Below are 85,201 nucleotides of genomic sequence, written 5' to 3' on the forward strand. Positions count from 1 at the left end.
CGTCGCCCAGGGCTGGCGCAGCAGGCGGTTCACCGCCAGGCGAACCGGCAACTGGCGCAGCGTCAGGCGTTTAAGGATCTGCAATAATCCCCAGCCGACCAGCGCACAGATCGCCGCCATCACCACCGTTCCCGCCAGCACGGCCCACAGCAGCATTTTGCCGCCCATCAGCCAGGCCAGCAGCGCCACAACCACGATGACAATGGCGGGCAGGTAATATTTCAGCGGCCAGACGTTGGCGACCACATCGCGGCGCAGAACGCGCAACGGCTGAGTCGCCAGCAGCAGCCGGTAAGGCCGTAATCCCACCAGCAGCGAGATCACCCCCATTGCGCCCACCGCCCATAGCCACGGCCACAGGCTGGCGGCCGGGAGTTCTGCTGGCAATACTGGCTTGAGCAGGTGCATCAGCACTTTTTCAAACGCCAGCCCTACCACGCCGCCCGTAATCGCACTGAGCGCCAACACCATCAGCCACTGGCCGATAATCAGCTTACGCAACTGCGCCCGCCCTGCCCCGAGGGTTTTGAGGATCGCCACCAGATCGTAGCGGCTACGGCAGTAGTGGCTCATTGCCACCGCTACCGCGCCCACCGCCAGCAGCAGCGTCAGCAGTGCCGAGAGCAGTAAAAACTGCTGGGAGCGCTGTAGCGATTTGCCCAACGCGCCGTCGTCCTGCTCCATGCCGGTCCAGCGATGTTCCGGCTTGAGTTTCGGCAATAGCCAGGCTTCGTATTGCTCAATCTGGGCAGGCTGACCGGCAAATTTATAGCGCCAGGTGATGCGGCTGCCCGGCTGAACCGCGCCGGTTTTTTCCACGTCCGCCAGGTTCATCATCAGGCGCGGCGCCATCTGGAACGGGTTAAACCCGCTGTCCGGCTCCTGCGTCACCGTTCCGGCGATTGTAAAGGTGGCATCCCCGACATCGAGCATGTCGCCGGGTTTCAGATTCAGCAGCGCCATTAAGCGCGGAGCCAGCAGCACGCTGCCCGGCTCAGGCTTTAAGCCCGGCGGCTCGGTTTGTAGCGAGCCATACATCGGGTAAAGGCCGTCCACCGCTTTCACATCCGCCAGTTGAGGCGTATCGCCCGCAAAGGTCATGGTGGCAAAACTGAGCTGCCGGCTGACCCGCAGCCCGTCTTTCTCAGCTTCGGCAAGCCAGGCGGGATCGACCGCGCGGGCGCTGCGCAACGCGCGATCCCCGGCCATAAATTCCCGGCTTTGCTGGCTCAACCCCTTTTCCATCCGGTCGCTGATATTGCCGAGCGCCAGCACGCAAGCCACCGCCAGGCTCAGCGCCATCCAGACAATCAGCAGTGACGGCGAGCGCCACTCCCGCCAAAACCAACGCGCAATCATGCTTCCTCCACGAGCAGGCCTTCACGCAGCCGCAAGCGCCGGTCGCAGCGCGCCGCCAGCTGTTCATCGTGAGTGACCAGAATCAGTGTGGTGGCGTAATCGCGATTCAGGGAAAACAGCAAATCGGCGATACGGTCGCCGGTGTGCCTGTCGAGATTGCCGGTGGGTTCATCAGCGAATAGCACCGTTGGGCGGCCGTTAAAGGCGCGGGCCAGCGCCACGCGCTGCTGCTGGCCGCCGGAAAGCTGCGCCGGAAGATGGTCAAGACGCTTGCCGAGGCCAAGCTGCTCAAGCAACGCTTTAGCCTGCTCGCGCCCGGTTTTGTCATTTTCGCCGCGCAGCAGCGCCGGAAGCTCCACGTTTTCCAGCGCGTTCAGCGTGGGGATTAACATAAACGACTGGAACACAAACCCGACCTGGCTGGCTCGTAGCCGGGCGCGCGCTTCTTCGTCCATACTGTGCAGCGGCTGGCCCAACAGGTGCACTTCGCCGCTGCTGCCATCGTCAAGACCCGCAAGGATCGCCAGCAGCGTGGATTTGCCGGAACCCGACTCGCCAATCAGGGCGATGGTCTGGGCCGGTTTGACAACCAGCTCAACTCCGGTAAGGATGGAAAGCTGATGTTCCCCCTGACCGACGGACTTCTTAAGATGATGAACTTCAATAATGTTTTCCGCTGGCATTGGCCTTTCCTGTTACTGGCTTTAATGACATTTCGCGCCGCCGCAGCGGACACGTTATTAATTTTGGGCGATAGCCTGAGCGCCGGCTACCGGATGTCTGCCAACGCCGCCTGGCCTGCGCTGCTGAATGACAAGTGGCAGTCGCGCGACGTTAACGTGGTTAACGCCAGCATCAGCGGCGACACCGCTGCGCAGGGCCTGTCGCGCCTGCCGACGCTGTTAAAACAGCATCAGCCGCGCTGGGTGCTGGTCGAGCTGGGCGGTAACGACGGTTTGCGCGGCTTCCAGCCGAACGCCATCGCCTCCACGCTGCGCCAGATCATCACTCAGGTGAAGGCGGCGAACGCCGAACCGCTGATTATGCAGATTCGCCTGCCCGCTAATTACGGACGCCGCTACAATGAGGCGTTTAGCGCCATCTACCCTGACCTTGCCAAAGAGTTTGCTATTCCGCTCCTGCCCTTTTTTATGGAGGAGGTGTATCTCAAACCGCAATGGATGCAGGACGACGGTATTCACCCCAATCGTGACGCACAGCCGTTTATCGCGGACTGGATGGAAACGCGACTGGCTCCTTTAGTTAAACACGACTCATAACCCATCGGGGGCATGAGCGGGTAAAGTTATGCAAAAATCAGTCTTAATAACAGGATGTTCCAGCGGGATTGGCCTCGCCAGCGCCCACGAATTGCAGCGTCTCGGCTACCGGGTGCTCGCTGCCTGCCGTAAGCCCGCTGACGTCGAACAGATGAATGCGCTTGGTTTTACCGGGGTATTGCTCGATCTGGACGATCCGCAAAGCGTCGAGGCCGCCGCCGCGCAGGTGATCGCCCTGACCAATAACCGGCTGTACGGCATTTTCAATAACGGCGGTTACGGGGTTTACGGGCCGCTCACCGCCATCAGTCGCGAGCAGATGGAGCAGCAGTTTTCTACTAACTTTTTCGGCGCGCACCAGCTGACGATGCTGCTGCTGCCCGCGATGCTGCCGCACAATGAAGGGCGCATCGTTAACACCAGTTCGGTGATGGGGTTGATTTCCACGCCGGGGCGCGGTGCCTATGCCGCCAGCAAATATGCGCTGGAAGCCTGGTCCGATGCGCTGCGCATGGAGCTGCGTTACAGCGGTGTGAAAGTCAGCCTGATCGAACCAGGCCCAATCCGCACCCGCTTTACCGACAACGTCAGCCAGACCCAGTCCGACAAACCGGTTGAGAACCCCGGCATCGCCGCGCGGTTTACCCTGGGACCGGAGGCGGTGGTGGCGAAAGTGCGCCATGCTTTTGAGAGCGAGAACCCCAAACTGCGTTATCCGGTGACGCTGGTGACATACGCCGTCGGGCTGCTTAAACGCCTGTTGCCGGGACGAGTGATGGACAAAATTTTGCAGGGTTGAGTTGAAGCCCCGCCTTCTGCCCCCATGTAAAAAACAAATCGACAAAAGAGGGTGACACATGTCCCTGGAATCTATTTTTGATATTAACGAATCGAACCTGCACCAGGTGATTGAACAGTCAATGACCACGCCGGTGCTGTTCTATTTCTGGTCGCCGCGCAGCCAGCACTGCGAGCAGCTGACGCCGATGCTGGAGAAGCTGGCGAACCAGTACAACGGCCAGTTTATTCTCGCCAAAGTGGATTGCGATGCCGAACAGCGCGTCGCCGCACAGTTTGGCCTGCGTGCCATCCCAACGGTGTATCTGTTCCAGCAGGGCCAGCCGGTTGACGGCTTCCAGGGACCGCAGCCGGAAGAGGCGGTACGCGCTCTGCTCGAAAAAGTCCTGCCGCGCGAAGAAGAGTTGAAAGCCCAGGAAGCGATGGCGCTGATTGAAGAAGGCAAACACGCCGAAGCGCTGCCGCTGCTGAAAGACGCCTGGCAGATTTCCGGCCAGAACAGCGAAATCGGCCTGCTGCTGGCGCAAACCCAAATTGCATTGCAGCGCAGCGAAGACGCCGAAGCGGTATTAAAAACGATTCCGATGCAGGATCAGGACACTCGTTATCAGGGGTTGATGGCGCAAATCGATTTACTGCGCCAGGCGGCCGATACGCCTGAGATCCAGCAGCTTCAACAACAGGTCGCGCAAAACCCGCAGGATGCGCAGCTTGCCACACAGTTGGCGCTGCAACTGCATCAGGTTGGCCGTAATGAAGAAGCGCTGGAGTTGCTGTGGAGCCATCTGAAATCAGACCTGGGCGCGGGTGAGGGACAGGTGCGTAAAATGCTGCAGGAGATCCTGACGGCGCTGGGCACCGGTGACCAGTTGGCGTCTAAATATCGTCGTCAGCTTTATTCCCTGCTGTATTGATTGTGTAGCCCGCACATTTCAGCCTGTTTTCATGCCAGCCTCCGGGCTGGCATTTTGTTATGTTTGCTCAAGACTGGCGCAGCCGGGATGCTCGCACCTCACCCCGCTACGTAAACAGACTTTTGCATCACTGGTTGTTAATGTTTTGATCTGCTACTCTGTGCTAAAAATCCCCAGGAAGTCATCAAAATGCACCATTTATTTCTTGAATTTCACTCATTAAAGCCTGGCGTTCCGGACGTTCAGGCTTTAATGAATGTTATCCGATCTGAAGAACAAACCGCCTTTGTCATCAGCCCAGAAGTGGTCAAGTTTGTTAATGACGCCCTGATTGTTAACACCACGATCACCAGCTTTAAAAACTGCCGCTTCGCGTTTAATGAAGGCGCAGAATTTATCGAGTTTGACGCGAAAGGCAAATCCCGACGCTTTACTGACCCCCCGGCCTGGTTTATCTCTCCCAACGACTTTGCACGTGGGCAATGGCTGAATAACCACCAGTTGGCTGACTACGGCACCAAAGAATTTATCAGCACGTTTATTGCCAAATTCCCGAATGTGAAAGAACGTCGCGAGCATTGCAATCTGCTATTCGATCTTCAACTGGATAAGGCTGCGCCAGCTTCTTCCCAGCCTGCGCCGGTACGTAAAGCGGGGAACCGGAACCGCATCACCACTAAGCCTAAAATCACCGATCTGGGCTCGCCGGAAATCTTTATGCAGTTTTATGAACGCCTTGAGAAGGCTGTCCAAAGTGACCGTTTCCCGACGTTACAAATACTGACCGGCCATGAAGATCTCGCCAAAGTGCCCAATTCGTTGAAAGGCTCAGTGCGTACCTGGTTTAAGGCCATCACCGGTGAACTGCCACCCAATAATAAGCGCGTGGAAGCCGGAAATGTGGCGCTGTTCTGCGCGCCTATCCGCGAGCAGCTGAAGCAAATCGACGCAGTAGGCCCGGAACGTTATTACCAGACGCTGTCGCAGGCGATAAGCCAGGCGGGCGAGCAGTATATTGCAGACTTTACATTTATGTTCCCGCAATAAAACCCGTCTTAACCAAGAAGACTTATTTGAGACTTATTTAGTGACTTTAACAAAAAAAATATATTTGACTTTATGATATCATGGTGTAGAGTTTAACCCTCAAAACAGTCGATACTGACTGAGAGCTGACTGAGAATAGTCTCGTTTCATAACCCTGGTGGATTGGTGGGGTGGTAACCTTCCACAGTGCGCAGCGTAAAGAGCTGAAGTATCAGCGAATCCCTTTATCGTGTGCCACCTGGCGGCCCAGGCCGACAGTCAAAAACAATGGAGTGTTCCTTAATAGGGCACTCTCTACAGACTATTGCCACAGTAGTCTTTTGAGAGCGTCCGCTTAGTCACTTTAACCATCGTTAGACTCTTTGCTTTTTTGCTTTTTGTCCGCCCCTACCCGTGGGGCTTTTTTTTACTCTTTTTTCACCCCGCCTTGTCGCTGCCTGCGCCGCTATTCGTTGCTTTATTGACCTCAACCGGGGATGATGACCCTTAGCCGCCTGTTTTCAACATGCGGAAACCCTCGATACTCGCACCAAAACACAGGAGGTTTTTTGATGCTTATTGTGATCCCCGTATTGATCTTTGTCGCGCTGGTCATTGTTGGCGCTGGGGTCAAAATTGTTCCGCAAGGTTATCAGTGGACGGTAGAGCGATTTGGACGGTACACCAAGACCCTGCAACCAGGGCTGAGTTTGGTCGTTCCCTTTATGGATCGCATTGGTCGTAAGATCAACATGATGGAACAAGTGTTAGACATCCCTTCTCAGGAAGTCATTTCCAAGGATAACGCCAACGTCACCATTGATGCGGTGTGCTTTATCCAGGTGATCGATGCGCCGAAAGCGGCTTATGAGGTGAGCAACCTTGAGCACGCCATCATCAACCTCACGATGACAAATATCCGCACGGTTCTGGGTTCAATGGAACTCGACGAGATGTTATCCCAGCGCGACAGCATTAATACGCGCCTGCTGCATATTGTTGATGAGGCCACCAATCCGTGGGGCATTAAAGTCACGCGTATTGAAATCCGCGATGTTCGCCCACCGGCCGAACTGATCTCATCCATGAACGCCCAGATGAAAGCCGAACGTACCAAGCGTGCCTACATTCTTGAGGCAGAAGGCGTCCGCCAGGCGGAAATTCTTAAAGCTGAAGGTGACAAACAGTCGCAGATCCTGAAAGCCGAAGGCGAACGTCAATCCGCCTTCTTGCAGGCCGAAGCGCGTGAACGTTCTGCGGAAGCCGAAGCGCGGGCGACAAAAATGGTTTCAGAAGCGATCGCTGCCGGGGATATTCAGGCGGTGAACTACTTTGTGGCACAAAAATACACTGATGCGCTCCAGCAAATCGGTGCTGCCAATAACAGTAAAGTGGTGCTGATGCCGCTGGACGCCACCAGCCTGATGGGGTCGATTGCCGGTATTAGTGAATTGATAAAAGAAAGCAGCGAGCGTAAACGCCCATGATGGCTTTTTTCCTGGTGCATCCTCACACCTTCTGGCTGAGCCTTGGCGGCCTGCTGTTGGCTGCGGAAATGCTCGGGGGAAGCGGTTATTTACTCTGGAGCGGCGTGGCGGCAGTTATCACCGGGCTGTTGGTGTGGCTGTTTCCTCTCGGCTGGGAGTGGCAAGGGCTCTGTTTTGCGGTGTTGACGGTGATCGCCGCCCTGCTCTGGTCGCGCTGGCTGGCACGCAGGCCGCAGCCGCGCGCCGATGCGGTGTTGAATCAGCGTGGTCAGCAGTTAATCGGCCAGCGCTACATTCTGGATACGCCGTTAATCAACGGTCGTGGACATATGCGGGTAGGCGACGGCACCTGGCCGGTAGTCGCTACTGAAGATATCCCTGCCGGAACGCGCGTTGAAGTGATTGCCGTAGAAGGCATTACGCTGCGGGTTCGCCCTTCTCTCCAGTGACGTTATGCGAGAAAACCTGCCCACGTACCGCACTGGGCAGGTTTTTTTTATTCCTGCGATTTGCTGCGACGATGGCAGCAGCCGGAGAGATTATCCATGATCGGGCAATCGGCGCTGTCGTCACCCGGGCAGGATTCTGCCAACGCCAGCAACTGCGCGCGCATATCGTTAAGCTCTACGATATGCCGTTCTATCTCCGCCACCTTTTGCAGGGTACGAGCTTTAACGTCTGCGCTACGTCGGCCAGGATCGTTGAACAGGTGTACCAGCTCTTTGCACTCTTCCAGATTAAAACCCACCTGGCGCGCCTGGCGCAGCAGCGTAAGTTCATCAAGATGGCTTTGATTGTAGCTTCGGTAGCCGTTTTCACTGCGCAGCGGCGGCGTCACCAACCCTTTCTCTTCGTAAAAACGAATCGCTTTGCTGGTTAAACCGGTTTTTTTTGCGACATCACTTATGTTCATTGAGGCCCTCCTGAACCTTCCTTTGGGTGGAAGGTTTAAGGGAGTTTATAACGGGGCTGGGGGATAAATAAAGGGTTTGGTGGGTATTGGTAGGGGTTAATTTCGATTCGGTATACTGAGGTTGGAAATATGGCATCGCTGATGATGTAGCCTTTGAGGTGGTTATTCTGGGGGGGCGGAAGATTAGGTGGGATCACTCATCAAACTGTTTCTCGGGGCTATATTTGGCTGGTTTGTTCCTGCTGGCGCGGGGAACACTACGCGTTCGTTGATTGCACTCATTGCTGTTCCGGTTTATTCCCGCTGGCGCGGGGAACACAATGGCCTGCTGCGTGATATTGCTGAATGTGGCGGTTTATCCCCGCTGGCGCGGGGAACACCACTTTTACAGTCTGTTTGACCTGGGTTTTATCGGTTTATCCCCGCTGGCGCGGGGAACACAATGATCGTGTCGTTGAATACCGCGACACCCGCGGTTTATCCCCGCTGGCGCGGGGAACACCTGGAGGGTAGCACCCTCAGCCGTTCGGAGTTCGGTTTATCCCCGCTGGCGCGGGGAACACGGGTTAACCGCATACGCCAACTCATCACCCGCCGGTTTATCCCCGCTGGCGCGGGTAACACAGTCAAAAATGAACTACTACCCATAGACCACACGGTTTATCCCCGCTGGCGCGGGGAACACCTGCATCACAGTACCCATTAGCGGCATGATCGCGGTTTATCCCCGCTGGCGCGGGGAACACATTGGGCGGTAATATGCTGCGCATTAATCCACCGGTTTATCCCCGCTGGCGCGGGGAACACGGCAAATAGAACCGAAAAACAAGGTCGGCTCCACGGTTTTTCCCCGCTGGCGCGGGGAACACCGAATGAAAATGGCGGGCCAGGATGTATCGCACGGTTTATCCCCGCTGGCGCGGGGAACACATCTTCCCCTTCCTGCAAAATACGCCGGATCCCGGTTTATCCCCGCTGGCGCGGGGAACACCATTCGGACGCCGCCCGCTGCCAGCCATTGTGCGGTTTATCCCCGCTGGCGCGGGGAACACTCCAGACCAGACCAGACACCGCCGTCATGGCCCGGTTTATCCCCGCTGGCGCGGGGAACACCGTTTGCTGGTCAAAGAGTTAGGTGGTAAATACGGTTTATCCCCGCTGGCGCGGGGAACATGGTAAAACCTTCCTGGTACACTTCCCAAACTACGGTTTATCCCCGCTGGCGCGGGGAACACTTTACCGCCTAAATCTTTAACCATTAAACGCGCGGTTTATCCCCGCTGGCGCGGGGAACACTTTACACCAGGCACCACTACAAATTTATAAAGCGGTTTATCCCCGCTGGCGCGGGGAACACTTTCACTGCGTCAGCAAGCATGATCCGGTATGCCGGTTTATCCCCGCTGGCGCGGGGAACACCACAACATTTAAAGGGTCTCGGATATGAAAGACGGTTTATCCCCGCTGGCGCGGGGAACACCAGTTCGCGGGTTTCATCGGCAATAGAATCGTCGGTTTATCCCCGCTGGCGCGGGGAACACTTGGCATTCTATTACACATTTCACCGTGTAACCGGTTTATCCCCGCTGGCGCGGGGAACACGGGCCGCGCGAGCGCATTTTGCGATCACTAATCGGTTTATCCCCGCTGGCGCGGGGAACACCCAGCGCGATTGTTGATCCTCCTGTAATCCGTCGGTTTATCCCCGCTGGCGCGGGGAACACTTTGTTTTTAATTTTAAATCTGAGCAACCTATCGGTTTATCCCCGCTGGCGCGGGGAACACGGAAAGCGCCAACAAACACCGCAACGAATTTACGGTTTATCCCCGCTGGCGCGGGGAACACACGGGTACGTCGGGACTGATGTGCCAAACGGGCGGTTTATCCCCGCTGGCGCGGGGAACACCCGCGTCTCGTATCCATTTTTTCGCGGAATAACGGTTTATCCCCGCTGGCGCGGGGAACACGGCGACGCTTTTTACGCAGAGATTAACGGGACGGGTTTATCCCCGCTGGCGCGGGGAACACGCCAGGTGGCATGCTCCGGCAGCATATTGAAGCCGGTTTATCCCCGCTGGCGCGGGGAACACTACCTACATTCATTCAATAAAGTTCGCCAATCCGGTTTATCCCCGCTGGCGCGGGGAACACGCTTAGGTTTAGTGTAAAACGTCTCAGAATGGCGGTTTATCCCCGCTGGCGCGGGGAACACCGGGCCAGTTTAACCAGGTCGGGGTGAACGCCCGGTTTATCCCCGCTGGCGCGGGGAACACACACCACGCATGGGAGAAAAAAGTGAGGCTCGCGGTTTATCCCCGCTGGCGCGGGGAACACTCTTAAGCATATAAAATAAAAGGGCCTCAATGCGGTTTATCCCCGCTGGCGCGGGGAACACTGTCGCCGCTAATGGCGAGCAGGTCATAGGCGCGGTTTATCCCCGCTGGCGCGGGGAACACGACCAGACCGCCACCCGGTTTGTGGATTACGGCGGTTTATCCCCGCTGGCGCGGGGAACACTAACTCTAAAATAGGCACAGTAGTAGACGTGGCGGTTTATCCCCGCTGGCGCGGGGAACACTCCATCAACAGAAAACACTCCGCCGCCATGATCGGTTTATCCCCGCTGGCGCGGGGAACACCGGTAAAAAGTTAGTTTCTGTAATAGAACATACGGTTTATCCCCGCTGGCGCGGGGAACACTAGTTTTGCCGTGGATCAATTTGAAAAATCGTCGGTTTATCCCCGCTGGCGCGGGGAACACGTTTAAAGTAATCACTACGGCTCAATCTGGCCCGGTTTATCCCCGCTGGCGCGGGGAACACATACCCAGACTATCTGCAGCTATCTGAATTGTCGGTTTATCCCCGCTGGCGCGGGGAACACTGATTTTACGGGCCATGTAATCCGGCATGTGGCGGTTTATCCCCGCTGGCGCGGGGAACACCATTCAGGGCAATTTCAATGGGGTTACCGGTGCGGTTTATCCCCGCTGGCGCGGGGAACACTTTGCCGCGCTTTTTGCAGATCGGGCACTCGCCGGTTTATCCCCGCTGGCGCGGGGAACACGCGGGTGCGGTTGCGCTATTCGGTTACGCATCAGGTTTATCCCCGCTGGCGCGGGGAACACTTTGATTTGCTGCGATTTGATGAAATTAGCCACGGTTTATCCCCGCTGGCGCGGGGAACACACCGCCCGCGCTGCCGGTGGGTATGCCAATATCGGTTTATCCCCGCTGGCGCGGGGAACACGAGTGTATGACAATTTATGCAAATTCCGGGCTCGGTTTATCCCCGCTGGCGCGGGGAACACTCTAAAAATAGTCAATTGAATTATATAGATTTTTCCAGCATGAAAAAAAGCACCAACTTTTCCTGATTCTTAAAGAACGCTAACCTATTGATTATTAACGGGCAGAAAAGACACTAAACGAAGGCCATCAAGATCTACCGGAATACGTCGATTTTCGCCCCAGGTTTGGAACTCGAAACCTGATTCCGTGTTAGTTGCCCAGGCCATAACCACATTACCCTCATCAGCTAATGCTGTTACCTGCTGCCATATCATTTCCCGAATACGCGTAGAGGCATCTCCCACGTAAACACCCGCTCTCACTTCCAGTAACCATATTGCCAGACGCCCCCTCAGGCGTGGCGGCACATTTTCCGTTACGACGACCAACATCCCCATATCATGCACTCCGGTGGCCGACATCGCCGAGCGACACTGGAAGCGGTATAGCCACGGGTTGCGCATCCGGTGGCGGCTCTGGCGGCGCGATCTCTCCTGCGGCCAATACATCTTCTATCAGAGGAATTAATTTCATCAGCGTTTTACTACTGCGGAAAATATCCCGGCATGCCAGGCGAACGGCTTTGTCAGGCTCCGCAGGATTTTGTCGGGCTATATCGAATGCTTTTGGAACAACGACATCAAACTTAATGATGTCAGCAATATCGTAAATAAAAGACAGGGGCTTACCGGTATGAATGAAACCGATAGCAGGCGCATATCCCGCCGCTAATACAGCCGCTTCAGTTACGCCATACAGGCATGACGTTGCGGCGCTGATGCACTGATTCACCACATCCCCTTTTTCCCAGTCTTTTGGATCGTAACGCCTTCCTTGCCATTCAACGCCATACTGCTTCGCTAATATGGCGTAGGTCGCACGCACCCTACCGCCTTCAATACCTCGAAGTTGTTCGACCGACCGACGGGATGGCGCTTCCTCGCCAAAACGAAGCGCGAACATTCTTCGCACAACTTTCAAGCGTAAATCTTCATCCAGCGCCAGCTTCGCCTGATAAAGCAGTCTGTCGGATCGTGCGCCGCCCGGTTGCCCGGAGGCATATACCCGTACGCCACCTTCGCCTACCCAAACCAATAATGTGCCAACCTGCGCAGCTAAACGAACCGCAGCATGAGAAACTCGCGTTCCCGGCTCAAGCATAATGCAAGCAACCGATCCCACGGGGATATGCGTACGCACACCGGTTTTATCAACAAGAACAAATGCACCATCGATAACATCAATGTGCCCGTACTGAAGAAAAATAAGCGAAACGCGATCTTTTAACGGGATGGGGTTTAAAGGAATATACGACATCAAACCTCCTATTATGCATAGTCCCGGTCATATACCGGGACTATGTCGCCATCAGGCGCGAGCGAGCGATAACAACCCGCATCCCATCGCTTTTGCCGGACCAATTCCATTTTTTAATAGCGCCAGTAATGCGGACGCGTCGGTCACCGTGAGAAAACCTTCAAAGTTAACCGGCTGAATTTTTCCACCTGCCCCATCTTTAGAAAAAAACAGCGGTAACTCGCCTGCCGATTCAATGCCTTCCAGGCGGGCGGCAGGTAAAAGCTTTCTCGCTAACCACTGATGCTGTTCCTGCTCTTTCAGTAACGGCACCCGGCAGCGTTTGATTTGCCCTCGGCCATCAAGACGTTGGTATTCATCTTTAATGGTTTTTATCGGGTTCGCCCGCAAACGAAACCGTAGCTGTGCTCCCTCAATCAGACAAAACGCAATGGGTTTGCACGCAAGCACATGCGCGGCCGCCGACGATTCAGGAACAGCTATCGACTGCAATAACACTTCACAGCCTCGACCAGGGTGGCGGGTTTCTACACGGAATAAAAAATCTCTTTTTTGATCGCCTTGAGAAGGGAAGAGTTGCCAGAGAGCCTGATGAAACTGATAAGCATCCCGGCACCAGGCGTTCTGAATAGTAACCTTACTGAGATACATCCGGTTCTCCTTTTATGACGTGCCACTCCCTTGATGCAAACTGTCGCGGTAAAGCAATAATCGGCTCATCACGCACAGTGAACCGTTGGCCTGCCCCATCTCCAGACGCCTCACTGTAAATATCGCCTCCCTCGGGCAAATAATTTGCCAGCGCCTGTTGTGGGCCAAGGGCTTCGCAGAGGTCGACAAAAAGGGGTTGGGTTAATGGGCAGCATTTACGCCCCAGGAAAGGCGTAAATTGCGGTTTGCGTACCGCAGTTTGCAGATCTTGTAATCGGAGCGTTGCCCGTTCCGATTCCCAAACCGCCACGGTGAATACGGCATCGCACAGGTATTCACGCCATGTCTGGATAGTTTCGTGGCTTTTTAAGCCGCGATAATCCTCGCGCGCATCCATAACGGTGTGGTAATCACGTAAACCGCTAACCGGAATTGCCCGACCATCAACTAACGACGGATCGCAACGAACAGCGAAACGGACGCTGTCTGAAAGCGTTTGTAATGCGGTTCGATCGTCACGTTTTATCCCCAGGCAAGCGCCCAGTAACCCTAGCAGGCCGCTGCGCGTAGGGAAACGCGCCGTCGGGCGTGTTCCTTCAAATGTTGGTTGCCCCCAGGCTTGCATCGGCCCTGCAAGCCGCAGGATTAAGTAGGATTTCATCATGACGCCTCGCCATCACGGCAGATCCATTTTTTTAGTTGTTCCAGTGTATCGACCGACATCACATCTCCGTCCAAGGCATTCGCATCGGCGAGCATAAACTGGACAGCTGGTCCGGTTAATCCATAACCATTTGCAATGCGTCGCCAATATTCATTGAATGCATTGATAGAAGGGAGCAGATAACCGTCTTTAGCTTTGACCGGGCTTTCAAAGGCGTTGGCTAAGGAAAGGGGAAGATCGGAGAAATTAATCATAACCATGTCCGCCGGGTTGAATGCGGCGAAAGTCCGCTGTTTTGCCCCCGGCACTTCAGTCGCCAGCATGTGCGCCAGATGCGCAGCGATTTGAAGCGCTTGTTCACGCGATGCGCCGCCGAGATTCTCCTGAAGCTGGGCGATGTTCAGACTGGCGTAGCGATAAAAAACGCCGGAGGAAAATTCCTGGGTTCCCAGATGTGCCGAACCTAAATCCTGGAGATCGTCTACCGCTGTAAACCAGTCAATATCAGAATCGACTGTATGCGTAGTGATGGCGTGAGCGATAGACATTGCGCCATCAACTTTTCCCAGTTCGCTCATCAGGCCACTGGTCGCCATACGCCCGCTCAGTGCAACATCAACCCCCTGCTGAAGATTGGCACGCATCGCCGCGATGTCTTCTTTCAACATTTTGAGCAATTTTTTGTCATCAAGCTGCTCTGCTTCGGCTTTCATCACCTGTTCGCAAAACCATTCAACTTCACCCAGCACCCAGGGCGTCACGGCATCACCGGAGATTTTTTCCGCGTCATCAATGGCTTTGCCAGATAACAACGAAAGCGTTTTATCAATTATCGGCAATTCGAATCGCGGGGATAACTTCTCACGTAATACGTCACGCAATTCTTCAAGGTGAATCGTGCGTAGACTGGATGCGCCAATATGGTGGGCATAATAATCGCTTTTACGCATCGCACGTTTCAGGCTCTGGCTGGAAATACGTACGCGCCGCTTGCCGCCGAAAACCGCATCTTTTTGCATATTCATATCATCGCGGTTTAAACAGGAAGGGCTGTGAGAGATCAGGACATGGAAATTGATAAAATTGTTCATTAGAAGGTTTCCTTACGCTTTTTTGTTCGATTCAGGGGTTGCCAACATAAAATCTTCCAGCAATTGCTGGCGCTCTCGTTTTCCCCACCAGGTGAGTTGCCGTGCGAATAAAGGCCAATCCAGAACAGGCTCTGCATGAATTAATAACCGCCGTAGTTGAATCATGTCGCCAGGACTTTCTGCACGAACAAGCTGAAAAATGCGGCGTTCATTGATTTTTCCGCTCTTTGCCAGCGCTCTTCCCAGGCTAATACCCGTCGGGTAATCGGCGTTTTTTTCTTTATGACGAATCACGTCTTTACCGGCGCTCAGGCAAAAAACCATACGCAGTAACGGGCGCTGATTGGCCGGGTTTTCCCAGCCAAAGGGTTGGACAAGACGATAAAAGGCGGGGATATCGCGTAATTCATCAGGCTCACTTACCCGTCTTAGCTGGGCGCTTGAACCGTTATCTAATTGCTGCCATGCGTTATAGAGCGCCATTGCATCAATCTCCGTCGCCATGAGCTAACTCTCCTTGTGGTTGAAGTGCATAAAGATGTTTTCGAAGCGAGGCGCGCGCCACCGCCAGCGAGCGGATCAATTTCGGATGATGGGCATAAGGCGCAGTGACCTGGTTGAACAGCGCTTCGCAGAGCTGATGAAGTTCTTTTCTCAGGCGAGCGACAATGTCCTGCGGCTCGGAATAGTTAATGCTTGCAAGGATTGAAGGAATAAGCAGTTCGCTGTGACGGTAATAATGGCGTTCAGCGACTTCGTGAACTGCCACGCCAGCACCTTTGACTTCACTGCTTTTTATTCCCTCGACAAAGGTGTAAAGCCCTCTGCGCAATGCTTTTTTGTATTCCAGACCAATATCCACAATGTCATCGATCACCTTGACACCCTTCTGCCACCCCTCATTGAAGATCAGCACATCGTGGCGACGTTCAAGGATAGAAGCCTGATTATTACGGTACCCGCCGACAATGAGCACCAGCTTAAATCGTGGATACACCTCTCTGAATTGTTCGACGACCATCGCTACCCGTCGCCCTTCACCCTGCCCGGTCTCTTTATCCACCAGGATGCGGCTAATTTGAGTCCAGGAAGGTGCGGCGGTGGTAAAGGCGAGAAACTTTTGCTCAATGACGCCCTTTTTTTCGGCGATGACGCGGGGGGAGTGAGGATGAGGCCATAATCCTTCCACCGTAAAATTGAATTTAGCCTTGAGAAAACCGTTATAACGCTGGTTGCTCTGCTGCCCGCACCCGCAACATTGCCCTGGGCCTATTGGCGGGCAAAGTTCAATGGACGCAGGTTGCCAAAAAAGACCGCGCAGTAAACCAATCGTGGCGGCAGGAAAGGTTTTCCCGCTGGCTACAGGCCGTTTCCAGGTGGGAAGATTTTCGGTATGGCTATCGACGGGAAAAGAAGCTTGCAGACGCGATGTTGTCAACACGTTAAGCCAGAGGGTGCTGCGCAGATCGGGCCCCTTAATTAAGGTTGTAATCGGTGTTCCGCCGCGCAGTCCACTTTTAAATCCGCCGCCGAATCCTGGTGCATTATTTGCCTGATTAAAAAGCGCAATCGCTGTGCAACCGCCGCATAAAGCCTCCCCCTGCCCAGGCTGATTAACGAAGGCGCAATTCGTGGCTCCGCTTAAACCGGTCATCAGCTTTTCCATCGGGGTGGGCTCTTTCGCTTCGACGCCTTTTACCTGCATAAACGGTGTTTGCGGATGATCCAATTGAAAGGTGTGCAGCCATGGTGCCATTAAAGAAATAAATTCTGCTTCATCAAGCGGCTTCGCAACCCGACGGCGCATTTCGCCATCGTCTTTGGGCGCGCAGGTAACTTGCAGCAGGCAAATCAGTAATTGTAAAGCCGCCAGCTCCATGTCATCGCGCGGTAGGTTTAATAGCCATTTTTCCTCGCTGCAACATAATCGTTGCAGCGTGATAGTTTGCGGATGCCTTTCCTCAAACGCACGGACGGGGATCCATGGGTCAACAAGTAAATCCATTACATCACCTCCTTAAAGTGTTGCTGTGAATCACAGTGCTTCGTTTGGGATGACTTTGGTCATCCCTGATTCTTTTGTATAAATAAGCGTCATTCCTTTTCTTTCGTGTAGCCACGAGCCATCGGCAGTCCTCCCATTCAGCCAAAGCATCCCGTGCTCATCCAGGGGGTCATCCAGCGTTTTGCGCCAGGAATTCGGCACATTAACGCGGTTAAGCGCTAATGCCTCACGCACCGAAAACTCGTCCAGGTGTTCGATAACTCGTCCATCCAGTAACTGCTTACCCTGCTCGGTTTGCAGATATGGCACGACTGACAGGCTCATTTCGCCGTCACGTGTCACCGCCTGAATTTTTTCATCACTGTCATTCAATGGGGCCCGAGCGGCCCAGCCCAGCATATCGCGGGCTTTACTTCTTTTGACTAACTGCTGCATTTCGTATTCATCCATCGCAGCCGTTACCCACTCAGGTTCATCCGCCTCATTGGGGCAGTAAATCACGTCAAGCCATTCCCGGTAGGCATCCGGGAAATAAAGCGGTTGCGCACTCAGCGCTTCGAGATGCTGTTGGGTACGCCAAAGTACGCGGACATTGCCGTAGATTTTGCTGTGCAAACCGTAACTTGCCTGGTCTGGAAGCAGAACGGTAGCAAATGGGAAAGAGAATTCTGTGGGACGTGAATCGCGCTCATGGCGATGCAAACGCCCAAGCCGTTGGAATAATAAATCTGCCGGGCAGTGTTGAGTGATTAACCAGTCAAAATCGACATCCAGTGATTGCTCCACAACCTGGGTCGAAACCAGGATTCGACCACGGCTTCGATCACCGTTTTTGCCAAAATAACGCAGCACGTTTTCTTCTTTGCTTTGGCGATCCAAAAGCGTGAAGCGCGAATGGAACAGGATGACGTCAATATCCGGGCCGCTTTTTTGCTGGAGTTCACGACAAACCTTTTGCGCCACGTCCACCAGGTTACAGATTAAGCACACCTGCGCACCCGTGTGGGCTGCGGCCAGCATCCGGTCAATCAGTGTTTGATCAGGCATTAAATCCGTTAATTTTATTGACTCAAGTTCAAGTGCGAATCGACGCGGTAAATGCTCAGGCAAGTCCTGGAGATCCCATTGGGCGGCAGTTTTGTTACCCCGCCAGTTAATCAGGGGATATGGTGCGGAAGTACAAGTGTCATTTGACGCAACCGCCTTCCCATAGTTATTCAATAACTGATGGCGCTGCTGTTCCGGTAAGGTCGCAGAAAGCAAGATTGCGCAGCCTCCCGCTTTGTATTGCGCGTCAAGAACCGCATCCAGCAGGCCATTCATATAGGTATCGAAGGCGTGAATTTCATCGACGATCAACACGCTGCGTCCTACCCCAAAACCGCGGATAAAGCGGTGTTTTACCGGCAGGACTGAAATCAGGACCTGGTCGATGGTACAGATGCCAATCTGACCAAGAAAAACGCGCTTGTTACTTAAGGCTAGCCATTCGCAACATTGCGCCCATGCCTCATCATTGCCCTGGGCATTTTGACCACGCTGTTTTATTGCCTGAAAATCGTTATTAAACCTGGCGTTACCATGAGCGAGGATCAGGTTTGGCTGAGAGAAAAGACATCCGGCAAGAAACGCCATTCTTTCAAACATGGCGTTGGCGGTGGCCTGAGTAGGTAAAGCGAAGACAATGCTATCGGCCAGATTGGCATCGATGAGTCGCCAGGCATAGGCCAGCGCGGTTTCGGTTTTACCGGAACCCGTCGGCGCCTCGATAAGCGTGACGCCAGACTCAAGCGGCAGCGCATCGACCAACACTTGTAACTGACGAGGCTGATGACCGGTTGAAAGCAGTTTTTGCACGCCCTGATAAGCCTGCGCATCCGCCAACAGGCCACTACGTTGTAATACGATGGGCGCATCCTTTTCGCACTTTGCTATAAAGTAATCCCTTAGTTGATCCATTGTCGTAGGGATAGCGGCACTGAATTGAAAAGTGTCGTTATTGCGCCAGGAACCCAGCCAGTCAGCAATTGAGCAAAACCCAGACATTAAGGGCGAAATATCAGGTGGTGTATCGTTAACGGATAATCCAACCGGGTTAAGAAATAGCGCCTCAAGTGCCTCAATCCATTCGCAACGCGCTTGCCTGTCGCGTTCAGCAAGTAAGGGGGATAAAAATGTCGGCCATCTCAGGTTGTTATCGTTCAGTTCATGTTGAGGACGAATATAACCGTGGTGACCCGTCACCGCTTCTATCCATGGGATCCAGCTATGCAGGGGATGCGGTTCAGGCTCGTCGAAACAGGTAAAATCACAACCTTCCTGCATCGGTTGATAATCTTCAATAAACCAGTACAGCCCCGCCGCACCATGATCAAAACCCTGACAACAGGAATAATCCCGCGCTGATAGCTTAGCGTCGCCCTGAAATAACATTCGCCAGGTTTCTACTGACTTGCACTGAAACCGGGTATCAAACTTACCGATATCATGTAGGGCAATGAAAAACAGTACCCAGGCTTTAACCTGCTTTTCATCCAGTGAAGGCGAGTTACGGCAAAAAACTGACCGAATCAAGGAAGAGCCTTCCCACCAGCATGAAGCCACAGCGGCAACATCAAGCGAATGCCAGCTCAGTAAATGACAGCCTGTCTGTTGCGAATCTTCCCTGACCGTTTTCCCCCAGTATTGCGAAAAAATCCTTTTTTTCATCGTAGTCTCACTTTTAGATCACTACAGGAGACCTTACTGTCCGCCGACAACACCATGACCAGGTTGATACATATCAAACAATTATTTTTCATTGTCCAGGCATGGACAGCATCTCGTTCCGGGTCTCGAAATATCCACAGAATTAACATTGTTCCACTCCCCCTTGACCTTCCCCTTGATGGAAGGTTTACCCTTCTATAACGTCACCAAAGCCAATCAAATCTGGCTCACCGAGAAGGAGTTTCACAATGTCTCATACTGTTGATCTCACCCTGGATGGTCTGTCCTGCGGCCATTGCGTTAAACGGGTAAAAGAAAGCCTGGAAAAACGTCCTGATGTCGATACCGCTGAAGTCACCATTACTTCCGCACAGGTCACCGGCAGCGCGTCTGCCGAGGCGTTAATCGAAACCATTAAAGAAGCCGGATACGGGGCGGAGTTAAGCCACCCAAAGGCTGACCCGCTGGCAGAGTCATCAATCCCGTCGGAAGCACTGACAGCGGCGCCCACCTCGCTTCCGGCAGACGCGTCGTATGATGACAGCCAACAGTTGCTCATCGACGGCATGAGTTGCGCCAGTTGCGTAAGCCGGGTGCAAAATGCGCTTTCAGGCGTTCCCGGCGTGACCCAGGCACGGGTGAATCTTGCGGAGCGCACCGCGTTAGTAATGGGTAGCGCCTCCGCAAGCGAATTAATCAGCGCGGTTGAGAAAGCCGGATACGGCGCTGAAGCCATTGAAGACGATAACGAACGGCGCGAGCGCCAGCAGCAAACCGCCCAGGCGGCGATGAAGCGCTTTCGCTGGCAGTCCGCACTCGCGCTGGCGGTAGGTATCCCGGTGATGATCTGGGGCATGTTCGGCGACAATATGATGGTCACCGAGGATAACCGTGCACTGTGGCTGGTTATCGGCGCGATCACGCTGGGCGTAATGATTTTCGCAGGCGGCCACTTTTACCGCAGCGCCTGGAAAAGCCTGATGAACCGCACCGCCACCATGGACACCCTGGTGGCGTTAGGCACCGGGGCCGCGTGGCTGTTCTCCATGAGCGTCAACCTGTGGCCGCAGTGGTTCCCGATGGAAGCGCGCCACCTTTATTACGAAGCCAGCGCCATGATTATCGGTCTGATTAACCTCGGCCATATGCTGGAAGCCAGGGCGCGCCAGCGGTCGTCGAAAGCGCTGGAACGCCTGCTTGACCTTACGCCGCCCACCGCCCGCGTGGTTACCGAAAACGGCGAGCAAACGCTGCCGCTGGCGGAAGTCCAACCGGGTATGATGCTGCGCCTGACCACCGGCGATCGCGTTCCGGTCGACGGTGAGATCACCGAAGGCGAAGCCTGGTTTGATGAAGCAATGCTGACCGGCGAGCCGATCCCTCAGCAAAAAGGCCCCAGCGAGAACGTCCACGCCGGGACCGTGGTGCAGGACGGCAGCGTGCTGTTCCGCGCCAGCGCGGTCGGCAACCATACCACGCTGTCGCGCATTATTCGCATGGTGCGCCAGGCGCAGAGCAGTAAGCCGGAAATCGGCAAACTTGCTGACCGGATTTCTGCCGTGTTTGTCCCGGTCGTGGTGCTGATAGCGCTATTCAGCGGCGCAATCTGGTTCTTCTTCGGCCCGGCACCGCAAATCGTGTATACCCTGGTGATCACCACCACGGTGCTGATTATCGCCTGCCCTTGCGCGCTGGGCCTGGCAACGCCGATGTCGATTATCTCTGGCGTGGGCCGTGCCGCCGAGTTTGGCGCGCTGGTGCGTGATGCCGATGCACTGCAACGCGCCAGTACCCTCGACACGGTGGTGTTCGATAAAACCGGCACGCTGACCGAAGGTAAACCGCAGGTGGTCGCCGTGGTTGTAGCCGAAGGCATCGACGAGCAGCAGGCGGTGCGTCTGGCCGCCGCACTGGAGCAAGGCTCAAGCCACCCGCTGGCGCGCGCTATCCTCGATAAATCCCAGGAAATGTCGCTGCCGTCGGTGAATGGTTTCCGTACCCTGCGCGGGCTGGGCGTCAGTGGTGAAACCGAAGGCCATTCGCTGTTGCTGGGTAACCAGGCGTTACTGCATGAGCAGCAGGTGGACACCCGCGAGTTAGATGCAGAAATTGAACGCCAGGCCCAACAGGGCGCAACGCCGGTGTTGCTTGCCATTGACGGTAAAGCCGCGGCGCTGCTGGCAATCCGCGATCCGCTGCGTGAAGACAGCCGCGATGCGCTGGCCCGTCTGCATCGCGAAGGCTACCGCCTGGTGATGCTGACCGGCGATAACGCCATCACCGCTCAGGCCATTGCCAAAGAAGCAGGTATTGATGAGGTGATTGCAGGCGTGCTGCCAGATGGTAAAGCGGAAGCCATTGCCAAACTGCAACGCGAAGGCCGCCAGGTGGCGATGGTGGGCGACGGCATTAACGATGCCCCCGCGCTGGCCCAGGCGGATGTCGGTATCGCGATGGGCGGCGGCAGCGATGTGGCGATTGAAACCGCCGCTATCACGCTGATGCGCCACAGCCTGATGGGCGTTGCCGATGCGCTGGCGATTTCCAAAGCCACGCTGCGTAATATGAAGCAAAACCTGCTGGGCGCGTTTATCTACAACACGTTGGGCATCCCGATTGCCGCCGGTATCCTCTGGCCGCTGACCGGAACGCTGTTAAACCCGGTGGTGGCGGGCGCGGCAATGGCGCTGTCGTCGATTACCGTGGTCGGCAACGCCAACCGCTTGTTACGCTTTAAACCCAAAACCTGATACTAACCCCGGGAGGCTCTCCCGGGCTTATTTGCACGTTTCTGTTCAGCGCGTTAGCATGAGTTCTTTTACCGGGAACGCATCTATGGGCTTGTTCGATCGTCTGCGCGCACTGCTGGGGAACCTTTCTCCCGTTAATCCCTGGCCCGCCATCGACATTACGCTGCCCGATAAACGCTATCTTCACCTGGTCGGCAGCATCCATATGGGCACAAAGGATATGTCCCCGCTTTCAGAGCGCCTGGTTGAAAAAGTACGTCGCGCCGATGCCCTGATCGTCGAGGCGGATATTCGCGAAAGCGGTTCGCCGTTTGGCTTTGATCAGGCTGAACGCCCGCTGCAAGAGCGGCTCGATGCGGCAAGCTTTGAGCAGATTGAAAAAATCGCCAGCGAACTGTCTATTCCCCTTGCGCGCCTTGACCATCAACCCGCCTGGCAGGTGGCGCTAATGCTGCAAGCCCACCAGGCGCAAAGCCTGGGGTTACGCCCGGAATACGGTATCGACTATCAGCTATTACAGGCGGCGCAGGCCACTCATACCCGTGTGATTGAGCTGGAAGGCGCAGACAGCCAGATCGCGTTGCTGCGCCAGTTGCCTGAGCAGGGCCTGGGTTTACTTCACGACACGCTCACCCACTGGCACACTAACGCCCGGTTATTGCAGTTGATGATTGGCTGGTGGCTCGGTAACCCGCCGCGCGATAATAACGTCTCCCTGCCCAATACCTTCGCGCACGATCTGTATGATGTCCTGATGCATCAACGAAATATGGCATGGTGCGAATTCCTCCATAACCTGCCGCCGGGCCGTTACGTCGTGGCGGTGGGCGCGCTGCATCTGTATGGCGAAGGAAATGTTCCGGCGCTGCTGAAGAACCCGTAGCGGATGCGCAATTTTGTTCTATTTTTCCGCTGCCTTTGCTTTTAACCTTTTCTTATGACTGAGTGAACATCAGGGAACTACCATGACGCCCGCGGTAAAACTGCTCGAAAAGAATAAAATCACCTTCAAAATCCACGCCTACGATCACGATCCGCATGAAACCAATTTTGGCGACGAAGCGGTTCGCAAACTGGGGCTGAATGCCGATCAGGTGTACAAAACCCTGCTGGTCTCGATGAATGGCGACGGCAAGCAACTGGCGGTAGCGGTTACGCCCGTCGCTACCCAACTGGATTTGAAAAAGGTCGCAAAAGCCTTAGGCGCAAAGAAAGTGGATATGGCCGACCCGATGGTCGCGCAGCGCACCACCGGCTATCTGGTGGGCGGTATCAGCCCGTTAGGCCAGAAAAAACGCCTGCCGACGCTGATCGACGCACCCGCACGGGACTTTCCGAGCATTTATATCTCCGGCGGCAAACGCGGCCTGGATATCGAACTGGCGGCGGGCGATTTGGCCTCGCTGCTTAACGCCACCTTTGCAGATATTGCTCGCCGCGATTAGCGCCGATAAAAAAACCGGGGCTGCATCGCCCCGGTTCGCTGTGTTTTATTGCCAGCTCACTTCGCCTTTCGGTTCGTAAGCATTCACATCCAGCGGCGAGTTCTGTTGGATGTACTGTTTAAGCACTTCCGCATCAATAAACCCGGTATTCACATAGCCCGGCTGGTTATCGATTTGTGGATAGCCATCGCCGCCCGTGGCGTTAAAACTCAGGGTCGCCATGCGGTAAGTTTTATTGGGATCGACCGGCTCACCTTTGATTTTCAGGTCGCTCAGGGTGCCGCCCGAGGCGCTAAAGCTCACATTGGCGAACTGCGGGTAAGCCCCGGAATCCGGTTTTTTCTGCGCCACGACGGTGAGATATTCCACCACGGCATTGCCCGGCATATCGATATACACCAGGGTGTTGCCGAACGGCTGGACCTTGAGCACATCTTTATAGGTAATGTCGCCGGCCTCAATCGAATCACGGATACCGCCACCGCTCATTACCGCGAAATCGGCTTCGGTACGCGCCATCTGCGCCGCCAGAATCAGACGGCCGAGGTTGGTCTGCACAAAACGGACTTTACTGCGGTCCCCTTCCAGGTGTCCGTTGATGTTGCCGATTTTCACGTCCAGTTGCGCTTTGCCTTTGCTCTGGAACGGTGACAGCAGCGAAAGCATTTTTTGGTTTTCAGCGATTTCCGGGGTGTAAAGGATACGGTCGCTCTTGCCGTTATCCCAGGTGACTTTTCTCTTCAGGTTCACCGGGATCAGCTGATAATTCACCAACTTCATTTCACCGTTGCGGAATTCAAAATCCGCCCGGCCGACGTATTTGCCCCATTCGTGCGCCTGGACAATCCAGATACCGTTCTGGCGGTCCGGCGCGCACGGCGTGCCGGGCACGTAATCCTGCTGCTTTTTATTCTCCGCCGCCATACACACCGGATTTTGTGAGTGACCGCCAACAATCATTGCCAGTGCGCCTTGCGGCAGGCTACGCGCCATTTCCACATCACCCGGCGCGTTAGAGCCGTGTTCACCGTTATCGTAGTGCCCCATATGGGTGGTAGCGATAATCACATCCGGCTTTTCGGTTTGCTGTAGTTCCTGAATCACCAGCTTCGCTTCTTCCGCGGGTTTGCGAAATTCGATATCGGTAAAAAATTCCGGATTGCCGATTTTGGCGGTGTCGTCGGTAGTCAGGCCGATGACCGCGATTTTCAAATCCTGGCGCTTAAACAACGCCCAGGGTTTAAACAGCCGTTCGCCGGTGCTTTTCTGGTAAATATTGGCGGAGAGAAACGGGAATTTGGCCCACTTTTCCTGCTGGCGTAAAACGGTAAGCGGATTATCAAATTCATGGTTGCCGACGGTCATCGCATCGTAGCCAATCAGATTCATTCCGCGAAAATCGGGTTCCGCGTCCTGCAAATCAGATTCCGGCACGCCGGTATTGATATCGCCGCCGGACAGTAACAGTACGCTACCGCCCTGCTCGGCGACCTGCTGGCGAATGCCGTCCACCAGCGTTTTTTGCGCGGCAAGGCCATATTCGCCATATTCGTTACGCCAGAAGTGACCGTGGTGATCGTTGGTATGGAGGATGGTGATTTTATACGTTTTATCTTGCTCGTAAGCCTGCGCGGGCGCGCTCAGCATCCCGAAGGCCATAAACAAGGCCAGTGCCAGGCCGGATTTGGCTAACCCCATGTCAAAGCTCCCTTTAAAATAACTTTTAGGCAAAAGTATAGCGGTAAGCCACCCTATACCACTTCCTTTTCAGATTTGCGACTTTCCTCACTCAGAGATGCGCGGTATGTTAGCAGAGTAACTATTCTCCCTACGGATAATTACCTGCGTTATCCGTTAATAATAAAATCGTTTTCTGGAATCTATGGCATGAGTCAACAAACCCAGTCGATAACCGGGCAACCGGCTTCGCCGCCAAAAAGCCGCACCTCGTTCGGCATTTTGGGCGCAATCAGCCTTTCGCATTTACTGAACGATATGATCCAGTCGCTGATCCTGGCGCTGTATCCGCTATTGCAGGCTGAATTTACCCTGAGCTTTGTGCAAATCGGCATGATTACCCTGACCTTCCAGCTCACCTCGTCGCTGCTGCAACCGGTGGTCGGACATTATACCGACAAATACCCGATGCCCTGGTCGCTGCCGATTGGCATGTGCTTTACTCTCTGCGGCCTGGTGCTGTTGGCGATGGCAGACAGTTTCCCGATGGTGCTGCTCGCGGCGGCGCTGGTCGGTACCGGTTCGTCGGTGTTTCACCCTGAATCGTCCCGCGTAGCGCGTATGGCCTCCGGTGGCCGTCATGGCCTGGCGCAATCGCTGTTTCAGGTAGGCGGCAACTTCGGCAGCTCTCTCGGCCCGCTGCTGGCGGCTATCATTATCGCGCCGTATGGTAAGGGCAATGTGGGCTGGTTTGTGTTGGCCGCGCTGCTGGCGATTGTGGTGCTGGCGCAGGTCAGCCGCTGGTATGCCGCGCAGCACCGTCTGGCGAAAAGCCGGCCGGTGGTGAAAATCGAAAACCCGCTGCCGCGCCCGCAGGTGATTCAGGCAATTAGCGTGCTGCTGATCCTTATCTTCTCGAAGTACTTTTATATGGCGAGCATCAGTAGCTACTTCACCTTTTACCTGATGGAGAAGTTCAGCCTGTCGGTGCAAAGCGCCCAGCTTCACCTGTTCGGCTTTTTGTTCGCCGTGGCGGCGGGCACCGTCATCGGCGGGCCGGTGGGCGATAAGATTGGTCGCAAACTGGTCATTTGGGGTTCCATCCTCGGCGTCGCGCCCTTTACACTGATCCTGCCTTACGCCAATTTATGGTGGACGGGCGTGTTGACGGGCATCATCGGCTTTATTCTGGCCTCGGCGTTTTCGGCAATTCTGGTGTATGCCCAGGAGTTGATGCCGGGACGCATTGGGATGGTTTCCGGGTTGTTCTTCGGTTTCGCCTTCGGCATGGGAGGCCTTGGTGCAGCAGTGCTTGGCTTCGTTGCTGACCAGACCAGTATTTTTCTGGTTTATAAAATCTGCGCTTTCCTGCCGCTTTTGGGGATACTCACGGTATTCCTGCCGGATAACCGCCGCAAAGCGTAACGTAACGCGGCCAAAGCTCTGTTTTGGCCGCTGCTGTACCCCGCATATCCTCACGCTTTATGCTCAATAAAGACGGAAATCCACTCTCTGGTGCTGTTTTCTCGTCCAAATGCCATTTTTCTTCAAATTTCAACAATTATTCATAAACGAGACGTATGAAATTGTCATAAACTATTTGCAGGAGGCTTGGTTTTAACCAGGTCGGGAGCCACTGGATACGAAAGGAGACGGAATGCATCACGCCACCCCGCTTATCACCACCATTGTCGGCGGCCTCGTGCTCGCTTTTTTGCTGGGCATGCTGGCCAACAGGTTACGTATATCACCGCTGGTGGGATATTTGCTTGCTGGGGTTTTAGCAGGGCCATTTACGCCGGGTTTTGTGGCTGACACCAAATTAGCGCCAGAACTGGCGGAGCTTGGGGTTATCCTGCTGATGTTCGGTGTGGGATTGCATTTTTCAATTAAGGATTTGATGGCGGTAAAGTCGATAGCCATCCCGGGCGCCATCGCACAGATTGCGGTGGCGACGCTGTTGGGGATGGGGCTTGCGTATACGCTTGACTGGTCACTGATGACCGGCATCGTATTCGGATTGTGTCTTTCCACCGCCAGTACCGTGGTACTGCTTCGGGCGCTTGAAGAACGGCAGTTAATTGACAGCCAGCGCGGACAAATCGCTATCGGCTGGCTGATTGTTGAAGATTTGGTGATGGTGTTGACGCTGGTATTGCTGCCCGCCGTGGCAGGAATGCTGGAAAAAGGCAACGTCGGGCTGGCCTCGCTGTCGCTGGATATGGGGATCACTATCGGCAAAGTCGTGGCGTTTATCGCCCTGATGATGCTGGTGGGCCGCCGCGTGGTGCCGTGGATCCTGGCGCGCAGCGCCGCGACCGGTTCCCGCGAACTGTTTACCCTGTCGGTTCTGGCGCTGGCGCTGGGTATTGCGTTTGGTGCGGTTGAACTGTTCGACGTCTCTTTCGCGCTCGGTGCGTTCTTCGCCGGGATGGTGCTCAACGAATCGGAACTGAGCCATCGTGCCGCCCACGACACGCTGCCGCTGCGTGACGCCTTCGCGGTGCTGTTCTTCGTCTCTGTGGGGATGCTGTTCGATCCGCTGATTCTTATCCAGCAGCCGCTGGCGGTGCTGGGTACGGTGATCATCATCATTTTCGGTAAATCACTGGCGGCGTTTGCGCTGGTGCGGTTGTTTGGTCATTCTCAACGGACGGCGTTAACCATTTCCACAAGCCTGGCGCAGATTGGTGAATTTGCTTTCATCCTGGCGGGCCTCGGTATGGCGCTCGATCTGCTGCCGCAGGAGGGTCAGAATCTGGTGCTGGCGGGGGCGATCCTGTCGATTATGCTCAACCCGATCCTGTTTGCCATCCTTGAAAAATATCTCGATAAAACCGAGACCCTGGAAGAGCAAACGCTTGAAGAGGCGCTGGAAGAAGAGCAGCAAAACCCGGTGGATATCTGCAATCATGCCCTGCTGGTGGGGTATGGCCGCGTCGGCAGCCTGCTGGGCGAAAAGCTGATGGAGCAAGGTATTCCGCTGGTGGTGGTCGAAACGTCCCGGACGCGGGTTGATGAATTGCGCTCACGCGGTATTCGCGCCGTTCTGGGCAATGCCGCCAATGAGGAAATCCTGAGCCTGGCGCATCTGGATTGCGCGCGCTGGCTGCTGCTGACCATTCCCAACGGCTACGAGGCTGGGGAAATCGTCGCGACGGCCCGCACCAAATGCCCGGATATCGAAATTATCGCCCGCGCCCATTACGATGATGAAGTGGATTACATCAGCGAACGCGGCGCTAATCAGGTGGTGATGGGCGAGCGGGAAATCGCCAACACCATGCTGGCGCTGTTGGGTAAACCCCAATTGGATGAGGCGGTAACGGGGTAATTCCGGTTAATCACTTTCATCAATAAAAAAGGCTGGTCAGCAATGCTGACCAGCCTTTTTATTGGGCGCTAACCTACCGCTCCCAGTACGCCTCTTCAAGGCTATCTTCACGCTCCGGCAGGCCGCGAGTCAGTCGCGGAGAGTGCTGGTTCAGCACCTGGTAGCTAACGCGGTTGGCGTATTTGCACACCTGGGCCAGCGACGAGTACGTCAGCCAGTTAAATTTGTGCTTGCTGGAGTTCGGCACGTTAGTGCGATGGTAGTTATTGGCGGTGATGTCGTGCAGCAGCGCCGCCAGTGCGCCATCGCCTGCCCCGTTGGTGTTCATGATTTTTTCCGGCCCGCCCATATACGGCGCGATATGCGAGAAAATACGCAGCGGCTGCTGGCAATCCTGTAAGCGCATCACGCGGCTGAATTCATACTGGTTGAACTCGGCAATCGCCCCCGGCAGCAGCGGATGCTGGGTCTTGCGCTTCGCCTCTTCTTCGGTATAACCCGCCATATATAAGCCTACCGGCCCGGCGGTGCACAGCACCAGGTCAACCCAGTCCAGCGCTTTATCGGACGCCAGCAACGGGTCGCTTTCTCCGGTCAGCGCCAGCGCTTCCTCTTCGTTCATCGCCAGAATCGACACGTGTTCTTTCAGGAAGTCACGCCACCATTGCGGGTTATCGGCAATCACGTACTTAGTGCCCAGCGTCAGCACCACCGGCACATTGTGCTTTTTGGCGTAACGAATAGCGGTCATGGTAGCTTCCGGCATCGGTTCGCCCGGCTTGCAGCGCACCAGATAGGAGGTCAGCACCAGCGCCGACGCCCCGGCGATCACCGCTTCAGGAATGCTTTCCGGGCGTAGCTGGTTCATATGGCCAGGGCTGATGGCAAAGGTGCGCTCGCCCTGGTCGCTGATCAGCGTAAAGCAGCGGCCAATTGCGCCGTCAACGCCCTGAAGATAGTTCAGGTCGGTACGGCTGGAAGTGTTGCACAGATAACGGTAGGCATAGCTGCCTGGCGTGATGTTATTGCACATCACGCCCAGCAGTACCGAGCGGTCATCGGCCAGTACCGAGTAGTTGTGCATGGTATTACCGATGGTGCCACCGGCAAACTGGTGGGTAATCAGCTTTTCGCGCACCAGCTCCTGATAAAGCGCTTCCGCCACATCATCTTCAATTACCAGCGAATGACCGAGGCTTAAGCCGTAACGCGCCACAAACGCATCGTCGACGCGCGCTTCGATATCCACCAGCGTCTGGTCAATACCCACCACCCATGACGGGCTGGCTTCGTTATCGGGTAAAGCCTGTTGCAGCAGTAACGGGTCGCGCAGGCTGACGGGAAAATAGTGTTTGGATTTACGTTTACCGGGAAATTTCATGGGATGTGGATCGGTGGCTAATCAGGCGGAGCATGGTAACACACTCCGCCATCGGGGTGCGATCAGCGATAGCGCGAGACCAGTTGCACCATCATCTCGATGTGCGCCGCATCGTCATTCAACGCCGGAATGTATTCGTATTTCTCACCGCCTGCCTCAAGGAAGATTTCGCGGTTCTGTTCGGCGATCTCTTCCAGGGTTTCCAGACAGTCCGCCGCAAAGCCTGGACACATCACCTGAATATGTTTGATGCCTTTTTCCGGCAGCATTTTCAGGGTTTCGTCGGTATACGGCGTTAACCACGGCTCGCGGCCAAAGCGCGACTGGAAGGTCATCATGGTCTTTTCCGGTGCGATTTCCAGCGCGCCGACCAGTTCGCGGGTGGTATCGCGACAGCGTTGCGGATAATCGTCGCCCTCATCGGCGTAACGTTGCGGAATGCCGTGATAGGACATCAACAGCAAATCCGGCTCGCCGTATTGGGCGAAGGATTTCCGCACCGTGCCCGCCAGCGCGTTGATGTAAGCGGGATGATCCGCGTAATCGCGAATAAAATTCACGCCCGGAATACGGCGATAAAGCGCGAGGATGCGCGCCAGCTCATCCCACACGGCGGCCACCGTGGAGCAGGAATATTGAGGATAAAGCGGCAGCACGATGATATTGGTGACGCCATTTTCGACCAGCTCCGCCATGGCGTTATCCAGCGATGGCCTGCCGTAGCTCATGCCCAGCACCACCGGAATATCGGGCAAGCGCGCCGATAGCGCCTGCTGTTGGCGGCGGCTATATACCAGCAGCGGCGAGCCTTCTTCCATCCAGATCGATTGATAGAGTTTAGCGACACGAGGAGAACGCAGTGGCAGGATCACGCCGCGCAGCAGCGGCCACCAGAGCAATGGAGAGGTGTCCACGACGCGTTTGTCGCTTAAAAACTGGCGTAGATAGCGTTTAACAGCGGGCGCCGTCGGGGCATCCGGTGTACCGAGATTGACCAGTAAAATACCTGTTTTTTCGAAACGCATTACCCGCCCTTACCTGACTAAATGGCTGATAATTGTAGCTGAAAACCTGGCAGGATAAATCTATTGATATGAGAGCCAACTCCCTTCTTTGGGAAAGAAAAGCGCTGGCTCTGTGTGACGCGGCGAGGAATTACCCGAGGATTTTTTCCAGTTCCGCGCGCACTTCGCTGACCGCTTTGGTGCCGTCAACTTTCGCGTACTGGGTGTTGCCCGCCTGCGCTTCTTGCTGATAATAGCCGATCAGCGGCGCGGTCATCTGATGGTATTCCACCAGGCGCTTACGCACGGTTTCTTCCTGGTCGTCTTTACGGGTGGTCAGCTCTTCGCCGGTCACGTCGTCTTTACCTTCCACTTTCGGCGGATTGAATTTGACGTGGTAAACGCGGCCAGACGCAGCGTGTACGCGGCGGCCAATGATACGGTCAACAATCAGCTCATCCGGCACGGCGAACTCAAGGACGTAATCGACCTTGATGCCCGCTTCTTTCATGGCGTCGGCCTGCGGGATAGTGCGCGGGAAACCGTCGAGCAGGAAACCGTTGCGGCAATCTTCCTGAGCAATGCGCTCTTTTACCAGGGCAATCACCAGCTCATCGGTCACCAGTTTACCGGCGTCCATGATGTCTTTAGCCTGTTTGCCCAGCTCAGAGCCGGATTTTACTGCGGCGCGTAACATGTCACCGGTAGAGATTTGCGGAATGCCGTATTTCTCCATGATGAACTGTGCCTGAGTACCTTTTCCTGCGCCCGGAGCGCCGAGCAGAATAATACGCATTGCGTAATTCCCCATACGATTTGATTATTACTGAAAGTAGCGAGGCCAAAACCATACCACTAAAGGCAGTACTACGACAAGAAACGCGGGACAGGTGAATGCTTTCAAGCGCCTGGAGAGAGGCAATAAAACACAGAGTGGCGGGAATTTCCCCCTCTCAGCGTAACGAGAGGGGGAAAAAGCAGCATTACGAAACCAGAAGTTGGTTCATGCGGCGAATAAACAAGTTTGGATCTTCCAGGGTGCCGCGTTCGGCCAACAGCGCCTGATCGAGCAGCAATTCCACCCACTCTTTGAAGCGCGCGTCATCCTGGGTATCCGCAGTGCGTTTCACCAGCACGTGGTCCGGGTTCAGCTCAAAGATGTATTTCACTTCCGGCACCGCCTGGCCCGCAGCGGCAAACAGTTTTGCCATCTGGGTGCTCATTTCGTCGTTGTCGGTGGTGACAATCGCCGGGGTGTCGGTCAGACGGTGGGTAAAGCGCACCTCTTTCACACGGTCGCCCAGCAGCGTTTTCACACGCTCAACGAACGGCTCCAGCGCTTTTTCCGCTTCTTTGGTCTGCTCGTCCACTTCATCCGCCAGCTTATCCAGCGACTCGTCCGCTTTGGCGATGGACTGGAATTTCTTGCCGTCGAACTCGGTCAGGTAGCTCATCATCCACTCATCGATGCGATCGGAAAGCAGCAGTACCTCAATGCCTTTCTTACGCAGCAGCTCCAGATGCGGACTGCTCTTGGCCGCGGCGTAGCTGTCGGCCGTGATGTAGTAGATCTTTTCCTGGCCTTCTTTCATGCGCGCCACATACTCTTCCAGTGACACGGTCTGCTCAGAAGAATCGGTATGGGTGGACGCAAAGCGCAGCAGTTTAGCGATGGTTTCCTGGTTGGCGTTGTCTTCCGCCGGGCCTTCTTTCAGCACCAGGCCGAACTGTTTCCAGAAGGTCTGGTATTTTTCCGCATCGTCTTTCGCCAGTTTTTCCAGGGTCTGCAATGCGCGTTTGGTCAGCGCATTGCGCAGATTGCGGGTCACGGTACTGTCCTGCAGGATTTCACGCGACACGTTCAGCGGCAGATCGTTGGAGTCGATAAGCCCACGGATAAAGCGCAGGTAGTTCGGCATAAACTGCTCGGCGTCATCCATGATAAACACGCGCTGCACGTAGAGTTTCAGGCCGTGTTTATGATCGCGGTTCCACATATCCCACGGTGCCTGGGACGGCACATACAGCAGGCTGGTGTACTCCTGCTTGCCTTCCACGCGGTTATGGCTCCAGATCAGCGGATCGGTGAAGTCATGGGCGATGTGCTTGTAGAACGCTTTGTACTCATCATCGCTGATCTCAGACTTGCTGCGGGTCCACAGCGCCTGGGCTTTGTTGATTTTTTCGAAGCTGACGACGGTTTCGCCGTCTTTCTCTTCGTGCTTCTCGATCTCAACCGGCAGCGCGATGTGATCGGAATATTTGCTGATGATCGAGCGCACGCGCCAGTCGTCGAGGAACTCGTCCTCGCCTTCGCGCAGGTGCAGGGTAATTTCGGTGCCGCGATCGGCTTTATTGATGTCAGCAACGGTGTATTCACCCTCGCCCGCCGATTCCCAGAACACGCCCTCTTCAGCGCTAACGCCCGCGGCGCGGGTACGAACGGTGACGTTGTCCGCCACAATAAACGCAGAGTAGAAGCCCACGCCGAACTGGCCGATCAACTGACTGTCTTTCGCCTGATCGGAGCCCATGCTTTCCAGAAATGCTTTGGTGCCGGATTTTGCAATGGTGCCCAGGTGATCGATCACCTCATCGCGGGTCATCCCGATGCCGTTATCGGCGATAGTCAGGGTGCGGTTAGCTTTATCAAAAGAAACACGCACGCGCAGATCGCCGTCGCCTGCGTACAGATCCGGGTTGGACAGCGCGCGGAAACGTAGCTTATCCGCCGCATCGGAGGCGTTGGAAATCAGCTCACGCAGGAAAATTTCTTTGTTGGAATACAGGGAATGGATCATCAGGTGCAGAAGCTGTTTTACTTCTGACTGGAAACCACGGGTTTCTTGTCCTTTCATTTAAGTCGACCTCAACAATGCCATTTAATGGGATGGATACCCTAAATAATTCGAGTTGCAGGAAGGCGGCAAGTGAGAGAATCCCCAGGAGCTTACATAAGTAAGTGACTGGGGTGAGCGAACGCAGCCAACGCACCGGCAACTTGAAGTATGACGGGTATAAAACGTTGAGGGAGAAATGGGGATAACGGAAGTGAATTTCAAGCGGAGCGTGGTGAGACACGCTCCGAATGATTAAAAAACAATCTTGTGACGACCGACCAGAGAGTGCGACAGCGTGGTGCCGTCCACCATTTCCAGTTCGCCGCCGACCGGTACGCCGTGAGCGATGCGGCTGGCGTCAACGCCGTACTGCCCGCACAGTTCCGCGATGTAGTTGGCCGTGGCTTCGCCTTCCACCGTGGGGTTGGTGGCGAGGATCACTTCTTTCAGCGACTCGCTTTCCAGACGCTGCTCAAGGCGATCCAGACCGATATCCTGCGGACCGATACCATCCAGCGGAGAGAGATGGCCCATCAGCACAAAGTAGCGGCCGGAAAACTGCCCGGTCTGCTCAATCGCGTAGATATCCGCCGGGCTTTCCACTATGCAGATTTGGCCATTTTCCCGACGGCGCGGGTTGGCGCAAATAGGGCAGATTTCCTGCTCGGTGAAGGTGCGGCAATCGGCGCAGTGGCCGATTTCCGACATGGCGCGGGTCAACGCCTGCGCCAGGCGCATGCCGCCGCTGCGATCGCGCTGCAACAGCGTGAAGGCCATACGCTGCGCTGATTTCGGGCCAACGCCCGGCAGGCAGCGCAGCGCTTCCATCAGTTGTGTCAGCAGAGGACTGGTTTGCATGAAAAGGTGTCCTTTAACGAGCCTGATTAATTATAAAGCGCGTAGATTATCATTTGGTGTTACGCCTGGACACCGTAAATTAAGATCAGTTATAGGTGAGATTGAGCGTCCCGGCGGCATTGGCCCTACCCGGCGTAACTGTGGGCAATGTCCGATAATAATTCGCGTTGAAATTCAATGTTACAGAGCGCTGGCAGCCGTCAGGGTTATGTACATCGCCAGAAAAATAACGGTATCCCTTTTCACCGTCGACGGTACGGTGAGAAGCACATAGCTGAAGAGGTGTGTTGATGGGGATGCCATTCGCCCCGCTGTCATAATCGGCACCGCGCAAATTAAGCTGAACACCAACCCCCTTCGCCACGCCTTCGCTCCCCGCATTTGATAAGGCGATGCCGGTATTGTTCGCCGTGTCGCCTTGCGCCGGGGCAGCGGCGATAACAGCCAGCGAGACGTTGGTGCCGGGTTCACAGTTTAAAATGACCTGTTGCTGTACTTCTCCGGCCTTACCGGTGGCATCAAAAGCCGCGACAAGAATATCGCCCATAGCGAAGTTGAGCGAGGCGACATCGGCAGTGCATCCCAGCGCCCGGACATCAATTGAAGTAGAAGTAACATTCAACTGCGAAACAATGTCGCCTTGCGAACTGGCATCCCGATGCTCACGAAACTCAACCCGGGCCAGAGGTGAAGGCAAGTTTAACTCTCCGCTGGCGATGTTCCCACCGGTGGTAACCAGTTGAAGGCGGTAGGCTGAACCCCGCATCGTATGATCGCTTTGCGCAGTGCTTCCGTAGCCTTTTACCCATTCATTACTGATTGCCCGCAAAAAATCATAAGGCCCGGTCTGGTTATGGGTAAAAACCCTGACGCCGATGCCCGGCACCGTGGTGGGATAAACATAATTGCCGGTGGCCTGGCCAGTTTGCGGGGCACTTTGATAAAAAAAACCTATAAAGTAGAGGGCGTTACAATCCAAAATAGCCACTTCGCTTTCACTGCCCGCTAAATAGCCGGAATCATAAAGTATCTCACCGGGTGCATAAGGCGTGCTATTAACCAGCAACTGCGTGGGTAGCACAATCGTGGAGACCGATACGCGATCGTCAACGTCGCGATGGCATGCCGCCCAGCCATTCACCGGAAAGACACAGGAAAAAAGTAACAGTAATCGGAAGAAAAGTTTCATATACCCTGGCTTATGATTAACAGGCTCAGTGGAGATCATTTGTAAGCGAAATTAATCGTAACGGCGGAAGAAAACTCGCCCGCACCCGGCGAGCCGCCGGGAGAAAACATACGGGCGAGAAGGATTAACTGCCCGCTTTTAGATTGGCTATTAAGCGCAAACGCATAGTGAGCGCCATTGGCAAGGTTAACCGGCGGCTTACCGTCGCCATTCACCAGTTGCAGGCCAACATCTTGCGCGCCATCATCCCGGGTGTTGGCGTAAAGCACCTGCGCCCATGCGTCGTTGTTGTAGGGCGTGCCGGTAAAGCTCGCCGTTGCCTCGGTAACACCCGTCGCGCATTCCGTTAACCGTAATTCAACCGGCACAGTGGTGCTGCTCCCCCCTTTAACTGACAAATCCTGCCGACGCCACACCCCCAGATCAACGGTTGACGGGGTATCGACATGGCACACCGCGTTGACAATATTGCCGGTCACGGTAAAAGCGAGAGTCTCCTGACTGTTAAACGCATCTGCGCGAAGAAAACCACCCGCGCAACACCAGAGCACAGCAAGGGTCATGAGGCTTCGGTAACATGAACACGCGATCGTCATACAGGCAACTCCTCCACCAGCGCCATATCGCAGCTAAAGGCATTCAGCGTGATACAACATGATCTTTTCCACTTGCGGGCGGATGAATGAATAGTTCAGGCGACACTGCTGGTTCGTGGCTTCCCCCCACTTTACCCAAAGCGTCCCCTTTTCTTTCAAGCCCGCGATATAAACCTGACCCTCATCGCCGACAATACTGCTGCGCTGCTCAGGGAGGTTTTCATCATCTTCATCATCACTACGGGTGACGATGGCGCCAAAAGGCACAGGATGATGCTGGTAAGTAAGTGTCATCATTGCGCGAAATCCAATAAATGTTTGAAAACGCGCCCTGACCACCGAACCGCGCGTGGGCACCAGCGTTCGGTTTACGTTTTCGATTTCCGCACCGGCTTCCGCTATGGCCTGGGCATCTATGCTCACGCTGGTTTCATGATAGGGCCGGATATAAGGCACCACGGCATTACCGCTCGAATCCGTCAGGAGATTCACCTGGCCGTTTACCGGCGCATCTCTTACACCTGGCGCCTGTACCAGCGCGACGGTTTCATTTAACGATCGGGAAAGTGTAATGCCCTGCGCGTGGGCGAGGACTCCGCCACGTATCGCGTAGTTGTAATAGTTGCTGTAATCGTCATAGCCATAGCTGGCGGATAGATTGGCGCTGGCGTGTTGATAAGCGAGGCTGAGATTGCCCGACGTGCTGCGGGTATCCGTCGTATAGCCTTCCTGCGCTTGCCAGCTTAATGAATTATCTGCAAAGGCGGTGCCGTTCAAGCCGACATTGTGCGCCGTTGGGCCGTCTTTGCTTTGACTCACGCTATAACTGGCGGAAACCGAATCGTAGCGCTCATTATTCCAAAAAGCGTCAAAGGGAATATTTAGGGTTAATGACAGCACATTGTCGTTGGTTGTTTTACTGGAATCGTCAGCGCCGGGAACATTGTGGTTGAAGGCATAGCTCATAAACCAGGAAACTTTCCGCCACGAACTGCTTAACCCAACGCTCAGGGAGTCGGTTCTTGAGCGATCCCAGTAAGATTCGCTCACCCACGACAAACTCATCGAACCGTAATCGGTATTCTGCGAAAGCGTCGCTTCAAGCCGATGACTATCGCGCTTGTCATCCGTATCACCGTTATCCTCGCTCAGCGAATATCTCAGGTCAGCGAAGTCAGCCAGCGAATAATAATCACGGGAAGAAGTCCGGGAACCGGCAACAGTCATGTCAGTGCCGGTTTCGGGGAATGCTTTACTGTAACGCACTTGCCAGGACTCACCACGGCTACGGGAAGAGGGATTGTTTTGCCCGCGCCCGTTTATCGTTGCCAGCGATTGCGAAACGTCAACTGACACGGCGCCAATCAGGCCAAGATTCAGTCCGGAGCCAACCAGAATATGGGTAAATGCCTCTTCAGCCTGTTGAAATCCACCATAGACAGTAACGCCATAGGGAAGACCATACGCCGCCGAAACCTGTAAGAAATTCATCGACTGGCTTTGCCCATTGCTGGAGCGCGTTTTCCCACCAACAACGCCATATTTGAATTGCCCTTCACGTTGCAATATGGCCAATGACGCATAAGGGACAATAAAGCTCTGCTCGCTGCCGTCAGCTTCTTTTACCATGACGTGTAAATCCCCTGAACTCCCTGTCGGATTCATGTCTCTGATTTCGAAAGCACCCGCTGGCACAGAGGTTTTATAAATGCTGTAGCCGTCCTGGTAGACGGTGACTTGTGCATTACTCTTCGCAATCCCACGCACCACGGGTGCGAATCCTTGCAGGCTGTCAGGTAACATTTCCGGGTCAGAACTGAGTTGCAGCCCGGTGAATTGCAGACTATCAAAAATACCCGCAGTGGTATTGGCTTCGCCGAGCGTTAACCGGCTTTTCAAACGGCGAATATCGTGCTCGGCATAGCTGTAAACTGACTGCCACTCACGGGTGTTTTCATCATGATCGAAAGTGGAATAATTGCGTAAACGCCAGGAACCAACGTTCAGGCCGGGTTGTAAGACCACAAACTGGCTGTTGGCAGTTGCCCCATCGTTGCGGGAATGATGGGTTTGCCCGGACAGGCTGTAATTGAGTAACCCCGCATTAATACCATCATCCCATTTTTCTTCCGGTATAAAGCCCCGTGCGGGAGCCAGCATAGCGACTTGCGGGATAAGCAGTTGCAGACGCTGCGTACTCATTTTAACGGTTATTTTCAATTCTGGAATGGCCGAAAGATTCGCGCAACCACTCTTGTCTGCTGCCAGTTCGGGATAACGTTCGACACGAATATTCCATCGTTGTAGTTGCCCAATGCTCAGACAGGGCTGGGCGTTGGAGGTCATCACGCCCGCTTTACCCGCCTCTTCCACCGCTTTGAACGTTATGGTAGTGGAATCTACGTAAGCGTCATTGATATAAATATCGAGATTAAAATCGCCGGGCGGCAGGTTCTGTTCTGCATACATCGCCAGGTCGATGGGCGGCGCTGAGGTTTCAGTAGTTTCAAGCAGGTGGGGGTTAAAATACTCTTTAGCCAGTACATTCAGCGAAACGCAAGATGTCCCCATTACTACACCCCAGGCTATTTTTTTGATATACACATTCACGCGTAGCTTGCTTCCTGCATCGCTTTTAACTCTCAATAAACTAATAAGCGGCTGAATAGTGCTTCCCGGCTAAACCAAAATCATTAATGATTTGCCATGTCACCTGGCCATGCGTTTGTGGTTTCTCAACAGGAATACTCAGTTCAGCATACGGTGCGATAAACCAGTTACCTGGAATAGTTTTACCGTCGACGATAAGTTCGAACAAATTAGCGTAAAACGGCGTCGGATTTTTAACCTTTATCATTTGCCCAACCGCCTGCCATTGCAGTTTTTCTGCATAATCCTCTGAATAAAGAGCTTTCAAACTCGCCGGGCGAAAAATAAGTTTAATCTGGGAGTTAATGGCGATTTGTAACATATTTTTACCAGCACCCTCCTCTTCCTCTGCCGCAGGAATACCTTTCACATTGAGCCAATACATTGACTCACGATCTTCAGGTAAGGGTTTCCCGGAACGGACTATACGTAAAGTCGCTTGTTCACCTGCCCCCATTCTGAATAATGGCGGCGTAATGATAAAACAGTCTTTTGGCGGAGATGTCGCATCAATCGGCGTCAACCAGGATTGTACAAGGCTTGCTGTTTTATCTTTATTATCGATTGATAATGTCGCCGCTTTACGCGTACCGTCAAATACTACTCGGGTGCCGCCCACCACAATATTGGCAAAGGCTAATGTGCTTGAAAACGACAACATGCATAACAAAATAAAGAGTAACTGCTTCATTGAATATTCCAGAAAATAGAGGAGAAGCGTTTTCTCCTCTCGCCACACATTACTTAGAGATAACTGACGTTATAGGTTAAGACACTGGTTACATTACCCGCAGTGGCCCCTGTGTTAGTGGCAACCAACTGAGCGGTGTAGTTCGCAGTTACATCACCGCCTGCTGGCGGCAGATCGATAGCATCGTTGTTAGCATCAGCTTTTACCGTTGTACTACCCTGTTTCAACAGTACGCCCACATTGTGAGCAGCATTCACTGTCGAGACATTTTTAAAGTAAGTCGGGTCGCCTTCCGTTGGGCCAGAGAATTTGATATAGGCTTTAGTCGGAACACCGGCCGCAGCCTGAGGGCAGGATGTCAGGGATATATCAAATGCTTGCGGTGCCCCCGTATTTCCTTTATTGGATAAATTATCTTTCGCGATCGTACCTATTTCAATGGTTGAATTTCCTCCGTTGACAATAATCGTACATGCTGAATCAATAACTTGACCGTTAAAAGTGATGGTATCAGAGGCATTTGCTGCGCTAATGCCTGCTGAAATTAAAAATGAAGAAAGAATGAAATTATTAACCACGTTCATTTTCATACCCGTTCCTTAGTAAATGAATGGCATCAGAACATATATTTTCAATGCGTATTTTCAGTAGGATAATATTAAATATATACCAAAGCCTATAAAATGAATTAATAATACAAACTACTAGCATGGAGCATAAGAATGCTAATGTACCGAAGACATTTAGCACAAGGAAAATAGCAGCAATTAAGCACAAATCGCTTAAATTCATTATATATACGCAACTCACCTAAATAGAAGCAAGCAACGCATTCAATAATTCCAAAAACAAAACCCCGGAATAATAAATCATTCCGGGGTTTCTCATATTCACACAATAAAAACAAAGCGTGATATATATAAAATATGAATCAGAACGGCATCTTAAAGCCTGGCGGCAGCTGCATACCGGAAGAAACAGACGCCATTTTCTCTTTCTGAGTTTCTTCGATACGACGCGCGGCATCGTTAAACGCAGCGGCAACCAGATCTTCCAGCATGTCTTTATCGTCTTCCAGCAGGCTCGGATCGATTTCCACGCGACGGCAGTTATGCGCGCCGTTGATGGTCACTTTCACCAGGCCCGCGCCGGATTCGCCGGTCACTTCCAGTTGCGCGATCTCTTCCTGCATTTGCGCCATTTTTTCTTGCATCTGCTGGGCTTGCTTCATCAGATTACCCAGACCGCCTTTTCCAAACATATGCATCTCTCTTTACTTAGGGGCTCGCCGGGCGTTTCCGCTCAGCGATACCGGGTTTACAACAGGCAGAAATCCTGCCCGTCAAAGGGGGCGAATACTCTCTTCATCCAGATCGGCGTCAAAGAAACGACGCAGGGTCTGGATATTGGCATCCGCGATGATCGACTCGCGCGCCTGCGCCAGCTTCTCTTCATAAATCGCCTGCCGCCACTCAAGGGGCGTACGTTGGGCGAGATTATCATCTTCAATGATAGTCAGTTCAATCGGCATGCCATACAGCTGGCTCATCGCCTCGCTGATAGTTTGCCGCGCTGCGGGCGAATTCAAATGGCGCTGGGTGGAACGCAGGTGCAGGCAGATGTTTGGCCCATCCTGCTCTTTCCAGGCGTTCAGCGCCACCTGCTCTACCAGCTTCGGCAGCTTTAATAAGCTTACATCACGCGCCCATTCATCGCGCTCCAGAGATTCCTGCGCCAGTTTCGCGGCCAGCTCCGGGGTTTTCTCATGCTCGAGCGCTTTTTTCAGCGCTTTCGGCGTGGCGACGGGTTCCGGCGTGACTTCCACCACGTTCTGCGCTTTCCAGCGGTAGGCTTCCGGTTTGACCGGGGCGCTCTCCTGTGGCGCTTTCGCCGGTTTCGCTTTTACCCGTTCGGTGACCGAGGCCAGTCGTTCGAGCGCGGAGTTATTCACCGGCCGCGCGGTACCTGGCGCTGCCGGTTCACTCTTTTTTGCTTTGCTGCCCTCCTGGGCTTTCTGCAAGCGGCTTCGGGCTTCCAGCAGATGGCTGGTGGCATCAGGCAGCGGGACGTTCGATGCAGGCGGCTGCGGCGCGACCGGCGACGGCGCTTCCACGCGGGCGACGGGTTGCGCAGCCACTGCCGGTATCGCCGTCTGCACCGGCTGCGGTTCCGCTATGGGTGCACGCGGGTGAAACGCCAGCGCACGCAGCAGCGTCATTTCCACGCCCATCCGCCGGTCCGGCGCCCAGGGCAATTCTTTGCGGCCAATCAACAGCGTTTGATAATACAGTTGCACATCCGCTGGCGGCAGCGTACGCGCCAGTTCGCGCAGGCGCTGTTCAATGGCGGCCATGTCCGTACCGATAGCGGCGGGAGAAAGCTGCACCATGGCAATGCGATGCAGCAGGCTGAGCATTTCCACCAGCAGCGCTTCCCACTCCACGCCACGGGAATGCGCCTCGTTAATCAGGCGCATCACGGTTTCGCCTTCGGCGCGGGCCAGCGCTTCAATCAGCGCCAGCGCCTGGGAATCGTCGAGGGTGCCTAACATAGCGCTAACTGCCGCCGTGCTGACCTGCCCGTCGCCGCTGGCGATGGCCTGGTCGGTCAGGCTTAACGCATCGCGCAGGCTGCCTTCCGCCGCGCGTGCCAGCAGTTGCAGGGCGCGCGATTCGTGGTCGATTTTTTCCTGGGTAAGAATATGTTCCAGCTGATCGCGGATCTGCTCAACGTCCAGCGCTTTAAGATGGAATTGCAGGCAGCGCGACAGGATCGTCACCGGCAGTTTTTGCGGATCGGTCGTCGCCAGCAGGAATTTGACGTGCGCGGGCGGCTCTTCAAGCGTCTTCAACAGCGCGTTAAAGCTGTGGCGCGAGAGCATGTGCACTTCGTCAATCAGATAAACTTTGAAGCGCCCACGGGCGGGCGCATATTGCACGTTATCCAGCAAATCGCGGGTATCTTCAACCTTGGTACGCGAGGCGGCGTCGATTTCGATCAAATCGACAAAGCGGCCCTGCTCGATTTCGCGGCAGTTGTCGCACACGCCGCACGGGGTCGCCGTAATGCCGGTTTCGCAGTTCAGCCCTTTGGCTAACAGACGCGCAATCGAGGTTTTCCCCACACCGCGTGTGCCGGAAAACAGGTATGCATGATGGATACGCCCGAGGGATAATCCATTCGCCAGCGCGGTCAGTACGTGTTCCTGGCCGACGACGTCAGCAAAGGTTTGTGGGCGCCATTTACGGGCTAAGACCTGATAACTCATGGGCTGGCTCTGAAATGCCTGGATGGTGAATAGAAAGGGGTAATGCTAACACAGCCCCACCTGTACGGCGAGGCTGTCGGGGGGCGAATATCAATGACCGGGGAACGGAACCAGGCTGAAGCAGTCGATGCCCGCCTGCTGCAAACGCTGCTCGCCGCCAAGGTCAAACAGGTTGATGATAAACGCAGCGTCTTTCACTTCTCCACCCAGGCGGCGGATCAGTTTCACGGTGGCGTCGATAGTGCCGCCAGTCGCCAGCAGATCGTCCACCACCAGCACGTTGTCGCCGGGTTTGATCGCATCAATGTGGATTTCCAGCTGATCGGTGCCGTATTCCAGCTCATAGCTTTCTGCGATGGTTTCACGCGGCAGCTTGCGCGGTTTACGCACCGGGACAAATCCGACGCCCAGCGCCAGCGCGACCGGCGCGCCGAACAGGAAGCCGCGCGCTTCGGTGCCCACCACTTTGGTGATGCCGGCGTCTTTGTAGCGCTCGGTCAGCAGTTCGATACTTAACGCGTAGGCTTTGGGGTCTTCCAGCAGGCTGGTGACGTCACGAAACAGGATGCCCGGCTTCGGGTAATCCTGGATGCTTTTAATACTGTCTTTAAGAAATTCAAGCTGCTGTGCAGTCGCGGTCATAATTACATGCCTGATTAAAACGGGTTGACTCACAAGGCACGCCAAAGGGGCTAAACGCGGTTTTGCTTAAGCATTAACCAGGGCGTGTCTGTTGCCGAAAACGCCAGAATGTACTGGCTGCGCCATCGAAATGCAACAATTCAGATGCGGGTTCAGGGGTTTTGTTGCTTTTCGTCAATCACCGGGATACGCCACATAAAGATCAGCAGGCAGCCCAGAATCGTTAATAACAAAATACGCACCCAGAACATGTTGACCAGCCACAGCGACACGGCAAATGTAACAAGAATAAACGCTATCGCCCGGGGTTTAGCGCCGCGCGGCATCGCTTTATGCTGTTGCCAGTAGCGTAAATACCCGCCAAACCACGAGCGGTACAGCAGCCAGTGGTGAAAGCGCGGCGATGATCGGGCAAAACACCAGGCCGCCAGCAGTAAAAAAGGGGTGGTGGGAAGCAACGGGAGCACTACGCCAAGCGTCGCAAGCACTACCGCAATCCAGCCAATGATGATTAAAATAAGTCTTTGCATAGTCGCTTCCACAGAGTCATGTCGGCTACTGTAGCACAGCGCGCACGGGACACAGCGGAGAGCGAATGAAAACCGACCGATTATTACAATCGCTACAAACGCGTATGGAAAACCTGGCCCAGATGCTTAAACCGCTGGCGCAGCATCGCACTCTGTCGGCGCGTTTCGATCGCCAACTTTTCCAGACTCGCTCAACGCTTATCAATGATTATTTACAGGAATGCTGGCGCAATCTGGACGCCTTAACCGATCACGTCCGGCAACAAAAAACCGCACAAGTCGCCTGGCTGGCGGAGCATCTTGTTGCCCAGATGGAGGCGCTGGCTCGCGAAGGGGCGACATGGTCGTTGCGCCACCATGACAGCGCCCATCTGCCCGCGGGCCGCCGTCACGCGCAATTGTTGCAGCATCAGGAGTATGAACGCCGCCTGTTGGCGATGAAGCAGCAGCGCGAAGCGCAGTTGCGCGATGTTGAAACTCTGCAAGCGCAGCAGAAATTACATAAAGAGATTGATGCCCTGGATGGCCGCCTGGCGCGCTGCCGCCATGCGCTGGCGGGCATTGAGCGCGCGCTGGCGCGGCAAACACGTTAACCCACAGGAGAAAACCGTGTCCCTTGAGAACGCCCCCGATGACGTCAAACTGGCGGTGGATTTAATTATGCTGCTGGAAACGCACAACATTGCGCCAGAGACGGCGTTAAGCGCGCTGGAGATGGTGCGGCAGGATTTTTTGCGAAAACAGCGAGAAGCGGAGAAGCCAGATTAAGCCTCCTCTCCTGCCGGTAACGTCGCAGGAGAGGCCGGTCGGTGGTTAGATTGCCGCGTCGTCTTCTTCGCCGGTGCGGATACGCACCACGCGCGCCACATCAAACACGAAGATTTTACCATCGCCAATTTTACCGGTCTGCGCGGTGCGAATAATGGTATCCACGCAGGTATCGACGATATCGTCAGTCACCACGATTTCAATTTTCACCTTTGGCAGGAAATCCACCATGTATTCCGCGCCACGGTACAGCTCGGTATGCCCTTTCTGGCGACCAAAACCTTTTACTTCGGTCACGGTCATCCCGGTGATACCCACTTCAGCCAGCGCCTCGCGCACATCATCCAGTTTGAAAGGTTTAATAATTGCATCAATCTTTTTCATGGTGAACCCTTAACTCATCTCGCCTGAGGCACAGTTATCTACGCGTAATCGGTTGCTCACCGTACCATATGTTGAGGCCGGTTTGGCAGCAAAACTACTCTTTAAAATCATTCGCATCGAGCTCGTGGCGGGCCAGCAGTTTGTAAAACTCGGTGCGGTTGCGCCCCGCCATACGGGCGGCGTGGGTCACATTGCCTTTGGTGATCTGCAAAATCTTACGCAGGTAGTTGAGTTCAAACTGGTTACGCGCCTCGACAAAGGTCGGCAGCACCGAGTTTTCCCCTTCCAGCGCCTGGCACACCAGCGCTTCGCTGATCACCGGCGCGGAGGTCAGCGCCACGCACTGCTCGATCACGTTGACCAGTTGGCGCACGTTGCCCGGCCAGCTTGCCCCCATCAGGTATTTCATGGCTTCGGTGGAAAAGCGCCGTACAAAAGGCTTATGGCGATCCGCCGCCTGCCGCAGGAGATGGTTCGCCAGCAGCGGGATATCTTCCGCACGTTCGTTGAGCGCGGGGATTTTCAGGCTCACGACGTTCAGGCGATAAAACAGATCCTCGCGGAATTCGCCACGCGCCATCGCTTTGGGTAAATCCCGGTGGGTGGCGGAAATGATCCGCACATCGATGTCGATATCGCGGTTGCTGCCGAGCGGGCGCACTTTACGCTCCTGCAAAACGCGCAGCAGTTTGACCTGTAGCGGGATCGGCATATCGCCGATTTCATCGAGAAAGAGCGTGCCGCCTTCCGCCGCCTGAAACAGCCCTTCACGGCTACTCACCGCGCCGGTAAACGCACCGCGCGCATGGCCGAACAGCTCTGACTCCAGCAACTGTTCCGGCAGCGCGCCGCAGTTAATGGCGATGAAGGCTTTTTTCGCCCGGGGGCTGGCGTTGTGGATGGCCTGCGCCAGCACCTCTTTACCGGTGCCGCTCTGGCCGTTGATCAGTACGCTGACGTCGGACTGCGCTACCATCCGCGCCTGTTCGAGCAGGCGCAGCATCAGCGGGCTGCGGGTGACGATAGTGTTTTGCCATTCGTCATCGCCACCGACGCCCTTGTGGGCCAGCGCGTCGTCGATGGCCTGATACAGCGCGTCTTTATCGACGGGTTTAGTGAGAAAACTGAAAACGCCCTGCTGGGTAGCCGCCACCGCGTCGGGGATCGAGCCGTGCGCGGTGAGAATGATCACCGGCAATCCGGGCTGCACTTTCTGAATTTCGCTGAACAGTTCCATCCCGTCCATCTCATCCATACGCAGGTCGCTGATCACCAGATCAATCTGCTCGCGCGCCAGTACCTTAAGCCCTTCCGCCCCGCTTTCGGCGGTTTCCACGCTGTAGCCCTCGCTGGTCAGGCGTAAGCCTAACAGTTTGAGCAAGCCGGGATCGTCATCCACCAGCAGTAAGCGCGCCGGTTTATGCTGCGTCATGGTTTTGCCTCCTGCGTATCGGCGGGGGTTTCCTTGTCATCCGGCGTCGTTGCCGGATGCGTTGCGTCAGGCAATTCGCTGCCCGGTATTTTGCGCGAGGAGAGCCGACGTTCAATGTCGGTCAGGTTTTCAAGTTTTTGGCTCACCTGAGCAAGTTGGCTGCGCAGACGGTGCTGCTGTTCGCGCAACATATCCAGCTCGCTGTCGCTGGTCTGCTGCAATTTGGCATAGCGGCTACGCTCTTCAGCAAGCTGCAACTGGGCTGCCTGATTATCGCGCCATACCTGATAGAGCGGGCGAATTTGCGAAGGGATATCGGCGGCAAGCTCATCAAGACGATTAACGTAGCGGCGGCGTTCGCCGGGGGTAATTTTCGCGCTGGACAGCAGAATGCCGCGTTTGAAGGTCGCCTGCCAGGTATCATCCTGCAACGCGCGCGCTTGCGCCCGCGCGTCGGCGGGCGCAAGCCGTTCCGCGCAATCCATACCGCGTAGCCAGTAAAGCGGGTTATGGTCACTGTCATGGCCCGACAGCCGCCAGATGTCCTGGCAATCGGTTGAGAGAAAATCAGCCACCTGTTGTTCAGGATATTTAGGCTGGTGTCGGTCTATTTTGCTGTGGATCGCGTCTTCTGCGCAGCCGGTAAGCATAAATGCGACCAGCGTTCCGCCCGCAAGCACGAAAGCGGGTTTAAAAGACGACGCTGCGCGCCGCCATAGCCTGCTAAACAATACATTCATGATGACGATTTTTCCGGGTCACAGACAGGCAATTCGATGCGGAAACAAACATCAGCGGTGTTATCGTCCACCAGATGGAGTTCTCCATGCATCCGTCGAATACAATCCTGGGCGATACTCAGCCCCAGGCCACTGCCTTTAACCGCCCCTTTTCGTTGATGGCTTCCCTGAAAGAATGGCTCAAAAATCATGTCGCGTTCAGCAGCAGGAATTGGCGTGCCGCTGTTCGCCACATCAATCCGCACCCGGTTACCGACCTGTCGGCTGCGAATATAAATGTTACCGGATTCGCTCCCATAGTGCACCGCATTGGAATAGAGATTATCTATTACGCTCATCAATAACATAGGTTCAGCCTGGCAGGATGCGGCTTCCAGTGCCAGGTCGGTACGCATCATTTTTGCCCGGGCCGGCAGGCTGTGGGCGGAGATGACCATATCGATTAACGGTTCCAGTTCAACCTTTTCCAGCTCAATAACGCCATCTGCCAGTTTGCGGTTGTAATCCAGCAGTTGCTCAATCAATTTCTGTAAGTTGCGGCTGCTGCTGTCGAGGATGGACACCACTTCTTCCTGCTCCGCCGTGAGCGGCCCCACCACCCGATCGGCCAGCAGTTCGGTCCCTTCACGCAGGCTGGCGAGGGGGGTTTTCAGCTCATGGGATATGTGCCGCAGGAACTGATGACGCTGAGATTCCAGCCAGGACAAGCGTTCGCTTAACCAGATCACCCGCTGCCCTACTGAACGCAGCTCGCGTGGCCCTTTAAACATCACCGAATCGCCCAGTAATTCGCCCTCACCCAGCCGGTTAATCATCCGTTCGATGCCCTTCACCGGGCCGATAATCATTCGGGTAAACAGCACGACCAGGCCCAGGCTGACCAGAAAAAGAAGCATCGCCTGCCAGCCAAAGAATTGCCCCCGGGAGGCGATATCCCGCTGTAATTGCTGCCCACGAGAAAACACCACGCTGCGCGTGGTTTGCACCATTTCACTGTTGGCTTTGGCGAAGGCGTCCAGATGGTCGTCCGCCGCGTCGGCGAGCCCGCTGTCTTTACATTGCAGTTGCGCCAGCGCGTCAAGATTGTCCTTTAGCCGCTGATAAAGGGCTTTATCCGGCAGGACGATGGCATGGGATTCAAGCATCTGCGCATAACGCTGGCGCTGCGTTTGATACACCTTTTCAAGGGTGGCGTCATCCAGCACGCAATACTGCCGATAGCTGCGTTCCATTTCCAGCGCGGCATTGGTCATGGCTTCGCTGCGCCGGGCGTCGATCAGGGTTGTGCGGTTAGTGCGTGCCGCCTGTTTGCTGAGATCGTTCAGGCTCTGCCAGGCCTGCCAGGCCAGTACCAGCAAAGGCAGCAGGATCAGTAAAAAGGCCATAACGACCAATTGGCGCAGCGAGCGTGGAAAGAGGGACCAGCGTTTCACCAGGATTCCCTTTCAGAGAAGTTGTAGCTGGATGCTAACTGACATCAGGGGCACAGAAAAGGGTGAAACGTAGAAACGACAAAGGCAGGGAAAAATCCCTGCCTTTGTCGTGAAATAGGCGGTGCCTTACTCAACGTGTCGCCCGGGGTCAGATAAAGCAAAGCTATTATCAATAGTTGGACGGCAGGCACCTTTTTGTGCGTCATTCGAAGTTTATGTAGCGCTCGCGTGGGGCTGACATAAGAAGGTGAATGAGCCACTGGCGATTATTATGCATCAACTGTGCCAATAAAGCCAACAAATATATAATAAACTGATAAATAAGAGTTTATATATATTTAAAATTTTGTATCCCGTCGGTTCAGGAAAGTTAAAAATGTCGCCAATAAGCAACACAACTGGGCCTTGAAATATTTAGCTATAAAAATCAAATAAATAGGCGTCTCCTTTTGGAGACGCCTTACTTTGCGCATTGTCGCAAAATTGCGACAGACATTTTTTGGGCCCTATTAACCCAACTGCTTACGCGCATTACGGAAGATACGCATCCAGGGGCTATCCTCACCCCAGTTCTCCGGGTGCCAGGAGTTGCTGACGGTACGGAATACGCGCTCCGGATGTGGCATCATCAGCGTCACGCGGCCGCTTTCACTGGTCACCGCCGTGATCCCGTTCGGCGAGCCGTTCGGGTTAGCCGGGTAGGTTTCAGTTACCTTGCCAAAGTTATCCACGTAGCGCAGCGCCACCAGGCCTTTGCTTTCCAGTTGGGCCAGATGGGTAGCGTCACGCACTTCCACGCGGCCTTCGCCGTGAGAAACCGCAATCGGCATCCGGGAACCGGCCATGCCGTCCAGCAGCAGCGACGGGCTGGAGGTTACTTCCACCAGGCTGAAACGCGCTTCGAAGCGATCGGAGTAGTTACGTACAAAGCGCGGCCACAGGTCACTGCCCGGGATCACTTCACGCAGATTGGACATCATCTGGCAGCCGTTGCACACGCCCAGCGCCAGCGTTTGCGGACGGTGGAAAAAGGTCTCGAACTCATCGCGCACGCGGCTATTGAACAGGATTGATTTCGCCCAGCCTTCGCCCGCACCCAGCACGTCGCCGTAGGAGAAACCGCCGCAGGCCACCAGCGCCTGGAACGATTCCAGCCCGGTGCGGCCCGCCAGCAGGTCGCTCATATGCACGTCGATGGCGTCAAAGCCCGCGCGATAAAACGCCGCTGCCATCTCTACATGGGAGTTAACGCCCTGCTCGCGCAGCACCGCCACTTTCGGACGCGCCCCGGTAGCGATAAACGGTGCGGCGATATCTTCCGCGATATCAAAGCTCAGTTTTACGTTCAGGCCCGGATCGCTTTCGTTGGCTTTGGCTTCATGCTCCTGATCGGCACACGCCGGGTTATCGCGCAGGCGTTGCATCTGCCAGGTGGTTTCCGCCCACCACATACGAAGCGTGGAGCGGCTTTCGCTGAACACCGCATGGCCGTCGGCAGTCAGGACAAAACGATCCCCGGCTACGGCTTTACCCAGATAGTGAACGCAATCACCCAAACCATGCGTTTTCAGGATCTGCTCAACCGCTGCGCGATCTGCCGCCGCCACCTGGATCACCGCACCCAGCTCTTCATTAAATAATGCCGCCAGGCGATCGTTGCCCAGGGTCGCGATATCCGCTTCAACGCCGCAGTGACCGGTAAAGGCCATTTCCGCCAGTGTCACCAGCAGGCCACCGTCGGAACGGTCGTGGTAAGCCAGCAGTTTATGCTGCGCGACCAGCGCCTGGATGGCGTCGTAAAAGCCTTTCAGCTTCGCCGGGTCGCGCACGTCTGCCGGTTTATCGCCCAGTTGACGGTAAACCTGCGCCAGTGCAGTAGCGCCCAGCGCATTGTGCCCTTCGCCCAGGTCGATAAGCAGCAGGGCGTTATCGTCGGTAGAAAGCTGCGGCGTCACGGTATGGCGTACATCTTCTACGCGGGCAAACGCGGTGATCACCAGCGACAGCGGCGAGGTCATTTCACGGGTTTCATTACCTTCCTGCCAGCGGGTTTTCATCGACATGGAGTCTTTGCCCACCGGAATGGTCAGACCCAGTTGCGGGCACAGCTCCTCGCCCACGGCTTTCACTGCATCGTACAGGCCTGCGTCTTCACCAGGGTGGCCTGCGGCGGCCATCCAGTTTGCGGAAAGCTTGATGCGTTTGATGTCGCCAATCTGGGTCGCTGCGATGTTAGTCAGCGCTTCCCCTACCGCCAGACGGCCTGACGCGGCGAAATCGAGCAGTGCCACCGGCGCGCGTTCGCCCAGGGACATGGCCTCGCCGTAGTAGCTGTCGAGGCTGGCAGTGGTGACCGCGCAGTTAGCAACTGGGATCTGCCACGGACCGACCATCTGATCGCGCGCCACCATGCCGGTGACGGTACGGTCGCCAATGGTGACCAGGAAGGTTTTTTCCGCCACCGTCGGCAGATGCAGTACGCGGTTAACCGCGTCGGCAATGGAGATAGCGCTACAGTCCAGCGCCTCGCCCACCGCCTGCAAACGCTCAACGTTGCGGGTCATTTTCGGGGTTTTGCCCAGCAACACGTCCAGCGGCATATCGATGGGTTGATTATCGAAGTGGCTGTCGTTAAGCGTCAGGTGCTGTTGTTCAGTCGCTTCGCCAATCACCGCATACGGCGCGCGCTCGCGGCGGCACAACTCGTCAAACAGCGCCAGCTGTTCCGGCGCAACCGCCAGCACATAACGTTCCTGAGATTCGTTACACCACACTTCCAGCGGGCTCATGCCCGGCTCGTCGTTCAAAATATCGCGCAGCTCGAAACGCCCGCCGCGACCGCCATCGCTTACCAGTTCCGGCATGGCGTTAGACAAGCCACCCGCGCCAACGTCATGAATAAACAGAATCGGGTTAGCGTCGCCCAACTGCCAGCAGCGGTCGATCACTTCCTGGCAGCGGCGTTCCATTTCCGGGTTGTCGCGCTGTACCGAAGCGAAATCCAGGTCAGCATCCGACTGGCCGGACGCCATTGACGATGCCGCGCCGCCGCCCAGACCGATATTCATCGCCGGGCCGCCCAGCACGATCAGCTTCGCGCCCGGTGGGATATCGCCCTTTTTCACGTGGTCGGCACGGATGTTGCCAATCCCGCCCGCCAGCATAATCGGCTTGTGGTAACCGCGCAGTTCAACGCCGTTGTGGCTGTTAACCTGCTCTTCATAGGTACGGAAATAGCCGTTCAGCGCCGGGCGACCAAATTCGTTGTTAAACGCCGCGCCGCCCAACGGGCCTTCAGTCATGATATCCAGCGCGCTGACGATACGCTCCGGCTTGCCGAAATCCTGTTCCCAGGGCTGCTCAAAGCCCGGAATGCGCAGGTTGGAGACCGAGAAACCCACCAGCCCTGCTTTCGGTTTCGCGCCGCGCCCGGTGGCGCCTTCATCGCGAATTTCGCCGCCGGAACCGGTGGCTGCGCCCGGCCACGGGGAGATCGCTGTCGGGTGGTTATGGGTTTCAACCTTCATCAGGATATGCGCCGCTTCCTGGTGGAAATCATATTGCCCGGCTTCGTGGTCCGCGTAGAAGCGCCCTACTTCAGAGCCTTCCATCACCGCGGCGTTGTCTTTATAGGCAGACAGCACGTGGTCCGGGGTTTTCTCAAAGGTTTTCTTGATCATTTTGAACAGCGACTTCGGCTGCTGTTCGCCGTCGATCACCCAGTCGGCATTGAAGATTTTATGACGGCAATGTTCAGAGTTGGCCTGGGCGAACATATACAGTTCGATGTCGTTCGGGTTACGCCCCAGAGTGGTGAACGCATCTTGCAAATAATCGATTTCATCTTCGGCCAGCGCCAGGCCGAGACGAATATTGGCCTCTTCCAGCGCGGCGCGTCCCTGCCCTTGCAGATCGACGCGTTGTACCGGCGCAGGCTGATGAAGGGCAAACAACTGCTCCGCCTGCTCCAGCGAGGCGAACACGGTTTCCATCATTCGGTCATGCAACTCTGCGGCGACCTGTTGCCACTGGGCCTCGGTCAGGGTGCTGGCCTCGACATAATATGCCACGCCGCGCTCAAGGCGCTTAACGCTTGCCAGGCCGCAGTTATGGGCGATATCGGTGGCCTTGGAAGACCAGGGGGAGAGGGTGCCAGGACGCGGCGTAACGACAATCAATCGGCCTGATGGCGCATGGCTGCTGAAGTTCGGGCCATATTTCAACAGGCGTTCGAGTTGCGCGTGTTCTTCGGTGGTCAGTGGAGCGGTGATGTCAGCAAAATGAACATACTCGGCGTAAATGTCACTCACCGGCAGGTGAGCATCGTTAAAGCGGGCCAGCAGTTTGTTAATACGAAATGCCGACAAAGCGGGCGAACCACGCAGAATTTCCATCATCAAAACTCTCTCGTCTTCGGGCGTGAGCGGCGCTCACAGGGGCGCATGGAGAAAACGGGCGTCATTATAATGAATCCGGCACGCCGACGAAACCGTTTGCGTAGAAATAAAATCGTCAATCGATAGCGCCTATAAATGTGATTGAAAGCGCGAATAAGTTGCCTCATGCGGTTTTATTAAGCAAAATGCCGCTCATTCAACAATAAAAACCGCATATTCATGACGATATTTAGCTGAGCCCCTTTCCAGCACAGAGAATTAACTATTTGAAAAAATTAAAGATTAATTATCTGTTTATCGGCATCGTGACCTTGCTGCTGGCCGTGGCGCTTTGGCCCGCCATTCCCTGGTTTGATAAAGCCGAAAATCGTATCGCCGCGATAAAAGCCCGGGGAGTGCTGCGCGTGAGTACCTTGTCCAGCCCGCTGATTTATAACCGGGTTAACGACAAAGTGGTGGGCCTGGATTATGAACTGGCCCAGAGCTTTGCCGATTACCTGGGCGTGAAGCTGCAAATCACCGTCCGTCCCACCATCAACAAACTGTTCGACGATCTGGATAACGGTACAGCGGATATCCTGGCGGCAGGCCTGGTCTATAACCAGGAGCGCAGCAAAAACTATCAGCCCGGCCCCACCTATTACTCGGTTTCCCAACAGCTGGTGTATCGCGTCGGTAAAACCCGCCCTAAAACCCTGGCCACGATCAGCGACGCGCAACTGGCTATCGCGCCTGGACACGTGGCGGCTAACGATCTTCAGGTGCTCAAAGCGCGTAAATATCCCGATCTGAACTGGCGTGTGGATGAGCACAGTAACAGCAACATGCTGTTAGGGCAGGTCGCAGACGGCACGCTGGATTACACGGTTGCCGACTCTGTGGCAATTAATTTGTTCCAGCGCGTCCATCCGCAAATTGCGGTGGCGCTGGATATCACCGATGAGCAGCCGGTCACCTGGTTCAGCCTGCGCGACGGGGATAATACGCTGTCCGCCGCCCTGCTCGACTTTTTCAATCAGATCACCGAAGACGGTACCCTGGCGCGACTGGAAGAAAAATACCTCGGTCACGGCGATGACTTTGACTATGTCGATACCCGCAGCTTTTTACGCGCGGTGGACAGCGTTCTGCCGGACCTGAAGCCGCTGTTCGAAAAGTACGCCACGGATATCGACTGGAAACTGCTGGCGGCCATCTCGTACCAGGAATCCCACTGGGACCCGCAGGCCACCTCGCCCACCGGCGTGCGTGGCCTGATGATGCTCACCCGTAACACGGCGCAAAGCCTCGGCTTATCCGATCGGCTCGACCCGGAACAAAGCATTAGCGGTGGGGCCCGTTATTTAAAAGATATGATGAGCAAAGTGCCGGAAAGCGTGCCTGAAGAGGAGCGTATCTGGTTTGCGCTGGCGGCGTACAATATGGGGTATGCCCATATGCTGGACGCCCGCGCCCTGACGGCGAAACAGAAAGGCAACCCGGATAGCTGGGCCGATGTGAAGCAACGGCTGCCGCTGCTCAGCCAGAAGCCGTATTACTCGAAAACCACCTATGGCTATGCCCGTGGACACGAAGCCTATACGTACGTGGAAAACATCCGTAAATATCAAATCAGCCTGGTGGGATATTTAATGGAGAAAGAAAAGCAAGCCGAACAGCAGCGCCAACTTGCCGAGGCTTACCCCGTCGCCCTGCCGGGGGATATGCCGGCTACCCCTTTCGCAATGCTTCCTTTTGGGCCTTTTTCTCAAGCCGCCTTACCCGAAAGAAGTCGCTTAACAGTGCCGAACACGTTGGGGCAAGTACCCCCTCAATAACCTGCATATGGTGATTCATGTGTGGATGAGCCGGGATATTCATTAGCGACCCTACTGCGCCAGTCTTGGCATCGCGCGCGCCGAATACCAGAGTACCGATACGGCTGTGCACCATCGCGCCCGCACACATGATGCAGGGTTCAAGGGTCACGTAAAGAGTGGTATTCAGCAGACGATAGTTTTGCAGCACCATGCCGCCCTGGCGTAGCGCCATAATTTCCGCATGGGCGGTAGGATCGTGGCGGCCAATGGGGCGGTTCCATCCTTCACCGATAACGCGGTTATCCTGCACCAGTACCGCGCCGACCGGCACTTCCCCTTCATCCCATGCCCGCTGCGCCAGGGTTAATGCATGACGCATCCAGTATTCATGGGAAAATTCAGTCTCTGACACGCTGCACTCCAGGCGAAAAAAAGCGGGCGCATTATACCCAAAATCCATGGCCATGCATCCGTAAGGCGCACGTTGAGGGGCATTATTCCAGTTGCTGGAGTTCGCCGCGCGGCGTAACGCGCCAGCGGTGCTGGCAGAAATAGAGCAAGGGGTTGTCCTGGCGAGAATCGCTATAGCCGCTGTACAGGCGAAGCGGTGTGCCGAGTTGTTGCTCAAGTTGCGCCACTTTTTCATGGCCAAGACAGCGCAGAGTCAGTACCCAGCCACCGTGACGCCGGTCGATCATGCTGGCGATGATTTTCACTTTCGGTAGCCAGGGTGTATCAAAATAAACCTGTTCAACCAGCGGCAGCGGCGAACCGGTAATCAACCACACGTCGGCGTCTGAGCTTTCCAGATAAGCGGTAAGGCGCTCGTGCACCACCGGGAAGGTGATTACCTGGCCGCGAAACCAGGCGACGAACTCCTGCTCAAGCTGCTTCAGGCGGGCTTCGCTGTGCCCGAAGGTGCATCCCCACAGCAGTAAACTCATCGGCCAGCGCGCCGCGCGGCCTTTAACCGCCAGAGCAATTAAGATAACCGGCAGTAAAGGGATGACTATCAGCAAATTTAACGGCTGGCGGCGCAATAAAAAGCGTAAAAATGTGCCAAACATATCCTGCTGATGCAGGGTGCCGTCCAGATCGAAAAACACTACCCGACGCTCATTATTTGCCAAACCTTGCTCCTCTGGGCTGTCGTATTACGGCTTCTTATTAGCCTAACAGATAGCGACCGATTTTTCCGGTGACCTGCTTACCCGTTTTCCCGACGGGTTATGCCGTCAAAACCACGATAATCCGGTTTGCACCTCAGAATATTTAATTCATAATAATAAGTAATAATGGAATATATAATTCGTTAAGGCGAGTGAATGACCTTGCCCTTATCTGAACGGCGCGAACCTGTGGAGTCTTTCATGAACTGTTTGATACGTATTCGTCAGCGTTATCCCAATCTGGCGCAGAGCGACCGCCGTCTGGCCGAATTCATTCTGACTCATCCTGAAAAGGCCAGGCATTTAAGTTCACAACAGCTGGCGGAGGAGTCAGGCGTTAGCCAGTCCAGCGTGGTGAAGTTCGCTCAGAAACTGGGATATAAGGGCTACCCTGCCCTGAAACTTGCCATCAGCGATGCGCTGGCCGGGAACCCTAATCCTCATTCAATTCCGGTGCATAATGAAATTCTTGGCGACGATCCCCTGCTGCTGGTGGGTGAAAAGCTGATTAAAGATAATATGGCGGCGATGCATGCCTCGCTGGACATCAACAGCGAAGACAAGCTGGTGGAATGCGTTCAGTTGCTGCGCAATGCCCGGCGTATTGTATTAACCGGGATCGGTGCGTCCGGACTGGTGGCGAAAAACTTCTCCTGGAAGCTGATGAAGATCGGTATGAATGTGGTCGCGGAACAGGATATGCACGCCCTGCTGGCGGCTGTTCAGGCACTTGATGAAAAAGACGTCATGCTGGCGATTTCCTACTCCGGCGAACGCCGGGAAATCAACCTGGCAGCGGATGAAGCATTGCGCGCTGGCGCGAAGATTATCGCTATCACCGGCTTTACCCCTAATGCCTTACAGCAACGCGCAACGCGTTGTCTGTATACCATCGCGGAAGAACAGGCCACGCGTAGCGCGGCTATCTCCTCCACCAGCGCACAAATGATGCTTACTGATTTATTATTTATGGCGCTGGTGCAACAGGATCTGGAAAAGGCACCGGAGCGAATTCGGCATAGTGAAGCGCTGGTGAAAAAGCTGGTTTAATTAATCAGGGCACACTGCGCCCTGACGCAGATATCACTCAGAGAACAACACGTGCTGCAAATAACCGTTCAAAACGGTAAGTATTCTTAATGTCATTTTAAAAATAGCGAAAAACCTTTTTCAGGAACGTATGAAATAGATGTTACCCAGCGCAAAGTAATCGGGAAATTAGCTTGTGAGACGGGGTTAAAATAATATAATCCTGCAAGCTTACGGCAATATTATTAAGGATCCCCCGACTGGGCTGCACATAAGGAATGCGCTACATGAAACTCAATCCGTTGTTATTACTGCTTTTATTTTCCTCGTCTGGCTTTGCTTATGCTGTTGAGGTCCCCATGCTGGGTGATGGCAAAGCGGAAGGCCACCAGATTTGCGGAAAAGGTATTGATGTACAGATAAGAAAACTCAATGATAACTCTTTAATCATTGGTCTGGCGAATAATAAAACTCAACACCGGGATTTATTTAAATCTTTGGAACAAAACGCGGGTAATATGAAATATTCAAAATTTGTCCCGGTGCGTTTTGATAACCTGTCAAAGAATTTTATTGAAGAAGAAAAACCGGAAATCGAGATTGTTTGGGGTAGCGCCATAAATGATAAAAAAGAAGCCAGCTACACCCTGGCGCTCGGTCCAAAAGTTTATGCTTGTGGGCTTCTGCAAAAATGGCCTCATGAAGAAGCCAATATTTTATATGGTGAGAACCAATAATTTTGCCTGATGCGCCCTGTCTGTGGCGCATTTTTTTCACCACCCTCAACGCAATCCGTCACGTTTAGCTACCACAATCAGGTGGCTGCATATTGGGCGAATCCCGTGAATGTGATAAAGTGCCGTCGTTCAAAAATCATCATTTTCGCAGCAAGATAATATTGTTGCTAAGATGTATTTTGTTTGTAGATCACACTGATGAGCAACGGCGTACTCTGCACGTTTCCCTCATGCCTGAATCAGATATAGCGGTAAAGAATTAAATGGCTCTTTTAATCACCAAAAAATGCATTAACTGTGACATGTGCGAGCCGGAATGCCCGAACGAAGCCATCTCAATGGGTGAGAGTATTTATCAGATCAATACCGATCGCTGTACCGAATGCGTGGGGCATTACGATACCCCCACCTGCCAGAAAGTCTGCCCGATCCCCAATACTATCCTGAAAGATCCGGCCTATCCGGAGAGTGAAGAACAACTGTGGGACAAATTTGTTGTTCTTCACCACGCCGACAAAATTTAGCTTTCAATGATGACCGTCGCGCAGGCGTAGTGACGTTCATCAGACAGGGTCACATGCACCGAGGCAACACCCATGCGCTGCGCCAGCTGTAGCGCTTCATCCCACAGGCGTAGACCCGGTTTACCCAGCTCATCGTTAAACACTTCAAACTGGTTAAACGCCAGCCCGTTACGGATCCCCGTACCGAATGCTTTTGCCGCTGCCTCTTTTACCGCATAGCGCTTGGCTAAAAAGCGCACCGGCTGTTGATGGGCCTGATATTGTGCCCATTCATTGGCGCTTAATACGCGCTTCGCCAGCCGATCGCCCGAGCGGGAAATCACCGCCTCAATGCGGGCGATTTCCACGATATCGGTGCCGAGGCCTAAAATCGCCATTAGCGGCGCGCTTCCAGCATTAAGCGTTTCATTTCTGATACCGCTTCTTTCAGGCCGCTCATCACCGCCCGGCCAATAATCGCATGGCCGATATTGAGTTCATGCATTTCAGGCAGCGCGGCAATCGGCTGGACGTTATGGTAGGTCAGGCCATGACCGGCATTCACTTTCAGGCCTTTGCTTGCCGCATAGGTCGCCGCTTTGGCAATGCGCGCCAGCTCTTTCGTCTGGGTGCTTTCGTCTTTGGCATCGGCATAACAGCCGGTGTGGATTTCGATATATGGCGCGCCGACATCCACAGCCGCGTCGATTTGCTCAATATCCGCATCGATAAACAGCGACACCAGGATATTCGCCTCTGCCAGACGCTTGCAGGCGTCGCGCATTTTTTCACGCTGCCCGGCGACGTCCAGCCCGCCTTCGGTGGTCACTTCCTGACGTTTTTCCGGCACCAGGCAGCAGAAATGCGGTTTGGTTTCGCAGGCGATGGCCAGCATCTCTTCCGTCACCGCCATTTCCAGATTCATACGAGTATCGAGGGTTTGACGCAGCACGCGCACATCGCGGTCGGTAATATGACGGCGATCCTCACGCAGGTGAACCGTAATGCCATCCGCGCCCGCTTGCTCGGCGATAAATGCAGCCTGAACCGGATCGGGGTAAGCCGTACCGCGCGCATTACGCAGCGTAGCGATATGGTCGATATTGACGCCTAACAGTAATTCAGCCATGACAATCCTCGATAATCAGCACAAAGTGTGCGGCAGTTTACACCCGGCAAGGAAAGCATGGCTACGGGTAGCGGTGATTAGGCATCGGAAGATGAGGAGGACGTCGGTTTTTTAGGCACGAACTGGCGGAATAGCTCCCGGCTCTTTAGCGGTTTGCCGCCAAGATAGGGTTTGAGGGCAATGCGGGTAAAGCGTTTAGCCGCACGCAGCGTGGCGGCATCAGGGAATTCCCGGCTGGCCAGCGCTTGCAGTTCATGGCCGGTAAACGAAAGGTTATCTACCACCAGGCTGGCGATAAACCCTTTTTCTTCGCGGTAACGGTAAGTCATATCCGGGCTGACCGGCTCGCCGCTTCCGGCGCAGTGCAGATAATCTACGCCGTACCCAAGATGCCCCAGCAACGCCAGTTCAAAACGGCGTAATGCCGGTTCCGGCGAAGCATGGAGGCCCGCCAGAGCCTGGATGCAGTGCAGATAATCGAAAAATAGTTCTGAGAAGCGGGTTTCCTGTTCCAGCACGCGGCTCAACAACTCATTGACATACAGCCCGCTGTACAGCGCAATACCGGAAAGGGGGAGCGCCAGTGAAACCGCTTCGGCGCTGCGTAAAGTTTTCACCTCACCGCGACCACCGAAACGGATTAACAACGGCGTAAATGGCTGGAGGGTGCCTTTAAGATTAGAGCGCCGCGAACGGGCGCCTTTGGCGACCAGGCGAACCCGGCCCGACTCTTCGCTAAACACGTCAAGCAGCAGGCTGGTTTCGCTCCAGGGGCGACTGTGCAGCACAAAGGCGCGTTGCCAGCCTTCCATTAGCGTGTTACTCAGAGATCGTCGACATAACCGAGGCTACGCAGCGCGCGCTCGTCGTCCGCCCAGCCGGATTTCACCTTCACCCACAATTCAAGGTGAACTTTGGCTTCAAACATCTCTTCCATGTCCTTACGGGCTTCGATACCGATGGTTTTGATTTTGGCCCCTTTGTTGCCAATCACCATCTTCTTCTGCCCTTCGCGCTCAACCAGGATCAGGCCGTTGATGTCATAACCACCGCGCTCATTGGTCTGGAAGCGTTCGATTTCTACCGTCACCGAGTACGGCAACTCCGCGCCCAGGAAACGCATCAGTTTTTCACGAATGATCTCCGACGCCATAAAGCGCTGGGAACGGTCAGTGATGTAATCTTCCGGGAAGTGATGAACCGCTTCCGGTAGATGCTTGCGCACGATCCCGGCAATGGTGTCCACGTTCAGACCGGTTTCCGCAGAAATCGGCACGATATCGAGGAAATTCATCTGGCTGGCCAGGAACTGCAGATGCGGCAGCAGATCGGCTTTTTCCTGCACGTTGTCCACTTTGTTTACGGCCAGGATAACCGGCGCTTTACCGTCGCGCAGTTTGTTGAGCACCATTTCATCGTCCGGCGTCCAGCGGGTGCCTTCTACCACGAAAATAATCAGCTCAACGTCGCCAATAGAACTGCTTGCCGCTTTGTTCATCAAACGGTTTATGGCGCGCTTTTCTTCCATATGCAGGCCAGGGGTATCGACATAAATCGCCTGGTACGCCCCTTCGGTATGAATGCCCACAATACGGTGGCGCGTGGTTTGCGCCTTGCGTGAGGTGATAGAAATCTTCTGGCCCAGCAGATTATTCAGCAGGGTCGATTTGCCAACGTTGGGACGCCCAACAATGGCGATAAATCCGCAATAACTTTTTTCGTCGCTCATTCCAGCTCCAGTTTTTTCAACGCCTGTTCGGCGGCAGCCTGCTCCGCCTTACGACGGCTGGAACCTGTGCCAACCACCGGTTCACTCAGGCCGCTGACCTGGCAGTGGATAGTAAATTCCTGATCGTGTGCTTCACCGCGCACCTGCACCACCAGATACGAAGGCAGCGGTAAATGACGTCCCTGCAAATATTCCTGCAAACGGGTTTTCGGATCTTTTTGTTTATCGCCCGGGCTGATTTCATCCAGCCGGGTCTGATACCAGGAGAGGATCAGCCGCTCAACTGTCTGGATATCGCTGTCGAGAAACACGCCGCCGATCAACGCTTCAACGGTATCAGCCAGAATCGATTCACGACGAAAACCGCCGCTTTTCAACTCCCCTGGCCCTAAGCGCAGGCACTCGCCTAATTCAAATTCGCGTGCGATTTCCGCAAGGGTATTGCCGCGCACTAGCGTGGCGCGCATACGGCTCATATCGCCCTCGTCTACACGCGGAAAACGATGATAAAGCGCGTTAGCAATAACAAAGCTTAAAATGGAGTCACCCAGAAATTCGAGACGCTCGTTGTGCTTACTGCTGGCACTCCGATGGGTTAACGCCTGCTGCAATAACTCCTGATGAAGAAAAGTGTAGCCCAGCTTACGCTGCAGCCTGTTAATTACGATGGGATTCATGCGATACCAATTAATAAATGCGTCAACTATGCAGCACACGGAACAGAGCTGAAAAAACCAAAGCTGTTTCGTGTGCCGTAGCCTTTAGTACAAAGGCTAACCTGAAATCTTCGGGGGAATATTCTATACGCAACGCCAGGGGATGTCGTTAGTGATTCCTGATTTATGACTTAAATAATTTAAGGGGACGTAGATAACAGGGTTATTTATGGCTGGAATGAATATTTGTCATTACCGGGAAGGGTAAAAAGGCCGATTAACGAAGCGCTAACCGGCCATAAATACGATTTAGTGAATACCGCCGATACGGTTCAGACGCACGCCGGTTGGCCATTCGCCTTCTTGTTTTTCAAAGCTCATCCAGATAGCCGTCGCTCTGCCGACCAGATTGGCTTCCGGCACGAAGCCCCAGTAACGGCTATCGGCGCTATTATCCCGGTTATCGCCCATCATAAAGTAATGCCCGGGCGGTACGATCCAGGTCGCCAGCGGCTGGCCAGCCTGCTGGTAATACATGCCAAGCTGATCCTGAGCAATCGGCACCGTCAGAATACGGTGGGTCACGTCGCCGATGCTCTCTTTGCGCTCGGTAAGGCGAATACCGTTATCTTTGGTTTCGTTTTTTGGCACCTGGAAGAACCCGCTGGATGCCTCTCCCGCGTTGCGGCGCGAAAACGTCTGCACGAAATCGCTCGGCTCAACCGCGGAATAGGTCACCGGCAAGGCATTGCCGCAGGCCTGGCCGGAGCTGCAATTCGGCTGAATAGTGACTTCCTTGGCGACCGGATCGTAGCTCACGCGGTCACCCGGTAAACCGACGACGCGTTTGATGTAATCCAGGCGCGGATCTTCCGGGTATTTAAACACCGCGATGTCGCCGCGCTTCGGATGCCCGGTCTCAATCAACGTTTTCTGATAGATCGGATCTTTCAGGCCGTAAGCGTATTTTTCGACAAGTATAAAATCGCCAATCAGCAGTGTTGGCATCATCGAACCGGAGGGGATCTGGAAAGGTTCATAGATGAATGAACGCACCACCAGCACAATCGCCAGCACCGGAAAGACCGATGCGCCTGTTTCCAGCCAGCCCGGTTTGGGGCCGACTTTCTTCAGGGTTTTGCTGTCCAGCGCATCACCCGTTGCCGCCTGCGCCGCAGCCTGACGCTCGCGACGCTTCGGGGCAAAGATAAATTTATCCAGACACCACAAGATACCCGTCACGCCTGTCGCGATAACAAGGATCAGGGCAAACATGTTCGCCATGCCAACTCCTTAGATTATTTGCCGTCTTTACCGACATGCAGAATGGCGAGGAACGCTTCCTGCGGCAGTTCGACGTTGCCGACCTGCTTCATGCGTTTCTTACCTTCTTTCTGTTTTTGCAGCAGTTTTTTCTTACGGCTCACGTCGCCGCCGTAGCATTTTGCCAGTACGTTTTTACGCAACTGTTTCACGGTGGAACGGGCGATAATATGGTTGCCGATAGCCGCCTGAATCGCGATATCAAACTGCTGGCGCGGGATCAGTTCCTTCATCTTCTCAACCAGTTCGCGGCCACGGTACGGGGCGTTGTCGTTGTGGGTGATCAGCGCCAGCGCGTCGACGCGCTCGCCGTTGATCAGCACATCCACACGCACCATGTTGGAAGCCTGGAAGCGTTTGAAGTTGTAATCCAGCGACGCATAGCCGCGAGAGGTGGATTTCAGACGGTCGAAGAAATCCAGTACCACTTCCGCCATCGGAATTTCATAGGTCAGCGCCACCTGGTTGCCGTGGTAGACCATGTTGGTCTGTACGCCGCGTTTCTCAACGCACAGCGTAATCACGTTGCCCAGATATTCCTGCGGCAGCAGCATATGACATTCGGCGATTGGCTCACGCAGTTCGTCGATATTGTTCAGCGGCGGCAGCTTGGAAGGGCTATCGACATAGATCACTTCTTTGCTGGTGGTCTGGACTTCATAGACTACCGTTGGCGCGGTGGTGATCAGATCGAGATCGTATTCACGCTCCAGGCGCTCCTGGATGATCTCCATGTGGAGCAGGCCCAGGAAGCCGCAGCGGAAGCCGAAGCCCAGCGCGGTTGAGCTTTCCGGTTCGTAGAACAGGGAAGCGTCATTGAGGCTCAGCTTGCCCAGCGCGTCACGGAAGTTTTCATAATCGTCGGAGCTGACCGGGAACAGACCGGCATAAACCTGTGGCTTGACCTTTTTAAAGCCAGGCAGCGCTTTATCCGCCGGGTTACGCGCCTGAGTCAGGGTATCGCCCACCGGCGCGCCGAGGATGTCTTTAATGGCGCAAACCAGCCAGCCCACTTCCCCGCATTTCAGTTCGGTACGGTCAACCTGTTTCGGCGTGAAGATACCCAGACGGTCGGCGTTGTACACTTGTCCGGTACTCATCACTTTGATTTTGTCGCCTTTGCGCATGGTGCCGTTTTTAATACGCACCAGAGAGACCACGCCCAGGTAGTTATCGAACCAGGAGTCGATGATCAATGCCTGTAATGGCGCATCCGCATCGCCCTGCGGCGCGGGGATTTCGCGCACCAGGCGCTCAAGCACGTCCTGCACGCCCACGCCGGTTTTCGCCGAGCACCGCACGGCATCGGTGGCGTCGATGCCCACGATGTCTTCAATCTCTTCGGCAACACGTTCCGGATCGGCTGCGGGCAGATCGATTTTGTTGAGGACCGGCACCACTTCAAGATCCATTTCCATGGCGGTGTAGCAGTTTGCCAGGGTCTGAGCTTCTACGCCCTGCCCGGCATCCACCACCAGCAACGCGCCTTCACAGGCGGCCAGCGAACGAGAAACTTCATACGAGAAGTCGACGTGGCCCGGCGTATCGATAAAGTTCAGCTGATAGGTTTCGCCATCAGAGGACTTAAAATCGAGAGTAACGCTTTGCGCTTTGATGGTGATCCCGCGTTCACGTTCCAGGTCCATGGAATCAAGCACCTGGGCTTCCATTTCACGATCAGAAAGGCCACCGCAAATCTGAATGATGCGGTCAGAAAGCGTCGACTTACCGTGGTCGATGTGAGCAATGATAGAGAAGTTTCTTATGTTCTTCATAAATGAGGATTTTTTAACCCTAACGCAGAGCGATTGTCAGTTTATGGATATAACGGCTAACACGTTGTGGCAGCGGCCAATCCGTACATTGGCGTGCATATTACACTGTAGCGGCCAAATCGTCAGCATAGGATGATTTGCCGTGAAGACGTAAGCGGATTATGACAGGAAAAATGTAAACTTAAGCCAGCGCGCGGCCAGTCCGTTAGCCGCGTGATTCAGGGAACCCTATCCGCCAAAAACGTTGATAGCGCTGGTCAGGCGGTTGCCGCGCCGGTTCAGATCGCTGGCGATTTGCGCAGAGTGATGCACCATTTCGGCGTTATTTTTCGACATGGTTTCAATTTGCGAGACCGATTCATTAATCAGCCCCAGCGCCATGGTTTGTTCACCGGTGGCGTGGCCGACTTCTTTGATCAGTTGCGACATCTGGCGGATCTCGCTTGCCATCTCGCTGATGTGTTTCTCAGCCAGTTCGACCATTTCCACGCCAGAACGCACGCTTTGCACGTTACGCTCAATCAGCGTTTTGATCTCTTTGGCCGATGAGGCGGAATGCTGCGCCAGATTGCGTACTTCCGCGGCGACGACTGCAAAACCTCGACCCGACGCGCCCGCGCGCGCCGCTTCAACCGCGGCATTGAGGGCGAGAATGTTGGTCTGGAAAGCGATACTGTCAATCACGCCAATAATATCGACGATTTGGTCGCTAATTTTAGAAATCGACTTCATCACGTCGATAGTCTCTTCCATTACCGACGCGCCTTCCTGCGCGACAATACTGGTTTTTTCCGCCATCGAAATCGTCATTTCCGACGTCGCCGCGGTTTGCTGCACCGCGCTGGTGATTTCTTCTATCGCCGCCGCTGTTTGTTGCAACTGGGCAGAGGTTTCGTCAGTGCGTTCATTCAGCGCGGTACTGTTCACCTCGAGCTGCTGGCTGATTTCACTGATTCCGCCAGCCTGTACGCTGACGTCATTTACCAGCGAATGGAGATTCAGTCCCGCCTGGTTAACCAGGCGCATCATCTTGCCGATTTCATCCACGCGATTGAAATGTATATGCCCGGCTTTGCGGCCCGATACGATTTTTTGCATCTGGCTGACGATGATTTTCAGCGGGCGCGCCACCTGGGCATGCATAAACCCACCCGCCGCGACTGCCGCCACAACGGTAATCAATGCCTGCAATCCGTAGTGCAGCCCTGTGAAGGGCAGTAAAAGAGTCATCAGCGTGAAAGCCAGTAACGGCAGCGCCAGCCGCCAGGCAACGGAGATTTTTTGCAGTAGCGAGAGCGGGCTAAGCCATTTTCCACGCACCACCAGCCCTTTAAAAAAACGCAGACTCCCGGCTCGCTTCTCGTTGACGGCCTGGTAAAGCTGCTCCGCAGCCTGCACCTCTTCACGTGTCGGCACATTACGCACCGAGATATAACCGGTAAGCTCGTCATGGCGATAAACAGGCGTCACGTTGGCGCGTACCCAGTAGTGATCGCCATTTTTACGGCGGTTTTTAACCAGCCCGGTCCAGCTCTCGCCTTGCTTAAGGGTAAACCACAGGTCAGCAAAGGCCGCCGGGGGCATATCCGGGTGGCGAATATGGTTGTGAGGCTGCCCCATTAAATCTGCTTCACTAAAGCCGCTGGACTCGATAAAAGCAGAGTTGGCGTAGGTGATGTAACTCTGGGTATCGGTGGTGGACATTAATGTCGCATCATCGGGAAGCTGATATTCATGTTGAGTGACAGGGTTGTTTATTCTCATAGCCCGTCCTCATTTAACAATAGAAATTCACTCATATATCCCCTGGCTGGGTGCGATAAGTTTTTCGAATAGATTATTATTGGTTTTAATAAAACGTGTGCGTCCGAGCGGTCTCGCGAATTCTCAACGGAATTTATTAAGCTGTAAATAGGGATAATTAAAAAAGAGTATCCGTTAACCAAATAATTCTTTTAAATTTACATCCTGATAATAATATTCGATACCCATCTTTGCAAAATACGCACCTAAGGCAAATTAATGGTTTGTTATTACTCTCATTCGCAATCGCCTTTTATTACTTATAAAGCGTTATATGACGCTAATATGACAGCAATAAAAATCCCAAGGGCCATAGGGGCTCCCTACTTGTTTTGGTAGTAGAAATTTATTTCTGAGGAATGCCCGTCAGTGCAGGCTCACTCTTGCGCTGCCTTACTTTTATTAGCGATAAGCATTACTAAGAAACTATTTTGCAAAGCGCGATAACAAACGACCAGCATAAAACCTGACGACTTAAAAACAGTCCGCCTGGATCATATCAATATAATCCAGAACCACATCTTATTGCGTCCGGTTATTGGATTAAGGATATAAGACAATGAGCATTGTAGTTTGTGGCAAGGAAGAAGAAATTTAGTTTTGGGTAACATTCAAAGGAGAGATTAAATTAAATTTAAGTCTGACAATGCTCGTCAGGCATTGTCAGTTGAAGAAGTTGCTTCAACGCGCAGTGCATCTGGCGGCAACCCAATGCTTAAAATAACCGGCTGCCATCTTTCACGCCGACTCAATGCTGGAGACAGCCCTTTTGCCAGCAGGAAACCGCCCACGCCGCCTAATACCGCACCAGCCATTGCGGCCAAATCGGTGTTAAACAGCATCTGGAAAAGCCCCGCCACGATAAATAATCCAACCAGCGGCGACATATACACCAGCAGCGCAGAGCCCAGCAGGCTGCCTTCGGCAATACCAAGTTCCACTTTTTGGCCGGCGACCAGAGGCTGATCGCAGGGAACAATAATTGAATGGCTGGTCTGCGGGCCGAGTTTGTTCAGGATGCGGCTGCCACAACCAGCCCGGGACGCACAGCTGCTGCACGAGGATTTAACATCACAGCTGACGACCGCTTCGCCGTTTTGCCACGAAACTACCGTGGCCCACTCTTTCATCATTGCGGAGAAGCCCTGAATTTTACGCTGTCTGCGATACGTTTAGCGGTTTGCGGGGGCAATTCGCCCACGATGGTGATTTCGGCGTTATTGCGCACATCGGAACTCACCGTACGGCGGCCGGTACGCAGCATCTGGCTGGAACTGGTCGCGCTGGCGCGGTTCACATTCACCGAGAAAGTGAATAAGCCGTCGGTATAAAGACGAGACTCGACAGGCACGTCAACGCCCGGAAGCGGACGGCGGCTGCCGGAAACCTCGTTAAACCCTTGCGGTAGCCAGGTCGGTGCCCAGTTAAAGTTGACTTTTTCGGTACCCGGAACAGAAAGCAGCGGCGGCAGCGTCGCTTTTGCCAGATTTTGTATCACGGTGCCCGGCGTATCGTTAACGGTAAACGACACCACCCGGAACTGTTCAAGCGTTTCGCCATCGCGGTCCAGTAAATCAACGCGCATGGGCAACTTAGTTTGCGAATCCAGCCAGACAATGTAGCTGTAACGTGTTCCGTCCCGCGCCACTACCCGAATCACATCGCACAGGCGATCGGCAATTCGCGTTCTGCCTACGGCGATAAAATCGTAATACGCCGCCAGACGTTTAAAATCGGTGTAGACCAGAGAAGGTAAGGAATCGACGATATAATCGCCATTCAGCGTGAAAGGCTCGAGGCCTGGTTCAAAGTAGCTCACTTCATTGCCACGCTGCACAACTTCACGGCGTGGGCCATCCATCTGCAGAAGTTGAGCCATTGGCTTGTTATCCAGGCGGGCATGCCGATAACGCAGTGATTCAACACCCTGCTTATTGATACTGATAAAAGCCAATTCGTAGTTAAGCGACTGACTGGCCTGGTTCATTTGCTGCAACAACGCCTCGGTTGAAGGATCTGCCGAGGCGTTTGCAGAAAATAACAGGCTGCCAGCCACTAATGACATAGCACACCAAAGTTGCTTCATTACTGCGGTTGCGTTCCTAACGTTTGGGTTCCTGGCACCTGAACAGCGGCTTGCTGTGTCTGGGCCTGTTCAAACTGAAGCTGCTCTGCATGCAGGCGACGCTGAAGTTCATAGTCCTGAAGCATAGCGTTAATGCGGCGACGCTGCTCCTGAACCTGTTGCTGGCCTGTACCACCCGTGGCGTCAGAAGGCACGCCCAGGCTCACCGGGCTGGCCTGCCCCATCATGGGAAGGGTGTTGAACACGGGTGTTTCAGGTTGCCCAGTGGCTTCGCTCGGGGCGTTGTATTGCTGAACGCCGACGATAACGGCCAGGGAAACACAGGCAGCAACGCCAATCTGCGTAATCTGGCTGGCCCAGGGGCGCAGTTTTTTCCAGAACGGCATAGCCTGCCACTGCTGTGGAGCTGGTTGTGACTCTGGAATGAGCGGTGCGGTCCGATGTACAGGCTCGTTTTCGATTGCCGCCATCACGCGGGCGGAGATATCGAAGTGAATCACATCACCCGTGTCACCCCGTAGAGTGTCGCGAATGAGGTGATAGCTCTCCCATGACTGCTGAAGCTGTTTGTCGTTAGACAAAGCGCTCAGCACTTCACTATCCAGAGACTCACCATCCATTAAAGCGGAAAGTTTTTCTTTCTGCATGCCTAATACCTTTTCCAGTATCCCGCTATCGTCAACGCCGGATAAGCGGTTGAACTTTATTATCAATAGCTTCCCGCGCACGAAAAATACGCGAACGTACCGTACCGACCGGGCAATCCATGATAGCGGCTATCTCTTCATAGCTCAGGCCATCCAGCTCCCGCAACGTAATTGCCATGCGTAAATCTTCCGGGAGTGACTCTATGGTACGGAAAACTATTTGTTTCAGTTCTTCAGACAACATTAAGTTCTCAGGGTTCGAAATTTCTTTCAGTGCACCCGCACTTTCGAAATTTTCTGCGTCAATCGCATCGACATCGCTGGACGGCGGACGACGCCCCTGAGCAACCAGGTAATTTTTTGCTGTATTGACGGCGATACGATACAGCCAGGTATAAAACGCGCTATCGCCGCGAAAGGAATCAAGGGCGCGGTAAGCTTTAATAAAGGATTCCTGCACTACATCAGGCACATCCCCCGATGGCACATAGCGAGAAACCAGGCTCGCCACTTTATGCTGGTAGCGGACTACCAGTAAGTTAAACGATTTCTGATCTCCCTTCTGGACCCGCTCAACAAGGACCTGATCCGTTAACTGCTCGCTCATCCGAGGTAATATCTCCCCAAACCTAATATCCTCGCGTAATCAGAACCACCTAAACGCTGCACGTCGTGAGCAAGCAGGAGATTGGATTCTCATTAACCGGTAAAGTTCCGTTACGCCTTTGTTTTCTGTCAGCTTTTCCCGGACCGTTGATTTTGATTCATAGGGAGTCCGCCTCTTTAAGGCTAGCGCTGAAAATTCAAGCTTGCTAATCCGCCAGCAGAGTAACGCAAGCACACCTTTTTTTCACCCTTTAATCGTAGGCTAACGATCTGCTTCGCAAATATTTTTCTGGTTTTTATAAGCCTGCTACAACACGCCCTGATAGCCGGTCGTGTTTAGCCACTGCAACTTAATGCAAAAAAAATGTGCGAACTGACAAATTCCAGTGCTATGCTGGCCCAACACTGTTTAGTAAATTAAACACACAGCATGAACACAACATCTGAAATGAATTGTGACGTTTTGATTATCGGCAGCGGCGCGGCGGGCCTCTCCCTGGCGCTTCGTCTGGCGGATAATTGCCAGGTTATGGTTCTGAGCAAAGGACCGGTTAACGAAGGGTCAACGCTATATGCCCAGGGCGGTATTGCGGCGGTATTCGATGAAACAGACAGCATCGATTCCCATGTTGAAGACACGCTCATTGCCGGAGCTGGAATTTGCGATCGCGACGCGGTTGAATTCGTCGCCAGCAACGCCCGCCATTGCGTTCAGTGGCTAATCGACCAGGGCGTATTGTTTGATACTGAAGTACAACCAAATGGCGAAGAGAACTACCATCTGACCCGTGAAGGTGGGCATAGCCATCGCCGCATTCTGCACGCCGCAGACGCCACGGGGAGAGAGGTCGAGACTACCCTTGTCGGCAAAGCGCTGGCGCATCCTAATATTCAAATTATCGAACGTAGCAACGCCGTTGATTTAATCGTCTCCGACAAAATCGGTCTGCCGGGTACCCGCCGCGTGGTCGGCGCATGGGTCTGGAACCGCAATAAAGAAGAAGTGGAAACCTGCCGCGCTAAAGCGGTGGTGTTGGCGACTGGCGGCGCATCTAAGGTGTATCAGTACACCACTAACCCGGATATCTCCTCCGGCGATGGGATCGCCATGGCGTGGCGCGCCGGTTGCCGCGTCGCCAATCTCGAGTTTAATCAGTTCCACCCTACCGCGCTGTTCCATCCACAGGCACGCAACTTTCTGCTGACCGAAGCGCTGCGTGGCGAAGGGGCTTACCTTAAGCGTCCCGACGGCACGCGTTTTATGCCTGATTTTGATGAGCGAGCCGAACTGGCTCCGCGTGATATTGTGGCGCGCGCTATCGATCATGAAATGAAACGCTTAGGCGCAGACTGCATGTATCTGGATATTAGCCACAAGCCAGCGGAATTCGTGCGCCAGCACTTCCCGATGATTTATGAAAAACTGCTTGGTCTGGGGCTCGATTTGACCCGCGATCCGGTGCCTATCGTACCCGCTGCGCACTATACCTGCGGTGGCGTGATGGTTGATGACAATGGCCGTACTGACGTTGACGGGCTGTATGCCATCGGCGAAGTGACCTACACCGGCCTGCACGGTGCCAACCGGATGGCGTCCAATTCGCTGCTGGAGTGCCTGGTGTACGGCTGGTCGGCGGCGGAGGATATTCAAAAACGCTTGCCGTTCGCCCGTGGACCGAAATCACTGCCTGCCTGGGATGAAAGCCGGGTAGAGGATCCCGATGAACTGGTGGTGATCCAGCATAACTGGCATGAGCTAAGGCTATTTATGTGGGACTACGTTGGAATTGTGCGTACCACGCGCCGCCTGGAACGGGCGTTGCGCCGGATCACTATGCTTCAGCAGGAAATTGACGAGTATTATGCCAATTTCCGCGTGTCGAATAATTTGCTGGAGTTGCGCAACCTGGTGCAGGTGGCGGAGTTGATTGTGCGTTGTGCGATGATGCGTAAAGAGAGCCGCGGACTGCATTACACCCTCGACTATCCCGATTTACAGGAAAACGCTGGGCCGTCGGTGCTCTCCCCACTGGTTCACATAAACAAATAGAACTCCTGGGTCAGGCCGCACCATGCGTCCGAGTAGCGCTGGTCTGGCCCACGGATCGCCAGCCGGTCGATAAACAGCTCGCCCGGCATCGGCGAAAACGCCAGTAGCACGCGGTGCGGCAGCTTAGTATCGTTATCGCACACATCGGTTCTCAGGCGAATATGCCACCCCATCTCCTGCGCTTTTTGGGTGAAAGCAGAGCCCACGGCTTCCGGCAATACCACGCAGAAACAGCCCTCTTCGGTAATGAGTTGCGCCGCGCCGCGTAACAGCGCTTCATGTTCCAGTGAGGTGTTATAGCGGGCAAGTTCACGCTGCGATGAACCACACTCCACGCCTTTATCATAAAATGGCGGGTTGCTGACGATCAGGTCGTAACGGTGAGATGCGTCCGGCGTCCAGCTTAAAAAGTCTTCCTGATGAACTTGAATGCGCGCAGCCCAGGGCGACGCCTGGGCATTGTCAGCGGCCTGCCCGGCGGCTTCCGGGTCCATTTCAACTGCGTCGATAAGCGCGTCATTTGCGCGCTGGGCCAGCATCAGAGCAATAAGCCCACTGCCGGTACCGATATCCAGAATGCGCTTAACGCCTGCCACTGGCGCCCATGCGCCCAGCAAAATACCATCAGTCCCGACTTTCATTGCGCAACGATCGTGGGCAACGAAGAACTGCTTAAAAGTGAAACCATCGCGACGAAGAAGCGTTTTAGTCGTTGTCATTATTACAACCTGGCAGGGAAACCGTTGTAGCATAGGGTAAAGCATTCGCCTGGAAAAGAGCATAACCATACTAAGTGATGAACATTGCTGCCTTAACGTCTATAATCGGCGGCCCATACTGAGGTAGAAAATGACTGTAACCACTTTTTCCGAACTAGAACTTGATGAAAGCCTGCTGAAAGCCCTTCAGGATAAAGGCTTCACTCGCCCGACAGCCATTCAGGCTGCCGCCATTCCGCCTGCCCTTGAAGGGCGTGATGTACTCGGTTCTGCGCCGACAGGCACCGGTAAAACGGCGGCGTACCTGCTGCCGGTGTTGCAGCATTTACTCGACTTCCCTCGTAAAAAATCCGGCCCGCCGCGCGTTCTGATCCTGACTCCGACCCGCGAGCTGGCGATGCAGGTGGCGGAACAGGCGCGTGAGCTGGCGGCGCATACCCACCTGGATATCGCCACCATTACTGGCGGCGTGGCATACATGAACCACGCGGAAGTGTTCAGCGAAAACCAGGATATCGTGGTCGCTACCACGGGCCGCCTGCTGCAATATATCAAAGAAGAAAACTTTGATTGCCGCGCCGTGGAAACGCTGATCCTGGATGAAGCCGACCGTATGCTGGACATGGGTTTCGCGCAGGATATTGAACATATTGCCGGGGAGACCCGCTGGCGCAACCAGACCATGCTGTTCTCGGCCACGCTGGAAGGCGATGCGATTAAGAACTTTGCCGAGCGTCTGCTTAACGAGCCGGAAGAAGTCTCTGCCTCGCCGTCCACCCGCGAACGTAAAAAGATCCACCAGTGGTACTATCGCGCCGACGATATCCAGCATAAAACCGCACTGCTGGTGCACCTGCTGAAGCAGCCGGAAACTACCCGCGCTATCGTTTTTGTGCGCAAGCGCGAGCGTGTGCATGAGCTGGCTGGCTGGCTGCGCGAGGCCGGCATCGCTAACTGTTTTATTGAAGGCGAAATGGTGCAGGCTAAACGTAACGAGGCCATCAATCGCCTCACCGATGGCCGCGTTAATGTCCTGGTCGCCACCGACGTTGCCGCGCGCGGTATTGATATCGCCGACGTCAGCCACGTCTTTAACTTCGATATGCCGCGCACTGCCGATACCTATCTGCACCGTATTGGCCGTACCGGTCGTGCCGGGCGTAAAGGCACTGCGATCTCATTGGTTGAAGCGCACGATCACCTGCTGTTAGGTAAAGTAGGCCGCTATCTGAATGAGCCGCTGAAATCCCGCGTGATTGACGAACTGCGTCCAACCACCCGCGCACCAAGCGAGAAATTGCAGGGCAAACCGTCGAAAAAAGCGCTGGCGAAACGCGAAGAGAAGAAGAAAGAGCAGGAAAAAGAAAAACCGCGCGTTAAAGTGCGCCATCGCGATAAGAAAAATATCGGAAAGCGCCGTAAACCGAACGAAGCAAAAATCGATAATGCAGAATAAAAAAACGCCAGCGAAAGCTGTAATGCTTGTCAGTTAAGCTTTGAAGGTGGCCGCAGCGCGTAGCGCTGTGGCCTCTTTTTTACCGCCCGCGGATAATGCCTTTCCCGCCTGCCCGGAAGAACCAGCCCTGAAGCCATATTCAGTATCTCTTCCATTATGCGCGGCAGTTTCCCCGGCGCCACTCCCGGCAGGATACTCAGCTGGCTTCTCAGGTACAGCGCTGACTGCTTAAAGCTCATCTGGTAAGGCTCCACGCCCTTCAGACTGTATGCCATCTGCGCCATCATGAACCGCAACAGGTTATAGGCCAGCACCACGCCCCACAGCTCCTGGCGCACCAGTTCCGGCTTTTTACTCCGCAGCGTCAGCTCATTATTCAGCAGATGCTGCTTCATCTCCCTGAAGCCGTGTTCTATTTCCCAGCGATGACCGTACAGATCCACGATATCCGCTTTCGGGTATCTGAGCGGATCGCACATCGACGTCAGTATCTGCACCGTTTTACCCCGGACTTCCTTACTGACAAGCCTTGCCGTCAGGGTCTCCGGTGCCTCCGGCCATTTCTTTCTGGCCTGCGGCGACAGCCTTAACTCCACCAGCTCCTGCCCGGTGCCCAGTTTTCTTGTCACCCGGTACTGTGCCCCCTTACGCAGCGGGATCAGCCAGTGCCTTTCGGTTCCGGCAGTTTGCCAGGCATGCAGCAGCCCCAGGGCATAAAAGCCTTTATCCAGAAGGGTCAGGGAATGGTCAGGCGTCTGCGCGATGAGCTTTGCCGCAAGGTCCGTTTCCCCGCACTCAGAGACACTGGCGAAGGCCGCGCCCGTCAGCAGATGGCTGGTCACTTCCATCTGGCAGACCATACGTACCTGCGGCCACTCAGAGCGGGCATTAATATTCGCGGTCCGCCCGAAGGCCGCATCATTTTCAGGCGTGTCAGGCGTTCGCCATACCGTGCCATCCACAGCCATCAGGGTGAGTCCGTTCCAGTGCGACACCGGGGTTTTTTCGAACCACAGACGCTGTGTTTTTTCAAACATCAGCCGGATAACGTCCTCCCCGAGCCGCTGGCGGGCCTGTACCACCGCGCTGGGTGCAACAAACGGCCTTTTCCCGGGCAGCAGGATGTCCAGATGGGAGACAAGCTGGTTCATGGAGTGGGAGCGGAACAGCGCCATACCGGTCACGGCCCAGACCATCATTTCCATGGAGAGGCGGCGCTTACGCAGGGTGACCACGCCGGTATCAGTCAGACACTGGTCAATCAGCTCAGGAGAGAGAAGGTCAGAGAGCGCAGCGAACTCCTGCGGGGTAAATTTGTGGACGGTATCAAGTGCCTGGCTGAGTAGCATAAAAAAATCCGTAATCCCTGTGAGATTACGGATTTTTGCACAACTGCCGGATCGGTCAACCGATCCTTAACTGATCGGCATTACAGCGAAAGCTGGCGTTTTTATTTACCGGATAAGAAACCTTACAGGCTTTCGGTAAAGGTACGAGCGATAACGTCGCGCTGCTGTTCCGGCGTCAGAGAGTTAAAGCGAACCGCATAACCGGAAACACGGATAGTCAGTTGCGGGTATTTTTCCGGGTGCTTAACCGCGTCTTCCAGCGTTTCACGGCGTAGTACGTTAACGTTCAGATGTTGACCACCTTCAACGCGCACTTCCGGTTTAATTTCCATCGGAATTTCACGGTATTCGAATTCACCCAGCGCGTTCAGTGCAACTACTTCATCTTCAGCGAAACCGGCTTTGGCGCAAACGCAGCGCGCTTCGCCTTTCTCGCTGTCCAGCAGCCAGAAAGAGTTCAGAAGATCGTCGTTGGCGGCTTTAGTAATCTGGATACCAGTAATCATTATATTTCTCCCTATGGGCAAATTTTGTTGATTCTCGTTGGGCCTGTATTGGCTCATTGGTAAAACCTTTGTTGCGTTACTGTACTGTATACCAATCGCCAGGCCGGCATTCTTTGATTTAAATCAATAAAAACCATATAGCAAATAGGGTCATGCTGGCATTTATTTGTTTTACATCAACTTACGCGATATATCCTGAGTTAAAAACTTTGTAAATTTTCAAAATTTTTTAGTTTGCCAGGACAAAACCGGCGCAGGATTTTGTGTAGTGCAAATAAGACGTTAAGCTATATCATTACCCTTCGCAGGAGAGCGAAATGACCCATACTCTCACCTGGCACGACGTGCTGGCCGATGAAAAGCAACAGCCCTATTTTATCAACACGCTGAAAGCCGTTGAGGATGAACGCGCCGCTGGCGAGACGATTTATCCGCCAGCCAAAGACGTCTTTAACGCCTTCAGGTTTACCGAACTGGGTAACGTGAAAATCGTGATTCTGGGCCAGGACCCGTATCACGGACCGAACCAGGCGCATGGCCTGGCTTTTTCCGTCCGCCCTGGTATTCAGCCGCCGCCGTCGCTGGTCAATATGTATAAAGAGCTGGAAGGCTCGATTCCTGGTTTTGTCCGTCCGTCTCATGGTTATCTCGAAAGCTGGGCGCGCCAGGGCGTGATGCTGCTCAATACCGTGCTGACGGTGCGTGCCGGGCAGGCGCATTCCCACGCCCGTCTTGGCTGGGAAACTTTCACTGATAAGGTGATTTCAATTATTAACGAACATCGCGAAGGCGTGGTGTTTATGCTGTGGGGATCACACGCCCAGAAGAAAGGCGCGATGATCGACAGGGAGCGCCATTATGTGTTGCAGGCACCGCATCCCTCTCCGCTCTCGGCCCATCGCGGCTTTTTTGGCTGCGGCCACTTTGTGAAAGCCAACGACTATCTGGCGCAGCGCGGTGAAACCCCGATTGACTGGACGCCGGTATTACCGGAATAGCAGGCATAAAAAAGCCAGCAAATTTGCTGGCTTCTCTTTATCAGGCTTTATTCTGCCGCCACCATTCGGCTAACAGAACGCCGGTAGCGACCGATACGTTTAGGCTTTCAACGTTGCCTGAGCCGGGAATAGCAATGCTCATATCGGCATTATCGAACGTGGCATCGGAAACCCCGTCACGCTCCTGCCCCAACACCAGCACCATTTTCTTAGGCAATTGCGCGTTATACAGCGCGGTGCCTTTATGGCTGGATGTCGTCACGATGGCGTAACCCGCTTGACGGAAGCGATCCAGACCGTCGCTGAAGGTGTCGCCGCTGATTGCCTGGACATGCTCTGCGCCGCCTTCCGCGGTACGCACCGCCGCGCCGGATTCCAGCAGGGAGGCATCCTCTACCAGCAGGCCTTTCACGCCGAAATGCGCGCAACTGCGCATAATGCCGCCCAGGTTATGCGGATTGCCAACGTCTTCCAGCGCCAGTATGCAGTCATCTTCACCCGCATTTTCCAGCCAGCTTTCAACGCTCATACCGTTGCGCTTTTTGATAATAAAGCACACGCCGCCGTGATGCTCCGTGCCTGACGCTTTTGCCAGCTCGGCATCATCCACCACGTGATAAGCCTTACGGTTAGCCGCCATCCAGCGCAGCGCTTCTTTGAAACGCGGCGTGACGCTCTGGATAAACCAGGCGCGCACTATGGAATCCGGACGGCTCTGGAACAGCGCCTGGCAGGCGTTTTCACCATAGACGCGCGTTTCTTCAGCGCGCTGGCGACGGATCACTTCCCGATCGACATACCCTTTTTCAGGTTGTTCAGCCTGATCGACACTCTCGTCGTTATAGTCGCGCGGCGGACGTGAAACCGTGCGCCACGGGGATGATGACGGAGCGTCGCGATCGCTATACCGGTCGCGGCCAGCGCCAGGCTTATCATCACGACGCGGACGACGCTCGCCCTTACCTGACGCGGCAGGACGCCCGCCTCCCTTCCCGGTACGCGGGTTCTGGGTACGTTTTTCGCTGTCGTCATCGCTGCGGACATACATCACTTTGACCTTGCCGCCTTTACCTTTAAATTCTTCGCTCATGCTCTTCTCCACCTGGCTGCCGCGTGGCGCGCAGATTACCCGATGTGACGCCGCTTCGCCATCTACTTCGGTCAAAAGTCAGGAACTATCATATTCATTGGAGTTATCTCGTTGTCGATGTCAAATGAATAAACGATAATATTTAACATCTCAGAAACAGATCCATCTCGTCGACAACTCGACGCCGCACTTTAGAGGTTAGTTATGAATACCGTTTGTGCCTCCTGTCAGGCTGTAAATCGCATACCTGACGACCGTGTTAATGACGGGGCAAAATGTGGCCGTTGTGGTCATGAGCTGTTTGATGGCGAAGTGATTAACGCCACCAGCCAGACGCTGGATAAATATCTTCAGGACGATCTGCCGGTCGTGGTGGATTTTTGGGCTCCCTGGTGCGGTCCCTGCAAAAACTTCGCGCCGGTATTTGAAGACGTAGCGGAAGAGCGCAGCGGCCAGGTACGTTTCCTGAAAGTGAACACCGAAGCGGAACCCGCGCTTAGCGCCCGCTTCCGCATCCGCAGTATCCCGACCATCATGGTTTTCAAGAAGGGTCAGATGGTGGATATGCTCAACGGCGCTATGCCGAAAGCGCCGTTCGACAGCTGGCTCAACGAAAACTTGTAACCCGCGCTAACGGGGCATCTTCCGGATGCCCCGTTTTGTTATCTACGCTAGAATAGCGTTTTTACGTTAATTCCCCCTGATGACTGAAAACGCCGTCCTTCGACTTCGCGCTGAACGCCTGGCGCGCGCCACCCGTCCGTTTCTTGCCCGAGGCAACCGCATCCGCCGCTGCCAGCGCTGCCTGCTGCCGTTAAAACAGTGCCTGTGCGAAACATTGCAGACCGTTGCGGCGCGCAGCCGGTTCTGCCTGGTGATGTTTGATACCGAACCGATGAAACCCAGCAATACCGGACGCTTGATTGCCGATGTATTGCCCGACACCGCTGCCTTTCAATGGTCGCGCACCGAGCCGCCGCAGGCGCTGATCGACCTGGTAAACGATCCGGTTTATCAGCCGATGGTGGTGTTCCCGGCATCCTATGCCGATGCGCAGCGAAAAGTACTTACTACGGTTATGCCACACGCCAAACCACCACTGTTTATTATGCTCGATGGCACATGGACAGAAGCGCGTAAAATGTTCCGTAAAAGCCCGTATCTGGATGCGTTACCCGTCATCTCGGTCGATCTCAGTAAAACCTCGGCATACCGACTGCGTGAAGCCCACGGCGACGGCCAGTATTGCACGGCCGAAGTGGCCATCGCCCTACTTGAACTGGCAGGCGATGCGCAGGCGTCACAAGGTCTGACCGGCCATTTCACGCTATTTCGCGAGCGTTATCTGGCGGGTAAACCTCATCATCAGGGAAGCGTCACAGCAACCGAGCCCGAAAGCGTTTAAAATCATTCATTCACATCCTCGGGGGGAATGTTATGAGTCAACGTGGGCTGGAAGCGCTACTTCGACCGAAATCCATCGCCGTGATTGGCGCGTCCGTGAAGCCCGACAGAGCGGGCTACCTGATGATGAGAAATCTCTTATCAGGCGGTTTTTCCGGGCCGGTATTGCCCGTTACGCCAGTCTATAAAGCGGTGTGCGGGGTGATGACCTGGCCGGACATCACCAGTCTGCCCTTCCCGCCCGATCTGGCGGTAATTTGCACCAACCCCAGCCGCAACGAGGCGCTGCTCAACGCCCTCGGCGAAAAAGGCTGCAAGACCTGTATCATTCTCTCCTCGCCCAAAGAGCAGCAGGCCACACTGCTGGAATGTGCTAACCGCTGGCAGATGCGCCTTCTGGGGCCGAATAGCCTGGGCCTGCTGGCACCGTGGCAAGGACTCAACGCCAGCTTTTCCCCGGTGCCGATCCGCAAGGGCAAACTGGCGTTTGTGTCACAATCTGCCGCTGTTTCAAACACGATTCTCGACTGGGCGCAGCAGCGCGAAATGGGGTTTTCCTACTTTATCGCCCTGGGGGACAGCCTTGATATTGATGTCGACGAGCTGCTGGACTATCTCTCGCGGGATACCAAAACCAGTGCGATTTTGCTTTACCTCGAACAGCTTAGCGATGCGCGCCGTTTTGTGTCCGCCGCGCGTAGCGCCTCACGTAATAAACCCATTCTGGTGATCAAGAGCGGACGCAGCCCGTCGGCGCGCCAGTTATTGAATGCAGAAACCGGATTAGACGGTGCCTGGGATGCCGCCATCCAGCGTGCTGGTCTGTTGCGCGTGCAGGATACCCATGAACTGTTCTCTGCCGTTGAGACCTTAAGCCATATGCGCCCGCTGCGCGGCGAGCGGCTGATGATTGTTAGCAACGGCGCTGCGCCTGCCGCCCTGGCGCTGGATGAACTGTGGTTACGTAACGGCAAGCTGGCAAGCCTCGGAGATGACATCGTCAGCCGCCTCGCTGGCGTGGTGCCTGCGGGCGTGAACGTCGCTAATCCTCTGGATTTACGCGATGACGCCACCACGCAACGCTATGTCCAGACGCTGGAAATTCTGCTGGATAGCCAGGATTTTGACGCGTTAATGATTATCCACTCCCCGAGCGCCGCTGCGCCGGGCAGCGAAAGCGCAAGGGCGATTATCGAATTGCTGGCGCGTCATCCTCGAGGACGTTACGTGACGCTACTTACCAACTGGTGCGGCGAGTTTTCGTCTCAGGAAGCGCGCCGCTGGTTCAGCGATGCCGGTATCCCTACCTATCGCACACCAGAAGGCACCGTCACGGCGTTTATGCATATGGTGGAATATCGCCGTAACCAGAAGCAGCTGCGTGAAACGCCGTCGCTGCCGGCAAACCTCACCGCCAATACGGCTGAAGTGCATCAACTGATTACCCGGGCACTGGAAGATGGTGCAACGCATCTGGATACCCATGAGGTACAACCCATTCTTCAGGCGTATGGTTTGCAAACCCTGCCGACCTGGATTGCTGGCGATAGCGCCGAAGCGGTGCATATTGCTAAGCAGATCGGTTATCCCGTTGCCCTGAAGCTACGCTCGCCGGATATTCCCCATAAATCCGAAGTCCAGGGGGTTATGCTGTATCTGCGCACAGCGACTGAAGTACAACAGGCCGCTGACGCCATTCTCGACCGGGTGAAAATGACCTGGCCTCAGGCGCGTATTCACGGCTTACTGGTGCAGAGCATGGCTAACCGTGCGGGGGCCCAAGAGTTACGTGTCGTCGTAGAGCAGGACCCGGTGTTTGGTCCATTAATTATGCTTGGCGATGGCGGTATGGCGTGGCGCCAGGATCAGGCGGCTGTAGCGCTGCCTCCCCTGAACATGAACCTGGCGCGCTATCTGGTCATTCAGGCGATAAAAAGCGGCACGATCCGCGGGCGCAGCGCATTACGCGCGCTGGATATTGCGGGTCTGAGCCAGTTTCTGGTGCAGGTATCGAACCTGATTGTCGATTGCCCGGAAATCAAACGGCTGGATATTCATCCGCTTTTGGTATCCGGCAATGAATTTACCGCGCTGGATGTGACGCTTGAGCTGGAAGCCTTTGAAGGCGATGCGGATGCGCGGTTGGCGATACGACCATACCCACATCAGTTGGAAGAAACCGTTACCCTCAAAAATGGCCAAACCTGCCTGTTCAGGCCCATTTTGCCGGAGGATGAGCCGGAACTTCGGCGCTTTATTTCTCAGGTCACCAAAGAAGATCTTTATTATCGCTATTTCAGCGAGATCAATGAATTTACCCATGAAGATTTAGCGAATATGACCCAGATCGACTACGATCGTGAAATGGCATTTGTGGCGGTATTCTCCCATGAAGGCCAGGAACAGATCCTGGGCGTTACGCGCGCAATCTCAGACCCCGATAATGTGGATGCAGAGTTTGCCGTGCTGGTTCGCTCCGATCTAAAGGGTCTGGGATTAGGCCGAAAATTACTTGAAAAACTCATCGCTTATACGCGAGATCATGGTCTTGAACGCCTGAACGGCATTACGATGCCCAACAACCGAGGCATGGTAGCGCTGGCGAGAAAACTGGGTTTTGCTGTCGACATCCAGTTAGAAGATGGCATCGTTGGACTGACCTTAGCCTTGAATAAAACGCGGGATTCGTGAGTAAGGTATTGGAAATGTTACTCACATTCCTGAGTAGTAATGTTATTATCCACCGCTACCGTCGTCCGCCCCTCAGGGATGGCCACCTACTGTATAGAGAAGATATGCACTGTGATGTTGTCTAAATTTAAACGAAACAAACATCAACAACACCTTGCCCAACTACCTAAGCTTTCTCAGTCTGTTGATGATGTAGCGTTTTATTTCTCTCCGGCCGACTTTCGCGCCACATTGCTGCAAAAGATCGCCAGCGCGACGAAACGCATCTGCATTATTGCCCTTTATCTTGAACAAGATGATGGTGGGCTCGGCATTCTGTCAGCACTCTACGACGCTAAGCGTCAACGCCCTGAACTGGATGTCTGTGTACTGGTTGACTGGCATCGCGCACAGCGTGGCCGTATCGGCGCTGCCGCTTCGAACACCAACGCCGACTGGTATTGCCGGATGGCGCAGGAAAACCCGGACGTTAAAATCCAGGTATACGGCATTCCCGTTAATACCCGAGAAGCTCTCGGCGTTTTGCACTTTAAAGGCTTTATTATCGATGACAGCGTTATCTACAGCGGTGCCAGCTTAAACGACGTTTATCTACATCAGCATGATAAGTATCGTTACGATCGCTATCAGTCGATCCGCAACCCCCGTCTCGCCGACATTATGTATGATTGGGTGAACACCAACCTGATCCAGGGGCGAGCGGTAAACCGGCTCGATACACCGGAGCGCCCGAAAAGCCAGGAAATCAAAAATGATGTCCGGCTGTTCCGCCAGGAATTACGCGACGCGGTGTATCATTTCGCGGGTGATGCTGACAACGAACAACTGTCCGTCACCCCACTGGTCGGGCTTGGGAAATCCAGCCCGCTCAATAAAACCATCTTCCATCTGATGCCCTGCGCTGAGCAGAAGCTGACGATTTGCACCCCTTACTTCAACCTGCCTGCTATCCTGGTGCGTAATATCATTCAACTATTGCGCGATGGCAAACAGGTCGAAATTATTGTTGGCGATAAAACTGCGAACGACTTTTATATCCCGGAAGATCAGCCGTTTAAAATCATCGGCGCATTGCCATATCTGTATGAAATTAACCTGCGCCGCTTCCTGAGCCGTCTCCAGTATTATGTCAATACGGGTCAGTTGACCGTACGGCTATGGAAAGATGATGACAACACGTACCATCTGAAAGGCATGTGGGTCGATGATGAGTGGATGCTGCTGACTGGTAACAACCTTAACCCGCGCGCCTGGCGTTTGGATCTGGAAAACGCGATCCTTATCCACGATCCAAAACATGAGCTGGCGGCGCAACGCGATAAAGAGCTTGAGCTGATCCGCACGCATACTACGGTGGTTCAGCATTATCGGGATTTGGAAAGCATCGCGGATTATCCGGTGAAGGTCCGTAAACTGATCCGTCGTTTACGGCGCATCCGAATTGATCGCTTAATCAGCCGTATTCTGTGAATATTCGCCCTGCATGCAGGGCTTTTTTATGAGCACCGTAATGCGCCGATTTTTATTGATTACCTTGTTTTCTCTGACTGGCTGTAGCCATATGGCGTACGATCGATGGAGCGGGCAGGATAAGGCCCAGCACTTTATCGCCTCAGCGATGCTATCTGCCGCTGGCAACGAATATGGGCAGCATCAGGCCTGGTCGCGGGATGCCAGTGCAGGATTTGGATTAATGTTTTCGGTAGGTCTAGGCGCATCAAAAGAGCTATGGGACAGCCGCCCAGCAGGAAGCGGCTGGAGCTGGAAAGATTTTGCCTGGGATGTGGCGGGCGCGGCAACTGGCTATTCTATCTGGCAGCTTGCGCAGTATTAGTTTGCTCATCCCCACTTCGCCTGATGCTCTCGTTTACGTTTTAAATAGTCTTCATCTTCGCGGATCTTATCCCACCAGGTTTTAAATACCGCAGCGGCGGCAGCCTTCACCGGATCGTTACCGCGCTCATGCAAACTTCCATCTTCGGTATATTTTTTACCACCTTTGTAATTGGCATATCGTCGGGCGCGGGTATATCCCATCTGGATAAATTTACGGGCCATATCCATGCCGACGAAATCGTCCTGCTGCCGATACGCTTCAAATAACTGGTAAATCTTTTCCGCTGATTTAATCGCCGACTCTTCATCTTTATAGCGCCACCAGGGAAGGATTTCGCCTTTATAGGGTTCAACCAGCAGCACGCCTTGTTCACCACGGCCCACCTGATATTTTTCAGGGTGCTTTCGAAAATCGATTTGCGAGAAATCCTGCTGATAGTCGAACTCTTTTTTGGTCATTCGCTTCTCCATTGCGGTTGTTTCAAACCTCTTAAAGATAGTTTATTGATGTTAACGCAGGGAGATTATCGGAGAAGGAGTGGAATATTGCAGACAGCAAAAAGCCCATCCGTGAGGATGGGCTTCTGCTTGTTTGATG

At 54.5% G+C, this 85,201-nt stretch carries 75 protein-coding genes and 1 other annotated feature (1 of these 76 running past the window's edge); of the genes, 25 read left to right on the forward strand and 50 right to left on the reverse strand.

Going from position 1 to position 85,201, the window contains the following annotated elements; genetic code table 11:
* Together ybbP and ybbA are read right to left on the reverse strand one after the other, a co-directional pair.
* Window positions 1-1,359, reverse strand: partial view of a putative ABC transporter permease subunit YbbP gene (ybbP, locus tag RT120_RS05090; protein WP_312980208.1) — the 5' portion only. It extends 1,059 nt beyond the left edge of the window; the window shows 1,359 of its 2,418 coding nt (coding positions 1-1,359); its start codon is at window positions 1,357-1,359; its stop codon lies beyond the left edge, outside the window.
* Window positions 1,356-2,042: a putative ABC transporter ATP-binding protein YbbA gene (gene ybbA, locus RT120_RS05095; protein ID WP_312980209.1), complete on the reverse strand. Its 687-nt coding sequence runs from the start codon at window positions 2,040-2,042 to the stop codon at window positions 1,356-1,358. Before ybbA ends, ybbP begins: the two co-directional genes overlap by 4 nt.
* On the opposite strand from ybbA, the gene tesA reads away from it, so the two are divergent.
* The 6 genes from tesA (at window position 2,010) to RT120_RS05125 (ending at window position 7,313) form a co-directional block, all read left to right on the forward strand.
* A complete protein-coding gene (gene tesA / locus RT120_RS05100; protein ID WP_312980210.1) occupies window positions 2,010-2,639 on the forward strand; it encodes a multifunctional acyl-CoA thioesterase I/protease I/lysophospholipase L1 in 630 nt (209 codons plus the stop codon). The genes ybbA and tesA overlap by 33 nt on opposite strands.
* Before the next feature lie 28 nt (window positions 2,640-2,667).
* Window positions 2,668-3,438, forward strand: coding sequence for an SDR family oxidoreductase (locus tag RT120_RS05105; protein ID WP_312980212.1), 771 nt, complete (start codon window positions 2,668-2,670; stop codon window positions 3,436-3,438).
* Window positions 3,439-3,496: 58 nt separating this feature from the next.
* Entirely contained in the window at window positions 3,497-4,351 is an 855-nt protein-coding gene (locus RT120_RS05110; RefSeq protein WP_312980215.1) for a co-chaperone YbbN, read from the forward strand.
* A 252-nt stretch (window positions 4,352-4,603) separates the two neighbouring features.
* Complete coding sequence (locus RT120_RS05115; RefSeq protein ID WP_312980218.1) at window positions 4,604-5,398, forward strand: hypothetical protein; 795 nt, start codon at window positions 4,604-4,606, stop codon at window positions 5,396-5,398.
* 551 nt (window positions 5,399-5,949) lie between these two features.
* Window positions 5,950-6,864 carry an SPFH domain-containing protein gene (locus RT120_RS05120; protein WP_002438811.1) on the forward strand — a complete coding sequence of 305 codons (915 nt, stop codon included), beginning with the start codon at window positions 5,950-5,952 and terminating at the stop codon, window positions 6,862-6,864.
* A complete protein-coding gene (locus tag RT120_RS05125; RefSeq protein ID WP_312980221.1) occupies window positions 6,861-7,313 on the forward strand; it encodes an NfeD family protein in 453 nt (150 codons plus the stop codon). The genes RT120_RS05120 and RT120_RS05125 overlap by 4 nt, the downstream gene beginning before the upstream one ends.
* A gap of 47 nt (window positions 7,314-7,360) precedes the next feature.
* Here RT120_RS05125 and cueR read toward each other — a convergent pair whose 3' ends face one another.
* The 9 genes from cueR to cas3 all read right to left on the reverse strand — a co-directional run bounded on the left by cueR (window position 7,361) and on the right by cas3 (window position 19,505).
* Window positions 7,361-7,777, reverse strand: coding sequence for a Cu(I)-responsive transcriptional regulator (gene cueR / locus RT120_RS05130; protein ID WP_312980223.1), 417 nt, complete (start codon window positions 7,775-7,777; stop codon window positions 7,361-7,363).
* Window positions 7,778-11,172: 3,395 nt separating this feature from the next.
* Entirely contained in the window at window positions 11,173-11,466 is a 294-nt protein-coding gene (cas2e, locus tag RT120_RS05135) for a type I-E CRISPR-associated endoribonuclease Cas2e (protein ID WP_254487933.1), read from the reverse strand.
* A 1-nt stretch (window position 11,467) separates the two neighbouring features.
* Complete coding sequence (gene cas1e / locus RT120_RS05140) at window positions 11,468-12,385, reverse strand: type I-E CRISPR-associated endonuclease Cas1e (protein ID WP_312980226.1); 918 nt, start codon at window positions 12,383-12,385, stop codon at window positions 11,468-11,470.
* Between the two features lie 51 nt (window positions 12,386-12,436).
* Window positions 12,437-13,036: a type I-E CRISPR-associated protein Cas6/Cse3/CasE gene (cas6e, locus tag RT120_RS05145; protein ID WP_312980229.1), complete on the reverse strand. Its 600-nt coding sequence runs from the start codon at window positions 13,034-13,036 to the stop codon at window positions 12,437-12,439.
* A complete protein-coding gene (gene cas5e, locus RT120_RS05150) occupies window positions 13,023-13,697 on the reverse strand; it encodes a type I-E CRISPR-associated protein Cas5/CasD (protein ID WP_312980416.1) in 675 nt (224 codons plus the stop codon). Before cas5e ends, cas6e begins: the two co-directional genes overlap by 14 nt.
* Complete coding sequence (cas7e, locus tag RT120_RS05155; protein ID WP_312980231.1) at window positions 13,697-14,791, reverse strand: type I-E CRISPR-associated protein Cas7/Cse4/CasC; 1,095 nt, start codon at window positions 14,789-14,791, stop codon at window positions 13,697-13,699. The genes cas5e and cas7e overlap by 1 nt, the downstream gene beginning before the upstream one ends.
* Window positions 14,792-14,803: 12 nt before the next feature.
* On the reverse strand, window positions 14,804-15,295 hold the full coding sequence (gene casB, locus RT120_RS05160) for a type I-E CRISPR-associated protein Cse2/CasB (protein ID WP_312980234.1): 492 nt from the start codon (window positions 15,293-15,295) through the stop codon (window positions 14,804-14,806).
* Complete coding sequence (gene casA / locus RT120_RS05165; RefSeq protein ID WP_312980237.1) at window positions 15,279-16,796, reverse strand: type I-E CRISPR-associated protein Cse1/CasA; 1,518 nt, start codon at window positions 16,794-16,796, stop codon at window positions 15,279-15,281. The genes casB and casA overlap by 17 nt, the downstream gene beginning before the upstream one ends.
* Window positions 16,797-16,826: 30 nt before the next feature.
* Window positions 16,827-19,505, reverse strand: coding sequence for a CRISPR-associated helicase/endonuclease Cas3 (cas3, locus tag RT120_RS05170; protein ID WP_312980239.1), 2,679 nt, complete (start codon window positions 19,503-19,505; stop codon window positions 16,827-16,829).
* A gap of 248 nt (window positions 19,506-19,753) precedes the next feature.
* Here cas3 and copA point away from each other — a divergent pair, with 248 nt between their 5' ends.
* From copA to ybaK, 3 genes are all read left to right on the forward strand, one after another.
* Window positions 19,754-22,255, forward strand: a complete 2,502-nt coding sequence (gene copA, locus RT120_RS05175; protein WP_312980242.1) for a copper-exporting P-type ATPase CopA — start codon at window positions 19,754-19,756, stop codon at window positions 22,253-22,255.
* Between the two features lie 85 nt (window positions 22,256-22,340).
* Window positions 22,341-23,138 carry a TraB/GumN family protein gene (locus RT120_RS05180; protein ID WP_312980244.1) on the forward strand — a complete coding sequence of 266 codons (798 nt, stop codon included), beginning with the start codon at window positions 22,341-22,343 and terminating at the stop codon, window positions 23,136-23,138.
* Window positions 23,139-23,220: 82 nt separating this feature from the next.
* Entirely contained in the window at window positions 23,221-23,700 is a 480-nt protein-coding gene (gene ybaK, locus RT120_RS05185; protein ID WP_312980246.1) for a Cys-tRNA(Pro)/Cys-tRNA(Cys) deacylase YbaK, read from the forward strand.
* Window positions 23,701-23,745: 45 nt separating this feature from the next.
* Here the strand turns inward: ybaK and ushA are convergent, their stop codons facing one another.
* The gene (gene ushA / locus RT120_RS05190; protein ID WP_312980248.1) at window positions 23,746-25,398 is read right to left on the reverse strand and encodes a bifunctional UDP-sugar hydrolase/5'-nucleotidase UshA; all 1,653 of its coding nucleotides are present in this window, start codon (window positions 25,396-25,398) and stop codon (window positions 23,746-23,748) included.
* Window positions 25,399-25,587: 189 nt separating this feature from the next.
* Here ushA and RT120_RS05195 point away from each other — a divergent pair, with 189 nt between their 5' ends.
* On the forward strand, window positions 25,588-26,802 hold the full coding sequence (locus tag RT120_RS05195; RefSeq protein ID WP_312980251.1) for an MFS transporter: 1,215 nt from the start codon (window positions 25,588-25,590) through the stop codon (window positions 26,800-26,802).
* A 232-nt stretch (window positions 26,803-27,034) separates the two neighbouring features.
* Window positions 27,035-28,711, forward strand: coding sequence for a YbaL family putative K(+) efflux transporter (gene ybaL / locus RT120_RS05200; protein WP_312980253.1), 1,677 nt, complete (start codon window positions 27,035-27,037; stop codon window positions 28,709-28,711).
* Between the two features lie 73 nt (window positions 28,712-28,784).
* Here ybaL and RT120_RS05205 read toward each other — a convergent pair whose 3' ends face one another.
* The 14 genes from RT120_RS05205 to RT120_RS05270 form a co-directional block, all read right to left on the reverse strand.
* Window positions 28,785-30,092, reverse strand: coding sequence for an inosine/guanosine kinase (locus tag RT120_RS05205; protein WP_312980255.1), 1,308 nt, complete (start codon window positions 30,090-30,092; stop codon window positions 28,785-28,787).
* A gap of 62 nt (window positions 30,093-30,154) precedes the next feature.
* Window positions 30,155-31,117 carry a ferrochelatase gene (gene hemH, locus RT120_RS05210; RefSeq protein WP_312980258.1) on the reverse strand — a complete coding sequence of 321 codons (963 nt, stop codon included), beginning with the start codon at window positions 31,115-31,117 and terminating at the stop codon, window positions 30,155-30,157.
* Between the two features lie 130 nt (window positions 31,118-31,247).
* Complete coding sequence (gene adk, locus RT120_RS05215) at window positions 31,248-31,892, reverse strand: adenylate kinase (RefSeq protein ID WP_312980261.1); 645 nt, start codon at window positions 31,890-31,892, stop codon at window positions 31,248-31,250.
* Between the two features lie 187 nt (window positions 31,893-32,079).
* The gene (gene htpG, locus RT120_RS05220) at window positions 32,080-33,954 is read right to left on the reverse strand and encodes a molecular chaperone HtpG (RefSeq protein ID WP_312980264.1); all 1,875 of its coding nucleotides are present in this window, start codon (window positions 33,952-33,954) and stop codon (window positions 32,080-32,082) included.
* 234 nt (window positions 33,955-34,188) lie between these two features.
* Window positions 34,189-34,794, reverse strand: a complete 606-nt coding sequence (gene recR, locus RT120_RS05225) for a recombination mediator RecR (protein ID WP_312980266.1) — start codon at window positions 34,792-34,794, stop codon at window positions 34,189-34,191.
* A gap of 85 nt (window positions 34,795-34,879) precedes the next feature.
* Window positions 34,880-35,983, reverse strand: a complete 1,104-nt coding sequence (locus RT120_RS05230; RefSeq protein ID WP_312980269.1) for a type 1 fimbrial protein — start codon at window positions 35,981-35,983, stop codon at window positions 34,880-34,882.
* Between the two features lie 35 nt (window positions 35,984-36,018).
* A complete protein-coding gene (locus RT120_RS05235) occupies window positions 36,019-36,546 on the reverse strand; it encodes a fimbrial protein (protein ID WP_312980271.1) in 528 nt (175 codons plus the stop codon).
* A gap of 66 nt (window positions 36,547-36,612) precedes the next feature.
* Window positions 36,613-39,189 carry a fimbria/pilus outer membrane usher protein gene (locus RT120_RS05240; protein WP_312980273.1) on the reverse strand — a complete coding sequence of 859 codons (2,577 nt, stop codon included), beginning with the start codon at window positions 39,187-39,189 and terminating at the stop codon, window positions 36,613-36,615.
* 40 nt (window positions 39,190-39,229) lie between these two features.
* A complete protein-coding gene (locus RT120_RS05245; protein ID WP_312980275.1) occupies window positions 39,230-39,919 on the reverse strand; it encodes a fimbria/pilus periplasmic chaperone in 690 nt (229 codons plus the stop codon).
* A gap of 53 nt (window positions 39,920-39,972) precedes the next feature.
* On the reverse strand, window positions 39,973-40,509 hold the full coding sequence (locus RT120_RS05250; protein WP_312980278.1) for a fimbrial protein: 537 nt from the start codon (window positions 40,507-40,509) through the stop codon (window positions 39,973-39,975).
* A 341-nt stretch (window positions 40,510-40,850) separates the two neighbouring features.
* Window positions 40,851-41,180, reverse strand: a complete 330-nt coding sequence (locus RT120_RS05255; protein ID WP_125293942.1) for a YbaB/EbfC family nucleoid-associated protein — start codon at window positions 41,178-41,180, stop codon at window positions 40,851-40,853.
* An 81-nt stretch (window positions 41,181-41,261) separates the two neighbouring features.
* Complete coding sequence (dnaX, locus tag RT120_RS05260) at window positions 41,262-43,187, reverse strand: DNA polymerase III subunit gamma/tau (RefSeq protein WP_312980282.1); 1,926 nt, start codon at window positions 43,185-43,187, stop codon at window positions 41,262-41,264.
* Window positions 41,865-41,929: a sequence feature (DnaX frameshifting element), on the reverse strand. It overlaps the preceding gene by 65 nt.
* 90 nt (window positions 43,188-43,277) lie before the next feature.
* Window positions 43,278-43,829 carry an adenine phosphoribosyltransferase gene (gene apt / locus RT120_RS05265; RefSeq protein ID WP_312980284.1) on the reverse strand — a complete coding sequence of 184 codons (552 nt, stop codon included), beginning with the start codon at window positions 43,827-43,829 and terminating at the stop codon, window positions 43,278-43,280.
* Window positions 43,830-43,981: 152 nt separating this feature from the next.
* Window positions 43,982-44,359, reverse strand: a complete 378-nt coding sequence (locus RT120_RS05270; protein ID WP_312980286.1) for a DUF454 family protein — start codon at window positions 44,357-44,359, stop codon at window positions 43,982-43,984.
* A 65-nt stretch (window positions 44,360-44,424) separates the two neighbouring features.
* Between RT120_RS05270 and priC the strand changes: the two genes are divergently transcribed.
* Window positions 44,425-44,952: a primosomal replication protein PriC gene (gene priC, locus RT120_RS05275; RefSeq protein ID WP_312980288.1), complete on the forward strand. Its 528-nt coding sequence runs from the start codon at window positions 44,425-44,427 to the stop codon at window positions 44,950-44,952.
* 16 nt (window positions 44,953-44,968) lie between these two features.
* Window positions 44,969-45,127, forward strand: a complete 159-nt coding sequence (rsmS, locus tag RT120_RS05280) for a pleiotropic regulatory protein RsmS (protein ID WP_312980290.1) — start codon at window positions 44,969-44,971, stop codon at window positions 45,125-45,127.
* 45 nt (window positions 45,128-45,172) lie between these two features.
* On the opposite strand, the gene glnB is transcribed toward rsmS, so the two are convergent.
* From glnB to purL, 5 genes are all read right to left on the reverse strand, one after another.
* Window positions 45,173-45,511 (reverse strand): nitrogen regulatory protein P-II, encoded by a 339-nt coding sequence (gene glnB / locus RT120_RS05285; RefSeq protein ID WP_002438074.1) that lies wholly within the window; start codon window positions 45,509-45,511, stop codon window positions 45,173-45,175.
* Between the two features lie 94 nt (window positions 45,512-45,605).
* Window positions 45,606-46,943 (reverse strand): two-component system response regulator GlrR, encoded by a 1,338-nt coding sequence (glrR, locus tag RT120_RS05290; RefSeq protein ID WP_312980292.1) that lies wholly within the window; start codon window positions 46,941-46,943, stop codon window positions 45,606-45,608.
* Window positions 46,940-47,683, reverse strand: coding sequence for a two-component system QseEF-associated lipoprotein QseG (qseG, locus tag RT120_RS05295; protein ID WP_312980295.1), 744 nt, complete (start codon window positions 47,681-47,683; stop codon window positions 46,940-46,942). Before qseG ends, glrR begins: the two co-directional genes overlap by 4 nt.
* On the reverse strand, window positions 47,680-49,116 hold the full coding sequence (locus RT120_RS05300; RefSeq protein WP_312980297.1) for a HAMP domain-containing sensor histidine kinase: 1,437 nt from the start codon (window positions 49,114-49,116) through the stop codon (window positions 47,680-47,682). Before RT120_RS05300 ends, qseG begins: the two co-directional genes overlap by 4 nt.
* Before the next feature lie 509 nt (window positions 49,117-49,625).
* Window positions 49,626-53,513 (reverse strand): phosphoribosylformylglycinamidine synthase, encoded by a 3,888-nt coding sequence (gene purL / locus RT120_RS05305; RefSeq protein WP_312980300.1) that lies wholly within the window; start codon window positions 53,511-53,513, stop codon window positions 49,626-49,628.
* A gap of 266 nt (window positions 53,514-53,779) precedes the next feature.
* Between purL and mltF the strand changes: the two genes are divergently transcribed.
* Window positions 53,780-55,330 carry a membrane-bound lytic murein transglycosylase MltF gene (gene mltF, locus RT120_RS05310; RefSeq protein ID WP_312980303.1) on the forward strand — a complete coding sequence of 517 codons (1,551 nt, stop codon included), beginning with the start codon at window positions 53,780-53,782 and terminating at the stop codon, window positions 55,328-55,330.
* Here mltF and tadA read toward each other — a convergent pair.
* Window positions 55,224-55,724, reverse strand: a complete 501-nt coding sequence (gene tadA / locus RT120_RS05315; protein ID WP_312980306.1) for a tRNA adenosine(34) deaminase TadA — start codon at window positions 55,722-55,724, stop codon at window positions 55,224-55,226. The two genes, mltF and tadA, sit on opposite strands and share 107 nt — an antisense overlap.
* An 82-nt stretch (window positions 55,725-55,806) precedes the next feature.
* Window positions 55,807-56,442 carry a phosphatidylglycerophosphatase C gene (gene yfhb / locus RT120_RS05320; protein WP_312980309.1) on the reverse strand — a complete coding sequence of 212 codons (636 nt, stop codon included), beginning with the start codon at window positions 56,440-56,442 and terminating at the stop codon, window positions 55,807-55,809.
* A gap of 240 nt (window positions 56,443-56,682) precedes the next feature.
* On the opposite strand from yfhb, the gene RT120_RS05325 reads away from it, so the two are divergent.
* From RT120_RS05325 to RT120_RS05335, 3 genes are all read left to right on the forward strand, one after another.
* On the forward strand, window positions 56,683-57,531 hold the full coding sequence (locus RT120_RS05325) for a MurR/RpiR family transcriptional regulator (protein WP_312980311.1): 849 nt from the start codon (window positions 56,683-56,685) through the stop codon (window positions 57,529-57,531).
* Between the two features lie 266 nt (window positions 57,532-57,797).
* Window positions 57,798-58,247: a hypothetical protein gene (locus tag RT120_RS05330; RefSeq protein ID WP_312980314.1), complete on the forward strand. Its 450-nt coding sequence runs from the start codon at window positions 57,798-57,800 to the stop codon at window positions 58,245-58,247.
* Window positions 58,248-58,510: 263 nt separating this feature from the next.
* Entirely contained in the window at window positions 58,511-58,771 is a 261-nt protein-coding gene (locus tag RT120_RS05335; protein WP_312980317.1) for a YfhL family 4Fe-4S dicluster ferredoxin, read from the forward strand.
* Here RT120_RS05335 and acpS read toward each other — a convergent pair.
* The 12 genes from acpS to rpoE form a co-directional block, all read right to left on the reverse strand.
* On the reverse strand, window positions 58,768-59,148 hold the full coding sequence (gene acpS / locus RT120_RS05340; protein WP_312980320.1) for a holo-ACP synthase: 381 nt from the start codon (window positions 59,146-59,148) through the stop codon (window positions 58,768-58,770). The genes RT120_RS05335 and acpS overlap by 4 nt on opposite strands.
* Window positions 59,148-59,879 (reverse strand): pyridoxine 5'-phosphate synthase, encoded by a 732-nt coding sequence (gene pdxJ, locus RT120_RS05345; RefSeq protein ID WP_312980323.1) that lies wholly within the window; start codon window positions 59,877-59,879, stop codon window positions 59,148-59,150. Before pdxJ ends, acpS begins: the two co-directional genes overlap by 1 nt.
* 77 nt (window positions 59,880-59,956) lie before the next feature.
* The gene (gene recO / locus RT120_RS05350) at window positions 59,957-60,691 is read right to left on the reverse strand and encodes a DNA repair protein RecO (protein ID WP_312980325.1); all 735 of its coding nucleotides are present in this window, start codon (window positions 60,689-60,691) and stop codon (window positions 59,957-59,959) included.
* 11 nt (window positions 60,692-60,702) lie between these two features.
* Window positions 60,703-61,608, reverse strand: coding sequence for a GTPase Era (gene era, locus RT120_RS05355; protein ID WP_312980328.1), 906 nt, complete (start codon window positions 61,606-61,608; stop codon window positions 60,703-60,705).
* Window positions 61,605-62,285: a ribonuclease III gene (gene rnc / locus RT120_RS05360; protein ID WP_125293962.1), complete on the reverse strand. Its 681-nt coding sequence runs from the start codon at window positions 62,283-62,285 to the stop codon at window positions 61,605-61,607. Before rnc ends, era begins: the two co-directional genes overlap by 4 nt.
* A 288-nt stretch (window positions 62,286-62,573) precedes the next feature.
* Window positions 62,574-63,548, reverse strand: a complete 975-nt coding sequence (gene lepB / locus RT120_RS05365; protein WP_312980332.1) for a signal peptidase I — start codon at window positions 63,546-63,548, stop codon at window positions 62,574-62,576.
* 14 nt (window positions 63,549-63,562) lie between these two features.
* Window positions 63,563-65,362 (reverse strand): translation elongation factor 4, encoded by a 1,800-nt coding sequence (lepA, locus tag RT120_RS05370; RefSeq protein WP_312980334.1) that lies wholly within the window; start codon window positions 65,360-65,362, stop codon window positions 63,563-63,565.
* 228 nt (window positions 65,363-65,590) lie between these two features.
* Window positions 65,591-67,126, reverse strand: a complete 1,536-nt coding sequence (locus RT120_RS05375; RefSeq protein ID WP_312980337.1) for a methyl-accepting chemotaxis protein — start codon at window positions 67,124-67,126, stop codon at window positions 65,591-65,593.
* Between the two features lie 692 nt (window positions 67,127-67,818).
* On the reverse strand, window positions 67,819-68,298 hold the full coding sequence (rseC, locus tag RT120_RS05380; protein WP_312980340.1) for a SoxR-reducing system protein RseC: 480 nt from the start codon (window positions 68,296-68,298) through the stop codon (window positions 67,819-67,821).
* Window positions 68,295-69,251, reverse strand: coding sequence for a sigma-E factor regulatory protein RseB (gene rseB, locus RT120_RS05385; RefSeq protein WP_312980342.1), 957 nt, complete (start codon window positions 69,249-69,251; stop codon window positions 68,295-68,297). The genes rseC and rseB overlap by 4 nt, the downstream gene beginning before the upstream one ends.
* Window positions 69,251-69,898, reverse strand: a complete 648-nt coding sequence (rseA, locus tag RT120_RS05390; protein ID WP_312980344.1) for an anti-sigma-E factor RseA — start codon at window positions 69,896-69,898, stop codon at window positions 69,251-69,253. Before rseA ends, rseB begins: the two co-directional genes overlap by 1 nt.
* A 31-nt stretch (window positions 69,899-69,929) precedes the next feature.
* Window positions 69,930-70,505 (reverse strand): RNA polymerase sigma factor RpoE, encoded by a 576-nt coding sequence (gene rpoE, locus RT120_RS05395; RefSeq protein WP_002438107.1) that lies wholly within the window; start codon window positions 70,503-70,505, stop codon window positions 69,930-69,932.
* A gap of 429 nt (window positions 70,506-70,934) precedes the next feature.
* Between rpoE and nadB the strand changes: the two genes are divergently transcribed.
* On the forward strand, window positions 70,935-72,554 hold the full coding sequence (gene nadB, locus RT120_RS05400; protein WP_312980347.1) for an L-aspartate oxidase: 1,620 nt from the start codon (window positions 70,935-70,937) through the stop codon (window positions 72,552-72,554).
* Here nadB and trmN read toward each other — a convergent pair.
* The gene (trmN, locus tag RT120_RS05405) at window positions 72,539-73,273 is read right to left on the reverse strand and encodes a tRNA(1)(Val) (adenine(37)-N(6))-methyltransferase TrmN (protein WP_312980349.1); all 735 of its coding nucleotides are present in this window, start codon (window positions 73,271-73,273) and stop codon (window positions 72,539-72,541) included. The genes nadB and trmN overlap by 16 nt on opposite strands.
* A gap of 130 nt (window positions 73,274-73,403) precedes the next feature.
* Here trmN and srmB point away from each other — a divergent pair, with 130 nt between their 5' ends.
* The gene (gene srmB / locus RT120_RS05410; RefSeq protein ID WP_312980352.1) at window positions 73,404-74,729 is read left to right on the forward strand and encodes an ATP-dependent RNA helicase SrmB; all 1,326 of its coding nucleotides are present in this window, start codon (window positions 73,404-73,406) and stop codon (window positions 74,727-74,729) included.
* 29 nt (window positions 74,730-74,758) lie between these two features.
* Here srmB and RT120_RS05415 read toward each other — a convergent pair whose 3' ends face one another.
* Window positions 74,759-76,078 (reverse strand): IS4 family transposase, encoded by a 1,320-nt coding sequence (locus tag RT120_RS05415; RefSeq protein ID WP_312980354.1) that lies wholly within the window; start codon window positions 76,076-76,078, stop codon window positions 74,759-74,761.
* A gap of 122 nt (window positions 76,079-76,200) precedes the next feature.
* Window positions 76,201-76,584 (reverse strand): autonomous glycyl radical cofactor GrcA, encoded by a 384-nt coding sequence (grcA, locus tag RT120_RS05420; protein WP_312980356.1) that lies wholly within the window; start codon window positions 76,582-76,584, stop codon window positions 76,201-76,203.
* 317 nt (window positions 76,585-76,901) lie between these two features.
* Here grcA and ung point away from each other — a divergent pair, with 317 nt between their 5' ends.
* Window positions 76,902-77,582: a uracil-DNA glycosylase gene (gene ung / locus RT120_RS05425; RefSeq protein ID WP_312980358.1), complete on the forward strand. Its 681-nt coding sequence runs from the start codon at window positions 76,902-76,904 to the stop codon at window positions 77,580-77,582.
* Between the two features lie 40 nt (window positions 77,583-77,622).
* On the opposite strand, the gene RT120_RS05430 is transcribed toward ung, so the two are convergent.
* The gene (locus RT120_RS05430; RefSeq protein WP_312980361.1) at window positions 77,623-78,672 is read right to left on the reverse strand and encodes a tRNA/rRNA methyltransferase; all 1,050 of its coding nucleotides are present in this window, start codon (window positions 78,670-78,672) and stop codon (window positions 77,623-77,625) included.
* 204 nt (window positions 78,673-78,876) lie between these two features.
* On the opposite strand from RT120_RS05430, the gene trxC reads away from it, so the two are divergent.
* The 5 genes from trxC (at window position 78,877) to RT120_RS05455 (ending at window position 84,601) form a co-directional block, all read left to right on the forward strand.
* A complete protein-coding gene (gene trxC / locus RT120_RS05435) occupies window positions 78,877-79,296 on the forward strand; it encodes a thioredoxin TrxC (RefSeq protein ID WP_312980364.1) in 420 nt (139 codons plus the stop codon).
* A 79-nt stretch (window positions 79,297-79,375) separates the two neighbouring features.
* On the forward strand, window positions 79,376-80,077 hold the full coding sequence (locus RT120_RS05440; protein ID WP_312980367.1) for a tRNA-uridine aminocarboxypropyltransferase: 702 nt from the start codon (window positions 79,376-79,378) through the stop codon (window positions 80,075-80,077).
* Between the two features lie 32 nt (window positions 80,078-80,109).
* Window positions 80,110-82,767: a GNAT family N-acetyltransferase gene (locus tag RT120_RS05445; RefSeq protein ID WP_312980370.1), complete on the forward strand. Its 2,658-nt coding sequence runs from the start codon at window positions 80,110-80,112 to the stop codon at window positions 82,765-82,767.
* 114 nt (window positions 82,768-82,881) lie between these two features.
* The gene (pssA, locus tag RT120_RS05450; protein ID WP_312980419.1) at window positions 82,882-84,237 is read left to right on the forward strand and encodes a CDP-diacylglycerol--serine O-phosphatidyltransferase; all 1,356 of its coding nucleotides are present in this window, start codon (window positions 82,882-82,884) and stop codon (window positions 84,235-84,237) included.
* Window positions 84,238-84,277: 40 nt separating this feature from the next.
* Window positions 84,278-84,601: a YfiM family lipoprotein gene (locus RT120_RS05455; protein WP_312980422.1), complete on the forward strand. Its 324-nt coding sequence runs from the start codon at window positions 84,278-84,280 to the stop codon at window positions 84,599-84,601.
* Window positions 84,602-84,606: 5 nt separating this feature from the next.
* On the opposite strand, the gene RT120_RS05460 is transcribed toward RT120_RS05455, so the two are convergent.
* Window positions 84,607-85,062 carry a DUF4385 domain-containing protein gene (locus RT120_RS05460; protein ID WP_312980373.1) on the reverse strand — a complete coding sequence of 152 codons (456 nt, stop codon included), beginning with the start codon at window positions 85,060-85,062 and terminating at the stop codon, window positions 84,607-84,609.
* Window positions 85,063-85,201 lie beyond the last annotated feature (139 nt).

This window comes from Atlantibacter sp. (genome assembly GCF_032062175.1).
Classification (GTDB): domain Bacteria; phylum Pseudomonadota; class Gammaproteobacteria; order Enterobacterales; family Enterobacteriaceae; genus Atlantibacter.

What these genes read in the sequence shown, in the direction of transcription:
- tesA (WP_312980210.1), top strand. Translation starts at nt 2,010, where the DNA reads ATGATGAACTTCAATAATGTTTTCCGCTGGCATTGGCCTTTCCTGTTA.
- ybbA (WP_312980209.1), bottom strand. Translation starts at nt 2,042, where the DNA reads ATGCCAGCGGAAAACATTATTGAAGTTCATCATCTTAAGAAGTCCGTC.
- RT120_RS05105 (WP_312980212.1), top strand. Translation starts at nt 2,668, where the DNA reads ATGCAAAAATCAGTCTTAATAACAGGATGTTCCAGCGGGATTGGCCTC.
- RT120_RS05110 (WP_312980215.1), top strand. Translation starts at nt 3,497, where the DNA reads ATGTCCCTGGAATCTATTTTTGATATTAACGAATCGAACCTGCACCAG.
- RT120_RS05115 (WP_312980218.1), top strand. Translation starts at nt 4,604, where the DNA reads ATGAATGTTATCCGATCTGAAGAACAAACCGCCTTTGTCATCAGCCCA.
- RT120_RS05120 (WP_002438811.1), top strand. Translation starts at nt 5,950, where the DNA reads ATGCTTATTGTGATCCCCGTATTGATCTTTGTCGCGCTGGTCATTGTT.
- RT120_RS05125 (WP_312980221.1), top strand. Translation starts at nt 6,861, where the DNA reads ATGATGGCTTTTTTCCTGGTGCATCCTCACACCTTCTGGCTGAGCCTT.
- cueR (WP_312980223.1), bottom strand. Translation starts at nt 7,777, where the DNA reads ATGAACATAAGTGATGTCGCAAAAAAAACCGGTTTAACCAGCAAAGCG.
- cas2e (WP_254487933.1), bottom strand. Translation starts at nt 11,466, where the DNA reads ATGGGGATGTTGGTCGTCGTAACGGAAAATGTGCCGCCACGCCTGAGG.
- cas1e (WP_312980226.1), bottom strand. Translation starts at nt 12,385, where the DNA reads ATGTCGTATATTCCTTTAAACCCCATCCCGTTAAAAGATCGCGTTTCG.
- cas6e (WP_312980229.1), bottom strand. Translation starts at nt 13,036, where the DNA reads ATGTATCTCAGTAAGGTTACTATTCAGAACGCCTGGTGCCGGGATGCT.
- cas5e (WP_312980416.1), bottom strand. Translation starts at nt 13,697, where the DNA reads ATGAAATCCTACTTAATCCTGCGGCTTGCAGGGCCGATGCAAGCCTGG.
- cas7e (WP_312980231.1), bottom strand. Translation starts at nt 14,791, where the DNA reads ATGAACAATTTTATCAATTTCCATGTCCTGATCTCTCACAGCCCTTCC.
- casB (WP_312980234.1), bottom strand. Translation starts at nt 15,295, where the DNA reads ATGGCGACGGAGATTGATGCAATGGCGCTCTATAACGCATGGCAGCAA.
- casA (WP_312980237.1), bottom strand. Translation starts at nt 16,796, where the DNA reads ATGGATTTACTTGTTGACCCATGGATCCCCGTCCGTGCGTTTGAGGAA.
- cas3 (WP_312980239.1), bottom strand. Translation starts at nt 19,505, where the DNA reads ATGAAAAAAAGGATTTTTTCGCAATACTGGGGGAAAACGGTCAGGGAA.
- copA (WP_312980242.1), top strand. Translation starts at nt 19,754, where the DNA reads ATGTCTCATACTGTTGATCTCACCCTGGATGGTCTGTCCTGCGGCCAT.
- RT120_RS05180 (WP_312980244.1), top strand. Translation starts at nt 22,341, where the DNA reads ATGGGCTTGTTCGATCGTCTGCGCGCACTGCTGGGGAACCTTTCTCCC.
- ybaK (WP_312980246.1), top strand. Translation starts at nt 23,221, where the DNA reads ATGACGCCCGCGGTAAAACTGCTCGAAAAGAATAAAATCACCTTCAAA.
- ushA (WP_312980248.1), bottom strand. Translation starts at nt 25,398, where the DNA reads ATGGGGTTAGCCAAATCCGGCCTGGCACTGGCCTTGTTTATGGCCTTC.
- RT120_RS05195 (WP_312980251.1), top strand. Translation starts at nt 25,588, where the DNA reads ATGAGTCAACAAACCCAGTCGATAACCGGGCAACCGGCTTCGCCGCCA.
- ybaL (WP_312980253.1), top strand. Translation starts at nt 27,035, where the DNA reads ATGCATCACGCCACCCCGCTTATCACCACCATTGTCGGCGGCCTCGTG.
- RT120_RS05205 (WP_312980255.1), bottom strand. Translation starts at nt 30,092, where the DNA reads ATGAAATTTCCCGGTAAACGTAAATCCAAACACTATTTTCCCGTCAGC.
- hemH (WP_312980258.1), bottom strand. Translation starts at nt 31,117, where the DNA reads ATGCGTTTCGAAAAAACAGGTATTTTACTGGTCAATCTCGGTACACCG.
- adk (WP_312980261.1), bottom strand. Translation starts at nt 31,892, where the DNA reads ATGCGTATTATTCTGCTCGGCGCTCCGGGCGCAGGAAAAGGTACTCAG.
- htpG (WP_312980264.1), bottom strand. Translation starts at nt 33,954, where the DNA reads ATGAAAGGACAAGAAACCCGTGGTTTCCAGTCAGAAGTAAAACAGCTT.
- recR (WP_312980266.1), bottom strand. Translation starts at nt 34,794, where the DNA reads ATGCAAACCAGTCCTCTGCTGACACAACTGATGGAAGCGCTGCGCTGC.
- RT120_RS05230 (WP_312980269.1), bottom strand. Translation starts at nt 35,983, where the DNA reads ATGAAACTTTTCTTCCGATTACTGTTACTTTTTTCCTGTGTCTTTCCG.
- RT120_RS05235 (WP_312980271.1), bottom strand. Translation starts at nt 36,546, where the DNA reads ATGACCCTTGCTGTGCTCTGGTGTTGCGCGGGTGGTTTTCTTCGCGCA.
- RT120_RS05245 (WP_312980275.1), bottom strand. Translation starts at nt 39,919, where the DNA reads ATGAAGCAGTTACTCTTTATTTTGTTATGCATGTTGTCGTTTTCAAGC.
- RT120_RS05250 (WP_312980278.1), bottom strand. Translation starts at nt 40,509, where the DNA reads ATGAAAATGAACGTGGTTAATAATTTCATTCTTTCTTCATTTTTAATT.
- RT120_RS05255 (WP_125293942.1), bottom strand. Translation starts at nt 41,180, where the DNA reads ATGTTTGGAAAAGGCGGTCTGGGTAATCTGATGAAGCAAGCCCAGCAG.
- dnaX (WP_312980282.1), bottom strand. Translation starts at nt 43,187, where the DNA reads ATGAGTTATCAGGTCTTAGCCCGTAAATGGCGCCCACAAACCTTTGCT.
- apt (WP_312980284.1), bottom strand. Translation starts at nt 43,829, where the DNA reads ATGACCGCGACTGCACAGCAGCTTGAATTTCTTAAAGACAGTATTAAA.
- RT120_RS05270 (WP_312980286.1), bottom strand. Translation starts at nt 44,359, where the DNA reads ATGCAAAGACTTATTTTAATCATCATTGGCTGGATTGCGGTAGTGCTT.
- priC (WP_312980288.1), top strand. Translation starts at nt 44,425, where the DNA reads ATGAAAACCGACCGATTATTACAATCGCTACAAACGCGTATGGAAAAC.
- glnB (WP_002438074.1), bottom strand. Translation starts at nt 45,511, where the DNA reads ATGAAAAAGATTGATGCAATTATTAAACCTTTCAAACTGGATGATGTG.
- glrR (WP_312980292.1), bottom strand. Translation starts at nt 46,943, where the DNA reads ATGACGCAGCATAAACCGGCGCGCTTACTGCTGGTGGATGACGATCCC.
- qseG (WP_312980295.1), bottom strand. Translation starts at nt 47,683, where the DNA reads ATGAATGTATTGTTTAGCAGGCTATGGCGGCGCGCAGCGTCGTCTTTT.
- purL (WP_312980300.1), bottom strand. Translation starts at nt 53,513, where the DNA reads ATGATGGAAATTCTGCGTGGTTCGCCCGCTTTGTCGGCATTTCGTATT.
- RT120_RS05325 (WP_312980311.1), top strand. Translation starts at nt 56,683, where the DNA reads ATGAACTGTTTGATACGTATTCGTCAGCGTTATCCCAATCTGGCGCAG.
- RT120_RS05330 (WP_312980314.1), top strand. Translation starts at nt 57,798, where the DNA reads ATGAAACTCAATCCGTTGTTATTACTGCTTTTATTTTCCTCGTCTGGC.
- RT120_RS05335 (WP_312980317.1), top strand. Translation starts at nt 58,511, where the DNA reads ATGGCTCTTTTAATCACCAAAAAATGCATTAACTGTGACATGTGCGAG.
- acpS (WP_312980320.1), bottom strand. Translation starts at nt 59,148, where the DNA reads ATGGCGATTTTAGGCCTCGGCACCGATATCGTGGAAATCGCCCGCATT.
- pdxJ (WP_312980323.1), bottom strand. Translation starts at nt 59,879, where the DNA reads ATGGCTGAATTACTGTTAGGCGTCAATATCGACCATATCGCTACGCTG.
- recO (WP_312980325.1), bottom strand. Translation starts at nt 60,691, where the DNA reads ATGGAAGGCTGGCAACGCGCCTTTGTGCTGCACAGTCGCCCCTGGAGC.
- era (WP_312980328.1), bottom strand. Translation starts at nt 61,608, where the DNA reads ATGAGCGACGAAAAAAGTTATTGCGGATTTATCGCCATTGTTGGGCGT.
- rnc (WP_125293962.1), bottom strand. Translation starts at nt 62,285, where the DNA reads ATGAATCCCATCGTAATTAACAGGCTGCAGCGTAAGCTGGGCTACACT.
- lepB (WP_312980332.1), bottom strand. Translation starts at nt 63,548, where the DNA reads ATGGCGAACATGTTTGCCCTGATCCTTGTTATCGCGACAGGCGTGACG.
- lepA (WP_312980334.1), bottom strand. Translation starts at nt 65,362, where the DNA reads ATGAAGAACATAAGAAACTTCTCTATCATTGCTCACATCGACCACGGT.
- RT120_RS05375 (WP_312980337.1), bottom strand. Translation starts at nt 67,126, where the DNA reads ATGAGAATAAACAACCCTGTCACTCAACATGAATATCAGCTTCCCGAT.
- rseC (WP_312980340.1), bottom strand. Translation starts at nt 68,298, where the DNA reads ATGATGAAAGAGTGGGCCACGGTAGTTTCGTGGCAAAACGGCGAAGCG.
- rseB (WP_312980342.1), bottom strand. Translation starts at nt 69,251, where the DNA reads ATGAAGCAACTTTGGTGTGCTATGTCATTAGTGGCTGGCAGCCTGTTA.
- rseA (WP_312980344.1), bottom strand. Translation starts at nt 69,898, where the DNA reads ATGCAGAAAGAAAAACTTTCCGCTTTAATGGATGGTGAGTCTCTGGAT.
- rpoE (WP_002438107.1), bottom strand. Translation starts at nt 70,505, where the DNA reads ATGAGCGAGCAGTTAACGGATCAGGTCCTTGTTGAGCGGGTCCAGAAG.
- nadB (WP_312980347.1), top strand. Translation starts at nt 70,935, where the DNA reads ATGAACACAACATCTGAAATGAATTGTGACGTTTTGATTATCGGCAGC.
- trmN (WP_312980349.1), bottom strand. Translation starts at nt 73,273, where the DNA reads ATGACAACGACTAAAACGCTTCTTCGTCGCGATGGTTTCACTTTTAAG.
- srmB (WP_312980352.1), top strand. Translation starts at nt 73,404, where the DNA reads ATGACTGTAACCACTTTTTCCGAACTAGAACTTGATGAAAGCCTGCTG.
- RT120_RS05415 (WP_312980354.1), bottom strand. Translation starts at nt 76,078, where the DNA reads ATGCTACTCAGCCAGGCACTTGATACCGTCCACAAATTTACCCCGCAG.
- grcA (WP_312980356.1), bottom strand. Translation starts at nt 76,584, where the DNA reads ATGATTACTGGTATCCAGATTACTAAAGCCGCCAACGACGATCTTCTG.
- ung (WP_312980358.1), top strand. Translation starts at nt 76,902, where the DNA reads ATGACCCATACTCTCACCTGGCACGACGTGCTGGCCGATGAAAAGCAA.
- RT120_RS05430 (WP_312980361.1), bottom strand. Translation starts at nt 78,672, where the DNA reads ATGAGCGAAGAATTTAAAGGTAAAGGCGGCAAGGTCAAAGTGATGTAT.
- trxC (WP_312980364.1), top strand. Translation starts at nt 78,877, where the DNA reads ATGAATACCGTTTGTGCCTCCTGTCAGGCTGTAAATCGCATACCTGAC.
- RT120_RS05440 (WP_312980367.1), top strand. Translation starts at nt 79,376, where the DNA reads ATGACTGAAAACGCCGTCCTTCGACTTCGCGCTGAACGCCTGGCGCGC.
- RT120_RS05445 (WP_312980370.1), top strand. Translation starts at nt 80,110, where the DNA reads ATGAGTCAACGTGGGCTGGAAGCGCTACTTCGACCGAAATCCATCGCC.
- pssA (WP_312980419.1), top strand. Translation starts at nt 82,882, where the DNA reads ATGTTGTCTAAATTTAAACGAAACAAACATCAACAACACCTTGCCCAA.
- RT120_RS05455 (WP_312980422.1), top strand. Translation starts at nt 84,278, where the DNA reads ATGCGCCGATTTTTATTGATTACCTTGTTTTCTCTGACTGGCTGTAGC.
- RT120_RS05460 (WP_312980373.1), bottom strand. Translation starts at nt 85,062, where the DNA reads ATGACCAAAAAAGAGTTCGACTATCAGCAGGATTTCTCGCAAATCGAT.